This window comes from Morganella psychrotolerans (genome assembly GCF_965118875.1).
Classification (GTDB): Bacteria; Pseudomonadota; Gammaproteobacteria; order Enterobacterales; family Enterobacteriaceae; genus Morganella; species Morganella psychrotolerans_C.
The window spans coordinates 1-115,343 of sequence record NZ_CBCPJD010000001.1 but is presented as its reverse complement, the minus strand read 5'-3'; the positions used below and the strand labels follow the sequence as shown (position 1 = coordinate 115,343).

The following is a 115,343-nucleotide window of genomic DNA, read 5'->3' as shown; positions in this document are numbered from 1 at the left end:
CGGTCACCGGCAAGCCCGGAGTATTCCTTAATCCTTAAATTTTAGTCCGCACCGGTATTTTTTGCCGGAGCGTCCGGCGGCCGGTAAAAAATAACGGCAGAAAGCAGGCAGAGAGTATACCCGAGCAGTTCACAGCCTTCTTCTGCCAGGTTCTTTGCCAGCCGGTTAAAATCATCACCCATCATACTGCGCCATAATATCCCCATGCCAAACAACCGGGAAAAGACCAGAACAATAAGTAAACCGGTCACCATCATGCCGTAGCTGCGGTGAGAAACAAATTGGTACAACCCGCCGGTTGCTGTGCGGGGATGCAGCAATGCATACAATACTGCTGCTGCAGCCAGCGGTGCCGCAAACCAGAACCATGCACCATGAGCAATATAATCAAATAACTGATCCAACTCTCTGATTAACATGCAGGCAAATAATCCTGCCACCAGGAAAAAACCGGCGCGGTACTCCGGCTCACGGATACCTTTGCGGGCAAATAAGACAACAACCACCAATAACATTATCTCAGCAACTATCTCTGTCACTGAGTCTTCCCCTAAATCGTTCTTCAGAACAAGGATATCGATAAAAAGTAAACTGGTACTGGCTGCCATGATCAGTGCCAATAAAAAAAAGCGCCCCATCGCGCTAAAAAGGAAACGAAATTGTTGTGACATAACTATCCTGAATTTTATTTGTAATTGGCAGATTCTATCGATTTAAGAATTTATTTTGGTAACATTTGGTGCTATCTGCTAGGAATTCAGCGATTGGTTTTGCCTATTGTTCTGATAATGAGAATCAGTCATGAAAGGCACGATTTGCCTACACATTTCTTGGAAAATTCATAAAATAGGATTAAATAAGATATATCGATAACCAAAATTTATTTTGTAAGCCCGCTTTGGGAGGCAAACATGTCAGAGAGCGTAGTGAACGACATCATCAAATGGCTGGAAACCCAGTTACAGCGTAATGAAGGGATTAAAATCGATACTATTGCGGATAAAAGTGGTTATTCAAAATGGCATCTTCAGCGTATTTTTAAAGATATTAAAGGATGCACGTTAGGCGAGTACGTCCGAAAACGCCGCTTGCTGGAAGCAGCGAAGTCCCTGCGTGACAACAATATGTCAATTCTGGATATCGCATTACAGTATGGTTTCAGCTCACAGGCAACATTTACCCGGATCTTTAAAAAGCATTTCAATACTACGCCGGCAAAATTCCGGGATAATGGTCAGTTGCCGGAAACGAAACGTTTTATGGATTGCAGCGCATTCTGAAAGACTGAAAATATCCCCGTCCACTACTGAGCGACAAACGGGGATATTTTTATTGCAGTTCTGTTTTCAGCCAATCATTTAACTGCTGTAATTCATCCGTCATATGCGGATAACGAGCCGATAATCCCGGCAGAATGTCACTGACAGCATCTGAGCTGTACCGCACAGCGGTCAGTAATGCCGCGAATTCCTCTAACGGTGCGGGGTCAAGACTGTCCGTAAAAAGCTGAGCACGGGTAATGATGCCGCGTTCCACATCAAAATGCAGCTCAATTCCGCCCCACTTAAAGCGGGTATCCAGTAAGTGACTGAACGCCGGGGCATTACCGAAATTCCATTCCCAACTGCTTTGTTTCGCAAATGTTTCCGCGAAACCGGGTAAGTCCGGCAGTGACTGCGGGGAAATTAGTTCGGCCTCCGCTTTTTCACCGTAATAACCAAAAAATGCCGCTTTAATGGCATCGCATACCTGGTCATGGTCGATACCGGGTAATATTTCAGCCAGATTGGTCACACGCGAACGAACTGATGTAATACCTTTTGCCTGTAATTTTTTCGGATCCGGATTCAGATAATCAGCCAGTCTGCTCAGATCGGCATTAATTAATACCGTGCCATGATGAAAACCACGATCTTTTGTCTCGCGATACGCTGAACCGGAAATTTTCCGTTCCCCGTCAGCAGTTTCAACCACTAAATCGTTACGCCCGGATGCAGAGACTGAAATACCCAGCCGGGATAATCCGTCCAGAATAATATTGGTGGAAACCGTTTTATCATATTCCGGTTTTCCCGCCATAAAGGTAAAATTGGTATTACCTAGATCATGAAATACAGCACCACCGCCACTGCTGCGCCGGGCTAATTTAATGTTATCAGCATCCATTTTACGGGTATTGCACTCTTTCCACGGATTTTGCGCCCGTCCGATAACCACGGTGTCATTATTGCGCCATAGAAAAAGAACACGCTGATCCGCAGGCATTTGCCGGAAAATACACTCTTCAACAGCAAGGTTAAACCACGGATCATAAGAATCAGAAATAAAAAGACGAAGTGACGTCATGTTGTCTCCCGGAAAAATAAGCTGTCATTACGATAGCATATTTACCCCGGTGATTTTGGCATTACGTGGAGTATGAAGTGAGATAAATTACAACCTGCGCGCCTGCCAGAATACTTTTTGCCAGTAAACATTATCAAGGCTCGAACGCATAACACCTTTACTGGTGGATGCATGAATAAATGCGCGGTCTGAATCGTAAATACCCACATGCAGTCCATTTTCACCACTACCGGTTTTAAAGAAAACCAGGTCGCCGGGCTGAAGATCATCAACATCAATACGGGTACCGTATGTTGTCTGTGCTTTCGTTGTCCGGGGCAATGAAATAGCGAAGCGATCAAAGAAGGTCCGGTAAACAAAACCCGAGCAATCGACACCGTTTAAATCCATTCCGCCATAATGATAAGGTGTGCCATGCCATTGTGATAATTGCTCACGTAATTGGGCAATAACCATTATCGGGTCAGATAATTCAGTTTTAACAGGCGGTGCGTGATATTTACGCGGGGATGATGAGCAGCCGACGACCACTAATACACAGATAAAAAGCAGACCACGGCACAACATTTTCATATTCTCATTCCCATATGTAAACTGACTTTCAACCCGCATTACTTTATTGATATCAGCGGGTGAAAGTCAATCTTTCATATATTTTATACCCAACGTCATTCAGGATGCAGGTTCGTTGTCTGCAGTTTGAATGAATAAGGGTATACAGGTAATTAAGGTATTTTCCGGTAATACAGTAACATCAGGTTATCGTCCGTAATGACTTTATCTGCGGGCACAACATCATTTTCATCGATTCCGTGACGATCGCGTAATATCAGCGACACATCACCTGTTTTACGGGCGTCGGCCAGCCAGGACTCAAAATCATTATGAGAAATAAATTTTGTTTTTGCATCCGGATAGCGGTCACTTAACCCGTATTTCAGTTCGCCGGTCCGGTCAAACTGATAAATATCGCTACGTTGTAATTCCCAGGCCACGGCGGTTCCGACACCAACGCTGTTAACCAGGATATAACGGGACGATTTCAGTATATCTATATTATTCTGAATAAATATTTGTGGCAGATTCGCCCGCTCTGTCCGGTTTGGTAATATTGAACCCGCACATAAACTGATGGCAAGGGTACAAAATGCCGCCAACATCCAGTAACGGCATCCGTTGATCAGTGTCAGAACAGAAACAGCTATCCAGAAAATAAAAACACTAATCGCGATAATAAATTTTCCGCGTTCGTCCGCAGAATAGACCAGGGTATTTTCCAGGTTATTGATCACCAGTAAACTGGTAATGGCGCAGCAGCCGAAAATAATATTCACCCACGCATTAATTTTAAATACGGCTACCGACTGTTTTTTTATCAGTGTATGAATATAGGCCGCCATCAGTAATGTCAGGGGGGCTATCACCGGCAAAATATAGGTCAGTAACTTTCCTTTCGCGATACTGAAAAATAAAAACGGCAATACTGTCCAGCAAAGCAGGAAAAACAGGGGTTTATTTTCATGGCGTTGCTGCCAGCCCTGCTTTAATGCCCCGAATAAAAATCCACCCCAGGGTAAAACCCCGGCAAATAAAATCGGCACAAAAAACCAGAACGGTGACAGATTTTGTGCATTCTCACTCATAAAACGCTGAATATGCTCAACAACGACAAAGTAGCGCCAAAAATCCGGCTCAGCCCGGTACACTGCCAGCGCCCACGGCAATACAATAAGTCCGGCAGCTACAATACCCATCCAGCAATAACAGAGCATTGTTTTGAAGCGCCGGTAAAAAATATGAATAGGGATCAGTGCAATTACCGGCAGAACAAGCGCAAGGAACCCTTTGGTCATCAGCGCCATACCACATGCCAGTCCGAATGTTATCCAGTATCCTGACAGCGACCTGCGTGATTGTGCAACAATCAGACCGTAACTCAGGTAGATAACCAGCGTTACCCACATCGTCAGGATAGGATCCAGCGTACTGTATGTTCCCAGCGAAAATACCAGCAGCATACTGACATAGAGCAGTGCACCGGTGCGGGCGATAGCTTTATCGCTCCACATTTTTACAGCCAGCCGGTAAACCAGCAGTGTGCTGACCATAGTTGAAAACAGGACACCGAAACGCACAGCAAACTGAGTATGGCCAAACAACATCTGACTGAGATTATTAACCCAATAACCGGCAACCGGTTTTTCAAAATAACGGACATCCAGCAAATGCGGTACAATCCAGTTACCGCTGCTCAGCATTTCCCGGCTGATTTCCGCATAACGGGTTTCATCAGGCTGCCATAAAAACCTGAATTCCAAAGGCAGGAAATAGGTAATAATAACAAATAATAAAAATAAGCCAGTCCACATTACGGCTGAAGGATAACCGACTGACGGCACTGATTTACGGTAATTCACATCCACAACAACCTCCGGCAGACAAACTGGTTAATGGCGTTACACATGCATAACGTTCCGGTAACGCACAAATAAGACCTGCACCGCGAATAATAATTCACAGTGTCGTAAAGTATTTTTGTTATAAAGGAAAAAAACCGGAGGAAAATTAATTCTGACTTAACGATAATGATATCTTAATAAAGCCGTGGTCGGCCGGTTAACATAAAGGATGCGGGAGAATTGTAATAACGTGTTTTTATTACAGAGGCTTATCTTTTGCTGTTTTATCTTTGCTATGGATGAGCCAGACGCCGGAAAGGATAAAAATAATCCCGGTACTTTTTATCAGGGAAATACCTTCATTGAACCAGGGAAGAAATGCCGCCAGAAGATAAACAAAAACATAACTCAGGCTGATGAGCGGATAGGCTTTATTCAGGGGCAGATCCCGCAGGGCAAACAGCCAGCAGGCCATTGAGAGTACGTACCCCGTAAGCCCGGCAAATACGATGGCAAACGGCTGCCATTGGGATAACAGCCAGCGGAACTCCAGCCACTGCGCACTCAGCGCAATATCAGGCAGTTGCATCACACCCAGTTTGAGCAGCAGTTGCGCCGCCGTGACAAACAGCACACTGCCGATAACCCAGAGATAGCCCCGCATCAGTGCCCCGCTCCCATCAGAATAACGCCGGTGACAATCGCTGCCACACCGCACCAGTGCTTACGGGTAACGCGCTCACCATACAAAAATTGTGCAACCAGTGTGACCACCACAAAGTTAATACTCAGCATCGGATAGGCAATATTCAGCGGCATCACCTGTAACAGTTTCAGCCACAGCAACATACCCAGCCCGAGCAGGAAAACAGCAAATATCAGCCAGTACAGACCTTTACGCTTTGCATTTTCCTGCGCAGACTGCCAGACATCCACAGCCTGCTTCTGGCAAATCTGACCGCCGCAGGTAAGGAAACTGACAATGATTAACAAGATGATTTGCCCGGTCACTGTCACACCTTATTTCTGTTTATCATAAATATAGAGTGTCAGACGACTGTTCTCCACCCGCTTGTCGGCAGGCGGCAGTTTGGCATCATAGGTATTATTTTTATCCGTCACCAGCAGTGCGACCTGCCCTTTTTTGCGTGTTTCTGCAAGCCATTGCGCAAAGGTATCCGCGTTCAGCAGGCGATACTGACTGTCCGGGTATTGCAGACCATAGGTCAGTTCACCTGAGTTATTCAGCAGGTAAATATCACCCCGTTTCAGTTCCCAGGCAAGACCAGCCCCAATCCCGACACTGTTACTCACAATAAACGGACTTTGTTCCAGTTCTGTCATGTGCTGCCGGATAAAGGATTGTGGCAATTTTGATTCTACTGAATGATTCGGAATTGCGCTGCCGAACGTCAGGCTGATAACCAGAGAGCAGGATGCCGCCCACAGCCAGTGTTTTGCTTTGAGCAGATAGCAGAGATAGCCGATAATGCCCCAGATAGTGAACGCCACAATGCCGAGAACCACTTTTGACCATTCATCCGGCTGATAAATTGGTTTTTTTACCAGATAACTAGCCACTATCAGCCCGATAACAGCGACCGCACCAAAGGCAATGTTCAGTAATCCGTTTGCCTGTAAGGCTTTCATCCGGTGTTTGCGTACGCAGTCCACCCCGTATTTTGCGATCATGACCGCCAGCGGAGCCATCAGTGGCAGCATGTACGTCGGCAATTTACCTTTTGCAATGCTGAATAACAGAAATGGCGCAACAAACCAGCAGAACAGGAAAAACATCGGCGGATTATTACGCCGCTCTTTCCAGCCCTTGGATAATGCACCGGGCAGCAGAGCCAGCCACGGCAGGCAACCGGCAAGGATCACCGGCAGATAGTACCAGACAGGCGATGCGTGCTGGGCATCTTCCCCGGAGAAGCGTTGGAAATGCTCAACAACAATAAAATAGCGCCAGTAATCCGGCTCCTGCTGATGAATCGCTAATGCCCAGGGAAGGCTTATCAGCACCGCCGCAATAATCGCCAGTGGTCCGAATTTCAGTAATTCAAGAAAGCGCCGCTGATATAACATCACCGGCAACATGGCAACCACAGGTATCGCCAGCGCAAGAAAGCCTTTGGTCATGAAACCCATGCCACAGGCCACACCCACCAGAAGCCAGGAGGTTATCTGCATCCTCAGATTTTCGGCTTTCAGCGCACGGAAACTGAACGCCATCGAGGCTATTACCCACATGGCAAACATCGGGTCCAGCACACTGTATGTGCCGACACTGAAAACAAGGAACATGGAGATAAAAACAAGCGAGGCAACAAATGCAGTATGGCGGTTACGCCACATCCGCAGGGTCATCAGATACACCAGCAGGGTGCTGATAAGAATACTGAATACGGAACCGGCACGGACAGCAAAATTAGTATGACCAAAAATCATCTGGCTGATGTTGTTCACCCAGTAACCCGCCACCGGTTTTTCAAAATAACGCAGATCGAGTAAATTAGGGACGACCCAGTCACCCTGAACCAGCATTTCACGGCTGATTTCTGCATAGCGGGTTTCATCCGGATGCCAGAGCAAGCGATCATTGATCGGCAGAAGGTAGGTCAACACAAAAAAAAGAGCCAGTAAAAAGGCTCCGATTTTACTCGCCCGGTTATTCAGCATGTCATGCTATCCCTCTTGTTGGCAGCCCAGCCAGCCTTCGCGGCCGGGGAAATTGCCCCGCACCACTTTACCTGTCGGTAATGTTGATAAATCAGACGGTAGTAGTTCGCTCAGCGGACAAAACCGGATATTTTCCGCTGTTATCCGTGTCAGCAGCGCTTCAAACTGCGCGGCTTTGGACATACCTTCCACTTCTGTGTGGATGGTATAAACCGGAACGCCCTGATCCTGTCTGATAGCATTAAGAATAAAGTCATTAAAATCAGCATCTGCAACCTGCGTGCCGACGACTTCATCATAGGTGGGCAGTGTAACAGGAATTTGCACTGTTCCGGTAGTCCCGTCTGCGAGAAGCGGACGAAACGGATGTGTTCCGCGGCAATCACTGTTATACGCAAATCCGAACGCTTGTTTGGCTTCAATAACCCGCTCATCTGCACGCCAGCCCGCCACTGCCGAGCACAGTACCGGTTGCCCGGTCGCCTGCGACAGTGCATCGGTTCCGAGGCGGATTTGCTCTGTTATCTGCTCCGGTGACCAACGACCGATTTTAGCCTGCCAGCCCTGATGATCCCAGGCGTGCAGCCCGACTTCATGTCCGGCGTCCAGCGTTTGTTTCATCAGATAGCCGAGATCACGGGCGATTTTTTTACCCGGCCACGCTGTGCCTGCCAGTAAAATATCAAGACCGTAAAGTGAAGCGGCATTGGAGCGCAGCATTTTCCACAGAAATTTGGGACGCAAAAGGCGCCACAAGTGGCGCCCCATGTTATCCGGCCCGACGCTGAAGAAAAAACTGGCTTTAATATCGTGTTGTGCAAATACTTTCAGTAACTGCGGCACGCCTTCCAGTGTGCCGCGGTAAGTATCAACATCAACCCGCAGGCCGGTGTTCTTCATTACTCGTCGTTCTCCAGTTCTTCAAATGCACCGCGCAGGAAGAAGTCAAGTGTCTCTTCCACGGTCTGACGGGTATCGATAGTCGGTGTCCAGTTCAGTAAACGTTCTGCATTTTTAATGCTTGGTTTACGGTGCTCAACATCCTGATAGCCTTTACCGTAGTAAGTGCTGCTCTCGATTTTTTTGAAGCCGGCAAACGGCGGGAAGTTGCCGCGCAGCGGATGTTTTTCAAAGCAATCCAGCAGCATTTCTGCTAATTCACGGATGCTCGCTTCATTAACCGGGTTACCGATATTGATAATCTGACCATCACACTTGCCGTCACGGTTTTCGATAATACGGAACAGTGCTTCGATACCGTCATGGATATCGGTAAAGCAACGTTTCTGCTCACCACCGTCAACCAGTTTGATCGGCGAACCCTCAACCAGGTTCAGGATAAGCTGGGTAATAGCACGCGAGCTGCCGATACGCGCAGAGTTCAGGCTGTCAAGACGCGGCCCCATCCAGTTAAACGGACGGAACAGAGTAAATTTCAGTCCTTCTTTTGCGCCGTATGCCCAGATAACACGGTCAAGTAACTGTTTGGAAACAGAATAAATCCAGCGCTGTTTGTTGATAGGGCCGACGATCAGACGGGAGTTATCTTCATCAAACTCTTTGTCGTCACACATGCCGTACACTTCAGACGTGGACGGGAAAATAATCCGTTTGTTGTATTTCGCACAGTAACGGACAACTTTCAGGTTTTCTTCGAAATCCAGTTCGAATACACGCAGCGGATTGCGGGTATATTCGATTGGTGTGGCAATCGCCACCAGCGGCAGGATCACGTCACATTTTTTGATGTGATACTCAATCCACTCGGTGTGGATACTGACATCACCTTCAATAAAGTGGAAACGCGGATCCCCGATAAAGCGGTCAATGGCGGAGGCGCTGATATCCATACCATAGATATCATAGTTACCGTCTTCCAGCAGACGCTCAGTCAGGTGGTTACCGATAAATCCGTTAACACCCAGGATCAGGACACGTTTACGGCGGGAAACCTGTGCAGTGGCTTTCGGACCGACGCGGACATCAGTCACAATACCCATTTCAAGCGCCAGACGGGAGCCCTGAACATACAGACCTGACTCGCCCTGTCCGCTGACAATCTCCAGTGCGCCTTCGCCACAGGCGATAGTCAGTGGTTCGGTCGCAATAACCGTCCCCGGACGTTTGCCTTTGTTGTCAGTCAGCACACGGCTGCGCCAGATGACCATTTTGCGCTCACCCAGGAAGGTGAAGGCACCCGGGTACGGCTCAGTAACGGCGCGGACCAGGTTGTGGATTTGTGCAGCTGGTTTTTCCCATTCAATCAGACCATCGTCCGCACAACGCCGTCCGAAATAGCTTGCCTGAGATTCATCCTGAGCCGTTGCTTTATAAGAACCGGCTTCAATCAGCGGTAATGTTTTATTCAGCAGAATTTCAGCGGCTTCACGGACTTTGCCGTGAACAATCAGAGACGTATCGTTTTCACCGATAGTCACTTTTTCCTGCGCCACGATATCACCGGCATCGGCTTTTGTGACCATTTTGTGCAGTGTCACGCCTGTTTCGGTTTCGCCGTTCAGTACCGCCCAGTTGATAGGCGCGCGACCACGATATTTCGGTAACAGTGAACCATGCAGGTTAAATGCGCCTTTTGGTGCCAGATCCAGAATATCTTCGCTCAGCATGTCACGGTAATAGAAAGAGAAAATCACATCCGGTTTCAGTTCGCGGATACGCTCAACCCACAGCGGGTGATTAACATTTTCAGGGGCATAAACCGGCAATTCCATGTCTGCGCTGACGCGGGCAACCGATGAAAAGAAATGGTTTTCACCCGGATCGTCGGTATGAGTGAAGACAGCCTGAATATCATAGCCTGCTTTTTTCAGGGCTTTCAATCCGGCACAACCAATATCATGGTAGGCAAATACGATTGCTTTCATTAGTTTTTTTCCTGAGTTTCAGTTTCACGGGTCTCTTTCGCCGCAGCGCCGACCACTTTTTGAATAAAATACCGGGGACGTGCACGCACATCGTTATAGATCCGCCCGATGTATTCACCGAGCATTCCCATCGCGACAAATTGCGCGCCGATAAACATAAATAAGATAGCAAACAGGGTAAAGACCCCTTCTGCCGCCCACAATGAGCCGAAAGCTACCCGCAGGATAATCAATAACAGCGCCAGCAGAAAGCCGGAGGCAGCAATAATACTGCCCGCAATACTTAATAAGCGCAGCGGTGCGGTGGTCAGACAGGTCAGCAGGTCGTACATCAGATTGATCAGTTTCAGAAAACTGTATTTTGAATCACCAAATTCGCGCTCGGCGTGGGTGACATCAATTTCAATCGTTTTGCGGGCAAAGGTGTTTGCAAGAATAGGGATAAAGGTGCTGCGTTCGTGGCATTGCAACATAGCATCAATAATATGGCGGCGGTATGCACGCAGCATACAGCCGTAGTCGCCCATAGAGCTGCCGGTCGCAGAAATAATCATTTTATTGATCATTTTGGATGCTGTTTTGCGAAACCAGGAGTCCTGACGGTTAGCACGACGCGTACCGACCACGTCATAACCCTCTTCCGCCTTTTCGACCAGGCGCGGGATCTCTTCCGGCGGGTTCTGTAAATCCGCATCCATAGTGATCACCAGATCACCATCTGCCTGATTAAACCCCGCCATAATCGCGGAGTGCTGCCCGTAATTTCGGTTCAGCAACACAGCAACCACATGGTTTTCAGGGATTTCAGCCGCCTGTGTCAGCATTTCAGCTGAACGGTCACGGCTGCCGTCATCCACCAGCACGATTTCATACTGCTGAGTCAGTGACTGACACGCTTTGATAGTGCGCTCCAGTAACTGAGGAAGGCTTTCTTCCTCGTTATAAACCGGAATGACCACTGACACTTTTTTAATTTCGTTAAAAGACACTTATTTCTGCTCCGCAAGAATATCTCTGATTGCGTCTGTCACACGGATAACATCACTGTCCTGCATATCCGGGAAGAACGGCAGCGAACATAATGTCGCTGTATTCCACTCCGAATGGGGCAACGATAATGACGGATACCGTTCCCGGTAATATTTCTGGGTATGAGCGGCACGAAAATGAAGCCCAGTCCCTATATTGACCGCCTTTAACTGCTCCATGAAAGTATCACGGTCGATGCCGCATACCGCTTTATCCACACGGATCATCAGAAGATGATTCGCATGCAGATGCGGGTAATCCGGTACAGCCAGCAATTCCACCGGCAGCCCTTTCAGGGCTTCATGGTACAGTTTCGCTAACTGTGCACGGCGCGCGTTCAGTTCATCCATCCGGCTCAGCTGCACCACCGCAATGGCTGCATGAATATCGGACAGATTATATTTGAACCCCGGCTCAACAACTTCCGCCTGCGGTTTACGCCCCTGCATCTGACGGTCAAAAGCATCCACACCTAAGCCGTGGAATTTAAGACAACGGATACGCTGTGCAAGTTCATCGTTATCTGTAGCAATTAATCCGCCCTCTGCACAAGTGACGTTTTTGATAGCGTGAAAGGAAAAAACAGCCGTGCCTTTCTCACCAATCCACTCGTCTTTATAACGGGTGCCGACAGCGTGTGCCGCATCTTCCAGCAGGAAGATATTGTGTTCTGAGGCTATTGCGCGCAGCGCGTCCAGGTCACACGGGGCACCGGCGTAATGGACAGGAATAATTACTTTGGTTTTCGGCGTGATTGCAGCACGGACGGCATCAGGCTGAATCATCAGTGTGTCACGGTCGACATCAATCATGACCGGCACCGCACCCAACAACTCAATCATGTTGAGAGTGGACACCCAGGTCTGTGAAGGCGTAATCACTTCATCACCCGAACCCACACCAAGCGCCATCAGTGCAACATGCATACCCGCCGTTGCCGACGCCAGTGCAATGGCGTGTTTACACCCAAAACGCTGACAAAAATCGGTTTCCAGCTGATGATTTTGCGGGCCGGTGGTTATCCAGCCGGAGCGCAGCACCTTTTCAACAGCAGCTATTTCTGACTCCCCGATAGCGGGCCGGGAAAACGGAAGAAATTCAAGCATAAGTGCGCCCTAATAAGAAACAGAATTGGTGATTATATCCTGAATTGATTCAATTGACGTCCAACATCAACTCTGTGTTTAAACAATCCTTAATCTTTATGGCAAATTAAGAATAGCAAATAAGGCGGACAGCATAACAAAAAATTGCGCTAATGTTGATGCCAATCCGTTATTTGCCAATGGGTTTCTTGTGTAGGTCTGATACTTTTTATGTCAGATTGAAAAAGGTCGCTCAAAATATCTTCAGTCATCACCTTTTTAGTTTCACCTGCCGCCAGTAACTGACCCGCTTTCAGTAATACAACCGCATCCGCATTGATATAACTGTGGTTTAAATCATGACCGCTGGTAATTATAGTACCCTGTTGCTGACAAAACCGGGCTACCCATTTATCCAGTATCGCCTGCTGGGTAATATCCAGGTGATTGCGGGGTTCATCCAATAACAGATATTTACCGCTCAGATTATCACCGCTCCATAATTGCAGAAATGAAGCGGCAATTTTAACCCGCTGCCATTCACCACCGGATAACCGGGTTAATACACGGGACAATAATGGCGCTAACTGAAAATCATCACAAAGCGGATAAATAATCGCGGTACTTTCCTGCTGCAGTGGCATATAAAGCTGTAAATACTGAAATACCGTCATTACCGGGATGCTGTCTGTGAGCTGAGTCAGATACCCGCGAAAGTCAGCCTGCCGCCGCCTTGGGATTGTCTGTAAATTTTTACCGTAATAACACACCTCACCCTGATAGCGCGCGATACCGGCAAGTGCCGCCAATAAGGTACTTTTTCCGGAGCCGTTCGGTCCCAGCAGATGCACCTGCTGCCCGGCAAAAAATTCCAGATGATCACAAGAAAGGCGCTGCCCCATCCGCAGCTGACTGACTGATAACAAAGGTGCATCCATCAGCGTCTCCCTCCGTGATGCCGCGTAAGCAGATAAATAAAGGCAGGTGCGCCGATAGTAGCGGTCACCACTCCGATAGGAATTTCCGCGTTAGCTAAAATCAGGCGCGAGCACAAATCAGCCAGCAGCATACTGAGCGCACCAAACAGCCCGCAGGCCGGAAGCAGTGTCCGGTGATCAGTAATGCCCGTCAGACGCAGCATATGCGGAATAATCAGCCCGATAAAGCTTATCGCGCCGGCTATCGCCACACTCAGCCCGATTAATAACCCGACCGCAATAATAAACACATTGCGCCAGCGATGGGCTGACACGCCGAGTTGAAGTGCGCTGACCTCGCCGAGTGCCAGATAGTTCAGAACCGGTGCCTGCCACAGCAACCAGAGCGCCACAACCGCAAGCGCTGCCAGCAACGGGCTGAGCCGCCAGTCAGCCCCGGAAAAGCTGCCCATCATCCAGTACATCAGTTGGCGTAAGTCCAGGCTGGTACTGAAATACACCATCCAGGTCATAAATGCTCCGCAGATAACGCCGAGCGCTACCCCCACCAGCAGCAACTGACTGTTACTCAGTCGCCGGAAATGGGCGAAATACAATAAAATCAGTGTCAATAATGTTGCACCGATTACCGCGCCGGTACCCAGTACCCACAACGGTGGCATTCCTTTGAAAAACAACACGATAAAAACAACAAAAACCCCGGCACCATTACTGACTCCCAGCAGACCCGGCTCCGCCAGCGGATTTTCAAAAATCGCCTGCATAACGGCACCCGCCATCGCCAGGCTTGCGCCCACCGCAATCACAGCCAGCACCCGGGGAAAACGCAGTTCCCAGACAAACAACTTAGCGGTTTCAGTCAGCCACTCGTCCGGCAGGATCCACATTTCACCTGCGCATAATGAAACGGCAGTTATGATGAGTAATGCAACAGAGAGGAAAATAATACGGTGCATATCCCGCTTTTGCCCGGATTGCACTAACTGTGTGATGGGGTTGTGAGTACTCATGAGATCCCTGTCATTATGTAAGACGGGAAACAGTATACCTGTACTGATGTAACGTTACTGTCTGACAAACCACAGAAAAGAAAACGACCTCATAAGAGGTCGTTTCAGGTCTTACTCTTTCGGTGTCGATTTCTCGACCTTGGCCTTCAATTTCTGCCCCGGACGGAAAGTGACAACTCTGCGCGCCGTGATAGGAATATCTTCACCCGTCTTAGGGTTGCGGCCCGGACGCTGATTTTTGTCCCGCAGATCAAAGTTTCCGAAACCGGATAATTTAACCTGCTCGCCATTCTCAAGAGAACGACGTACTTCTTCAAAAAACAGTTCTACCAGATCCTTCGCATCGCGTTTGCTGAGATCCAGCGTTTCCGACAAATTTTCTGACATTTCAGCTTTAGTAAGCGCCATAGGTTTAGTCCCTCAAGGATGCTTTAAATCGCTGTTGCAACGCGGCAACACATTTGTTTACGGTTGCTGCAATTTCATCTTCTTCAAGTGTACGTTCAGTATCCTGTAACGTCAGGCTTATCGCCAGGCTCTTGTAGCCTTCGGCAACGCCCTTACCGTAGTACACGTCAAATAAGTTTATGCCAACTAACTGATTTACGCCAACTTTTTTACATTCATTCAGAATGTCTTCTGCGGCGACACTTTCCGGCACAACGATGGCGATATCCCGGCGGTTTGCAGGGAAGCGTGAAATTGCTTCAGCCTCTGGAATAATACGGTCTGACAGTGCGTCCCAGCGGATTTCAAAGACAACCGTACGGCCGTTGAGATCCAGTTTTTTCTCCAGTTCAGGATGAACCACACCGATGTAGCCGATATGCTCACCTTCCAGATAAATCTCAGCACCTTGTCCCGGATGGAGGGCCGGATTCGTCGTTGCTTTAAACGATACACGATCTAATTTGCCAGTCAATTCTAAAATGGTTTCCAGATCACCTTTTAAATCATAAAAATCAACGACCTGTTTTTCCAATGACCAGTGTTCATCATTCCGGTTACCCGCAACAACCCCGCCCAGCATGGTTTCCTGACGGATCCCGAGGTCTGCCTGCGCATCAGGAACGAAGCGCAACCCTGATTCGAAAAGGCGTACACGATTTTGCTGACGGTTCTGGTTGTAGACGACGGTGCTCAGAAGACCCGGTAATAATGACAGGCGCATCGCTGACATATCCACAGAAATCGGATTAGGCAGAATAATGGCGTCCTGACCCGGGTGCAGCAGTGCCTGGATTTTAGGATCCACGAAACTATACGTAATCGCTTCCTGAAAACCCCGGTCAACTAACAATGTTTTTACCCGTTTCAGCGGAAGATGTGCTTCATGACGTGATGTCATGATGAGATCTGCACGTAACGGAACATCCGGAATATTGTTATAACCGTAAATACGGGCAATTTCTTCAACCAGATCTTCTTCGATTTCCATATCGAAACGCCAGCCCGGTGCAACCACCTGCCACTGATCCTGTCCGGCGTTCACATCACACCCTAAGCGCGTCAGAATGTCTGTGACCTGTGCATCATCCACATGATGACCAATAAGCTGATCCAGTTTATGACGGGTCAGTATAATAGTCGCCGCTTCCGGTAAATCCGCTTTTGATACCACTTCAATGATTTCACCGGGCTCACCACCGCAAATCTCAAGGATCAGACGCGTGGCACGCTCTGCCGCCATATGCTGCAATTGCGGGTCAACGCCGCGTTCAAAGCGGTGTGAAGCATCCGTGTGCAGACCATACTGACGGGCCCGGCCGGTTATCGCTAACGGATTAAAAAATGCCGTTTCCAGCAGAATATTTTTTGTTTGTGCGGACACACCTGAGTGCTCACCGCCGAAAATACCCGCCATGCCTAATGCACCGCGGTTGTCCGCAATGACCAGGACATTATCTGTCAGTGTAATTTCGTTGCTGTCCAGCAGGGTCAGTTTCTCACCCTGCTCTGCCATACGGACGATCATTTCGCCATCCAGCGTGTCCAGGTCGTACGCATGTTGCGGCTGACCGAGCTCCAGCAGAACATAGTTGGTGATATCCACGACCGGATCAATAGAGCGTACGCCGCCACGGCGTAATTTTTCCGCCATCCACAGCGGCGTTTTTGCCGTTACATCCACATTTTTGATGACACGACCCAGAAAACGCGGGCACGCCTCAGGCGCATCAACACGGATCGGGAAAGAATCTTTATGGACAGCCGCAACCGGAGTCATTTCCGGTGCCTTATAATCCATTTTATTAATGACCGCGACATCGCGTGCCACACCACGGATACTCAGGCAATCTGCGCGGTTTGGCGTGATGCTGATGTCAATCGCCGTATCATCAAGTTTCATGTACGCGCGCAGATCTGTTCCCACAGGAGCATCTGCCGGTAATTCAATAATGCCGTCGTGATCAGTACTAATCCCCAGCTCAGAAAACGAGCAGAGCATGCCTTCTGACGGCTCACCGCGCAATTTGGCGGCTTTAATTTTAAAGTCACCCGGTAACACCGCACCGACGGTTGCTACCGCCACACGCAGTCCTTTGCGGCAATTTGGCGCACCACAAACGATATCCAGCAGGCGGTCGCCCCCGGTATTCACTTTGGTGACACGCAGTTTGTCTGCATTCGGATGCTGACCACATTCAACCACTTCACCGACGACAACGCCGTGAAACTGACCGGCAACGGTTTCAACACCGTCAACTTCCAGGCCTGCCATGGTAATCTGATCGGATAATGCATCACTGCTGATCGCCGGATTTACCCATTCGCGTAACCAGAGTTCACTGAATTTCATGAGAAAGTCCCGCCTTATTTGAATTGCTTGAGGAAACGAAGGTCATTTTCGAAGAACGCACGTAAATCACTCACGCCGTAGCGCAGCATGGTTAAGCGCTCCATTCCCATACCAAAGGCGAAACCGGAGTAAATATCAGGATCAATACCGACATTGCGTAAAACGTTAGGATGCACCATCCCGCAGCCCAGTACTTCCAGCCATTTGCCGTTTTTACCCATAACATCCACTTCCGCCGATGGCTCGGTGAACGGGAAGTAAGACGGACGGAAACGAACCTGCATTTCTTCTTCAAAGAAATGATTCAGAAAATCATGCAGTGTGCCTTTCAGATTAGTGAAGCTGATATTGGTATCAATAATCAGGCCTTCGGTCTGATGGAACATCGGGGTATGAGTCTGATCGTAGTCATTACGGTAAACACGGCCCGGCGCAATAATGCGGATTGGCGGTTGTTTATCTTTCATGGTACGGATTTGCACACCGGAGGTCTGGGTGCGTAACAGACGTTTGGCATCAAACCAGAAGGTATCGTGATCAGCACGCGCCGGATGGTGCGCCGGAATATTCAGGGCATCAAAGTTATGATAGTCGTCTTCAATTTCAGGACCGGACTCCACAGAAAAGCCCAGTTCGCCGAAAAATGCTTCAATACGTTCGATGGTACGGGTTACCGGATGTAATCCGCCGTTTTCCATACGACGTCCCGGCAAAGAGACATCAATCCGTTCAGCAGAAAGACGTGCATTCAGTGCAGCTGATTCCAGTGAATCTTTACGGGTGTTCAAGGCTGTCTGGACTTCCAGTTTAGCCTCGTTAATCACCGCGCCCGCAGCAGGACGATCTTCCGGCGGCAGATCCCGCAGCGATTGCATCTGTAGTGTTAAATGCCCTTTCTTACCCAGGTATTCAACACGCACCGATTCCAGCGCTGCAACATCTTTTGCCTCTTCGACGGCTGCTTTTGCCTGAGCAACCAGTTCAGCGAGATGTGGCATGTTTTCCTATTCCTCTGACCCTGTGGTCTTCAATTGTGACGATAGTCGCTGCCGGTATTTTTTATAACATTTCACATTGGCAGGACCATAAAACAAAAAAGCCTCCAATTTGGAGGCTTACGGCGTTACTTTTCGTTTCTTTTTTACGCGTAAAACCCCCTGAATTCAGGCGCTAAAGTAAAAAAAGAAGCGGAAAGAAACGAGTGTGTTCATTTTTTCAACCATTTTTGGTTAATGAGTTATATCCTGTAATACTACGCGAAAATTCAGCAGAGATACAACGACAAATTATTCATTTTGAAGATTTTTTGCCAGACAGCAAAAGAGGGAGCAAGCTCCCTCTTTTGTCTGAACAATTACGCCAGAGCGCCTTTTGCTTTTTCGACCAGTGCAGCGAATGCCACTTTATCGAATACAGCGATATCGGCTAAAATCTTACGATCGATTTCGATGGATGCCTTTTTCAGACCGTTAATGAAACGGCTGTAAGACAGACCATTCTGACGAGCTGCTGCGTTAATACGTGCGATCCACAGCTGACGGAACTGACGCTTACGCTGACGACGGTCACGGTAAGCATACTGTCCGGCTTTGATTACAGCCTGGAATGCAACACGATAAACGCGCGAACGGGCACCGTAGTAACCTTTCGCTTGTTTCAGAATTTTTTTGTGCCGTGCGCGGGCAACAACACCACGTTTTACGCGAGCCATACTAATCTCCTAAGTCTTAAACTATTCTAAAAACTTGCTTATGCGTATGGCAGGCAAGCAATAACTAAACCCAGATCCCCTTTGGAGACCATACCTTTTGCACGCAAATGGCGTTTACGCTTAGTTGATTTCTTAGTCAGAATATGACGGAGGTTAGCATGCTTACGCTTAAAACCACCTTTGGCGGTTTTTTTGAAGCGCTTCGCTGCACCACGTACAGTTTTAATCTTTGGCATTTTAATATCCACTTCGCATTGTTAAAAAACGAATTAGCCTGGCGAATAAGTACCGGGGTTGCCCCCGGCGCTTATTACTTGTTATTGCCCGACTATTTCTTCTTAGGCGCAAGCACCATGATCATCTGACGACCTTCGATTCGTGATGGAAACGATTCGACGGACGCGATTTCACTCAGATCGTCTTTAACACGGTTAAGTACTTCAAGACCGATCTGCTGGTGCGCCATTTCACGACCACGGAACCGCAGTGTGATTTTGGCTTTGTCACCATCTTCAAGAAAACGAATCAGGTTGCGTAGTTTGACCTGATAGTCGCCTTCATCTGTACCAGGACGGAATTTAATTTCCTTGACCTGAATAACCTTTTGTTTCTTTTTCTGTTCTTTTGTCGATTTGCTCTTTTCGTAGAGGAATTTGCCGTAATCCATAATCCGACAAACCGGCGGCTCGGCATTAGGACTGATTTCAACTAAATCAACCCCTGCTTCCTCGGCTTTCTCAAGAGCTTCTTTAAGGCTGACAATACCAAGTTGTTCGCCTTCCAAGCCAGTCAAACGTAATTCAGTGACACGAATCTCCGAATTGATACGGTTCGGACGTGCCGTTTGGATTCTTTTTCCGCCTTTAATACTTTATTCCTCCAGTTGATCAAGACTGCGACTGCGAATTTCTTCAAGCAGTTTTTCTTTAAATTCTTTTACATCGAAGCTGCCAAGGTCGTTACCGCGGCGCGTACGAACAGACACTTTGCCTGATTCAACTTCTTTATCACCGCAGACCAGCATGTAAGGAACACGACGTAATGTGTGTTCACGAATTTTAAAGCCAATCTTCTCATTTCTCAAGTCTGCTTTTGCACGGATACCGGCATCTTGCAACTCTTTGACTAATTTTTGAACATAATCCGCTTGTGAATCAGTGATATTCATCACTACAACCTGATTCGGCGCTAACCATGTCGGGAAGAAACCCGCTGTTTCTTCAGTCAGGATACCAATGAAACGTTCCATTGAACCTAAAATTGCGCGGTGAATCATTACCGGGGTAAGGCGTTCATTGTTTTCAGCAACATACGTTGCACCTAAACGAGCCGGTAGTGAAAAATCGAGCTGCACTGTACCACATTGCCATGCACGATCCAAACAATCATACAAAGTAAATTCAATTTTCGGACCGTAAAACGCACCTTCGCCCGGCAGGTATTCAAATTCAATACCATTTTTCTCCAGCGCGCTGGCCAGATCAGCTTCAGCTTTATCCCACTGAACATCTGTACCGATACGTTTTTCAGGACGGGTGGACAATTTCACCACAATCTTTTTGAAACCGAAAGTGGAGTATATGTCATACACCATACGGATACAGGAGCGGACTTCATCCATTACCTGCTCTTCGGTACAGAAGATATGTGCATCATCCTGCGTAAAGCCGCGGACACGCATCAGACCATGTAACGCACCGGATGATTCATTACGGTGACAGCTGCCGAACTCAGCCATACGCAGCGGCAGATCACGGTATGAACGCAGACCCTGATTAAAGATCTGGATATGACCCGGGCAGTTCATCGGCTTGATGCAATATTCACGGTTTTCAGAAGAAGTAGTGAACATGTGCTCTTTATAGTTTTCCCAGTGTCCTGTTTTTTCCCACAGAACGCGATCCATCATAAACGGACCTTTAACTTCCTGGTAATCATATTCTTTGAGTTTCACACGGACAAACACTTCCAGCTCACGGAAAATTGTCCAGCCATCGTTATGCCAGAACGCCATACCCGGCGCTTCTTCCTGCATATGATACAGGTCAAGCTGTTTACCGATTTTGCGGTGATCGCGTTTTGCTGCTTCTTCCAGGCGTTGCAAATAGGCCGCTAACTGTTTTTTATCGCCCCATGCTGTCCCGTAAATACGTTGCAGCATTTTATTGTCACTGTTGCCGCGCCAGTAAGCACCCGCCACTTTCTGTAATTTGAAGTGATGGCAAAAGCGCATATTCGGTACGTGCGGACCACGGCACATATCGATATATTCTTCATGATGATATAATGCAGGTTGCTGATCCTGAGGAATATTTTCATCCAGGATTTCAACTTTGTAATCTTCGCCGCGGGAAACAAATATATCGCGGGCTTCACGCCAGCTGACGCGTTTTTTGACCACGTCATACTCTTTTTTGGCGAGCTCCGCCATCCGTTGTTCGAGTTTCTCTAAATCTTCCTGAGTCAGGGAGTGTTCGAGATCAACGTCATAATAGAAACCGTTGTCGATTACCGGACCAATTGCCATCCGGGTATCCGGCCACAATTGTTTGATGGCGTGACCTAACAGGTGCGCGCAGGAATGTCGGATAATGTCCAGACCGTCATCGTCTTTGGCGGTAATAATGGCTAAACTGGCATCGTGTTCAATCAGGTCACAGGCATCAACCAGTGTGCCGTTAACACGACCCGCGATACAGGCTTTCGCCAGACCGGCACCGATATCGTTAGCAACATCAAGGACAGAAACAGAGTGATTAAATTGGCGCTGACTGCCGTCAGGAAGAGTAATTACAGGCATTTTAAATCCTTATCTACAGTGGTGACCCATACGTAAGATCACATATAGAAATCTCATTTATTTGATTTAACTTTCAGTACGTTACCGGAAATTTCTTGCGTACATTGCAAGCTGGGTCACATCGGTAAATATCCATTTACCGGGCGCCCTTGCCGGAACTCAATATTGATACTATCACAGCAATTACGGATTAATAGATTTATCTGGCTATGTCACTGAAAAGGTGGATGGCGTCACAAACTGAGCTGCATTTGTGAACATTTCATGGCGAAACAACCGGCAGACCATGAAACAATCAATAGTCTGCTGATTACCTCATAAGAAAATAGTGATTTTTATCATGACAATCCGGTCCCTGCGACAGCGGCTCTTTATATTTTAGTGATGTTATATAACGACAAAACCCGCCGGAGCGGGTTTTCATTTATACAGGCACACAGGAAACCGGTTATTTTGTGGCAGGAAGAACCAGGTCGTCATCCGGCAATTCACTGAAATTTTTCAGTTCATTTTTAAAATTGACGACTTTATCCTGCCCCGCACATTGCGTATCTTTCAGCCAGTCACAGGTTTTATCCAGCTTTTTATCGTCAATACCCAGCCACTGACTCAGTAACGGCAGCATAGATAATCCGCTGCGGAAATGGCTTATACGGGTCTGTGACTGAGCATCATACGCTGTGATAAAAAACGGTACCTGAAAATTAGGTTTTACACTGTCACCATGTGTCACATTGGTGTTTTCTGTTCCTTTATCCACAAACATCAGTCCGTGGTCAGAAAAGTACGCCATCGTCCAGCGGCGGTTGTCCTTGCCCGCCATTTGTGCAATATCTGAGAGTAATTTATCTGTATTTTCAATGCTTTTCACATAACACGAAATATTGCGTGAGCCGATAAATTTATCAAAATTCTCCGTCAGACGGCCACACGGCTGCGGGTGCGATCCATTCAGATGCACAACTATCAGCTGTTTTCCGGTATTTTCTGCCAGTGCATCACGGACAAACGGCAGCAGCATCTCATCAGGGCCGCCTTTATCAGAACGATTCGGTGCAACAAAGTGCACAAATCCCGCTTTTTTACCCATGATCCCCACAGGAGAATCATAGATACCTTTCAGATGCTGATTCGAAATCCAGTAAGTATGAAAGCCGGCTTTATTTGCCAGCGCCACTAAATTATCATTCAGGTTAATCACTTTCCCCTCACGGACTGCCAGCGCATTTGTCAGTGACAGCGTTGTAGAGCCGGAAGCCGAAATATAATTATCAAAAAATACCCCGTTCCGGCTGCTCATCCACGGGGTATTAGGGTGATGAGTAAAACCAAATGCCTGCATGAAATCTTTACGGACACTTTCACCAATCACCAGAATATAGGTGTCATAGCCGGTATCATGCACAACCGGATCCCAGTGGTCACTGGTTTCAATCACCTTGGCGTAGCGCAGATTATCTTTACGGATTTGAGCATAGCTATTATAGCTGTCACGAAAAAAACGAATTTCCGGCAGACCTGATTTAAAAACAGAGGTAATACCTTCTGATTTTCCCTGAATATAATCTTTTGATGAAGACCAGAATGCACTGATAAAAAAGACAATGAACAGTGCCAGACGCCAACTGCGTTTTTTCGGGGTACTCAGCAAGCACGCCACAACCGCAGAAACTGTCATTACCGCCAGATATAAATAGGTTTTTACCGGAAGCCCGGCAATATATTCAAGGGATTCATTATTATCCGTATACATCAGTGAACCGATGGCATTCACATCCGGATAGCCGTAGTTAAGACCTACCGCCCCGTAGATAAGCCCGGCCAGCCAATAAATGACAATCAGCACTATGTATAATGTTTTACTTAAGGATAAACAAAAGACAAATAATGCAGCCGCACTCAAAATATAAATAAATTTATATTCATAGCCGAAGCACAGATGAAGAAGAGACAAAAAGAGAAATAACCCGGCCGTTGCAATCAAGCTTTTTAGCGTGCTTTTTATTGTCATTTGAAATAATTCATGTTCGTAACTAAAAATGAGGTCAGTATTATAGCGGGACTGATAACAGGATACGACAGCTTTCGCAGCCGGTAATGAAATGTTCCTCATCACATCCCTGCATCCCATTGGAGTATAACTGAATTATTACGTTAAGAATTGATACAATTTATCATTATTCATTCACCACCTGTAAAACGCTTTCCGCTATTATTCAGCCCGTAGTAGAGATAAGTGAACTTTTGGTATTTTTCTTGCCCTGATCCTGAATCAGGGCTTTTTTTTATATTTTCCGCTACGCTCTATATGTCATTACTGACTGTCAGTCTGACATTGCCAGAGCACTGTATGCATTTTTGACTTTCCACAGATAGCGCGGAGCCTGCGGTGCCGGATGTTTGCTCCGGACATGCTCATAAAACTCATCCGGAGACAATGCATTGATTTTTGTAATCGCCAGTGCGCGGTTATTATCAAACGTGCGCAATAATGCACCTGCTCCGTTCACATAGGAGACAATTGTGGCGTAATTGAGTGTTTGCGGGTTGGTAATACCGGCAAGGTGCTGATCACGGATAATACGGATATACGTTGTGCCGATATCAATGTTGGTTTGCGGATCCAGCAGGTCACGGGTAGATGGCTCGCCGTTACGCCCTTTCATGCGGTAAGCATCACGCCCGGCAGTGGAGGCTTTAATTTGCATCAGCCCGACAGCATTCGATTTACTGATAACATCAGGCCGGTAAGAGGATTCCACTTCAATAATAGCGCGAATCAGTGTTTCATCGATTTCATAACTATTGGATGCCTGGCGGATAAACTGATCAAAAGGCGTCGCCGGATAAACACCACTTCCGTCTCCCTGAGCAGGAAACAACGAAGCATCATAACCGGCAGATGGTGTCTTATTTATCCAGCCGCCGGTACGGGTCTGTTTATTACTTCCTGAGCAACCCGCTATCAATAATGCTATTGCAATCACACTAACGGTTTTTTTCACTGTGCTACCCTTTATCCGGCGTTCTTCTGGGCTAAGAATACTGAAAATGCACAGAAACAAAAAGAAGTTTACTTAACTTTTACTTTCCCTGTGATTCATAGCATAGTGTGAACCAATTCCCTTGAATGTTATAAAGATATTACAAAAGTGCCTGACAGCATCAAATGATATTGATAATCATTATCAATAAGGATATCCTTAGTTTTTGTCACACTTTAACCAGGCAGGCTGATACCATGTACAAAAAACAAAAGACCCTCTTTCCCGCTTCCCTGTCGCGCATCTTGCGCCATTCCGTCCTGCTGCTCACGCTAAGTGCCGTCAGTTGGTATGCCACCGCGGCTGATAAAAAGTTTAAAGTCGTCACCACCTTTACGATTATTCAGGATATGGCGCAGAATGTTGCCGGTGATGCTGCCATCGTGGAGTCCATCACAAAGGTGGGTGCGGAGATCCATGACTATCAGCCAACCCCGAAAGATATTATGCGCGCACAGGATGCGGATTTAATTCTGTGGAACGGGTTAAACCTGGAGCGCTGGTTCGAGCGTTTTTTTGAGAATTTACAGGATGTTCCGGCTGTGGTGGTCACTGACGGTATCAAACCTAATTCGATTCGCGGCGGCACCTATAACGGTAACCCGAACCCGCATGCCTGGATGTCCCCTGCTAACGCCCTTATTTATGTTGATAATATCCGGGCAGCCCTGGTGAAACACGATCCTGCAAATGCAGATACCTATAATAAAAATGCTGCTGCATATTCAGAAAAAATCAAAGCAATGGATACGCCTCTGCGCGCCCGGCTGGTAAACATCCCTGAAAATCAGCGTTGGCTGGCAACCAGCGAAGGTGCCTTCAGTTACCTCGTCAATGATTACGGATTTCAGGAAGTATATTTGTGGCCGATTAATGCCGAAGAACAAGGTACGCCACAACAAGTTCGCCATATGATTGATACTATAAGAAAATATTCAATTCCGGTTGTTTTTAGCGAAAGTACTATTTCTGACAAACCGGCAAAACAGGTTGCCAAAGAGACGGGTGCAAAATACGGCGGCGTACTCTATGTGGATTCATTGTCAACCGCAGAGGGCCCCGTCCCGACTTATATCGATTTACTTAATGTGACCGTAGATACCATCGCCAAAGGATTTAACCAATGAGTGAACTTGCCGGTAAACCACGATTGGTTGTCGATAATGCAACCGTCACTTACAACAATGGTCACACCGCTATTTATGATGCCAGTTTTACTATCGACGGTGGCTCTATCTGCGCCCTTGTCGGCATCAACGGCAGTGGTAAATCAACTCTGTTCAAAACTATCATGGGCCTGGTTACGCCGACACAAGGACGGGTAACACTCAATGATGAGCCGGTACGCGCCGCTCTGAAAAAAAATATTATCGCCTACGTTCCGCAGACAGAAGAAGTGGACTGGAATTTTCCGGTGCTGGTCTCTGATGTGGTCATGATGGGGCGTTACGGCAAAATGGGTTTTCTGCGGATTCCCGGCAAAGCTGATAAAAAAGCGGTTACCGATGCACTTGAACGCGTTGGTTTAACCGGTTTAAGTCATCGCCAGATTGGTGAGCTTTCCGGCGGACAGAAAAAACGGGTATTCCTCGCCCGCGCACTTGCGCAGGAGGGAAAAGTTCTCCTGCTGGATGAACCCTTTACCGGGGTGGATGTAAAAACTGAAAATGCCATTGTTGACCTGCTGCGCGCACTGCGTGAAGAGGGGCATCTGGTGCTGGTATCCACCCATAACCTCGGGAGTGTGCCGGAATTTTGCGATCATGTGATCCTGATTAACCGCACAGTGCTGGACAGTGGTCCTACCGCCACCACCTTTACACAAAAGAACCTGGAAAAAACCTTTGGCGGCGTTCTGCGCCATATCAATCTTTCAGGATCAGACCTTCATGACGATGATGACCCGCGTTCACTCACTGTTATCACTGATGATGAACGGGCCGCCGTCTTCTACGGCCATCAGGATAATCTGACTGTGCAGACCGGCACTAAGGAAGAGCTGCCATGATTGAGCTGTTACTTCAGCCGTTTGAATACAACTATATGGTGAAAGCTATCTGGGTTAGCGGAATTGTGGGAGCCGTCTGTGCTTTTCTCTCTGCTTATCTGATGCTGAAAGGCTGGTCACTGATGGGGGATGCTCTCTCTCACTCCGTAGTTCCCGGTGTTGCGGGGGCTTATGCACTCGGCTTTCCTTATTCCGTCGGTGCGTTTTTTACCGGTATGCTGGCGGCTCTTTCCATGACATTTGTCCGCCACCTGACCCGGCTGCGGGAAGATGCGGTGATCGGGTTTATTTTTTCCACCTTCTTTGCCGCCGGTCTTCTGATTGTCTCGCTGAACCCGACCTCCGTAAATGTGCAGACGATTATTATGGGGAATATCCTCGGGATCGCCGATACAGATATGCTGCAGGTGGAAATTATTATTGCAGTTTCATTCCTGGTACTGATATTTATCTGGAAAGATTTACTGGTGGTGTTTTTTGATGAAACCCACGCCCGCTCTATCGGACTGAATCCGCAGGCACTAAAAATCATCTTTTTTACCCTGCTCAGTGCCTGTACCGTTGCCGCACTGCAAACTGTCGGTGCAATTCTGGTTATTGCCATGGTTATTACGCCGGGTGCAACCGCATATCTGTTAACCGATCAGTTTAAAAAATTACTGATAACCGCGGTCACTTTAGGTGCGGTCACCAGCAGCGTTGGTGCTTACCTCAGTTATTTTCTCAACGGTGCCACCGGTGGCATGATAGTTACCTTACAAACTGTTGTATTCCTGTTTGCCTTTTTCTTCGCACCAAAACACGGCATGTTATCAACCCGCCGCCGCGCCCGCCGTGAATCAGCACAGTTACGGCAGGAGGCAAAATTATGAGTGACTTTCTGACCTCACTGTTTATTGACCCTTTTGCATTTCCGTTTATGCAGCGGGCCATGTTTGCGGCGATCCTGACCGGTGCTGTCTGTGCCGTACTCTCCTGCTTTCTGGTGCTTAAAGGCTGGTCGCTGATGGGGGATGCCATCTCTCATGCCGTGTTACCGGGTATTATTCTCGCCTTTGTAATGGGCATCCCGATTATTATCGGCGCCTTTATTTCCGGGTTATTCTGTGCCTTTGCCACCGGATACCTGAAAGAACACAGCCGGATCAAAGAAGATACGGTTATGGGGATCGTGTTCTCCGGCATGTTTGCTCTCGGCCTGGTACTGTTTACCCGGATAGATACCGATCAGCATCTGACGCACATTCTGTTCGGTAATATTCTCGGGATCACACAGGCAGAGCTGTACCAGACAATGATAATTGCCGGGCTGACCATGGTTGTGCTGATGATAAAATACAAAGATTTCATGCTCTACTGTTTCGATCCGAACCAGGCGCGTGTTATCGGCTTACCTGTCCGCATGCTGCACTACGGGCTGCTGTCATTGCTGGCACTAACCATTGTTGCATCACTTCAGGCAGTCGGGATAATCCTTGTGATCGCTATGCTTATCTCGCCCGGTATCATTGCTTTCCTGTTGTGCCGCAGTTTCGGCAAAATGATCATGGTCGCCATTGCCGTATCAGTCAGCTCAAGCTATATCGGGACAGTTGTCAGCTTTCATATCGATGGTGCAACCGGTGCCTGTATCGTTCTGGTTCAGGCGCTCTATTTTGTTATTGCCCTGATTTACAACCAGCTCCGGTTATCCGCACTCAAACGCCACAGACAGATAGCCTGATAACCCTGTACAGTGGCTGTTCCACGGATGGAATAACCACTGCGTTTCAGGTGAAGGTATACTGAAATACTCTGCATATACCCAACGTCATTCAGGATGCAGGCTGGCTTCACGCAGCCAACGACCCTGCAGTTTGAATGAATAAGGGTATAAAACCTCTTTTTCGCTACTTCCCTGCCATTAGTGTGCAATTTGTGTGAGACATCCGCTTTTTTCTTTTATATTCCGGCTGTAGAATAAACGAACTGATTAACGGCTTAGTGAGGTGGCTCATGTGGCAAGCAGTGGGACGTATACTCAGTGAACACTTCGGTGAACATTCGTTCTCTGATAAAAAGCAACTTGATGGTGGCGAAATCCATCGTTCGTGGTATGCCTGTTATGGTGATCACCCGGTTTTTATCAAATACAACCGGCGCGACATGCTAGAGGTCTTTAAAACAGAAGCGGAGCAACTGGATGCGCTGAGTCGCAGCAGCACGCTGACCACACCTGCCGTTTATGGTGTCGGTTCGACAAAAGAGCACAGTTTCCTGATTATGGAATACCTGCCGCTGAAACCTTTTGATTCACACACCGCTTATGTCTTCGGACAACAACTGGCGCGTCTGCATCAGTGGCATGAACAACCCCGATACGGTTTTGATGAAGACAATCTGCTCGGGACTAACCCGCAGCCGAATGCCTGGGATAAAAAATGGGCCTCTTTCTTTGCTGAAAAGCGTATCGGCTGGCAATTACAGCTCGCCAAAGAAAAAGGCATTGTGTATGGCGATATTGATACGATTGTCGACCGGATACAAGAGCGCCTGAATAACCACCAGCCGCAACCCTCCCTGCTTCACGGCGATTTATGGCCGGCAAACTGTGCCGCCGTCACTGACGGAAGAACCGTTGCGTTTGACCCTGCCTGTTACTGGGGTGATCGTGAATGTGATTTGGCAATGCTCACTTTTTTCCCTGAACTGCCCATGCAAATCCTCGACGGGTATCAGCAGGTGTGGCCTCTCGACAGTGGTTTTTTAGACCGGCAGCCTCTTTATCAGCTCTATTATCAGCTTCACCGCAGCCATTTATTCGGCGACCGTTATTATCAGAGCGCACAGAATATTATTGATGATATTCTGGCCCGCTGAAAATATTGTCCACCCGTTACATTACGGATATTACAAAACGCCCCGGACATGTTAATGCCGGGGCGTTTTTTGATTTTATGATGATAACCCGCCGGAATTACCAGTTAAGAAACTTAATTAAAAACCACGCAATCACGCCTATAAACACAGGGAGCACATACAACACAAAAATCTGACGGAAAATAGTGTGGTTCGGAATACGAATTTTAGCTTTTAAGTCCTCAAGTGTTTTTCCGCTCTCTCTGGCATTTTCAATAATGCTCTGATCTTCAATATTTTCCCGGATAAACTTCACCTGTCTTGACATGCGTATCCCGGATGCACTCAGCGCCAGACCAACAAACATCAGAATATAGATCAGTAAAAAGCTTAAATTATAACTCTCAGTTCCCAGTAATTTGTCCGGCGTAGGTGAGTTGCGCCAGAATACATTCAGGAACGGCGTATTCACCCGGATCATTTCCGTGACAACGTTAATAAAGTCCCCGATAACGGCATTAATCTTGTCACTGGCCGTGCTTTGCTGATGCGCCAGTTTCAGTAAAGAGACGATGGTTGAAATCAGCGCAGGAATAAACACCACCCACCCTGCCACACGTTTAAACACAGCGAGCCAGCGAGCCTGTTGCAACGTCATTCGTTTTCCTCATTTTATCTTTTAACGCTAATGATAACGCAGAAAACGGGTGAAAATCATTAGCAATATTCCGACCTTTTATAATATACCCTTATTCATTCAAACTGCAGGTTCGTTGGCGCAGGGAAGCCTGCATCCTGAATGACGTTGGGTATAGAGTAAATTATTAACTCATTTAATGAATTCTGCTGATCCCCTTGTTACAATCATGTGATGTCTCAATTCATTGATAATTATCAGGAGCATACGCTATGTCCTACACATTACCTATTCAGGCCGCTATTTTTGATATGGATGGCTTACTGATTGATTCTGAACCCTTTTGGTTACAAGGAGAGGAACAGGTTTTCAGCAGTCTGGGTCTGGATATGTCCCTGCGGGATAAACTGCCTGACTTACTGGGGCTGCGTATCGATCAGGTCGTTGAATTATGGTATCACGCGTCCCCGTGGCAGGGTCCGGACAAACAGGAAGTCACACAGCGAATTATTGATACCACGATTGCGATGGTGGAAAAAGAGCGCCCGTTGCTGCCGGGTGTGGAGCACGCACTGACACTGTGCCGGTCTGCCGGTCTGAAAATCGCGCTGGCGTCTGCCTCCCCGCTCTATATGCTGGAATCTGTCCTGAATATGTTTAACATCCGTGACTATTTTGATGCAGTCGTCTCTGCCGGTGATTTACCTTACAGCAAGCCACACCCGCAGGTTTATCTGAATGCCGCGCAGGCACTCGGTGTGAAACCGGTACAATGTGTTTCTCTGGAAGATTCCGTCAATGGCATGATTTCCTGCAAAGCCGCGCGTATGCGCTCTGTAGTCATACCGGCAAAAGAAAATGCAGCCGATCCGCGCTGGTCACTGGCAGATTATAAGCTGGCCTCCCTGAATGAGCTGACAGCGGACATGATCCGTTAAAACTCCCGGCGGCAGGGATCCCCCTGCCGCACTCATTGATACCCAGCCAACGAACCTGCAGTTTGAATGAATAAGGGTATAGTCGAATATTCCATAGTTATCCATTAATAAATAAGCATTTTCTTTTTTACCCTCTGGTCGAACGCATCAAAAAACTTTATACTGCGCCACTGTATAAATAAACACCTGAGTATTTACCCGGTATTGATTGCGTCATGACGGCTGAAGGTCACCTGTTTTTTTCTGTCGCCTCTATAGTGATGGTTCATCAGCTCCAGATTTCGCCTGAAATTACTCAGGGGGATTGGCTGCATCTGATTCCCGGCGCGCTTGCCGGCGCACTACTGCCGGATATTGACCACCCGAAATCAATGCTCGGTCAATGGGTGCGGTTTATTTCAGTTCCGGTGTCCCGCTTATGCGGTCACCGTGGTTTTACACACAGTCTGCTGGCTATCCTGACCGGCATTTTTTTATTCCACACCCGGCTACCTGCCGGCTGGGCGATTCCTGCCGATTTTTACCAGGCTGTGATTGTCGGTTATCTCAGCCACCTGGTGGCGGACATGCTGACAACCGCAGGTATTCCGCTGTTATGGCCCATCCGCTGGCGTTTTTGTATTCCGGTTCTGGGCAGTAAAGGCAACAAGCGGGCTGAACGCAGTGTCGCCTTTTTTGTATTGCTGGCAGCGTTTTATCTTCCGGCTCACTGGGAGAGCTGGTGGGGACAGTTGCGGGACCTTATCCTTACTCAATTGCCGGTGTAGTTATAAGACAATCAATTAATATAAAATTTTAATATAAAAATAATCCGTTAAGTGACTGTTTCAACTAAATCAATCCCTTTGATCTACAATATAGATATAAATAATTCAGATTAGTTATAAGTACAACTGAAAAACTCCTGTTAATCTATAACGCGTCATTTACAGTTTTAGCATTTGTATAACTGTATTCGATTCAGCTAACAAACTATAACAACAATACCCTCAGGTATCGGAGTCCGGGATGAATTTTCCACTAATCAGCAATCTTGTCATATTCGTTGTCCTTCTGCTGGTGCTTATGAAGCTGTGCAGCAATAAGGACTGGAGTCTCTCCAAAAAAGTACTTACCGGTCTGGTTATCGGTGTGCTGTTCGGCCTCGGGCTGAATGCATTCTATGGTGCGGGTACCGCACCGATACAGCAGGCATTGCCGTGGTTTGATATTGTCGGTAACGGCTATGTGAAACTGCTACAGATGGTCATTATGCCTCTGGTCTTCGCCTCTATCCTCAGTGCGGTTGCCCGCCTGCATCAGGCGTCTTCTTTAGGAAAAATCAGTGTGCTGACAATCGGCACACTGTTGATTACCACCGCAATCGCTGCCTTAATTGCTATCCTGGTCACACTCGCCTTCGGTTTAACCGCCGACGGGCTGGTTCAGGGTGTCAAAGAAACAGCACGCATCGCGCAGCTGGAGTCACAGTACGCGGGCAAAGTGTCTGACCTGACGCTGCCGCAGCTGATCCTCTCCTTCATCCCTAAAAATCCGTTTGCTGACCTGACCGGCGCGAACCCGACCTCTATTATCAGTGTGGTGATTTTTGCAGCTTTTATGGGTGTCGCTGCCCTCCAGCTGATTAAAGATAATGAAGAGCGCGGCGCGAAAGTGCTGAGCGCTATTGATATTCTTCAGGCATGGGTGATGAAACTGGTTCGTCTGGTGATGCGTTTTACACCTTATGGTGTATTTGCATTGATGACCAAAGTGGTTGCCGGTTCAAATATTCAGGACATCATTAAATTAGGCACGTTTGTTGTTGCCTCTTATATTGCCATTCTGCTGATGTTTGTCGTTCACGGGTTGATTGTCGGGGTTGCCGGAATTAATCCGCTGCGCTTCTTCCGTAAAATTGCCCCGGTACTGACGTTTGCGTTTACCAGCCGTTCAAGTGCGGCCAGTATTCCGCTGAGTGTGGAAGCTCAAACCCGCCGCCTTGGTATTCCGGACTCTATCGCCGGGTTCGCCGCCTCCTTTGGTACCACTATCGGTCAGAACGGTTGTGCGGGTATTTACCCTGCTATGCTCGCCGTCATGGTTGCGCCGACAGTCGGGATTAACCCGCTGGATCCGCTGTGGATTGCCACACTGATAGGTATCGTGACCATCAGTTCTGCCGGTGTTGCCGGTGTGGGCGGCGGTGCGACCTTTGCCGCACTGATTGTGCTGCCGGCAATGGGCTTACCGGTAACCTTAGTTGCGCTGCTTATCTCTGTTGAGCCATTAATTGACATGGGACGTACCGCACTGAATGTCAGCGGTTCAATGACCGCCGGAACCGTCACCAGCCAGGTGCTGGGGCTGACTGACAAGACCGTGTTCAACAATGATAAAGATGATGATTTGCAGCAGGGATAATTCTTTGCGCACTCAGCAGATGTAAATCAGCAGATGTAAAAAAACCGGCTCACAAATGAGCCGGTTTTCTTTTATATATCAGTCGGTCAGAATAATTACTTCAGATACTCACCGCTGCGCAATGCGGCAATCCGCTTATCCAGCGGCGGATGTGATAAAAACAGCTCACTGAATGCTTTATTACGCCCGTTGATGCAAAGCGCCATCATACTGCCCGCTTCCTGTGGCTCGTAACTGGTTTTCAGACGTTGCAGTGCGGCAATCATCTTCTCACGTCCCACCAGTTTTGCTGATCCCGCATCCGCATGAAACTCACGGTGACGGGAGAACCACATGGTAATGATGCTGGCAAGAATACCGAATACAATCTCCAGAACCATAGATACCGCAAAGTAAATCATCGGGTTACCCTGACTTCCGGAATTACTGTCATTGCTGTTATTAGACATAAAGCCCGCGGCTAACTGCGCCAGGATACGGGAAATAAAGATAACAAACGTATTCACCACGCCCTGAAGCAACGTCATCGTTACCATATCACCGTTCGCGATATGACTGATTTCATGAGCGATAACCGCTTCTGCTTCATCACGGCTCATACTTTCCAGCAAACCGGTACTGACCGCCACCAGCGACGCATCACGACGTGCGCCGGTTGCAAAAGCATTAATGTCCGGTGCATGATAAACAGCCACCTGCGGCATACCAATGCCCGCTTGTTGTGCCTGGCGGCTCACGGTATCAAGCAGCCAGCGCTCTGTCTGGTTTGACGGATTGGTGATCACCTGTCCGCCCACAGAACGCAGCGCCATCCATTTTGACATCAGCAATGAAATAAATGCACCACCGAAACCAAACAGCCCCGCCATGATCATAAGCCCGGTCACACTCTGCCCCTGAACACCGGTCAGACTCAGAATAATGCCGAACACAGCCATTACGGCCAGGTTTGTGAGTAAAAACAATGCAATTCGCATCATATCAGTAGGATCCTTTAAATATATTGTCCGTCAGTTGTCTTAAAAATGGCGTCATTCTGCTAAATTTCAAGGCTTTTTTATCTGATAGTGTTAATTATTAAACAACTTTACACTTATACCCTTATTCATTCAAACCGCAGGTTCGTTGGCTTCACTCTGCCCGCCTGCCTGCATCCTGAATGACGTTGGGTATAGTGTTAATAAGGACTCTTTTTTTACTGCTTTGTGCGCAATATCCGGTTGCAGAAATAATCACCGCTTTTTAGTAAAAAACGCTTTACTTTTTAAATGGGAAAAATTATCATTCTCGTTGTCGGTACCTGAGTAAATTACTAAGGTATTGGCAAACGACATTGCTCACATTGCTTCCAGTAATTTAGAAGTTTCTCAGCCAGCCTTCGCGCTGGCTTTTTTTTATCCCACATTTACTGTCAGCGCTCATACAACTCCACCGGAAGATTATCCGGGTCAAAACAGAATAAAAACTGTTTTCCGGTGAATTCATCCGTCCTTATACCGTCACAGTGAATTGCCTGTGCATCCAGAAAGGCTTTCCACGCCGCCAGGTCATTTACAGCAAAAGCCAGATGGCGCAAACCGCAGGCTTCCGGCTGACTGAGGCGCGCCGGACTTGCCGGGAAAGTAAACAGCTCAAGTAAATACTCCCCGTTCAGCGCCAGATCGATTTTCCACGAATTCCGCGCATCACGATAATGCTCACTGATCACCGTAAAACCAAGTACATCACAATAAAATGCCTGGCTCGCCGCTTTGTCTGATGCAATCACTGCAATATGATCAATTTTCTCAATCTTCAGCATACTATTCCTTTATAACGCCCCGTTTCCGGGGCGTCCGATTACAGTGGCTGAGTCTGTGCTTCCACCGCAGCCAGCGCGACCATGTTCACAATACGCCGTACCGAGGAAATCGATGTCAGAATGTGTACCGGTTTATTAATCCCCATCAGTACCGGACCTACTGTCACCCCTTCTGAGCTGGTGACGCGCAGCAGGTTATAACTGATACGGGCAGCTTCGCCGTTCGGCATGATCAGCAGGTTCGCCGCGCCTTTCAGCGGGCTGTCCGGCATCAGATCACGACGGATGGCTTCCACCAGCGCTGCATCACCGTGCATTTCGCCGTCAATTTCCAGAGACGGATCCTGTGCACGGACCAGCGCCAGGGTGTCGCGCATTTTATCGGCGGACGGCGACTGACAGGAACCGAAACTGGAACGGGATAACAGCGCTACTTTTGGCTCAATCCCGAAACGGCGTACGGCATTTGCCGCCATCAGCGTGATCTCCGCCAGTTGCTCCGCTGTCGGGTCATCATGCACATAGGTGTCGGTAATAAAGGTATTTCCTGTCGGCAGGATCAGCGCATTCATCGCCCCGGCAGTGTGGACGCCCTCATGGAAACCAAACACATTTTCCACAATATTGTAATGCTCATGATAATCCCCGACGATTCCGCAGATCATACCGTCAGCCTCACCACGATGAACCATTATTGCGCCAATGCTGGTCGGATTAGTAATAATGGCGCGGCGTGCCTGCTCCTGTGTCACGCCTTTGCGTTTCATCAGCTGATAATATTCCTGCCAGTATTCGGCAAAACGCGGATCACTTTCATTATTGACGATTTCAAAATCAGTCCCCGGGACAATCTGTAGTCCCAGTTTTTTGATCCGCATCTCAATCACATCCGGGCGACCAATCAGGACAGGGAATGCCAGCCCCATGCTGACCAGCTCCTGTGTCGCATGCAACATGCGCGGCTCTTCGCCCTCTGCCAGCACAATCCGTTTGCGATCCTTACGCGCCATAGAAAAAATCGGCTTCATAAACAGCGTGGTTTTATAAACAAATTCATTCAGATGCTCAAGATACGCACTGAAATCTGCAATCGGACGGGTGGCAACGCCCGTTTCCATCGCCGCTTTTGCCACTGCCGGTGCAATTTTCAGGATAAGGCGCGGATCAAATGGTTTCGGAATAATATATTCACGCCCGAAAGAGAGTTCCTGCCCGCCGTATGCTGACGCAACCTGCTCGCTCTGCTCTGCCAGCGCCAAATCAGCAATGGCTTTTACACACGCCAGTTTCATCTCTTCATTAATGGCGGTAGCGCCAACATCAAGCGCACCACGGAAAATAAACGGGAAGCAAAGCACATTGTTAACCTGATTCGGATAATCCGAGCGCCCGGTACAGATAATGGCATCCGGACGCACTTCCAGCGCCAGCGGCGGCAGAATTTCCGGCTCCGGATTTGCCAATGCGAGGATCAAAGGGTCCCGCGCCATATCTTTAACCATTGCCTGTGTCAGCACGCCGGGTCCTGAGCAGCCGAGGAAGATATCAGCACCGGGCATAGCATCTGCCAGTGACCGCATGCCGTTGTCATCAATCGCATAGGCGGCTTTGGTCTGCGCCATATTGGCTTCACGACCTTTATAAATTACACCTTTCGAGTCACAAACAGTGATATTTTCCCGTTTTAACCCCAGTTGCACCAGCAGGTTCATACAGGCGATAGACGCCGCACCCGCACCGGAGACCACCAGACGTACATCGCTGATGTTTTTATCCACAATACGCAGCCCGTTCAATACAGCTGCAGTACTGATAATCGCGGTACCGTGCTGATCATCATGGAATACCGGGATATTCATGCGCTCACGCAGTTTCTGCTCGATATAAAAACACTCCGGCGCTTTGATATCTTCCAGGTTAATGCCGCCGAATGTCGGCTCCAGCGACGCAATGATATCGACTAATTTATCCGGATCAGATTCATCGACTTCAATATCAAAAACATCCACGCCGGAGAATTTTTTAAACAGAACGCCTTTACCTTCCATCACCGGTTTTCCGGCTAATGCGCCGATGTTCCCCAAACCAAGAACCGCGCTGCCGTTAGAGATAACCGCCACGAGGTTCCCCTTCGCAGTATATTTATAGGCCGCCAGCGGATTTTTTGCGATTTCCAGGCACGGAGCAGCAACACCCGGTGAATACGCCAGTGCAAGATCACGCTGTGTGGCAAGCGGCTTTGTTGGCGTAACGGTAATTTTGCCGGGTGACGGAAACTGATGAAAATCAAGGGCGCTTTGTTTTAATTGTTCGTCCATAACACATCCTTTACAGGGCAAGATGACAGAGTCAGAACCGGTCAGCCACAGCATCAGTATGCCGCCGGCAGATTATTTAAAGATACAATAACAGTATACTAATAAATAACAGAATAGTGAAAAGACTGTAATATTCATGTGTTTAATGTTTACAGAGTGTTGAAAAAAACGACATTTCATTATGTGCCTGCCTGATATATCTGACCAAATACAGTTATTCCGCGTATTGTTTCCCCGTATCAGAAACCGGTTATTTTATCCGCACAATATACTTTAAGTTATTAGAGTCGTTATTATTTTTAAATGGTTTGTTATTTGCACATATAACCGTTTTGCGTAAAAATCAATTGTCAGCAGCGATAATGATATTTTTATGTTTTTAATAATAAACATATCAATTAAATCGCCATAATTAATATGGCTTCATACCGTACACCCGGCAAGGGAGAACTCTATGCCTCATCACACTATTATGGTTATTGATGACCACCCGTTGTTACGCTATGGTTTTCAAATGCTTTTACAGCCGGATTACGCGCTGACCATCATGCCTGAGCCAACGGATAACGCCGGGCTTTTTACCTATATCCATCAACATATTCCCCGCATGATTATATTAGACATTAATATTCACGCTTTTTCCGGAATTGATTTCATTAAGAAACTCCGTCATAAAAGAGTACCCAGTTATATTCTGGTATTTTCACAGTCACAGGAACGTAATGATATATACGCAGCTATTGATGCAGGAGCTGATGGTTATATATTGAAAAGTTGTGATATTGATTATTTGGCAGATCAGATAAAGAATGCATTTCAGGGGAAAAAAATATTTAGTGAATCTATCTGTAAAATATTACAGGAGCGGGAGCATTTTCATGACCCGATAACCTATCTGACCCGGCGGGAGTCAGATGTTCTGAAAGAACTGGCCTGCGGGATGAAAAATAAAGAGATAGCAAGAGCGCTGTATATTTCAGAAGAAACGGTAAAAGTACACATCCGTAATATCCTGAAAAAACTGAATGTCTCCACGCGGCTGGCAGCCAGCCTGTTGTATCTCAAACACCGGCTCCCCCGCTGAGCGGATATCCCCGGGCACGTCTTGGGGATTATTCGTTTTCACTGTCAATACTGGCAGGTGTCGGATAATTAAGCAGCTCCAGTGTACCGTCCGGATTTTCTCGGACATCCACCTGGATAACTTCTTTATTCATTCCGCGGATAACGGTATCCACCTCACTGTACGCGTAACGGATACTTTTATCCCGCGCCCAGTCCGGCATATCTGTCACACCATAGTAAAAATAAACGGTATTAATACCGTTTTCCTGAAATTCAATGGCAGTGACTTTGCTGATACGCAGGGCTCCGTAACAGAAATCTTCACGAGCCTGCCAGGCATCACGCCCTTTTTCTGTCAGTGTGTACTCCACACCTTCAGGTTTAATGGTTGCGGTGATTAACCCCACCGTTGCCAGGGCATTGAGGCGCGAAATCATCCAGGGTTCGGACTGGCTTGAACTCAGTTGCGGCCATTTGTGCTCATCAAGGCACAATTCACTGTTTTCCACAAACTTGTGCTGGAGCTCAGTCAGATAAAAATCTGTTTGTCCCGCAAAGGTAAACCCGGCAAACAACAGCGTGCTTATGGCTAAGAACTCTCTCATCTATCCCGTCTCAACATCTTCCGGATGTATTTATCCGGTTTTGGTGTAATGCTAACTCACTTTTTTCCATTTATCGAATATTCTCTGCGCGTAACGCTCTGGATAACTACGCCAAATTACCGCATTATGCTATTTTTCGTGTTCACGACAAAGGATTAAAGATGAAAAATACACCCTCAGTCTACCGGATTTTCGGTATCAAAAATTGCGACACGATGAAAAAAGCCCGCGCGTGGCTGGATACAAACGGGATCGCATATGAATTTCACGACTACCGGCAGGACGGCATTGATGCCACGCTGCTGACAGAATTTATCCGTCATATTGACCTGACACAACTGCTCAATAAACGCGGTACCACCTGGCGTCAACTGGATAAAACAGAACAGGATGCCGCTACGGATACCGTTGCTGCGATCCGCCTGATGACGGAAAAACCGGCCTTAATTAAACGCCCGGTGCTGGTTTCCCCGGACGGTCGCTACCACCTTGGTTTTAAAGCTGATGACTATCAGCAGTTCTGCCGCTGAATATCGCTATACCCTTATTCATTCAAACTGCAGGTTCGTTGGCGGTACTCAGCTAGCCGGGTCACATACTGATGTATGCTCCCCGTCTATCTTCCCATGCCGCCTGCCTGCATCTTGAATGACGTTGGGTATATAAATTAAGTAAGGAAGCACAATGCATTGTCCTGTAATTGAACTGGCAAAACAACTCATCAGCCGCGAATCTGTCAGCCCGGACGATAACGGCTGCCAGGTACTGATGACTGAACGCCTGGCGGCAATCGGCTTTACCGTTGAACAAATGCCTTCCGGCGACACACAAAATTTCTGGGCGCACCGGGGCGGCAACGGAAAAACCCTCGCCTTTGCCGGACATACGGACGTAGTACCGCCGGGAGATACCACCCGCTGGCGCACCCCGCCTTTTGAACCCTCCCTGATAGACGGCATGCTGTACGGGCGTGGTGCTGCGGATATGAAAGGCTCTCTCGCTGCCATGATTGTTGCCGCAGAGCGCTTTGTCTCGCGTTATCCGCAATATCCGGGTCGCCTGGCATTTCTGATTACCTCCGATGAAGAGGCTGCCGCGACCGACGGCACAGTGAAAGTTGTGGAAGCGCTGATAAAGCGCAATGAAAAGGTGGAATATTGCCTGGTCGGCGAGCCATCAAGCCAGACACAACTGGGGGATACCATCAAAAATGGCCGCCGCGGCTCAATTACAGCTAATCTGACCATTCACGGTATTCAGGGGCACGTTGCGTATCCGCATCTGGCGGATAATCCGGTTCACCGGGCTATACCTTTTATACAGGAGCTTATCAGCACACACTGGGACAGCGGCAACGAATTCTTCCCGCCGACCAGTATGCAGATAGCTAATATTCACGCCGGAACGGGCAGCAATAATATTATCCCGGGTGATTTGTTCGTGCAGTTTAATTTCCGCTTCAGCAGTGAATCAACCAGTACGCAGCTGGAAGCCCGTGTTGCTGCTCTGCTGGAGATGCATCAGTTACCGCACAGTATCAGCTGGTCACTCTCCGGGCATCCGTTCCTGACGCCTGAAGGGCCACTGACAGAGGTGGTTTGCCACGCTGTCGGGCAGTATTGCCACCTGACGCCGGAATTATCAACCAGCGGCGGAACATCAGACGGACGCTTTATCGCACAGATGGGCACACAGGTTGTTGAACTGGGTCCGCTAAATGCCACAATCCATAAAGTAGATGAATGTGTAAGTGCCGCTGATTTGCAGCAACTCAGCCGTATCTATCAGCGCATTATGGAGCAGATTTTACTATGATGACCTTTGAGATGCTGACCGGGCAGACGCGTGACCATGTGATTAATTTTGCCGGTAATCATCACCTGCAATTCAATGCCACCAAAGCGTTTCTGGCAATGCAGAAAGCTGCTGCCGGGGCAGGATTTAAACTGATGCCTGCCAGTTCGTTCCGTGATTTTGCGCGCCAGCAGAGTATCTGGAATGAGAAATTTGCCGGAACCCGCACTGTAAATGATGCGGATAACCGCCCGCTGGATGTATCTGTGCTGTCAGAAGCGCAACGTTGTCAGGCAATTCTGCGCTGGTCTGCCCTGCCGGGTGCCAGCCGTCATCACTGGGGAACGGAGGTGGATTATTACGATCCGTTCCGCCTGCCTGCTGACACATCGCTGCAACTTGAGCCTTGGGAATACGAAGAAGGCGGTTATTTTGCGGCGCTGTCTGCCTGGCTGACAGAAAATATGGCGCAGTTTGATTTTTATCTGCCGTTCACACAGAAAAAAACAGGTGGCGTGGCGTATGAGCCCTGGCATATCAGCTATTGGCCGCTCTCATATGAAGCGGAGCAGCTTTACACTGTGGATACACTGGAACAAGTGCTGAACACGCAGGAAATTGCCGGGAAAACCTGGCTTCTGGCAAACCTGGATAGTATTTATCAGCACTATGTCCGTCTGCCGGGTCCGTCTGCCGAAAAGTAACTAATCTTCCGGTTTTCCCGGCTTTTTCTCTGATGCCGCCGGGGGTTGCAGCGGCATCTCTTCAGTCTCCGGCAAACGCAGCATGAAAATCAGCAGGCAGGCTAAAATCACCAGTAACAGCAACCGGATATAAATCAGTTTCACCAGCCAGAGAGAAACAGCAAAGGTCATTAAAATGACGATCACCGCACGGCGCTTCGCTTTGCGCGGCAGACCTTTGTGTTCCTGCCAGTGACGGATATAGCCGCCGAACCAGGAACGGTACAGCAGCCAGTGATGAAAACGCGGGGATGAACGGGAGAAGCACCATGCCGCCAACAGCAGAAACGGCGTTGTCGGCAACAGAGGCAAAACAACCCCCAGTGTTGCCAGTACAACGGCAATCCAGCCGGATAACAACAGCAGCAAGCGTGTAAATGACATCCTTTTTATCTCTCTCCGGCGATGATATGTCTGCACGATGTTATCGTTATGTAATAGCATATTCAACCGGCTTCTGAGATCAAACAACAAAGCCGCGCCCCGTTTTAACCGGGACACGACTCAGACTATTGAAATCAGGAAATAAACTTTAAAATCAAATGATTGATAACTTAATCTTAATCACTGTCTTTATATCAGCGGCGGTATTGACGGCTGAATCGGCACAACCAGTACAGTCGGTCCTTTACGCGCCAGCGCCGCTTTACAGGCATCCTTTACTTCATCTTCCGTCTCTGCCCTGACCGCTGTACAGCCGTAACCCGTTGCCAGTGCGACAATATCCAGTCCCGGAATGTCCAGCCCCGGCACACCCGGCGTCTCTTCCAGTATGGCAAACGATTTCAGAATGCCGTACTGGCGGTTTTCCGGAATAATAAACAGCACCGGTAACTGATGCTGTGCCGCCGTCCATAATCCCTGAACCGAATACTGCATAGAGCCGTCACCGATTATCGCCACTACAGGGCGGTTTCGCCCGCTGTCCCGTTCACCGAGCGCTATCCCGGCACTTGCCGGCAGGTTCCAGCCCAGCGATCCGCTGGCAAAGGTATAGAAGGAATCCGGTTTATCAATAGGCCAGGCGGTATGCAGTTCACCGAGGTTGGACGGCGATTCTTCCACCAGAATGGCATTTTCAGGCACCACCCGTCTTACCGCGCGGAATAGTTGCGCTGCACTTAATACACTGCCTGCAGCAGGCTCCGGTGCCGCAGGGTGCGCAGCCATGCCATGCGGCTGCTTACTGATGGCAGCAGCCCGTGCCGGACGCGCGGCAACCAGTTCGGTTAACTGCTCGACCGCCAATACCGCATCACACAGCAGACTGTCACCCACCGGCGCGCGACCCGCTTCAGACGGATCGTCTGTTACATGCAGCAGACGCAATCCCTGCGGGATATATTCACCGGCAACATACGGATAATAACGGAATACCGGCGCACCGATCACTATAGCCACATCATGCCCGGCGAGCTTGTCTGACAGCGGTTTTATCGCAAACGGCAGACCACCGGCATACAGCGGGTGCGATTCCGGAAATGGCGGGCGTTCTGAGGCAGGTGCTGCATGTACCGGGATATTCAGTTTTTCTGCCAGCCGGATCCCTGCATCCCAGCCCTCTCCCCGCGCAATCGCAGAGCCATAAATAAGCACCGGGTTTTTCGCCGCAGACAGTGCCTGCGCAAATTCCCTGATCCGCACCGGGTCCGGCCCTATACGCTGAGTCACCGAGCGGACAACCGCGGGTGCCGCACCCGCCGGTTGATCCCAGTCATCCAGCGGAATGGATAAAAAGACCGGGCCTGCCGGCGGTTGCAGCGCCATCGCATACGCGCGCATAAATGCCGCCGGAACATCTTCTGCCCTGACCGGCTGATAACTCCATTTCACCCAGGGTTTCGGCAGTGTTTCCGGTTCAATGTTAGTCAGCCACGGCTCCATCAGCAGCATGTCGCGGGTCTGGTTACCTGCAGTAATAATCAGCGGCGTGCGGTTCATAAATGCGGTCAGAATATTACTCATCGCATTGCTCAGCCCGGCAGATGTATGCACATTTACCAGAGCCACATTGCGTGTGGATTGCGCATAGCCATCTGCCGCTGCCACAGCGGAGGATTCATGTAATGTCTGGATATAACGGAAATCTGCCGGAAAATTTTTCAGAAACGTTTCTTCCGTCGACCCCGGGTTACCAAATACCGTGGTTATATTCAGTTGTCGCAGCAATTCAAATGTCACTTGCCGGATTGTTTTGTCCATCCTGATGCTCCCGTATAATCATCATTATTACGCTATAAAAGTCAGTAGGTTATTTGCCGGATAATTAAAACAAACAAATGTTAATTTATATTCCTGAGGATTTTTCATTGAAAAACAAGAACAAACTGATAAAAAATAAAATAACTGATATGAGAAAAACCGGATATTCCTGAATGTATTACAGGATAAAATAAAGATCAAATAACCGGAACGCCGGAAATAGCCTGAACATTTAAGAATGAAAAAACGAATAACATTTATTTATGATATAAAGCAAAATGATAGAGGTAAGACCACATATCTTACTCAAAAAAGGTCAGCAAAATACACCTGCAGAGTCTTATTCAGAGTGAAAAAAGCGATAAAACACTGTCTGTCGGTTAATTCGTTACATCACTGTTTAACTCAGTGCTGTTATTGTTTTCCGCGTGGTACCAATTGGTTATTTTCTTTTTTTTAAGCTCTCCGCGGATGCAGAGAGCTTTTTTTTTAATTTCGGTATACTCTTTTCTGTATCTGTACAACCCGGTCTCTTCAATTGCAAGGGGTTATACCCCAACGTCATTCAGGAAGGCGGCAAGGAAAGACAGCCAACGAACCTGCAGTTTGAATGAATAGGGGTATATATGCTGAAGATAATCACTTTTATTGCCGTTATTATGTTGTCCGGCTGTGCAGGGGTGGGTGTCGGCGCGTCCGGCGGCTCCGATGGTGCATCTGTCGGGATCGGTACAGGTATCGGTTTTTAGTGCCACCGGTAAACAGATGCTCAGCAACATCTCAAATGTGGTAATCTGTCTTTGCGACACGATCAAATTGTATCGGACAGATATAGATAAAGAAAAGGTAATCACATGCAACAATGGTTAGCAGACTACTGGTGGATCATCCTGGTGCTGTTTTTTGGTATTATTCTGAATGCAATTAAGGATTTAAAGCGGGTGGATCACAAAAAATACCTGCTGAACCGCCGTGAGTTGCCACCACATCGTGATAATAATGCCCAATGGGATGATGAAGATGACGACCGCCCGGATAATTCATCTAAAAAGCCGTAATTATTGATGCCGTCTGCTGTGCCCATTCCGGGCGCAGCGAGTGCAGTACCTCCGCTGTTTCCTGCCGTAATGCACTAAGTAATGCTTTCTTCCCGTTTATCTGCTGCTGTTTCAGTGTGCTGTCATTTGTTGTATTTCCTGATAACAGAGCGGATAGCCGCGCCGTCTGTTCCGGATAGCATATCAGTAATAATGTCAGTGCAGGATCTGCTGCTGCCTGCGGTTTGGCGGCAAACGCAAAACCGGCGAGCATCATCCACTCAGTATCATTCAGTGCCGTTGCCCTGACCGGGGTTGCCGGTGAAAATCCCCATGTGCGGGAAAGCACACTGCAATCACGGGCAAACTGCTGTCGTGCGGCTTCAGCCAGTGTTTCACCTGCTGGTGAAAGCGGCAACAGCAGCATGGCTGTATAGCAACCACTGCCTGCTTCAAGATGTGTGCCCATCCTGGCAAAATGAAATCCGCAAGCTGTCCAGAATGCTGCCAGTTCAGGTGTATAACCAAAGCTGACAGATAAATAATCCAGTCCGCAGGCTTTTGCATCTTCCGCCGCCCGCCGTAACAGTTCCCGCCCCAGTGCGTTGCGCCGGTATGCACCGTGAACGGCTATCCGGCTGATGCGTCGAGAAACAAGCTGTGCCGCCTGCGGGAAATAACTGTGTGCCGCCAGTGACTGTGCCAGCAGATTACCGGGAGGCCGCCGGAACCCTGCCCAGACAGCCTGTGACAGCGCTGCGGACAATCCGCCCTCATCAACCATCCAGAGAGCCGCAGCGACATGTCCGCGCTGACGAAACAGCGAAAAATGCTGTCCGCCGGCATCAGTCAGCCGCCGTAAATCAAGCGGGGATGTCCGGTAATGCGCGGCAGTGAGCAAGCCGTAAAACCCGGCAAGCAATTCCGGGTCATCACACAGTGCCTGTTGCGATAACGACTGATACTCACCCGTCCCCGGTGACACAGGTATTTCTGCCGGTTCTTCCAGTAACAGTGCGTTATTCAGCCAGTTTTCCAGCGGATCATTGTCCGCCCAACGAACCGGACGGGTCAGCGAAAGCAGCCTGAAATCCGGCAAGGTATAACAGAATTTGAGTAAAAAACCGCGCCCGGTGCCTTCATAGCCCTGAACAGTGGATAGCAGCAGAACGCGGGGGAATGCTGCCACAATCCGCGAAAGCTGTGGTAACGGGATCATTGCGGCTTCATCGATAACCAGCCAGCAGTATCCGCTGAGATCGGCGGTTTCACTTAAAACAAGCAGATTGTCCGGCGGAATAAATTCCACATTATCAGACTGACTGAGATAACGCTGAATAACAGAAACCGATACTTTTGCCGGCGCGCATAACAGATGATGACCCGGTGTCTGTGCCAGAAACAGACCGGCGAGAGCCGATTTCCCCCGTCCGCGGGCAGCAGGAAGACCAAAAATACCCTTTTCCGCCTGACGCAGTTGTGACAATACCGATTGCTGATCAGGTGTGGGAGAGCCATCCGGCGGCAGCCAGCGTGCCCGCTGTGGCAAAAGAGATAATTGGCAGGGTTGTCCTTCATTCCAGCGGACAACCGCCTCATGATCCAGAGTCTGTGCCAGATGGCGCATAAAACGGGGGGTGGGGATTAATTGCCCGCGATCATTCCAGCGCAGGCTGTCTTCGTCGGGACGTGTCTGCCACTCCGGTTCAGAGGGCAATAACAAAATCAGCCAGCTGCCTGCCTGTAAAGTGCCGGTCAGCATTGCCATCGCTTCAGTGTGAAGCCCCCGGCGGGCGTCAAATACGCCGTGAAAAAATTCCCGTCCCAGCAATAACCGCGCCTGCGGGGGGGCAACCGCTCCCTGCAACTGTGAAGAAATCACCGGCCAGTCGCCGGGCACTGCCGCCATAATATCGCGCAGTGTTTCCTCACACCAGCTATCACTTCCGCTTAATACCCACAACCGGCGTACGCCTTGTACGCTGAGTTGTTCTGTGCAAAGAGGGAGTGTCGCAGGCAGCATCGGTATCCGCTACGCTTTGCCGATCAGCATTGAGAGTATCCCCGCTGCAATCAGCGGTCCGACCGGCACACCTTTAAACATAGCCACGCCGATAATGGTCCCGACCAGCAAGCCGGCAACCGTCGATGGCTGGTTACTCATCAGTGTGACCCCGCGACTGCCGAGCCATGAAACCATTATTCCGATAGCTATCGCCAGCAGGGATTTCCAGTTCAGAAAGGAACTCAGCACATCACCGGCACTGATTTTCCCGCTGGCAATAGGCGCCATCACCCCGATAGTCAGGATAAGTATCCCGAATTTCAGTCCGTATTTTTCAACAAACGGAAAATAGCCGTTCAGTGGCGTAATACGCACTGCCAGCAAAAAAAGAAGGGCAAGAGTTACCGTCATATTGTTACTGATAAGCCCGAGTCCGGCTAAAACCAACAGAATAATCAGGGTCGGGTCAATATTGCTCATGTGAGATCCTGCATCAGGGGGAATGAAAACCACAGATAGTATGCGCTTGCAGACGGATAATCAAACCTGCCCGGCCGGTACAGGAATAAACCGGGCAGATATTGTTATTTTAATGCGGAAAATGTATCACATTGCGCAATATCGCCGGTGTCAAAACCGCGTTTAAACCATTCATGGCGCTGTGCGGATGTACCGTGTGTAAAGCTGTCCGGGATAACCCGTCCCTGACTCTGTTTTTGCAGGCGGTCATCACCGATAGCCTGCGCCGCATCCAGTGCGTTCTGTAAATCCCCCTGTTCGAGTATCCCGGCATTCTTCATTTCATGCCCCCAGATACCGGCAAAGCAGTCCGCCTGTAATTCCATTTTAACAGATAACCGGTTTGCTTCTTTCTGACTGCTGCGCTGCTGACGCTCACGTACCTGGCTGTCAATGCCCAGCAGGTGCTGAACATGGTGCCCCACTTCATGAGCAACCACATAGCCCTGAGCAAAATCCCCGCCCGCCGCCAGTTTGGTGCGCATATCATCATAAAAAGAGAGATCGATATACACTTTCTGGTCAGCCGGACAATAAAACGGACCCATTACTGCCTGCCCCGCGCCACATCCCGTAGGCGTGGCACCACGGTACAGCACCAGCTTCGGCTCGCGGTACTGACGGTTCATCTGTGAAAACTTCTGTGCCCAGACCGCTTCTGTTTCCGCCAGCATCACACCGGTAAATTCAGCCTGTTTCTGTTCCTGTGCACTGTTTTGCACCGGACGCTGTTGCGCGGAAGTTTGCCCGGCACCCATCGGGTCGCCGGAAATAAAACCCGTCAGGTCAATACCGTAAAACCCGGCAACAACAACGATCACGATCACCACCAGACCGGCTTTACCGCGCGGCAGGGGAATACGTGGTCCGCCGGATGATCCACCCGGCATTCTGCTGCCGGAACCCCGGCGATCTTCTATATTGTCGCTCTGACGACGCCCTTGCCAACGCATGATAGCTCTCTGTTCCGATGATATACCCTTATTCATTCAAACCGCAGGTTCGTTAGCGCAGGGAAGCCTGCCCGCATCCTGAATGCCGTTGGGTATAGGAGAAGTATTAAGTATATAGTACAGAGAAAACCAGGTGAGGAAAAACGCTTCTTTCTTTCAGTGTGCTGTTAAAAAGCAGCCGGAGCTGCTTTATACCCTTATTCATTCAAACTACAGGTTCGTCGGGCATATACATAATCATTAATCCAACTCAACACCCAGACGGCGAGCCACTTCTTCGTAGGCTTCAATAAGGCCGCCCAGACTCTGACGGAAACGGTCTTTATCCATTTTATTGAGGGTTTCTTTATCCCATAAACGGCTGCCGTCCGGCGAAAACTCATCCCCCAGCACAACCTGTCCTTTATACAGACCGAATTCCAGTTTGAAATCCACCAGGATAAGACCGGCATCATCAAACAGGCGGGATAACACATCATTGGCGAGATAGCTCAGACGCTTCATTTCAGCGAGGTTTTCCTGACTGACCCAGCCAAACGTTTCACAGTAAGACTCGTTGATCATCGGGTCGTGTTTCTCGTCATTTTTCAGGAAAAGGTCAAAAATTGGCGGATTCAGCACCAGCCCCTCTTCTGTACCGAGGCGTTTAACCAGGGAGCCGGCAGCGCGGTTGCGGATCACACACTCGACCGGCACCATATCCAGTTTTTTCACCAGAACATCGGTATCAGACAGCAGTTGCTCCATCTGGGTCGGGATCCCCGCCGCTTCCAGCTTACTCATGATAAAATGATTAAATTTGTTATTAACCATACCTTTACGGTCAAATTGCTCGATGCGCTCACCATCCAGTGCTGATGTATCGTTGCGAAATTCCAGAATCAGCAAATCAGGATTATCCGTGGTATAGACGGTTTTGGCTTTACCACGATACAGTTCAGCTTTCTTTTGCATCTTGCACTCTCCAGACAGGATTAATAATAGGCATATCGCCTGATGCGTTTATTCTCCCTCAGAATGCACCGGGAAGCAATCGTTTGCGTGAGAAAAAACAACAGCGGAGAAAAGTGAGTGCGGCAGATACGGAGCACCGCCAACCCGGCTCAGTTTATACCATAACAAGGGACAATCCCTGCTGTATAAGCAGGTCACGGGCTGATTGCGGAATACTCTTGCCGAGCACGATATGGCTCAAATCCTGACACTCCGCCACACGGTGACGGGAGATCCGTCCCAGCTTACCGGCAGTTATCCCGGTGACAACCTGGTTACTCTGCTGCACCAGCGCACGTTTAAATGCTGCCTCCTCGAACCCGGCAACGGTGACCCCGCCATCCGAATCCATCGCGCAGCCGCCGAGAAAACAAAGATCAATATACAGGTTTGACAACTGTTGCAGTGCCTCAATACCCAGACAGGCACCTGACGGCTGATGCAGTTTTCCGCCCAGTACAATCAGTTCAAACTGCGGATATTTAGTGAGTTCTGCGGCGATAAGCGGTGTATGCGTCACAACCGTCAGTGAGAAATCAGCGGGCATATGCTGTGCCAGTAGTAAATTCAGGCTGCCGGAATCCAGAAAAACCGTTGTATTATTTTTAATTAATCCTGCACAACCGAGCGCGATATTTTCTTTTTCTGCACTATTATGCCCGATCCGTTGCCGAAAATCTGCCACTTCACCAAGTACGCTGACCGCGCCACCATAGACCCGTTTACAGAGTCCCTCTTCCGCCAAAACCTGCAAATCACGCCGTATTGTGTGCTCTGACACACCCAGTTGCGTGACCAGCGCACTACACTGAACCCGTCCCTCTGTCTGTAATAATTGTCTGATCAGGGATTGCCGTTGTTCCGGAAAAGCTGCATAATCGAGCAAGTTAATCTCCTTTAGGTTGCACAAAGAATCATAACCGAGCACCTTAAAATGTCAACTAACCCTTTATACCCGACGTTATTCAAGAGGTAACTGATGAACACACTCCATCCTGATATTGCATTTTTTCACCAACTGGCTAACCGTGCGGCACAGGAAACATTGCCCCGTTTTTTGCCTTCACACCATCTTAGTGTTGATACCAAGGTCAAAGAGGGGGTCAGCTTTGACCCGGTGACAGACGCCGATCGTCAGGCTGAAATCGCTATGCGGCAGCTGATAAACGCGGTGTATCCCTCTCACAGTGTGCTGGGCGAGGAGTTTGGTCTTAGTGATGAAAGTGGTAAAAAGGATGAAAGTGATTATCAGTGGATCCTCGATCCGGTCGACGGAACCCGCCCTTTCCTGCTCGGTTTACCGGTCTGGGGTACGCTTATGGGGTTAACTTACCGTGAACGGGCTATTATGGGCATGATGAGCCAGCCTTATACCGGTGAACGGTTCTGGGCTGATGGTGAGCACAGCTGGCACAGCAGCCCTCACGGCACATTCCTGATGGAAACCCGCAAAAACATCACGTTGGAAAATACTATCCTGCATACCAATTCACCGGAGCCGATACCCCGCTTCCCTTCGATAAAACTGACTGCACTGATGGACAGGGTTCTGATGACCCGTTTCGGCGGAGAGTGCTACGCAATGGCGATGGTTGCCGCCGGACGTATTGATTTATGCTTTGATTATGCATTGCAGCCTTATGATATAGCCGCATTTATCCCGATAATAGAACAGGCGGGCGGCTGTGTGACTACCCTTGACGGCGGACGTCCTGAAAAAGGTGGCGCTATTCTTGCCAGTGGTTGTCCCCGTCTTCATCAGCAGGCTCTTGCTATTCTGAATGGTAATGATTAGCCTTAATATGATGATCTGATTTATACCCTTATTCATTTAAACTACAGACTCGTTGACTGCATCCTGAATGGCGTTGGGTATATATAATTTGTACTGATAAGGTTTTGAGTTATGAGTGATATTCTTTCTGTTATCCCTGCCCCGGCTCCGGCACGGCGGGAACAAATGGCAACCCGCGCACTCTTTTTTGTGGCCGGCTTTGCCTCTGCCGCCTGGGCTGCACTGGTGCCGTTTGCCAAACTGAATACCGGGGTCAATGATGGTGTGCTCGGGCTGTTATTATTATGTCTGGGTGGCGGTGCACTGGTCGCAATGCCGCTCACCGGCATTCTGACAACCCGCTTCGGCTGCCGCCGGGTGATGACAGCCTCCGTTATCCTGCTCAGTCTGACCCTGCCGTTACTCGCGATGATTAACCATACCGGGTTACTGGCGCTGGCGCTGGTTATTTTTGGTATGGGGATCGGAATTACTGATTGCGCCATGAATATTCAGGCGATTATTGTCGAGAAAGCCGCACCAAAACCAATGATGTCGGGCTTTCACGGGTTTTACAGTGTCGGCGGAATAGCCGGTGCCGGGGCAATGAGTGGTTTTATGCTGGCAGGTATGGGTGCGGTTCCGGCGGCATCTGTCGTGATGATAATCTGCCTGCTGCTGCTGACTGCCGGTTATAAAGGGATTCTGGATTACGCGTACCCCGCTGAAGGACCGGCCTTTGCTGTGCCGCGTGGTGCTGTGCTGCTTATCGGGATTGTCTGCTTTGCCACTTTTCTGGCAGAAGGGAGTGTACTGGACTGGAGTGCGGTATTTCTGACGGAGTATCACAATGTGCCGGACAGCCTTGGCGGGCTGGGCTTTGCCTGTTTTGCCGTGCTGATGTCTCTCGGGCGTCTGACCGGTGATAAAATTGTTGCAGCTCTCGGGCGTCCCCGGGTTGTGCTGTGGGGTGCACTGCTTGCGGCAGGCGGTCTGCTGCTGAGTGTTCTGACTGATAACTGGCTGATTGCGCTCACCGGTTACGGGCTTATCGGGCTGGGCTGTGCCAATGTGGTGCCGGTGATGTTTTCGGCGATCGGGCGGCAGACCAGTATGCCACAGGCGGTTGCAGTTCCTGCGGTCACGACTCTCGGTTACCTGGGTATTCTGGCTGGCCCCGCGTCTGTCGGGCTTATCGCATACCGTTTTACACTGCCTGCCGCACTGATGGTGGTCGTCGGTTTATTACTGGTGGTGGCACTGCTGTCGCGCAAAGTCAGTATGCGGTGAGAGAATTTCATACACCGGTTATATCAGACCGGTGTCGTGGTATCTTCTTCAATGGCGGCTTTCAGTATCGCTTTCAGGCGCGGATAGCGCCGGGCAAGCCGCCAGCGCAGGCGTAAGTCATTAGCATTATCCCAAATCAGTGCCCAGATCCCGCGGTCGAACAGTTCCTGTATCATTGCCTGTTGTATCGCCGGTGATTCAATGTCACTGATGGTATGCAGTATCCCCAGACCTTCTTTGGATATCTGCCAGTGACACGCCGGCACCTGTTTTACAATATCGGCATGACGCTGATTAATCACATCCAGCATTTCAAGGATTTTCATATAATTATGAATGGTCCGCACCCGGATCCTGTCATCCTGCGGTGTATGAGAGACAGATTCAGAATGGATCAAATAATCGTAATAACATTCATCAATATATTCAACCCGCTCAGCCGTCAGCAGAAGCTCCGTAGTCCACGGAATGTCCTGATGATGTAATCCGGGTTCAAAACGGTAGTTATGCCCGCGTAAAAATGCACTGCGATACAGGTTAAGCCAGGTGACATGCAAAAATTTACGGGAATCCAGCGCCCGCTTCAGCCATTGCGGACCGGATATTACCCCTGTTGAACGCAGACGATCCGACGGAAAAATAGCATTCGGCTCCCGTCCGTCTTCATACACATAAGTACCGTTACAGGTCGCCACATCAAGCTGACCCTGCAATGAAATATCCAGTAACCGCCCGTACATCGACGGATGGATCACATCATCAATATCCGGAAACGTAACATAAACCCCTTTCGCGGCAGCAAATCCGGTATTGCGGGCAACAGAAACACCCTGATTTTCCTGACGGATAACCGTGACAGCCGGAAATTTTTCCTTCCATTCGTCCAGCACGGCGGTAGTGTTATCTTTGGAGCCGTCATCAACCAGAATCAACTCCCAGGCAGGCAAGCGCTGTTTTTGCAGGCAATCAAAAAACTGTGGGAGAAATTTTTCCCCGTTATAAACGGCGGCAACAATGCTCAGTAAGGGTTGTGATAGATCCACAGATAAATGCATATCAGTCCCGTCAATTCCGGATTCAGGCTGAAACTGACTCAGCTTAAATAGCCATAAAATAATCATAAATAATTTGTGATTTATTACTATAACGGCTGCGCTATTTATAAACGTAGCTAATAATGCCATAAAATTATGATAAACCGGAATATCACACGACAAAGGCGTCAATTGCTGTTGCTGTTTGTTACAATATAATTTGTGCACAAAAAAATACCGGTCATTAATTATAATGACCGGTATTGTTAATTATATTCACGCGATATATTCACGCGATATAAACCAGCGATAATATTATTTCATTGCCGCTTTACTGAATGCCGCTTCCAGTGCTCTGACCATTTCATCATTTTCTTTCTGTGTCAGAGGTTTCCCTTTGGCACTGATGAATTGCAGACTACTGCGGTTATTCAGGTCACCAACCTGCAGGGTGTAATCCCCTTCTGCAACAGAAGGATCGTCCATTCCCATGCTGCTCCATTCCGCAGAGCTGAGTCCTTTATAAGTGACTTCAACTTTACCGGTGGAGCGGGTACGGTCACCCACTTTCATCCCGACACTTTCCAGTGCGCCCGGAAGGCGTGACCAGACCACATCAAACGGTGCGCGCACAACAATCTGTGGCAGACCTGTTTTATCGCTGCCGCTCTGAACTTCCAGAACAGCAAACTGACCGGCATTGCTGTCCTGACGGGCAGCATTACGCAGGCGATCCAGACCATCGACCACTTCATTGAGTGTCAGATTGTTATAACGGGCAATTTCTACTTTATCCGTTACCGCATTTTCACCCTGTTTCAGGCCTTCACTGGTCACAACAACCGTAACCTGTGAGCCTGCCGGTTCGATTTTGATGCGCTGGCGGGACTGCAACGGCAGATCTTCATCTGCGCGCTGCCAGACAATCCAGTCGGTCACAATTTCACCGGTGGCTTCATTGCGCTGGCTGACCGGAACGGAGCGATCTGCCAGAACGCGGTTAATCTGCGTCCACAATGTTTTGTTTTCCGCAGAATTTTCCAGTAAAAGACGGCTGGAATCTGCTGCGGTTTCAGTACGGGAACCTGCTAACAGGCTGACGGTCTGTACCGGCGGACGAATATCCAGCGCCAGACCGGTCGCACCTTCATGCTTAACCTGAGGAATATCATACTGCCCGCTTTGTAACGGCAGGATCATCCCCTGAGGGACATTCAGCGTCTGCAACTGCGGCGCATCCAGATAAGAGGTATCACCGCTGACCTGGCGCTTATAGCGCTGATCGCCGGAGCAGGCTGCCAGTAAAAAAACCACGGAGAGGCCAGCGACCTTCATAACCTTTGATTTTTGCAGTAGTGTTGCCATTCAGATTCCCTAAAGTATTATCGTATGCCAGCCGTCTTCATGGCTTGTCCGATCGTCTTCTGCCCCGCTTCCGTGAGAGGTAACAGCGGCAGACGCAATGTCTGCTCCGCGATCAGACCCAGCTGATGACAGGCCCATTTCACCGGTGACGGGCTTGGTTCACAGAATAAATTGTGATGCAGGTCCATCAGTTGATTGTTAATCACACGCGCCTGGCTGAATTCACCGCGCAGAGCGAGATCAAACATTTTTGCCATTTCTGCTGCCGCCACATTGGCTGTCACAGAAATCACACCTCTTCCGCCCAGTAACGTGAAATCCAGCGCAGAGGCATCATCACCACTAAGCAGAATGAAATTATCATCATTCACCAGGGTTTTGATTTCACTGACACGGCTTAAGTTCCCGGTTGCTTCTTTAATTGCAACAATATTGTCCAGTTTTGCCAGGCGGGCAACAGTTGCAGGTAACATATCACAGCCGGTACGCGTTGGCACATTATACAGAATTTGCGGTAATGCGGTATTCTCCGCAATCATTTTAAAGTGCTGGTACAGCCCTTCCTGAGAGGGTCTATTATAATAAGGTGTGACCGTCAGACAAGCAGCAATTCCCGTATTTTCAAATTGTTCCGTAAACCAGACGGCTTCATTTGTGGCATTTGCCCCTGTTCCGGCAATCACCGGAATGCGCCCTGCCGCAAACTCAAGCGTCGCCAACACCACATCAACGTGCTCCTGATGGGACAGCGTGGCGGACTCGCCGGTGGTTCCGACTGCCACAATCGCAGAGGTTCCTGCTGCAACATGATAATCCACTAACTTTCTGAGACCCGCCTTGTCAACACGACCCTGTGTATCCAGTGGTGTAACCATCGCAACAATACTGCCTTTTAAAACTTCATTTACGTGTGACATGTACGAAACCCTCATCAATCGGATAAATAGTTGACATCAATTTAATGGTACTTCTTAGTTGCACAGAAAAAAACTCCCTAACTGTACGTTTTTAATGAATTTTGTTAATACCCGGCGCCAGACCTTAAAAAGAAGTAATAATGTCCGCTTTTTTAGCCGGTAAATCAGCGGAACACATGATAGCGTGTCTGTATCCGGTATGCTTGATATGACGCAATCATTTGATTATTACCACAGAGCACCAAACAGGTTATTGCCATCAGCCTTATCTTTCTTTATGTTTAACACATTCATGATGTCAGAAGAGGAATGTGGGTTTGCCGCAACACGATCAGCAATATCTGGTTATCACAGCTCTGGGACGGGATCGCGCGGGGATTGTTAATGCAATTACCCGCCATGCCGGACAGTGTGACTGTAATATCGAAGACAGCCGCCTGGCGATTTTTGGTGAGGAATTTACCTTTATCATGATGCTGTCAGGCAGCTGGAACGCCGTAGCCATGCTGGAGTCCACCCTTCCGGTGCTGGCAGCAGAGTTAGATCTGCTGACAGTAATGAAGCGGACTCAGCGCGGACACCAGCCGGCAGCAACCACCGGCGTCAGCGCCCGGATAACAGTGGCGGATGCGGCAGGGCTGGTCGAACGGTTTACCAATTTATTTATGAAACTGGATTACACCCTGGCCGAACTGGTGTCAAAAACCCGGCCGGATGATAACAGCACGTCCGCCCTGCTGGAAATCCAGATTACTGCCCATCACCCTACGGGTGAAAACACAGATATATTGCAACACCAATTTACCTGTCTTTGTGCTGAGTTACAGGCCGAAGGCAATGTTACCCTGATAAGTCATTAATTCTTATATTTATGATTACGTTTACGGAGAGTGTGTAATGAACCCATTGAACGCCGGTGATAAGGCGCCACAATTCAGCCTTCCTGACCAAGATGGTGAGTCAATCAGTCTTGCTGATTATCACGGTCAGCGTGTACTGGTTTATTTTTATCCGAAAGCCATGACACCGGGCTGTACCGTCCAGGCGTGTGGTCTGCGCGATAACATGGATAACCTGAAACAGTTCAACGTTGAAGTATTGGGGATCAGTACAGACAAACCTGAGAAATTGTCCCGGTTTGCTGAAAAAGAGCTGCTGAATTTCACTTTGCTGTCAGATGAGGATCACGAAGTCGCACAAGCGTTCGGCGTCTGGGGCGAGAAGCAATTTATGGGTAAAACCTATGACGGTATCCATCGTATCAGCTTCTTAATTGGTACTGACGGGAAAATAGAACATGTATTTGATAAATTTAAAACCAGTGATCACGAACAGGTTGTGCTCGATTACCTGAAATCACACAGTTAATTTATTCATCAAAATTATAAAAACACTATCCCCGGGTAGTGTTTTTTATATTTAAGCTCTTTATTTGTAATAAATGAACTTACGTATAACATGAATGTTTTGTGAAAAAAATAATATGGTATTGTCTCCCTGCTGACAATGATGTCATTATGTTAAAAGGGATATTTAATGAAGTTAACCAAAATTGCCACTGCATTATTATTTTTAGCACCCGCTTATTTATCTGCTGCAACACAGGATTTTACCTACCGCAATGGTTATAAAATCACAGTTGATCAAGCCTCGCCTGAGGTCAGTATTCAAATAAAAGATAACAAACCGACACAATCAATCAGCACACCAAATTCAAATGGTATTTCGCATAACTATTTTTCTGAGTTTAATGTAGGAAAGCGCGGGCTGAACATTGATAACGCGCCATCTGCCAGGGTGATTATCAACGAAGTAACCGGATCAAATATCAGTCAACTTGACGGCAAAATGGCCGTTATGGGTAAACAAGCCAGCCTGATCATCGCTAACCCTAATGGTATTAACTGCAACAATTGTGGTGTATCCAATGTCAGTCACCTGACACTTTTAGCCGGAAATACGGCGCCTGATGTGGCTACCGGAAAACTAACCGGTTTTAAAAATATATCAGGTAATGTTTTAGTTAATAATGTAAAAAATAACGCAATTCAAAGTAATTTAACCATTACAGCCGTCAGTGCTGACATTAGAAACTCCGAGATTAATGCACCAATGACGACACTTAATGTCGGTGCCGAAAAAATTGATTTTTCCAAAAATATAACATCGCAAATTGCCAAACAAAAACTCGACCGGGGATATCTGATTAATGAAGCAAAAACCCATTCCGTATCCGGAATTGGTGAAGATACAAAAATAAAAGGTAGTCTTACTGTTAATGCAACAAATTCGTCTTTTTCTAATGATGGGGCGATTACCGGCAATACAGTAAACTTAAATTTATTACACTCTGAATTTATGAATGATGGATATATAAAAGCAAGCACAATTAATGTAAATGCTAAAGATGGTAGTATTTCCAATGGAAAGACATTGTTTGCGAAACAATTGTCCGGAAAATACAATGGTGATTTTTCCTTGTACAACAACGCTGCTACGGACGGTAAAAGTACATTCAGTGTCGGTACTCTGACACTGACAAGTAATAACATTAACAATCCGATTGATCTTAATAATAGTGAGTACCAAGGTGTTTATCGTGATAACACGCTCAAAATTGATAATAAATCTTCTTTCTATGTTAGTTCATTAAATATCAATGGGAGTCACGATACCATTAATATTAAAAACGAACATATAATGGGAGCCGGCCTTGTTAACATAAATGGCGGTTCCGTTACACTCCATAATGATAAGCTATTAGCGGTTAAAGCCGGTTCAGCTGTTCATGGTATTCTTGGCACTTTTGGTAACGGTATGAATCATGAACACATTACCGCTACCACTCATGATTTCGATATGTAAACCTGATTAAATTTAAGGTGATGTTTTAACCAAAACATCACCTTTTGAATATAATCGAATTATTTCCCGATATCATTTTTTATATTATCGGGGATCACTTCTTCCGGCCAGGCATGAATAACCGCTTTAATCAGTGTTGCCAGCGGGATAGCAAAGAATATTCCCCAGAATCCCCACAGACCGCCAAAAATAATAATCGAGAGAATGATCACCAGCGGGTGCAGATTAACCGCTTCTGAGAATAAAATAGGCACCAGAATGTTACTGTCCAGCCCCTGAACCACAAGGTAGGCAATAAACATCGTCCAGAAATCAGGCGTTAATCCCCACTGAAATAACCCGACCAGAACCACCGGAACCGTGACAATGACCGCGCCCACATACGGGATAAGCACAGACACTCCGACCAATACCGCCAGCAGTAAAGCATAATCCAGCCCGACCACCGCAAACACGATGTAAGTACAGACACCAACAATTATCATCTCTGTCACTTTACCGCGGATATAATTAGAAATCTGCTGGTTCATCTCCTGCCAGACCTGACCGGCAAGGGAGCGGTTACGCGGCAGAATACGCTGGAACCCGCGCAGCATCTGCTCTTTGTCTTTCAGTAAAAAGAAGATCATCAGCGGCACTAAAATCAGATAAATTGTCAGTGCAAGTAATCCCACCAGCGACGCCAGCGACATTTTTACCACTGAATCCCCGACCGAGAGCAGTTTACTGCGTGCATTGTCGAGGATCATATCCATCAGACCCACATCCATTAATGCCGGGAAGCGATCCGGTAATCCGCGGGCAAATTCGTTGAACCGGCTGAACATATTCGGCATATCCAGCAGCAGGTTACGTCCCTGGCTCCAGACGGTTGGCGCAAGAATAAAGATCACCAGCACACTGATCCCGATAAACAGGCTCAGGATCAGGCCAATCCCCACTTTGCGCGGGCATCCCCGTTTTTCCAGCTGATGAATCGGCCACTCCAGCAGATAAGCAAGCACAATGGCTATCAGCAATGGTGCTAAGATACCGCTGAAAAAATAAATAATTCCGAAACCTGCCAACAAAATGACGGTCAAAGCTACTGCCTGGGGATCGGCAAACCGCCGTCGGTACCATTGTATGATTAAATCCAGCACTTTACTGCTCCTTGGCTTAGTGGCGTAAATCTGACAATTCCTGCCACCCGGGCAGTCTGTGTGAGGATTTTACTTGAGTGTTTGCTATGATACACGAATTATTACCAGTGATAATTAACGGGGAAGACGTCATCCTATGAATTCGTTTCTGAAAAAACCGTTAGCAGCCTTATTGGCTGTCATCCTGACGTTACCGGCGCTGCCTGTTGCGCATGCCGCCATTGAGGATGCATTACCGGAAATCGGCACAACTGCCGGAGGCACGCTCAGCATCGGGCAGGAAAACCTGATGGGTGATTTCTATCTGCGGATGATACGCAGTAGCTCGCCAATGGTCTATGATCCTGTTTTACTGCAATATGTTAACACTCTCGGGCAAAAATTAGTCTCCAACGCCGATGCGGTAAAAACCCCGTTTAATTTCTTTCTGATAGCCAATCCGAATATCAACGCCTTCGCCTTCTTCGGCGGAAATGTGGTGCTGCACACCTCACTGTTCCGCTACAGTCTGACGGAAAGCGAACTGGCCTCAGTAATGGCGCACGAAATTGCTCACGTAACCCAGCGCCACCTGGCCCGCATGATGGAAGATCAGAAAAACAAAGCACCGCTGGCCTGGGCGGCAACACTTGGCTCAATTTTGCTGCTGATGACCGGAACGCCCGTCGGGGCGGCAGCGATGACATCAACGATGGCAGGAATTCAGCAAAATATGATCAGTTTTACTCAGTCAAATGAGCAGGAAGCTGACCGTATAGGTATGGGAACACTGAGCCGATCCGGGTTTGACCCGCAGGGCATGCCGGATTTCATGACTATTATGGTGGACATGTCCCGCTACAGCTCCAAACCACCGGAAATGCTGTTAACGCACCCCCTGCCGGACAGCCGGCTTGCTGATGCGCGCAACCGTGCCAACCAGATGACCCGTAAAAATCCGCCGCAGTCGCTTGATTTTCTGCTCGCCCGCGCCCGTGCAATGAGCATGTACGGCGGACAGCCGCTGCGTAATGCCACCGATCAGATGATAGAAAATTACAGCAAGGGCAACAGTAAAGAGCAGATGGCCGCAGATTACGCACGGGCAATTTTGCTGTACCGCGACAATAAATATGATGCGGCCTCGCAAATTCTGACAAAACTTCTGGCGGCAGAGCCAAATAATGTCTGGTTTATTGACGTAATGACGGATGTCGATATCGGACTGAATAAAACACAATCCGCCGTGACCCGGCTGGAAAATGTCATAAAGCGGGACCCTGGAAATCCGGTTTACCGGATTAACCTCGGCAATGCCTATATTCAGAATAAACAGTATGATAAGGCAACAAAAATCCTGCGTAATTATACCTTTGATTACCCGTCTGACCCGAGCGGCTGGGATTTACTGGCAGAAGCCGGCGGTAAATCCGGACATCGCGCTGATGAACTCGCTGCCCGCGCGGAATACCAGAACTTAATGGGTGATTTCGACGGCTCGGTTCGCAGCCTCACCGAAGCCAGCCGCCAGACGAAACTCGGCAGTTATGATCAGGCCCGTTATGATGCGCGGATTGACCAGATTCGCCAGCTACAGATGCAATTCAAACAATTTAAATAATGAGGAAAACCATGACAGACACAATCACCATCTGGCATAACCCGCGCTGCTCCAAGAGCCGTGAAACCCTGGCTCTGCTGGAAGAAAACGGCGTGTCTGCGGCGGTGATGCTCTATCTGGATACCCCGCCGTCGGTGGCAGAAATCAAAACACTGCTCAAAAAACTGGCATTTGATGATGCCCGCAAACTGATGCGCACCAAAGAAGCGGTTTACAGTGAATTGGGTCTGGCAGACGTCACAGATCAGGATGCATTAATTCAGGCAATGCATGACAACCCAAAACTCATTGAGCGCCCTATTGTCGTTAACGGGAAACAGGCCCGCCTGGGTCGCCCACCGGAGCAGGTGCTGGAAATTCTCTGATTCTGTTCTCTGCTATCCCCGGTATCCGACGGGGATAGCATTTAAAACTGTCGTCCCCGGCAGCGTGAAAACCCTTCAATAATTGCATGACCCAATTCTTCATCTGAAGCAGATGCAGGAATAGTTACACAATCAGTTTCTGATATACACTCCCCGCTCCAGGCTTCAAGTTTAACGTGATTAGACGGTCTGATAGTAATCAGGTCATTCACTTGCCTGACACCACAATGTTTCATATTTTTGAAAAAGGCTTTTTTATTTTTATATCCACCTAAAGCCATTATTTTTTTTGTGTTTTTCTCATAATTAATCTTATTCTCCTGATGATCAAAAATATAAGAACTTTTTGTATCAGTAGTTTCACTACGGAAAAAAGCCTTCTTTAAACTTGCACCGAGATCTATAGCCTCGGCGTCTTTAGTTAGAATTATTGGATCTAACGTATAGTCCGGAAGCCATAGTCCATAGTCAAAAAGTGTAACGAAATAATAATAATCACCATTAAAGTCAACGGCTACTTTAAATTCCTTATTGTCTGCACTATTCAAATTAATCACCTTTTATGATAGTTACTTTAATATCTATATTTTTTTCATTGGCGTTTTTTATTGCACTGTTAATTGATTCCCATTGTTCTTTTGAAGTTTTCTCCGGAAGACCAATGTACAGCTCTCTTTTATTTATTATATCTGATGTTATTGGTACATTATCCTTCCTATACTCTTTAAACTTAATTATTTCATTAACATGTCCATTGATGGTATATTTTATGGCATTCGGTTTTCTGAGTCTACTATCCGTTTGTGTGTTTATTGTTTTAACACTGATCGCTGTTTTATTTTTACGATCATAAAAGTCAAATGTCTTAAAATTGTCAGGTAATTTAGAACCGGCAGGTAGCTGCGTTCCGATATAGTGCTCGAATGGCATTCCCTGCTGGTTGATACCCGAACCTGACGGAAACCACTTCATGGGAACTTTATTTCCGCTTTTATCAATTGAGTAAACCTGATTAAGATCAGCATAGCGGATATGATTGCTGCGCTGCTGTACCTTAAACGCTTTTCCCCTGCCGTTCGTCATAGAGGAAGACATTGAGATACTATCAACAACGATATCCGCAGTGGATTTTGATAATCCTGTAAATTCAGTTATATATTCAGAAAATTGATTTTTTATAAAATCATCACTATCTGCTAACTTATCGTTTTCTGTATAAGAAAATAGTTTTATTTTATTTTTTTCATCAAAGCGCGGGTAATGACCAACAATATCGTTCCCTTTGGTCACCCAATAGTTTGTCAGTAAATTATCTTCCAGATATGTCTGCGGATATTTATCCATCAATGCGTTAAAGCGCAGTGATTCAGGTGAGTTTCGGGATTCCTGAGCCGTACAATTAATTAACCGGCACCCCGAGGCAAGTAACCGCTCTTTTTTAAAACGATCACCGTCAGAAAGTTCATCGATTGCATTTAGTTCCTGCAAATGGAATTGTCGGTTATAACGCTCAACTATTTCTGCAGTATCGGCCGCTGTTGTTAATCCATTAATGTGACCGGTTGAAATTAATCCTGAAACGGCCCCCATAACCCTGGCTATTTGTGCCTGTTGTTCCTGTTCATGTGCGGTTTTATTCAAATTATCATTGAGTACAATACCGGCAAGTGAAGCCGCCAGAGCACCTGTTACCGCACCTCTGACGCTTCTGTTGGTGAGTTCTGAACGAATGGCAGAAACAGCTGAATGCGCGATGGCTTTTCCGGGCTCAGTTAATAATTCCCCGTGATCCCCAATTAATTTTGCACCCTCAGCATTTATCTGACTTCCAATATTATTCAGGAGTGCATTTTTAAAATTTTCATTAAAACCGGTATCTGAAACTACCGAGTCAGTAACTGAACTGATGACAGATTGTGCCACAACACGCTGTGCGACTTTATACCAATCCCCATTGCTCAACAAAGGCAGCTGAGATTGTGCCGGGGTACCATTTTGCCAGCCAGCCGATACATCAAGACCATTAAGTAATCCGGCAACAGTCATTTGACCAATCATTGATTTAACACTGTCGCTTCGCCCTAATGATTTAAATGTCGCTGATAAATTCCCCTGATTTTCAGCTAACGTAACAGCAGCCCGGGTTGTCAGTGCTATCATTGTGGAATGCGCTGCACCGGAAAGTACAGCCCCTGCAGCGCCACTGACACCTGAAGATACGGTGTTACCGGCCCATGCAGCTAACCCCGAACCGGATGTCGCAGCCGCCACCACAACAGCCAGAACAGCTGATGCCACGGGGTTCAGACGCCGGATCCTGATATCCCGGCGGTTATAGGCATCAGCAACACGGTTCCATTGCACATCATCACGATTTGTCAGTTCTTTAAGCCAGCTCAGTCCCTGTTGCTGACTGAGCAATGCCACTGAGTTTTTAAGATCAGATCCACTGAGAAGTTTGCTGTCCGTTGTAATTCCGTCTGCCGCGTCGACAGATAACTTTCCTCCATAATGAATTGATGGTAAGCGCCAGTGACTATCGTCATAATATTGATTGCGGTGAGTGATATAAAAACCTTTTGAATAACTCACTATTTGTTCTGATAGCAAATCATTAACGGCTTTAAATTTAATCTGTCCTGACAGACTGGTAAGCCGGGCATTCTTGTTTGTTGAAATTTTTGTGGCTTCTAATGTAATATTATCCCTTGCCATTAAATTAACATCATCACCCGCCGTAAACTCTGTCACTTTATTTTTTACTTCATGCTTTATTTTAGTAATTTCTTTTTTTGTTAAACACAATGTCCAGCGATTGCATTTCTTTTTCTTATCTTCATAATGACTTGTTTCCTCCATTGCCTGCGCATATAGATACCCTCCTGCTGCTGATATATTCATTACTCCGTCAGATAGTAGCTCTGCGGCCTGAAATAAAATACTGCCCCCTGATAATAATGTCAGTGACTTCTTACTATTAATTCCTGAACTGACATACTGGTATACATCTTCCAGATTTTCATTATTTCGCTTGCGATAATGAACTTTCTCTGCGGTTAACTTTACATTGCCACCATTATTAATATAGGCATCTCCTTCTGACATAATTAGAGAGCTCTGTAACGTGATATCCTTATCAGCTATTATTGTTATATCGTTTTTAGACGAGATATATGAGATAACATATCTATTATCTATATGGAGATCTGAAGGGTATTTTATAGCTGAATACGGAGTTCCCGTTAGTTTTATATTTTCACCAGAAAACAACCAAGAGGAACCAGAAGAGTCCAATCCGACATTTATCAGTTGAATATTTCCGCCTGAATTAATAATGATATTTTTAGCGGAATTTATTCTTACCTTTGGTCTTAAATACCTTGCATAGATATTAGGTTCACCTTTCCACATTGAGTCGAATGTAATAGTAATATCATCGCCAGAATACAAACCAATATCTTCATTGCTATTAAAACTGATACCGTTTATAATTATTTTTTTGCTTGCATTAAGGGTAAGATAATCATTCAGGTTCCATTGTTGAAACTTTCCTGAAAATTCACTCATTTCATGATCAGAGCCGCGCATAGAAATACCATGAAGGCTTTTTTCATCAAGTCAAATTGTTATGTTACCCTGTGCTGACAAATCAACTCTGCCAGTATTTGTTAATGCTATATTATTAAATGTAATATCCCCGGAAGAGTTTCCGTAAACACCCTTTGGTGCATATAAAAGAGGCAATGAAGAAATACCCATGGTAAATACCGGTCGTGCGCCTGATGAATATAATATATTTTCTTTTTTCGATACCAGAGACAACTCTCCGGTGTTTATATTTGTACTCTTCAGATTAATATCATCTGCCAGCAGTGACATAGATTCACCTGCAATAAGTGTACTTTCATTTGTATCCAGTTGGTTATATGCTAATATATTTAAATCTTTTTCTGATTTTATGTTTGAATTAATAGTTACTCTATCTGAATTAATAATTATATTTTCTGCTGATAAATGATGATCGAAACTATCAATACGAATCTCATTAATTGGCCTTTCCACTACTGGCATCGTGCTTTGGATATTTATACTATCTTTAAAATTAACAATTATATTTTTGGCTGAAATAAGTGAGTTATTAGCACCACCGACATCAGTCCATGTATAAAATTGGTCTCTTAGTAAATATCCCTTCTCAACATTACTAACTATTACTCCCTGAGGAATAGTGTCAGGCTCAACATCGAAATATGACCTCGCATTATTTTTATCTTCAGGTTCATACCGCTCCCATAAATTGAGAATACCCTTCCTATGATTTCTAAATTTCGCGTTTCTCCCTGTGATAATCATATTATCATTCGTTAACAAAAATGAATCACTATTATCAAATTCATTTGCAACAATATAGGAATTCCCTCCGGAACTGATATATGCAGGTTTGAAATCATCTTTATATCTGATAGCTTGCCTTTCAACATTAACACTGTCGTTGAACAAAAAATCCAGCGAACCAAACCATTGATCGTACTTGAAATCCTTTAATTTCGGGTATGAGACAAGTAAGCCGTGTCGTCGCCATTCAGGTAAATAATGCAGACTATTCCCCACACTATTCATATCTGTGGAATTAGCCTTAATGTTTATTGATGTGGTTGGATCTGAATTGCTAATATTAGCCAATTTCTTTGTTTTTATAATTAGATCACCACGTTCAGATTTTAATACCGCTGACTCATTAGTTACATTCTGGCTTAAATCCCCTGTTGCATTTTTTTGAATCCATAGGTTATCACCACTCTGTATATATGCTTTATCACCCTGATTTATTACCGTCCCGGAAAAAATACGCAGATCTTTTTCTGATACTATATTACCCTTATTTAAAAGAGAGGAGGTTGTTATTGTCACATTATCTTTTGCATATATTTTCGCCGGGCTATCTATGGCGATGTTCTTCGCAATTACATTTATACTCCCTCCTGATCTTACTTTATCAGTCAATATTACATCACCGTTGACAGCTATGAATATGTTATTATTCACAGACTCAATATTTTTTAGTTTTACATTACCATTCGCTGATGTACTAACAATACGGATATTCTCTGCAATTATTCCGCCAGCGCCACTTGTATTAACCGCAGGCGATTCTTCTTTTGCTTCTGAAGATACAGAACTAATCCTCCCTGTATAATAATCAACACTGTTAGTACCCTGAGTCAGTGAGAGATTCGTTGCTTTTATCACACCACTAAGTTCGGTATTTACACTCAAAAGATCTGTGTAATTCAAGCTGCCGGCATCCATTCCTTTTGGACCTATTCTGATCGTTCCTTGATTTATCCGTAATGATGACAATGCCCCATTTACATCAAAATAAGGTACCCCTGTCGTGAGACTGACGGACTTTCCCTGCCGAAAACTACACCCATTACAGATAATACCGTTGGGGTTAGCAATAATGATTGCCGCCGGTTTACCTGCAACTTCAAGTGTTCCTGCTAATTCAGAAATAGGTTCACCAACAACTTCATTGATAATTATACTTACATGGTTTTTATCTAAATTTTGATTGGACTTTAATCTGCCTGATAGCAAAGAATAACCATCTGTTGTTAAATTATTTAACACTACTCCATTATTACTGACGTTGAATTTGTTATATTTATTATGAGAAACACCCTCTTTGTTTGGTGTCGCAATATCAATAACAGTAATTCCATTTTTATCATAGATATGAGTCTTATTATTTGAAGCGGTAATACTTTCAGCCAATGATACATTTATCACCTGCACAGACATAAAAAATATCACTATATATATTTTTATATTATCAATTAGATTGACCATATTCACCCCGGAATTAATAACCAGAAACCTATTTTATTTGTCGCTCGACTATATACAGAAGGCTATCTGTCTATCCGGGTTAAATCAATTCATGATATGTTAATATAAAATAACAACATAAATAATAAATACATATATAAAGGTAGTTCATCACTACTTAACCAGCATATTTTTTATTTTAATTATTAAAAAATACACTATGTTCTTTTTATGAAATCGTTATTTATTTCTGATGATACATTTTGCTCAGTTAACACTGCTCAACAAAATGATTAAAGGAATCAATCATGAAAAAGACATTAGTTACATTATCATTCATCTCAGTTGCTGCATTTTCTGCTCACTCTGTAGCAGGTCCCGGAGAAATGGAATATACCTACCGGAATGGCGAAAAAATCCGCGTGGTAAGCCCGGAAGCACAGACTTCACTGTTTGAAGATACGTCCGGAAAACCCGTCTTAGAAATTAATTCCCCAAATAACCGTGGTATATCTCATAATATATTTGAAGAATATAACGTTGGGCGTAAAGGGTTAACCATCATTAATAATGATAATGCCACCACCATTATCAATGAAGTAATTGGTGATAAAACTACCAATTTATGGGGAAACACTCACATTGCAGGGGGGAAAGCCAATCTGCTGATTGTCAATCCGAATGGCGTAAACTGCCGTAGCTGCAGCTCAACCGGTACATCATTATACACACACCGCAAAACACTTCCGTCTCTGGTAAATTCACTGAATAAAACTAAAATATTCACCAGTATGACGCCGGCAAAAGCATCAGACAAATTCACGGATATCCGCCATAACATTTCATTCTCTGTACAGAAATAAAGGCGGCACCGCTGCGGTATCAATCGCAGCGGTTTATCACTCTCCTGATTATTCCACTTCTGCATCTGTTTTCTGCCGGAAACTTTCCCTTCATAATACTGTCATACTCTTTATCATCACAATGAACAGATGATTACGCCACACCGCAATAAACTTAAGAAAACTCTTATTGTGACGATGCCGGAATCACGTATTGATATACAAATAATTAATTCAAAATTATATATCCAACGTCATTCAGGATGCAGCCAACGAACCAGCAGTTTGAATGAATAAGGGTATACGCGTCATCAGGGATAAAGAATGACAATCTATGACTTAAAGCCGAAGTTTCAGAGTCTGTTACGCCCCCTTGTTGTCCGGCTTTATGATGCCGGGGTAACGGCAAATCAGATTACGCTCTCGGCATTATTCCTTTCCGTGCTGACCGGCATTGTCCTGTTTCTCTTTCCCGCCCCGCTGCTTTTTCTGCTGCTGCCGGTTGTTTTGTTTATCCGTATGGCGCTCAATGCCATCGACGGCATGCTGGCGCGTGAACATAATCAAAAAAGCCGTTTCGGGGCGATACTGAATGAGCTTGGTGATGTGATTTCAGATACCGCGCTGTATTTCCCGTTTGTTTTGCTGTTTCCGGCCTGTACAGGCTGGATATTGCTTATCCTCTTTTTATCCCTGCTGACAGAATTTATTGGTGTGCTGGCACAGACTATCGGCGCATCCCGCCGCTACGACGGTCCTGCCGGTAAAAGTGACCGCGCATTTGCGTTTGGTGCGCTCGGGCTGTGGGCGGCTGTTTTTCCGTTATCTCTCTCATCGGCAGTATTTCCGGTGCTGTTTGCCATATTGTCCGCCCTGTTGTTTTATACCTGCTATAACCGAATCCGGCGTGCGTTGCAGGAATGTACGCAACAAAACGCATCTCAAAAGGACTGATTATGAGTTTATCATCTGATTATCCGACTCAGCGCGAAAGCATTGAATCTCAATTCAGCACCAGTGATCAACAACGCTTATTTTTCCGTTACTGGCCGTCTGCCACCGGTGAAAACAAAGCGATTGTGCTGTTTCACCGCGGACATGAGCATTCCGGGCGTGTCGCGCATCTGGCTGATGAACTGGATTTACCGGATTTTGCCGTATTCGCCTGGGACGCCCGTGGGCACGGACGTAACGACGGTCCGAGAGGCTACAGCCCGTCAATGGGCACATCCATAAATGATATCAATGAGTTTATTAAATTTATTTCAGCGGAATATGGCATTCCCGTTGAAAATATGATAGTGCTCGGACAAAGCGTCGGAGCCGTTACCCTGACCGGCTGGGTGCATGATTTTGCACCGAAAATCCGCGGACTGGTACTGGCGTCTCCGGCGTTTAAAGTGAAACTGTATGTGCCGTTTGCCCGCAGCGGGCTGGCATTGATGCAGAAAATTCGCGGGCTGTTTTATGTCAATTCTTATGTAAAAGCCAAATTTCTGACTCATGACCCGCAGCGCATCGCCTCTTTTGAGCGTGACCCGCTAATCACACGCCCTATTGCCGTCAATATTCTGCTGGAGCTGTATAAAACCGCTGACCGCCTGGTCGCTGATGCCGCCACGATTACCGTACCAACCCAGCTGTTTATCTCCGGCAGTGACCATGTGGTGCATCACAAACCGCAATATCAATTTTATGAGCGCCTCAATACGCCAATCAAAGAGAAACACATTTTACCGGGGTTTTATCACGATACCCTGGGTGAAAAAGATCGCCATATTCCGATTGCGGAAATCCGCCGTTTTATCACCACCCTGTTTGAAGAGCCGCGTTATCAGCATGATTATTCTCATGAAGATGTCTGCAGTGCCGGTGCGGATGCGTATCGTGAATTACAGGCACCGCTGCCGGATTATTGTCCGAAAAATCTGGGGTATAAATTACTGAGCAAAGCAATGTCCACGCTCGGCAAAGCCTCGGAAGGTGTGAGTATCGGTTATGACAAAGGATTTGATTCCGGCTCAACACTCGATTATGTCTATCGCAACCAGGCGCAGGGAAAAGGTATTTTCGGGCGCATTGTTGACCGGCAATATCTGAACAGTATCGGCTGGCAGGGGATCCGTCAGCGCAAAGTGAATATTGAAAAAATTCTGCGCCGCACTATCCGCACTCTGCAGGAAAGCGGAACACCGGTGCGGATAATGGATATCGCCGCAGGTCAGGGACGCTACATTTTTGATGCTATCAATGATTACAGTAATATAGAGTCTGTTCTGCTGCGTGATTACAGCACCGTGAATGTCGAACAGGGACGGCTTCAGATTAAAGAGCGATTCCTGGAAGATAAAATCCGTTTTGAGGAAGGCAATGCCTTTGATAGCGCCGATCTTGCTGCTGTCACACCAAAACCGACGCTCGGTGTAGTGAGTGGACTGTATGAATTATTCTCTGATAACAACCTGTTACGTGATTCCCTTTCCGGGCTGGCACAAGCAATTGAGAGTGGCGGCTATCTGGTTTACACCTGCCAGCCGTGGCATCCGCAGGTTGAAATGATTGCCCGCGTACTGCCGAGCCATCAGGGCGGCAAAGCATGGGTAATGCGCTGCCGCAGCCAGGGTGAAATGGATGAACTGGTCGATAAAGCCGGATTTGAGAAACTGGATCAGCATATTGATAACTGGGGAATATTCAGTGTCTCTGTGGCAAAACGCCGCTGACAATAACAATAATATTAAGGGGTGCAACGGCACCCCCTTATTTTTCGCGGACTGACATACTATGGCTGATGTAGCGGATATACCTGCTCCGGTGCTGACTCCCCGCCGGAAACGGTGGGGATTTGCCTTTCTCTGGCTGTTATTTCTGGCGCCGTTTTTTTTTCTGACATACGGACAGGTTAACAGTTACACGGCAACACTACCGGATGTACCCTCTCTTGCCTTCGGCTGGGAGCACCATATCCCTTTTCTGCCGTGGACCATTATTCCGTACTGGAGTATTGATCTCTTTTACGGGCTGTCGCTGTTTATCTGTACCACGTTGCGCGAGCAATTTATTCACGGGCTGAGGTTGGTAGCAGCGTCGCTGGCGGCCTGCGCCGGTTTTCTGTTATTTCCGCTGAAATTCAGTTTTCCCCGCCCGCAAACAGACGGCTCTGCCGGCTGGATGTTTGATCAGCTGGAGATGTTTGACCTGCCGTTTAATCAGGCACCGTCTTTGCACATTATTCTGCTGTGGCTGCTCTGGCTGCGTTTTCGTGCGCATGTACCGCAAAAATGGCAGTGGTTTCTGCATTTGTGGTCCGCACTTATCCTGATCTCTGTCCTGACCACCTGGCAACATCATTTTATTGATGTCATTACCGGCGGTGCAGTCGGTGTACTGATCAGTTATCTGCTGCCGGTTGGTACCCGGTGGCAATGGCGCACCCACCATATTCGCCGGGGTTATCAGTTAGCAGTGCGATACGGGATAAGCGGACTGCTGCTTACCACTGCCGCCGCGGTGATTGGCGGTCAGGGCTGGTGGCTGTTATGGCCCGCACTGGCCTTTTTATGTGTGGCAGCGGGCTATTCCGGAGCCGGAACCTCTGTCTTTCAGAAAGATAAAAACGGACAGATTTCCCCCTCTGCTGCCGTGCTGTTACTGCCTTATCGCCTTCTGGCGCTAATCAGCTATTATTGGTATGCAAAGCAGTGCCGCCATGCCAGTGTGGTAAATGAGCATATCGCGCTGGGGGGATATCCTGTCGCACCGTTGTCCGCTGCTGCCGTTCTGGATATGACCGGTGAATTTCCCCGCAGCCGTTATACCAAAGAGCTGACTTATCATTGTCAGCCACAGTTGGATCTTTTCCCGCTGACAGAAGAAGAGATTGAATCCGCAGTGTGTCATCTGACGCGGCTTGCGCAGTCCGGTCAGGTGTATGTTCACTGTAAACTGGGTTATACCCGCAGCAGTACAGTGGTGGTTGCGTGGCTGATGAGACAGGGGATGGCGGAGAGCCTGCAACAGGCGCTGGCGTCAGTCAGACAGGCACGCCCGCAGATTGTACTGCGGGAACCAACCCTTGCCGCACTAACCCGCTGGGCGGCCCGTTACGGAAATCAAAATGAATAATATAACGTATGATAATCAGGTAATTGTCATTTTTACGGCGGGCTGGCGCTATCTGGCGGGGCTGTCGTGTCTGGCGTTTCTCTTCCAGTTTATGCTGTATATCTCCGGGTTTTCCGGTGAATATCAGATGGTGACCGGAATTGTATTTTTTCTGTGTGCCAACTATTTTATCTTCAGGCTGTGGCTGGATCACAATTTATTCCGCCACCTTGCAAAAACAGATGAAAATAGTGCCTTTGACGACACACTGACAACCCTGTTTCCGGGCAGAGTGCAGCATACATCCTACGCACAGCGCCTGATCGGCACAAAGCGCCTGTTTCAGCAGGGTGCTTTGTGTATGGTGATTCAGTGGGGTGTCTCTGTTGTTACGCTGATGAACTGAGATCCTGCGGCATGGCTCCTGCAGTATATACCCAACGTCATTCAGGATGCAGGAAGGCGGCAAGAGAAGATAGCCGGGGCGCATACATTAGTATGTGACCCGGCTATCCTCGTTCCGCCAACAAACCTGCAGTTTGAATGAATAAGGCTATAGATAACTACAGGCGCAGGGTATCTTTCACAAAAGGGATAGTCAGCTTGCGCTGCGCCACAATCGAGGCATGATCGAGCCGGTCGAGCATATCAAACAAGGTGCGCATCTGGCGATCAAGGCGTTTTAAAATAAAACGGCCGACATCTTCCGGCAACTCAAACCCGCGCAGTTTTGCCCGCAATTGTAATGCCTGAATTTTTTCATCATCACTGAGCGGATGGAGCTTATAAATTTGTCCCCAGTCAAGACGGGAGGCAAGATCAGGCAGTTGTAACGGGATTTGGCGCGGCGGGCGGTCACCGGTGATAAGCAGACAGGTTTTTCCGGTTTCAAGAATGCGGTTATAGAGATTAAATACCGCCATTTCCCACTCTTCATCACCCGCAATGCACTGAATATTATCAATGCAGACCAGGGACAGATGCTCCATGCCGTCCAGTACTTCAGGTACAAACCAGGCGCGTTTATCTAAAGGGACATAACCGACTGCACTGTCTTTGGAAGAGACTTCCGCACAGGCCGCGTGCAGTAAATGGCTTTTACCCCCGCCATCCCGTGACCAGAAATAGAGATAACTGCCGTGCGGCTGAGTGATCGCCGTCTGGATCGCCGATAACAGCGATGCATTTTCGCCTGCATAGAAACTGGTGAACGTTTCATCATCAGGGAGAGAGAGTGGTAGTGAAAGCTGAGACGGCGTGTTCAGAATGACCTCTGCCAACGGGTGAACAAACGCAGGTAGTTTACCATAAATTCACCGCATAAATGAACCTTAACGACTCAATTCACCTACACGGTGGTGTAAAAACCGCACCAATGTATCTGTAACTTATCATTTTAGCGTGCAGCCAGCCAAGTCATATACTAATGCATGCTCCCCGCCTATCTTTCCTTGCCGCCTTCCTGCATCTTGAATGACGTTGGATATAAATAATTCCAGCTGTAAATAAAGGCTAAAAATTATAATTCATAAAAATGATATCTGACCAAAAAAAACAAACTTCACTGAAGAAACAAACCTCAGCTTAATTATTCGTTGTAAATAATAACCGTATTATTCATGTTCGTCTTATTTATTTATAAAAACAGTACGCGTTATGATAAAACAAACCCTTCAATAAAAATAAGGATACACTATGAATAAGTTCGGGTTATTAATGTCATTGTTAGCACTGTCACCATTATCATCTTCTATTGCTGCTGAAACAAATATCAATATTGCGAATGATATGGCAGAATTAAATAATGGCAAGAATAAACAAATTATCACCCTGTTGAAAAAAGATAATTCAAATCTTTCGCACATTACCTATAACGAATTTAATATCGGTAATGAAGGCGTTATTTTTAATAATAAAATTGGTGCAGATACCATCATCAATGAGGTTGTTTCCCACTCACCCTCAGAACTGAATGGTGAAATCCGGCTGACCGGTAAGAAGGCGAAGTTTATACTGATTAATCCGAACGGTATCATCTGTTCTTCATCATGCAGCTTCAGAAATATAACACATGTAAATCTTGTTGTAGGTCAGACAATGCTGCCTTCAGGCGCAGTTGTTGGTCGTTATGCTGACAGTACATCCGCATTAGTAATCAAAAATACCACAAAGAAAATAGCTGAACGATTAATACTAAATAGTAAAAACATTGAAATCAGTAATAGTAATATCAAGACTGACCATCTGATGCTGACCAATGTTTATAATTATCTGAATGGCAGCCCGTCAAGAAACAAAATGTCCATTGATAAAAATTCCACGATAACCTCAGCCAATATCAATTTCAATGTTATTGAAACTGATATTAACAATGAGGGAGTTATTAAAGGCAATATTCGCGGAATGGCTATTTCGTCAGAATTTAAAAATGAAGGCGAGATATCCGGTGAGACGCTTTCTTTACAGTCCCCCGATAACAGCGGAATTACCGGGAATGGAAAAGTAACATTTAAGAACGGTAGCCTGTAATAAGATTCTATTGTTATCACCGGAGGAAACAATGTTACCTCCGGTGATACTGCTATCAATCTTTCTTCACTTCATCCAGATTCACATCCACTACCCGCTCTTCCGGACGCAGAATGTTCACAATACGGAATATCAATGCCAGCCCGATACCCACAACAGTCGCCAGCGCCATGCCTTTCAGCTCAGCTGCGCCAATGTGGATAGTCGCCCCGCTCACCCCGATGATCAGGATAACCGCGGTCAGGATCAGGTTTTGCGGCTTATTGTAATCCACTTTGGAATCAATCAGCACACGGATACCGGACGCACCAATCACCCCGTAAAGCAGCAGAGAAACGCCGCCCATCACCGGTACAGGAACGGCTGCAATCGCCGCCGCCAGTTTACCCACACAGGATAAAAGTACCGCCAGTATTGCTGCACCACCGATAACCCAGGAGCTGTACACCTTGGTAATCGCCATCACGCCGATATTTTCGCCGTAAGTCGTATTCGGTGTTGAGCCGAAAAAGCCGGATAATACCGTGGATAATCCATTGGCAAACATTGAGCGGTGCAGACCGGGGTCTTTCATCAGGTCACGTTTGACAATATTTGCCGTCACCACCAGGTGCCCGACGTGCTCGGCGATCACCACCAGTGCTGCCGGTAAAATAGTTAAAATGGCAAACCATTCAAACCGCGGCGTATAAAATGTCGGTAATGCAAACCATGGCGCGTTACTGATCGGGGTTAAATCCACCACACCCATAAAGAAGGAGAGTATGTAGCCGGTCAGAACACCGATGAGGATAGGAATAATCGCCAGGAAACCACGGAAGACCACTGAGCCCATAATAGTGACGCCCAGGGTGGTCAGGGAGATAATCAGCGTGGTGCTGTCCGGTGACGCGCCATCCGCGACTTTCAGCCCGGCCATGCCGGCAGCCGTTCCGGCAAGCTCAAGGCCGATAACCGCAACAATCGCACCCATTGCCGCAGGCGGAAACAGGACGTTTATCCAGCCTCGTCCGGCAATTTTGATAATCCCCGCCACCAGCATAAACAGCAGGCCACAAACAATAAAGCCGCCGAGCGCCAGTTCATAGCCAAGAGGCAGTAAAATCAATACCGGCGAGATAAAGGCAAAGCTCGACCCCAGATACGCCGGGATTTTTCCTTTACAGATGAACAGATACAGCAACGTGCCAATACCGTTAAACAATAAAATAGTGGACGGATTTACCTGGAAGAGAATTGGTACCAGAACAGTGGCACCAAACATGGCAAACAGGTGTTGCAGGCTTAACGGGATTGTGACCAGCAGTGGCGGACGTTCATCGACTTCAATAACGCGGCGCGTCATCTTAAACCTCTTATTGATTACTCAGGGATATATCAAAAAAAAGCCGACTATCAAGTCGGCTCATTATATTATTTCGTACCAAATATCTTATCGCCTGCATCACCCAGACCCGGAACAATGTATCCGTGTTCATTAAGGTGATCGTCAACAGAGGCAGTGTACAGCTCAACATCCGGGTGTGCTTTTTCCAGCGCTTTCAGCCCTTCCGGTGCGGCAACCAACACCAGAATTTTAATTGCGGTACAGCCGGCTTTTTTCAGCAGGTCAATCGTGGCAATCATAGAACCGCCGGTTGCCAGCATAGGATCAACCACCAGCGCCATACGCTCTTCAATATTAGAGGCTAATTTCTGGAAGTACGGCACAGCTTCTAACGTGACTTCATCACGATAAACACCGACAACACTGATGCGTGCGCTCGGAATACTTTCCAGCACACCATTCATCATACCAATACCTGCGCGCAGGATTGGCACCACGGTAATTTTTTTACCCTTAATTTGTTCGATTTCGACCGGACCACACCAACCCTCAATGGTCACTGTCTCAGTTTCTAAGTCTGAAGTTGCTTCATAGGTCAGCAGGCTACCGACTTCTGAGGCCAGTTCACGAAAGCGTTTTGTGCTTATATCATGATCTCGCATCAGGCCAAGTTTGTGTTTAACGAGCGGGTGTTTAACCTCGGTGACTTTCATGGGATCTCCTACTGTGTAAGCCCTGGCGGATAAAAAAATCGCGAGATTATACCGCTTTTCTTCCGCAGCGCCACCCTGCATTTGTTGATTTTAGTCAACTATCACGCGTTTCATGTTCGTTACATAAATAAATGTGACATGACGCAATATCATAAATTCCGGCGCAAATAGTCTCGCAATCGTTTGCGTGGGCTGTTAGAATGATCACGTTTTCGATTCACCCACTTACTTGCAATCGCCGTTGGGGGCCGCAGTGACTGACAAAACTTCTCTGAGTTACAAAGATGCCGGTGTTGATATTGATGCCGGTAATGCCTTAGTTTCCCGTATTAAGCATGTTGTCAAAGAAACACGCCGTCCTGAAGTGATGGGCGGACTGGGTGGTTTCGGTGCGCTTTGCGCAGTGCCGCAGAAATACCGGGAGCCGGTGTTAGTCTCCGGTACTGACGGCGTGGGGACTAAACTGCGTCTGGCGATGGATCTGGCATGTCACGATACTATTGGTATTGATTTGGTTGCCATGTGTGTGAATGACCTGATCGTTTGCGGAGCAGAGCCCCTCTTCTTCTTAGACTACTACGCAACCGGAAAACTGGATGTGGATACGGCTGCCCGTGTGGTGACAGGTATCGCCGAGGGCTGTAAACAGTCCGGCTGCGCACTGGTCGGCGGTGAAACTGCTGAAATGCCGGGCATGTATCACGGTAATGATTATGATGTTGCCGGGTTCTGCGTCGGCGTTGTTGAGAAATCAGAGATTATTGACGGCAGTAAAGTCCGCGCCGGTGATGCGCTGATTGCCCTTGCATCCAGCGGGCCGCACTCTAACGGCTATTCACTTGTCCGTAAAATTCTGGAAGTGAGCAAAACAGACCCTGCCACAACGGAGCTTGACGGAAAATCACTGGCAGACCACCTGCTGACCCCGACAAAGATTTATGTGAAATCTATCCTGAAACTTATCGCAAATACTGATGTACATGCTATTGCACATCTGACCGGCGGCGGTTTCTGGGAAAATATCCCGCGTGTATTACCTGACTGCACACAAGCGCGCATTGATGGTGCATCCTGGCAATGGCCGGCCGTGTTTAACTGGCTGAAAACTGCCGGCAATGTGGATGAGTATGAAATGTACCGCACCTTTAACTGTGGTGTCGGTATGATAATCGCACTGCCGGTTGGTTCTGTACCTGCCGCACTTGCGCTGCTGACCGAAGCCGGTGAAACGGCATGGCAGATTGGTGATATCGCCGTCTGTCGTGAAGATGAGCCGCAGGTTGTTATCTGCTGATGAAAAAGCGTCTTGTCGTTCTGGTTTCCGGCAGCGGCAGTAATTTGCAGGCGTTAATTGACGCCTGCAACCCGCAGCGCCCTGACGCAATCAATGCTGTTATTGTAGCTGTTTTCAGTAATAAAGAAGAAGCATACGGATTAACCCGCGCGCGCCTTGCGGGGATACCTGCGCTGTCACTCAGTCCGGCACAGTTCGGCTCGCGGGATACATTTGATGCGGCGTTACAAACGCATATTGATGACTATCAGCCTGATCTGATTATTCTTGCCGGTTATATGCGGATTCTGAGTCCCGGGTTTGTCCGCCATTATTACGGGCGCATGCTCAATATCCACCCTTCTCTGCTGCCGAAATATCCGGGTTTGCATACACACCGCAAAGCGCTGGACAATAACGATGCCGAACACGGTACATCTGTTCACTTTGTGACAGAGGAATTAGACGGCGGCCCGGTTATTCTTCAGGCGCGTATCCCGTTGTTTGCGGACGATACCGAAGAAAAAATAACGGCGCGGGTACAGCAGGAAGAGTACCGGATTTATCCGCAGGTAATAAACTGGTTTGTGCAGGACAGACTCACACTGCGTGATGACGGCCCATACCTGGACGGAATGAGCCTGGACGGGATTCGTCTCGCTGACCACCAGGGGTAATCACCATGACTAGCGCAGCGACATCATTTTCTTCAGATGATCTTTGCGCCGCTCTGTGTAGTTCCACCAGGACTGTGCCGGTTGTCCACCCAGAAAATCAGTGACTGACCAGAACACATCCATCACACAAGGGTCCTGGCGGACGCCGGTGATAGCACACAGCATTTCATACATAATGACCGGGTCAGAGCCGGTTATCTCTTCCGGTTTTTCATATCCCAGCAGGCGCAGATCATCTGCCGCCGCCTTCCCGACATTAGGTAAATCAGTAAATGTCTTCAGATTTGTCCGGTCAGCTTTAGTCGGGTTCATGGGGATATCCGGTGTATATTAATAATAACGCGTATTATCACATAATTTATCTTCTGACGGCACACAGATTTATACTCTTATTGCGATTAATGTGTGATTAATGCGACTAATAATGAAAACCGGTCCGGATAACACACCACCCGCTTCCCGGGGGCTAAATTTCCATCCTCAGATAATTCCGTTTCTGTTATGTGTTACACTTGTCGTTAAGATTTACCCAACGTCATTCAAGATGCAACCAACGAACCTGCAGGTTGAATGAATAAGGGTATAAACATCATACCGGGGTGATATATGACTGGTGGCAAGGTTGTTCCGCCTGTAAAACTGCGTCCGCTTGAGCGTGAGGATTTAGCATTTGTTCATCAGATGGATAATAACGCCAGCATCATGCGTTATTGGTTTGAAGAACCTTACGAAGCATTCATCGAATTAAGCGATTTATACGATAAGCATATTCACGACCAATCCGAACGCCGCTTTATTATTGAGAGTGACGGTACCAAAGTGGGATTAGTCGAGCTGGTTGAAATTAATCATATACACCGCCGTGCCGAGTTTCAGATTATTATTGCGCCGGCACATCAGGGACACGGTTTTGCCTCACGGGCGGCCGGACTGGCAACAGATTACGCATTCTCAGTTCTGAATCTGTATAAACTTTATCTGATTGTTGATATCGAAAACGAAAAAGCGATTCATATTTATAAAAAGCTTGGTTTTCACACAGAAGGTAAGTTAATTGATGAATTTTTCGTCAACGGTGAATACCGGACAGCTATCCGCATGTGTATTTTTCAGCCGGAATACCTGGTCTATAAAAATAACGCCGTGAACCCGGAAAGATTTATCGAAAAAAATGCCCGCGTAAAGCAGAACCTGTAGCTTTTTTTTAGTAAACTGTACGCCGCGTTCTACATTATTATACGCTGAATAGTCCGGGATGCGTGTAGTCAATAACCAGGCATCCTGAAGTATGGCGGGTATAAACAGAGCAACTCATTGCGGAGTAATAATGTCCCAAGATAGACTCTATATGGAAAAAGAACTCAGTTGGCTGTCGTTCAACGAGCGGGTTCTTCAGGAGGCTGCCGACAACCGCAATCCGCTGATTGAACGCATGCGTTTTCTGGGCATTTACTCCAATAATCTGGATGAGTTTTATAAAGTCCGTTATGCGGATGTCAAACGCCGCATCCTGATTAATGAGGAGCAACGAGGCTCCGGCGCCAGTGCACGCCATCTGCTGCGCAAAATTGAAACCAAAGTCGCCAAGCAGGATCAGGAATTTGATTCCCTGTATAACGACCTGTTGCTGGAAATGGCCCGTAACCAGATTTTCCTGATCAACGAACGTCAGATTTCACCAAAGCAGCAAATCTGGCTGCGCCAGTATTTCCGCCAGCATCTGCGCCAATACATCACGCCTATCATGATCCAGACCAGCACTGATCTGGTGGAATTTCTGAAAGACGATTACACCTATCTTGCGGTGGAAATTGTCAAAGCCGGACGTCAGACCCGCTATTCGCTGCTGGAAATCCCGTCTGATAAAGTGCCGCGTTTTGTGTATCTGCCGACCGAAAATACCCGCCGTCGCCAGTCAATGATCCTGATTGATAATATTCTGCGTTACTGTCTGGATGAGGTATTCAAAGGCTTTTTCGATTTCGACGCGCTGAATGCGTACTCCATGAAAATGACCCGCGATGCGGAATATGACCTGGCGACTGAAATGGAGTCCGGGATGATGGAACTGATGTCATCCACACTCAAGCAGCGCCTGACCGCAGAGCCGGTACGCTTTGTTTATCAGCGGGATATGCCGGATGAAATGGTTACTCTCCTGCGGGAAAAACTCGGGCTGACCAATGATGACTCCGTGATCGCCGGCGGACGTTACCATAATTTCAAGGATTTCATCCGCTTCCCGAATGAAGGCAATAAGAATTTATTAAACAAGCCTCTGCCGCGCCTGCGTCATGCCTTATTTGATCATCACCGCAACGGCTTTGATGCGATCCTTGAGCAGGATGTGCTGCTTTATTATCCTTATCATACCTTTGAGCATGTGATGGAGCTGCTGCGCCAGGCGTCTTTTGACCCGGGTGTTATTTCCATCAAAATGAACATTTACCGCGTTGCCAAAGATTCACGCATTATTGAATCGATGATCCACGCGGCACACAACGGCAAAAAAGTGACTGTGGTGGTGGAATTACAGGCACGGTTTGATGAAGAAGCAAATATTCACTGGGCGAAGCATCTGACCGCCGCCGGTGTGCATGTCATTTTCTCCGCGCCCGGGCTTAAAATTCATGCCAAGCTGTTTATCATCTCCCGGCTGGAAGAGGGGGATATTATCCGCCGCTATGCCCACATCGGCACCGGTAACTTTAATGAGAAAACGGCACGTCTTTATACCGACTACTCTTTGCTGACCGCCAATGAAGAGATAACCAATGAAGTGCGCCGGGTGTTTAACTTTATTGAAAACCCGTACCGTCCGGTCAGTTTTGATAACCTGATGGTTTCTCCGCAGAATTCACGGGCAATGCTTAATCAGCTGATTGATGACGAAATTGCCAATGCCCTTGCCGGTTTTGAGTCCGGGATCACCCTCAAAATTAATAATCTGGTTGATAAACAACTGACTGACCGCCTGTATGATGCCTCTGAAGCCGGGGTGAAAATACGGCTGCTGGTACGGGGAATGTGTTCACTGGTGCCGGGACAGGTGCCATACAGTGAAAATATTCAGGTCACCAGTATCGTTGACCGTTTTCTTGAGCATGACAGAGTCTATGTCTTCACAAACAAAGGGGATGAGAAAGTCTACCTCTCCTCTGCCGACTGGATGACCCGCAATATCGATTACCGGATAGAAGTGGCGGTTCGTCTGCTTGATCCGGCGCTGCGTCGCCGGGTTATTGACATACTTGATATCCAGTTCAGTGATAATGAAAAAGCCCGCTTTATCGATAAAGAAATGACCAACCACTATGTGCCGCGCGGTAATAAACGAAAAATCCGCTCACAGATGGCGGTTTATGACTACATTCGTTCCCTGGAACAACCGGATAATTAAAGGGCTATGTTCATGCCATTATCATTGATCACGGAAAAAGATCGCCCGCTGGAAATTGCAGCTATCGACCTGGGCTCTAACAGCTTTCATATGGTCATTGCCCGTATTGTTAACGGCGCATTACAGGTTCTCGGTCGCCTGAAGCAGCGGGTTTATCTGGCTGAAGGACTGAATGAACACAATGAACTTAGTGAAGAAGCCATCGCACGCGGGCTGGCCTGTCTGGCGCTATTTGCCGAACGCCTCCAGGGCTTTCCGGCGGCACAGGTAACTATCGTCGGCACACACAGCCTGCGTGAAGCGGTTAATGCACATGAATTTGTGGAGCGTGCCGCCGCCGTTATCCCCTACCCGATAGAAATAATCTCCGGACATGAAGAGGCGCGCCTCATTTTTATGGGTGTGGAGCACACACAGCCGGAAAAAGGCCGCAAATTGGTGCTGGATATCGGCGGCGGCTCCACTGAACTTGTGATCGGTGAGCGTTTTGAACCCATCCTGATTGAAAGTCGCAGCATGGGTTGCGTCAGTTTCAGCCGCCAGTTTTTTCCGGATGGCAACATTACTGAAGCCAATTTCACCCGCGCCAGACTTATGGCGGCGTCCAAACTGGAAAATGTCGCTATCGCCTTCCGTGTTCAGGGCTGGGATGTGTGTCTCGGGGCATCCGGCACGATCAAAGCCGCCTGTGAAATTTTGCGGGAGCTGGGCGAACGGGACGGAATAATTACCCCTGTCCGCCTGGCATTGCTGGTCAAATTAGTTCTGCGTTACAAAAATTTCGCCTCACTGGATTTGCCTGGTCTCTCAGAGGATCGCAAAAAGGTGTTTGTGCCCGGGCTTGCTATCCTGTGCGGCTTATTTGACGCTCTTGAAATCAAAGAACTACGGTTATCTGACGGTGCGCTGCGCGAAGGCGTGCTGTATGAAATGGAAGGTCGTTTCCGCCATCAGGATATCCGCCAGCGCACCGCGCAAAGCCTGGTGGAACACTATAATGTGGATAAAGCGCAGGTGCTGCGCGTCCTGACCACCATGAAAAATCTTTACCGTCAGTGGTCAGAACAAAACCCGGATCTTGTTGATCCACAACAGGAAGCGATTCTTGTCTGGGCGGTCTGGCTCCATGAAGTCGGGTTAAGTATCAATTTGTCGGGTTTACACCGCCATTCGGCCTACATTCTGCAAAATACCAACTTACCCGGATTCACCCAGGAGCAGCAGCTGCTGCTCTCCACACTGGTGCGCTACCACCGCAAAGCTATCAAAAGTGATGACATCCCTAAATTTATCCTGTTTAAACGTAAGCAGGTCATCCCCCTGATACAGATCCTGCGTCTGTCCGCCCTGCTCAATAACCAGCGCCAGTCCACCACCAAACGGGCAACACTGCGCCTGGTGACGAATGACGGGCACTGGACACTCTTTTTTCCGCGTTATTACTTAACAGTAAACACGCTGATGCAACTTGATCTGGAAAAAGAGCAGGCATACTGGGATGATGTGCCCGGCTGGCACCTCGATATAAAAGAAGAAGACGTATAACAGAGAGAACGCCGCTCAGTCTTATTATTTAAAGTTTTTATGTGTATAGGAAAATTATGTCTGAACACAGTTTCACCATTGACAGCGCATCTCCGGTCAACCGGCATTCCCAGCGGCTGGCACATGTCCGTCAGCAAATACTGCCTTTGTTTCTTAATGACAGTGAGTTTGTTGAGACCATACTGGGTACGGCTGATGAACATGCCAGGCTCAGTGATGAAGCGCTGCATGCAAAGATAAAAACAGTCAAAGATCTGCTGACCGGTCTTCACGCCGCTGACCTTGCGGATATGCTGGAAGCCTTACCTTATGATGAACGTCTGGCACTCTGGCACCTGATTGATAACCATCAGCGCGGGGAAGTGCTGGTTGAAGCCTCAGTCTCTGTCTGGGACAGTCTTATCAAAGATATGTCGGACAAAGAACTGCTGCGCGCGGTTGCCTCCCTGCATGTGGATGAGCAGGCTTATATTGCCGAGCATCTGCCGCGCGATACCATGCGCCGCCTGCTGACCTATCTTGAGCCGAGTCTGCGTAACCGCATCCGTACCGTACTGCAATATCCGGGCGACAGTATCGGGCAGATGATGGATTTCGAATTTGTCACCGTGCGCAGCAATGTATCACTGAAAACAGTACAGCGCTTTCTGCGCTACCGCAGTAATATTCCGGAAGCGACGGATAAAATATTTGTTATCGACAGCAGCAATATTTTGCAGGGTGAATTACCTCTCACCACTATTTTGACGCAATCCCCGGACAAACTGGTGTCTGAGGTAATGAAAACTGAGCCGGTAACCTTTCTTCCCGATGAAAAAGGGGAAGATGCCGCCGGGGCGTTCGAACGCTATGACTTAATTTCGGCGGCTGTCGTCGATAACAACGGACGCCTGCTCGGGCGGCTGACCGTTGAGGATATCGTTGATAATCTCAACGAAGAAAGCGAAGAAAATATCCGCCGTATGGGGGGGTTAAGCCCGGAAGAGGATGTGTTCGCTCCGGTTGGCCAGGCGGTAAGAAACCGCTGGGCATGGCTGGCTATTAACCTCTGTACCGCATTTGTCGCCTCGCGTGTTATCGGTGTGTTTGAAGATACCATATCTCAATTGGTCGCACTGGCTGCCCTGATGCCGATTGTCGCGGGTATCGGCGGTAATACCGGCAACCAGACGATTACCATGATTGTCCGCGCGCTGGCACTTCATCAGATTCAGAAAGGCAGTTTTTCTTTCCTGCTGCTGCGTGAACTCGGGGTCGCCTTTATCAACGGCGTTGTCTGGGGCGGGATAATGGGCGTCGTGACCTATCTGCTCTACGGTGATATGGCAATGGGTGCGGTAATGACACTGGCGATGGTACTGAACCTGCTGATGGCCGCCATTATGGGCGTGCTTATTCCGCTGACCATGGTAAAACTCGGGCGGGACCCCGCGCTCGGCGCAAGTGTGATGATCACCGCCATTACGGATACCGGCGGCTTTTTCATCTTCTTAGGTCTTGCCACCCTGTTCCTGGTCTGACTATTCAGGCAACAATGGCTACAAAAAAATAATGGTCACGTAAAGAGAGGCTCTGCTTCTGCTTTACGTGACCATTTTTATTACCGCAATACCCAACGTCATTCAGGATACAGGCCGGCAGATACAAATATATACCAGTGGATTATCATGCCGGCTCAGTCATACAGAGTCAGAATGGTCATAGTCAGGGTTCTATTACCACATATTCCTCTCACCTTCCCGGTTTATTTATTATTACTGACTTTGTCATATATCACGGAATATTGATGGAATATCAGAAAAACAATATAAATATTATTTATGTTAACCACGCAATATGTGTTTATTAATGCCATAAATAATCTCTCCTCTTTATTTTGTTCCTGTTCAATTTTGTATTTCATAATATTCTGACTTTCTCTGCTCATTAACGTTATCATCCGTGATGCAAATCATATTTAGAATTTAAGTCCGTATTAATGGATATAAAAAGAATTTATGAATTGCTTTTGCCGGTACTGTTTACACTGCATAGGATTTTTTGCTATAACAAAGCGTACACTTCAGTAACATGTTATCCATGTGATTCCGTTTCCGGATCTCCCGGTGAGACCCGGAAAACAGTTATCGCCATTATCTCTTTTGGGACAATCCAATGAGAAAAATTATGACACGACCCCGTCATTGAATCAGTAAATGAATTAAAGGACATAATTATGACAGCAACTGCATCACCATTAAGTCAGCCTCAGGCAAGACCGTTAAATAAAAACGATTATAAAACACTGGGTTTATCGTCTCTCGGCGGCACGCTTGAATTCTATGATTTTGTCATATTTGTGTTTTTCACCGGCACACTAACCCACCTCTTTTTCCCGGGCGACAATGAAGTTATCGCCCAGATGAAAACCTTGGGTATTTTTGCCGCCGGTTACCTGGCGCGCCCGCTCGGCGGGATTATTATGGCGCACTTTGGGGATATTATCGGACGTAAACGGATGTTTACCCTCAGTATCTTTCTGATGGCGGTACCGACATTAGTCATCGGCCTGTTGCCGACATATGAAAGCATCGGAGTGGCTGCTCCTGTTTTACTGCTGTTGATGCGGATTTTACAAGGTGCTGCAATCGGTGGTGAAATGCCCGGTGCCTGGGTCTTTATCGCAGAACATACGCCGCAGCAGCGCTACGGGTTGGGCGTCGGAACATTAACATCCGGCATCACCGGCGGGATACTGCTCGGCTCGCTGGTCGCAATTGCGGTTCAGGCAACTTACAGCGCGGAAGAAGTATCCGCCTGGGCATGGCGTATTCCGTTTGTATTAGGCGGGGTGTTTGGTCTGATCTCCGTGTATCTGCGCCGTTTTTTGCAGGAAACACCGATTTTTAAAGAAATGGCCGCCAACCGGACATTATCCGCAGAAATGCCGGTCAAAACGGTTCTGAAAAACCACAAAATGGCGTGTTTTGTTACCGCAGCACTGACCTGGTCATTATCCACTGCGATTGTTGTCATTATCCTGATGACGCCATCGGTGGTGGTTGAAAAGATGTATGGTATTGATCGCACACTGTCATTGCAGGCTAACTGCGTGGCAACACTGACCTTAACCCTCGGCTGTATTTTTTGGGGCTGGCTGGACGATAAAACCGGCAGCCGTGTGACCTTAGCACTCTCCTGGGGCGGATTAGCCATCAGCGCATTCTACTTTTACAGTGCGCTGTCACCGGATATCACAGCGGCGTCCCTGGTTATCAACTATGCGGTTATGGGCTTTTTTGTCGGTGCGATTGCCACCACACCAATTATCAGCACCCGCGCATTTCCGCCGGCGATCCGTTTTTCCGGGTTATCTTTCGCCTACAACATGGCGTACGCGGTATTCGGTGGATTAACCCCGATGCTGACCGCAGCATGGTTACAGAAAAGCACGATGGCTCCGGCGTATTATGTTGCAGGGGTATCAATACTCGCCATTATTGTCGGCTTTATACCGCTGGCACATTTTGGCTGGACTGCCCGTAAAGAGCGAAATCTGAATACGGTTGCGGCACAACAGCCATAAGATCCGCAGAACATAAAAAGGGCCGGCAATAATTGCCGGCCCTTTTTTACAGATATATTTTGCACATTACTTTACCGCCAGCAGGCGTTTTTCATCACGGAATATTTTCCTGCGCCCATTAATGCAAGTGCCAGCGCACTGATAAAGAAATACACCAGACTTTCGATAGCCCACGCCCCTGTCGCATCAAGCACAAATGTTTTATTTATCCCGATCATCAGCCAGGCTACAACCATGGTAAACGCAACCAACAAGGCCGACGGACGCGTTAAAATACCCAGGATAATAAATACCGGCGCGACAATCTCACCCAAAAATGTGCCGTATGCAATAAATTCCGGTAAACCGAAAGAGGCCAGCAGCCCTTTAATACCGGCAGCACCGGTCAGTAATTTACCGATACCGTGAAATAACATCAATCCGCCGACGGAAAGCCGCAATAGTAATTTTCCGGCATCCTCGTGTGATAGTAACCTGTTGATTAACCCTGTCATAACATACCCCTGTTGAATGAGAATAGTACTCACCCGTATTATAGCGTAGTAAAGAGGATTTAATGCAGATGATAATCACAGAGCACTTCTCTCCGGTTTTTATGCAAAAAAATTGTTATAATATATACGTGCCTGATATTTTATATATTCAGTTATTTATCAATTAGCAATAGAATTTTTTGTCTTATTAAATACTGTTTTTTAACAAAAAAACCTTATTAATGTCAGTTTTTTTGATGTTAATAATCAATTATATTCACCATTTTATGGCAAGCTATCCTGAGCCATATAACAAATACGTAATACATCATTTTTTGAGTCAGTTAACAGAGAATGATGTTCTCATGTAATAAACTGAAAACAATACGCAATACACATCACACTATTTACCGTTATCATTTTAATTGTCGGGGATCATCCATGAAAAAAAATATTATCGCACTGTGCCTGTTTTCATTATTTTCAGCTCACGCTTTTGCCGCTGTTCCGGCGGGTAATGATGTCACCACCAAGCCAGACTTATATTATTTAAAAAATGAACAGGCGATAGACAGTCTGAAATTGTTACCACCTCCGCCGGAAGCGGGCAGTATTCTCTTTTTAAATGACCAGGCAATGTATGAAAAAGGTCGTCTGCTGCGCGGTACAGAGCGGGGAAAACAGGCGCAGGCTGATGCAGATTTAGCAGCCGGTGGTGTATCAACAGCATTTTCCGGAGCATTTGGTTCGCCGATAACGGAAAAAGAGTCGCCTGAGCTTTATAAATTGCTGACCAATATGATTGAAGATGCCGGTGATCTCGCCACCCGCTCAGCCAAAGAACATTATATGCGCATCCGTCCGTTTGCTTTTTATAATACGGAAACCTGTAATACTAAAGATCAGAAAAAACTGTCTTCTAACGGATCATACCCATCCGGCCATACCTCAATCGGCTGGGCAACCGCGTTGGTATTATCCGAAATTAATCCGCAAAATCAGGATGCTATCCTGGAAAGAGGCTATCAGCTCGGGCAAAGCCGCGTTATCTGTGGCTATCACTGGCAAAGTGATGTTGATGCCGCGCGGATTGTCGGCTCTGCCGCAGTCGCCACATTACACTCCAATCCGGCATTTCAGGCTCAGTTAGAGAAAGCCAAACAGGAATTTGCACAATCTGCACAAAAAACGCAGAAATAAACAGCAATTCCCCGTAATACGTAATAATAAGGACGGATAATAATCCGCCCTTATTATACGATTATTCCCACAGGTATTTATCTTGCCTGTCCCAGCCTTTTGATTTCATGCAGGTATAAAAATAACGGTTCCGGCTGTCTTCATTAACATCCATTACATAGCTTTCCGTCACCGGTGTTTGTTCTTTATAGGTTTTGTCTTTTCCGCAGTCATCATCTTTTTTGCATTTTTTCTCAACATCCCGCATGACACTGCGCTGCGCAACTTCATTTTTTTCAGGATATTGTTTGTGTGCATCCTGTAAGCAATAGGTTTCCGCTTCTGCCTGAGTATATAAATCAACTCCGGGAACAGGGGTCCAGACAGATGTACATCCTGAAATAAGTAAAACAGATAAAAAAACAGGTATGAATTTCATAATTATAGTATGTATTATCAGTCAGTTAAGGTAGACAGCATTCTACACAGCATCAGATTAAGAGTAAATCCGGAAGATAATCTAATCCTAAGCAATGACAACGCAATGAATATTCCGGGCTAATCCGCCTGCTGTAGCTATCTGCTACAGAGACATTTACTCAGAACAACCTTTTTTTCACATTTCTTCCATTTTTAATGTCAGATTTACCGGTACACTATCTCCATGAAGATTCAGGCTGTTTCGTGTCTTCCGGCGTATTGCCGGACTCAGCACCGGACAAAAAAAGGGAATGACGGGTAACTCAATAATGAATAATGTACAAAAAAGAAAGAAACGCATCGGCATCATGATTGCGATCATTCTCCTCGGAACCGTCGTTTACAGCACTTACCGCTATTTTCAGCCACAACCGCCCGCCGCTCCTGCGGCTGAAGGAAAGCGGGGAAACACGTCCGGTAATAGTAACCGCCCGGGACGCCCGCCGTTAGCCCCGGTACAGGTGGCAAAAGCCACGTCAGAAACCATTCCGCGTACACTTTCCGCGCTGGGAACCGTTCAGGCCGCCAATTCAGTGACAATCACCAGTCGCGTGGAAGGTCAGCTGATGAAAATTCATTTTGAGGAAGGTCAGAAAGTGAATGCGGGTGATTTACTCTTTACTATTGACCCGCGCCCGTTTGAGATTCAACTGGCACAAGCACAGGCACAACTCGCAAAAGATAAAGCCACCCTCGCCAATGCCCGCCGCGACCTGAGCCGCTATCAGAAACTGGCCGCCACTCATGTGATTTCACAACAGGAACTGGATACGCAGCAGGCGCTGGTTAAATCAGAGGAAGCCGGAATTCAGGTTGATCAGGCGGCTGTTGATAATGCAAAACTGCAACTGACTTACAGCCGGATAACCGCCCCCGTCAGCGGAAAAGCGGGTCTGCGTCAGGTTGATACCGGAAACTTTATCACCGCCGGTACAGCGATGCCGCTTGTAGTTATCAACCAGACCACACCCGCCGATGTCCTGTTTACCGTACCGGAAAATGATATCGCGCTGATCCGCATGGCTCAGCGCACCATACCGCAGTTGGCGGTTGTCGCCCGTAATAAAGATAACAGCATAAAATTGGCGCAGGGCACATTACTGACACTGGATAACCAGATAGACCCCGCCACCGGCACAATTAAAGCCAAAGCGCGCTTTGCTAACGAAGACGATCTGCTTTTCCCGAATCAGTTTGTTAATGTGTTATTGCAGGTCGGGCAATTGCAGGATGCGGTAGTTATCCCGGATGCCGCGTTGCAGATGGGCACAGAAGGTCATTATGTCTGGCTGCTCGGTGCAGATAATACCGTCCGTAAACAGATTGTGGAGGTCGCATTACAGACCCCGGAGCGCGTGGTCATCAGCCGTGGTGTGGCAGTCGGGGATACACTGGTCACTGACGGCACCGATCGTCTGACAGACGGCGCACAGGTTGAGGTTATATCGCCGGAAAAAACAGTAAAAACGGAAAAAACCGCTGCCGGAGATAATATCTGATGTCCGGTGATAACAACATCGTCAGCGGCGGCGGACCTTCCCGCATTTTCATTCTGCGCCCCGTTGCCACCACCCTGTTTATGCTGGCAATTTTGCTGGCAGGGATTATCGGCTACCGGATGCTGCCGGTGTCTTCGCTGCCGGAAGTGGATTATCCGACTATTCAGGTGGTCACGCTCTACCCGGGCGCAAGCCCGGATGTGATGACATCGGCTGTCACTGCACCACTGGAGCGCCAGTTCGGGCAGATGTCCGGACTGAAACAGATGTCATCGCAAAGCTCCGGCGGTGCATCCGTTATCACCTTAATGTTTCAGCTCTCTTTGTCGCCGGATGTTGCGGTGCAGGAAGTCCAGGCATCCATCAATGCCGCAACTAATCTGCTGCCGGATGACCTGCCCTACCCGCCGGTTTACAGCAAAGTAAACCCCGCTGATCCGCCGGTACTGACACTCGCGGTCACCTCCGATGCGATGCCGATGACCCGGTTACAGGATATGGTGGAAAACCGGATCGCACAGAAAATATCGCAGGTCACCGGTGTCGGTCTGGTCACACTGGCGGGCGGACAACGCCCGGCAGTGCGGATTCAGTTAAATGCCAATGCAGTCGCCGCTTACGGACTGGACAGCGAAATCATCCGCAGTGCGGTTAACAGCGCCAATGTGAACTCCGCCAAAGGGAGCCTGGATGGCCCGTCGCGCTCAGTGACACTGTCCGCAAACGATCAGATGAAATCACCTGAGGATTACCTGGATCTGATTGTCAGCTATAAAAATAACGCCCCTGTCCGGCTGCGCGATATTGCCACGGTTGAAGAAGGTCCGGAAAATACACAACTGGGTGCCTGGGCAGATGCTCAGCAGGCGATTGTGATTAATATTCAGCGCCAGCCCGGCGCAAACGTGATTTCAACCACGGACACTATCCGTGATCTTATCCCGGAATTAGTGGAAACCCTGCCGGAATCTGTCACCGTCACTATTTTGACTGACCGGACAGATGCTATCCGCGCCTCGGTCAAAGATGTGCAGTTTGAGCTGTTTCTGGCTATCGCCCTGGTTATCATGGTGATGTATCTGTTCCTGCGCAATCTCGCGGCAACACTTATCCCGGGCGTAGCAGTGCCGCTCTCACTTATCGGGACATTTGCTGTTATGCATTTCTGCGGTTTCTCTGTCAATAACCTGACATTGATGGCGCTGACCATTGCCACCGGATTTGTGGTGGATGATGCAATCGTGGTGGTGGAAAACATTTCCCGCTATCTGGAAAAAGGAGAAAAACCCATTGTTGCCGCCCTCAAAGGTGCCGGTGAGATTGGCTTTACCATTATTTCACTGACATTGTCCCTGATCGCGGTACTGATCCCGCTGCTGTTTATGGGGGATATTGTCGGGCGGTTGTTCCGGGAGTTCGCCATCACGCTGGCAGTGGCTATCCTTATCTCCGGGATTGTCTCCCTGACGCTGACGCCGATGATGTGCGCCCGCCTGCTGAAAGCCGAATCCACCCGCCGTTCAAACCGGTTTTCCCGAGCCAGTGAACGTTTTTTTGAGCGGATCATTGCCGGTTACGGTCGCTGGCTGACATGGGTGCTGCACCATCAGTGGCTGACACTCAGTGTGGCATTCAGCACCATGGTGCTGACGGTTATACTCTGGCTGTTTATTCCGAAAGGCTTTTTCCCTGTTCAGGATAACGGATTGATTCAGGGAACCCTGGAAGCGCCGCAGTCTGTCTCTTTTCAGGCAATGAGTGAGAAACAACAGGCCATCAGCCGTCTGCTGCTGGATGACCCGGCGGTTGAGAATGTCGCCGCATTTGCCGGTATCGACGGCAGCAATCCCACACTGAACACCGGACGCCTGCAAATCACCCTCAAACCGCTGTCTCAGCGCGACGACCGCGTGGAAGCGGTTATTGCGCGGCTACAGGAAAAGGCAGGCAATCTGCCGGGTATGACGCTCTGGCTGCAACCCTCGCAGGATCTGACGATTGATACCCGGACATCCAGAACACAATATCAGTTCACATTACAGGCTAATTCCCTTGAAGAGCTTGATCTCTGGGTGCCGCGCCTGATGGCGGAATTACAGGCTGATAAAGCACTGAAAGATACCGGCAATGACTGGCAGAACAAAGGGCTGGTCGCGTACATTGATATCAACCGGGACACCGCGTCACGTCTTGGTCTGACCATGATGGATATTGATAATGCCCTGTATAATGCCTTTGGTCAGCGCCTGATCTCCACCATTTATACCCAGGCGAGTCAGTATCGCGTTGTGCTGGAAAATAACACGGCACAAAACCCGGGTGCTGATGCACTCAATACTATCCGCATGATAAATAAAGACGGCAACTCTATTCCGTTATCGGCGTTTGCCACCGTTTCACAGCGCTTCGGACCGCTGGCAATTAACCATCTGTCACAGTTCCCGTCAGCGACCTTCTCCTTTAATGTCCCGCAGGACAGTTCGCTGGAATCCGCCATCAATGCAGTTAAATCCGCGGAACAACGCATCGGACTGCCGAAAGATATCACCACACAATTCCAGGGCGCGACCCTCGCCTTTGAAAATGCCCTCTCCGGCACACTGTGGCTGATCCTCGCGGCAGTAGTGGCAATGTACATTGTGCTCGGCATTCTGTATGAAAGCTTTATTCACCCGATAACCATTCTTTCCACGCTGCCGACCGCAGGTGTCGGCGCACTGGTTGCGCTGAACATGGCGGGTAATGAGCTGGATATGATTGCGATAATCGGGATTATCCTGCTTATCGGCATCGTGAAGAAAAATGCAATAATGATGATTGATTTCGCCCTCGCGGCAGAGCGGGATCAGGGAATGTCGCCGTATGACGCCATCTATCAGGCGTGTCTCCTGCGTTTCCGCCCTATCCTGATGACCACCATGGCAGCACTGTTTGGCGCACTCCCGCTGATGCTCAGTACCGGAGTGGGCGCTGAGCTGCGCCAGCCGCTGGGTGTCTGTATGGTCGGCGGGCTGATTATGAGCCAGATCCTGACGCTGTTTACCACACCGGTGATTTACCTGATGTTTGACCGCATTTCTCACCGGCGTGATAAAGCAGGCGTACCATCATGAAACTGTTCGCCCTGTTTATCTCCCGCCCGGTGGCAACCACACTGATAAGCCTTGCTATCACCCTGTGCGGGGCAATAAGCTTTTTGTTCCTGCCGGTCGCCCCGTTGCCACAGGTGGATTATCCGGTGATTTATGTCTCCGCATCCCTGCCGGGCGCATCGCCGGAAACCATGGCATCCTCTATTGCCACGCCGCTTGAACGCTCCCTCGGACAGATTGCCGGGGTCTCTGAAATGACATCGTCCAGCTCACTGGGCAGCACCAGCATCACACTGGAGTTTGATTTAAACCGCGATATTAATGGTGCCGCCAGAGATGTGCAGGCAGCACTGAATGCCGCACAAAATCTGCTGCCATCCGGTATGCCGAGCCGCCCGCGCTACTACAAATCAAATCCGTCGGATGCGCCGATCATGATCCTGACGCTGACATCTGACACCCTTGACGCAGGAAAATTGTATGACATCGCTTCCACCCGGCTGGCGCAGCGGTTGTCTCAGATTGAAGGTGTAAGTGAAGTGTCTGTCGGCGGTGGCTCCCTGCCCGCCGTGCGTGTGGAGCTGAATCCGTCGCAGCTCTTTAACCAGGGTGTGTCACTGGACAGTGCGCGCAAGGCCATTGCGGATGCCAACGTACTGCGACCGCAGGGATCATTATCGGATGACGGACGCCGCTGGCAGATTAACAGTAACAGCGAACTAAAAACAGCCGATGATTACCGTCCGCTGATTGTGCATTATAATAACGGCGCGGCGGTGCGCCTGTCTGATGTCGCCGCCGTTAAAGATTCCGTGCAGAATGTCCGTGCCGCCGGGATGACCAATGGGAAACCGGCTATTTTGCTGGTGATCCGCCGGGAAGCCGGTGCCAATATTATTGCCACTGTCGAACGGATCCGCGAACAACTGCCTGTTTTACAGGATGCTATTCCTGCCAGCGTCGATATGCAGGTGGCACAAGATCGCACCCCGACTATCCGCGCCTCCCTGACGGAAGTCGAACGCGCACTGACGATTGCTGTCGCGCTGGTTATTTTAGTGGTTTTTCTCTTTCTGCGCTCTGCCCGCGCAACCTTAATCCCGGCGCTCGCCGTGCCGGTGTCGCTGATCGGCACCTTCAGCGCCATGTATCTGTGCGGCTTCAGTCTCAATAATCTGTCACTGATGGCGCTGACCGTTGCCACCGGATTTGTGGTCGATGATGCGATTGTCGTACTGGAAAATATCGCCCGCCATATTGAAAACGGACTGAAACCAAAAGAGGCGGCACTAAAAGGCGTCAGTGAAGTCGGGTTTACCGTGCTTTCCATGAGCATTTCCCTTGTGGCGGTGTTTATCCCGCTGCTGCTGATGGACGGACTGGTCGGGCGGTTGTTCCGCGAATTTGCCATCACGCTGACGACGTCAATTGCCATCTCGCTACTGATTTCGCTGACCCTGACGCCGATGCTGTGTGCTTATCTTCTCAAAGGTCGTGCTGCACCCGTCCGGGAGCGCAAACGGGGTGCGGGACGGATTTTATTCCGTATTCAGCAGGGGTACGGACGCAGTCTCACCGTAGTGCTGGCGCACAGCCGCTGGGTGATGCTGATTTTTGCCGGCACCATTGCGCTCTCTGTCTGGCTCTATATTTCGATCCCGAAAACCTTTTTCCCCGATCAGGATACCGGGCGGCTGCTCGGGTTTGTCCGCGCGGATCAGAGCATTTCGTTTCAGTCGATGGAGCAGAAAATGCGCACCTTTATGCAGCGCATTAACAGTGATAAAGATGTTGCCAATGTGACCGGGTTTACCGGTGGCGGGCGCGTGAACAGCGGATTTATGTTTATCTCCCTCAATTCTCTGGATGAACGGACAGACAGCGCGCAGGATGTTATCAACCGCCTGCGGGTGACACTCGCTGATGAGCCCGGTGCAAACCTGTTTCTGATCCCCGTACAGGATGTCCGCGCAGGCGGACGTGAATCCAATTCCAGCTATCAGTATTCGCTGTTGGCGGACGATTTATCCGCATTGCGTGAATGGGAGCCGAAAATCCGCAAAGCCCTGGCTGACCTGCCGCAACTGACGGATGTCAACTCAGATAAAGAAGATAAAGGTGCGGAAATGGCACTGACCTATGACCGCGATGTCATGGCGAAGCTCGGGATCAGTGTGAACGATGCCAATAATCTGCTGAATAACGCTTTCGGGCAGCGGCAGATTTCCACCATTTATGAGCCGCTGAATCAGTACAAAGTGGTGATGGAAGTGGCGCCGCAGTTCACACAGGATGTCAGTGCGCTGGATAAAATGTTTGTGATAAACAAAGACGGGCAGCCGGTTCCGCTGAGTTATTTCGCACAATGGCAACCCGCCAATGCGCCGCTGAGTGTCAATCATCAGGGACTCTCAGCGTCATCCACCATCGGTTTTAATGTGGCAGAGGGTTCATCACTGTCTGATGCCGTTGCGGCTGTCGAGCGCACCATGGTAGAGCTAAGTGTGCCATCCTCCGTACGCGGCACCTTTGCCGGAACAGCGCAGCTGTTTCAGGAAACACTGAAATCACAGATATTACTGATTATCGCCGCCATCGTGACTGTCTATCTCGTGCTCGGCATGTTGTATGAGAGTTTTATTCACCCGTTGACGATTTTATCCACACTGCCGTCAGCCGGCGTCGGCGCGCTGCTGGCACTGCATTTCTTTAATATCCCGTTCAGCCTGATCGCCCTTATCGGGATCATGCTGCTGATTGGTATTGTGAAGAAAAATGCCATTATTATGGTGGATTTTGCCATTGCGGCACAGCGTGGCGGACAAAGCGCCCGGGATGCTATTTTTCAGGCGTGCCTCCTGCGTTTCCGCCCTATTCTGATGACCACACTTGCCGCCCTGTTCGGCGCCCTGCCCCTTGCGCTCGGCAGCGGTGACGGCGCAGAACTGCGTCAGCCGCTGGGAATAGCCGTGGTCGGCGGGCTGCTGGTCAGCCAGATCCTGACCCTTTACACCACCCCGGTGATTTACCTGTTCTTTGACCGGCTGAGCCGCAAAAAAGCAGAACAACGCCGCGGGCGATCCGCTCTGATTACGGAGAAAAATCCATGAAAATTGGTATTGGTCAGAAATTATTTCTCGCGATTTTTGCCACCTGCATGCTGGTGGTGCTGACAATGCATCTGGCAATCCGGTTCAGTTTTGAACAGGGGTTTATCGGCTACCTGCAACGCTCAGCGGAAGACCGTACAGAAACGATTGCCGATGTGGTTGCCGAACAATATGCCGATTACGGCAGCTGGTATTTTCTGCGCAACAACCAGCGCGGATTTATGCAGGCATTGCGCGCACTGGATACGGAAAGACACATGCAGCATATGGAGCGCGGCTGGCGTATGCGTTTCTGGCTGCTGGATACTGACAATAAGCGTCTGTTCGGACACGGTCCGGTGCCGCCCGGCGAACTTTACCGGAAACCGGTGAAATATGAAGGAAATATTGTCGGCTGGGTTGTGATGCCCGCTGATGATAAAATCAATCTGGCAGCCGATCAGAGCTTCGCCCACCAGCAGGCGCGCACCAGTTGGATAGTCTCCGCCCTGGTATTACTGGTCACCGTGATCGTCACCTGGCTGCTCGCCCGGGGCTTTCTGCGTCCGGTCAAACGACTGGCGGAAAGTACTCACCAGTTAGCCGCCGGTAATTTCAGCAGCCGTGTGCCGGTTCACGGAAACGATGAGATTGCCCGGCTGGCAGATGATTTTAACCAGCTCGCCTCCACGCTGGAAAAAAATGAACTGATGCGCCGTGATTATATGGCTGATGTCTCCCACGAGCTGCGCACCCCGCTGGCGGTATTGCAGGGAGAGCTGGAAGCCTTACAGGACGGGATACGCCAATCTACCCCGGAAACACTCGCCTCTCTGCTGGCGGAAGTGCAGACATTGACAAAACTGGTCAGTGACCTGCATCAGCTCTCATTGTCTGATCGCGGCTCACTCTCTTACCGCAAAGAGCCGTGTAATCTGTCCGATGTGATCAGCCGCTCGCTGGGCGTGTTCCGCCATCGTTTACAGGAAAAAAATCTCCGCGTATCCGTCTCTGTGCCGGAAACACTGATGGTATTCGGCGATGACGCGCGACTCGGGCAATTGTTCCATAATCTGCTGGAAAACAGCCTGCGCTATACCGACAGCGGCGGTGAAATCGCCGTGACGGCACTACAGGATGATAAACAGATCCGCGTCGATTGGTCAGACAGCGCGCCGGGTCTGAATGATGAGCAATTTACACAGATTTTCGAGCGCTTCTACCGCAGTGAATCCTCACGCAACCGCGCCAGTGGCGGTTCCGGGCTGGGTCTTGCGATTTGTGATAAAATAACCGAAGCACATCACGGGCAGATCAGTGCATCTGCATCCCCCCTCGGCGGCGTCACCATCACCCTGGTGCTGCCCCGTTCTGACACCCGGGAGTAACCTGCATGGAAGAAAATGCTGAACGTATCCTGATAGTGGAAGATGAGCCGAAACTGGCTCAGTTACTGATGGATTATCTGCACGCCGCCCACTACCGCACGCACTGGCTGGCGCGCGGCGGTGAAGTTACTGCCTGGGTACAGGAAAACAGTCCGGATCTTATCCTGTTGGATTTAATGCTGCCGGAGAAAGATGGTCTGACACTCTGCCGTGAAATCCGCCGGTTCAGTGATGTTCCCATTATGATGGTGACGGCAAAAACAGAAGAAATCGACCGCCTGCTGGGGCTGGAGATCGGCGCAGATGATTATGTCTGCAAGCCCTACAGCCCGCGTGAAGTGGTCGCCCGCATCAAAACGATTCTGCGCCGCTGTCAGCGTAATCAGGAGCCGTCAGAGGATAAATCTGATTTACTGATTATTGATGAAGTGAATTATCAGGTGCGCAGCGGAGAGCACAGTCTGGATCTGACACAGGTGGAATTTCGCCTGCTGCGCACTATGGTGTCACAACCGGGCACCGTGCTTACGCGCAATCAGCTACTGGATAATCTGTATGATGATTACCGCGTTGTCACTGACCGCACCATTGACAGCCATATCAAAAACCTGCGCCGGAAGCTGGAACAGTTAGATAACGGACGGGATTTTATTCATTCGGTGTATGGATTGGGGTATCGCTGGGAAGGTGGTAATACTGAGATTATTACTGCCACTGTTATATAGTTATACCCAACGTCATTCAAGGTGCAGGCAGGCGGCAAGGGAAGACAGACGGGGAGCATAGATAAACAGATAAACTATGTGACCTGGCTGGCTGAGCGTAGCCAACGAACCTGCGGTTTGAATGAATAAGGGTATAAACGGCGGGCAAAACCCGCCGTCTGACACTCAGTTAATCAGAGAAGGCGATTTGATACGCGATAAAATCTTCTCAAGCGTATTATCGGCATCCTGTAATAAATCCGCTTTCGCGATACGGAATGTGCGATCCAGCTCTGCGGTTTTGATGTGGAATTTAATCATCGAACGGCTTTCACTGACGAGTGTAAACGCACTCAGCGGCGCTTCATAGCAGACAGCATACTGACCCGGGGTAAACAGCAGGTTATCACCCACAATAGCCAGCATCGGGTAATACTGAATGCGCCGGCCGTTAATAAACAGCACAATTCCCACAGCAAGCATCAGCCCGCCGATATCCATGCCGACAAACAAAATACCCACACCGACAGCCGCCAATATCAGAGCCATATTCATCTGGCGCTGTTTATTAAATTTCAGCAGCACCTCAAACGGCAATTGAGCCAGTTTCGGTACCGGTTTCAGTGACTGATACACGGCACGATTATAGTCGTATAAGCTGCCGGCAATAAACACGAATCCCAGCGGGACAAAGATAATACCGCCGATCATTGCCAGGATCATGGACAGCTTCGGCTGGCTGCGTAAAAACGCAAGGCTGGCTAACTGTGCCACAAGCCCGCCGCCCATCAGCATTTTCACCGCCGGTATAACTTCCAGCAGTTGCTGCATCTGATAATCCAGCTCGTCGCGGTACGGCTCAAGAGCGGATGGTATCCAGGAAATAATTCCCCAGAAAATCAGGTTAAGAGCCAGTCCGACCCACACTGCAATATGACGTTTTTCCATGTATCCACGCTGTAACAGGCAAATGATGAATGATATATATGCGGCGAATGTTAATGCCATATCAATAATTTGGCGAAACTATAGCAAATCAGCATCGGATGTTCATACCATTTTCAGTAATTTATTTGATACCGGCTCCCGGTCGCGCTAGAATCCCGAGCCTTAATTACGCCCTCCCTTACCGGCAGGGTGCTGACTTGAACTCAGACGGAATACAACATGTTTACACCTGAATTACTCTCTCCGGCGGGATCGCTGAAGAATATGCGCTATGCGTTTGCTTATGGTGCCGATGCCGTTTATGCGGGACAACCCCGCTACAGCCTGCGTGTGCGTAACAACGAATTCAATCACGAAAACCTCGCAATAGGCATTAAAGAAGCCCACGAACAGGGCAAACGATTCTATGTCGTGGTGAATATCGCGCCGCATAATGCCAAACTGAAAACCTTTATCCGTGATCTGGAGCCGGTCATTGCGATGGAGCCGGATGCTCTGATTATGTCTGATCCCGGCCTTATCATGATGGTGCGCGAGCATTTCCCGCAGATGGATATCCATTTATCTGTCCAGGCGAATGCCGTTAACTGGGCAACAGTGAAATTCTGGCATCAGATGGGGCTGACCCGGGTTATCCTCTCCCGCGAACTGTCTCTTGAAGAGATCGCCGATATCCGCAAAAATGTGCCGGAAATAGAGCTGGAAGTCTTTGTCCACGGCGCACTCTGTATGGCTTACTCCGGCCGCTGCCTGCTCTCCGGATATATCAACAAACGCGACCCGAACCAGGGCACCTGCACCAATGCCTGCCGCTGGGAATATAAAGTGGAAGAAGGCAAAGAAGATGTGGTCGGTAATATTGTCCACAAGCAGGAACCTATCCGGGTGAAGAATATTGAACCGACCCTCGGTGCCGGCGCACCGACTGACAAAGTGTTCCTGATTGAAGAAGCACAGCGTCCCGGTGAATATATGACCGCGTTTGAAGATGAGCACGGCACCTATATTATGAACTCCAAAGATCTGCGGGCAATCGAACACGTAGAGAAGCTGACGCAGATGGGCGTGCATTCCCTGAAAATTGAAGGCCGCACCAAATCCTTCTATTACTGCGCCCGCACCGCACAGGTTTACCGTCGCGCCATTGATGACGCTGTTGCCGGAAAACCGTTTGATGCATCTCTGCTGACCACTCTCGAAGGTCTGGCACACCGTGGTTACACCGAAGGTTTCCTGCGCCGTCACACCCATGAGTCTTATCAGACCTATGAATACGGTTACTCTGTTTCTGATTCGCAGCAGTTTGTCGGTGAATTTACCGGTAAACGTGTGGATGGCCTTGCCGAAGTCGATGTGAAAAATAAATTTCTTGTCGGTGACAGCCTGGAACTGATGACGCCGGACGGTAATATCAGCTTTACCCTGGAGTCAATAACCACACGTAAAGGTGAATCTGCAGATGTGGCGCCGGGTAACGGACATATTGTATATCTGCCGGTTCCTGATGATGTTGACCTGGAATTTGCTTTGCTTATCCGTAACTTACCGGGTACAAGCACACGTAACCCGCATGTTCCTGACGCCATTGATGCTGCTGCGGCAACAAAATAGGTAAATGTTCTGAATTTTCGAAACCGATCACAACAATCACTCCGGTTATTTCGTAGTATCGGACGAGAAAATGAAGAACTAAAACGTTTATTATAATTCAGGAACCACCTCCTTAGTTGGCTCAATCTCCCTTGAGCCAACCTTTTCTTTTTGTGCGATCCCCCTCTTTTTCCGAAAAATCACTGGCATATCTGTGTTTCGTTAGTTATTTTTAAATAATTAAACTATACCCAACGTCATTCACGCCGCCAACGAACCTGTAGTTTGAATGAATAAGGGTATTACCCAACGTCATTCAGAATGCAGGAAGGCGGCAAGCTCTGACCGCCGGGGAGCATACATCAGTATGTGACCCGGCTGGCTGAGCGTAGCCAACGAACCTGCAGTTTGAATGAATAAGAGTATTACCCAACGTCATTCAGAATGCAGGAAGGCGGCAAGCTCTGACCGCCGGGGAGCATACATCAGTATGTGACCCGGCTGGCTGAGCGTAGCCAACGAACCTGCAGTTTGAATGAATAAGGGTATAAATACGGAGTCACTAAATGACCAATCTCCATCTATTGGTTCTTAACGGAAAACGCGCCTCAGATGAACGTATCCGTCAGGCAGTACAACACCTGCGGGACACCGGTGAAAACATTCAGGTGCGTGTAACGTGGGAGTCTGATGATATTCCCCGCTTTGTTCAGGAAGCCGTCTCCCTCAATGCCACAACTGTCATTGCCGCCGGCGGCGACGGAACAATCAATGCGGTATGCCATTCATTAATGCAGCTTCCCGCACAAACACGCCCGGTTCTCGGCATCCTGCCGCTTGGCACTGCCAACGACTTCGCTACTGCTGCCGGTATCCCGGCTGATCTGACCGATGCGCTGATACTGGCGGTAAAAGGTAATGTCACCGCCATTGATATTGGCTGCGTCAATGAATCGCGTTATTTCATCAATATGGCAACAGGCGGGTTTGGTCCGAAAATCACCACCGATACCCCGGAGCCACTGAAAAAAAGCCTCGGCGGTGCCGCCTATTTTCTTCATGGCTTAACCCGTCATGACCTGCTGAAAGCCGATCACTGCACAATCAGCTGTGACGATTTTCACTGGCAGGATGATGCACTGGTCATTGGTGTAGGGAATGGTTGTCAGGCCGGGGGCGGACACCGGATCTGCCCGGATGCCCGAATCAATGACGGTCTGCTTAATCTATCCATTCTGCCGGAACGCAACTGGCCGCGATCACTGTGGAATACCCTGTTTAACGAGGGTGAAGCCGACGGTGTCATTATGAAGCACAGCACACATATCACTATCACCTCAAAGCACGATATGGTGTTTAACCTGGACGGAGAGCCGCTGACAGGACAGCAATTTAACTTTCAACTGCTGCCTGAAGCGATCCAGTGCCGGTTACCGCCACACTGCGGGTTGTTATCTTAAACATAATCTATGACAATCCGTGACAATCTGATAACCAACCTCATTCAAAATGCAGGCTTCCCTGCACCAATGAACCTGCAGTTTGAATGAATAAGGGTATTACCCAACGTCATTCAGGATGCAGGCAGGCGGCAAGGGAAGACAGACGGGGAGCATACATCAGTATGTGACCCGGCGGGCTTTGCGTAGCCAACGAACCTGCAGTTTGAATGAATAAGGGTATAACACGCTACAGAAACCGGAGTTTACATACCATGACTGATATCGTTAAATTGTTAGGTAATGATGCATCTGCCCTTCTCGGACATACCTGCACCACCATTGCAAAAGAAAATCTTTATCTGCCGGGCGATGATTTCGTCACCCGCGTGATGATGGACAATAACCGCCCGAATACTGTCCTGCGCTCCATGCAGTCCCTGTTTAGTCACGGACGGCTGGCGGGCACCGGTTATCTGTCCATTCTGCCGGTCGATCAGGGTGTTGAGCACTCAGCCGGCGCGTCATTTGCAGCAAACCCGCTCTATTTTGATCCGAAAAATATTGTGGAACTCGCCATAGAAGCCGGCTGTAACTGTGTCGCGTCAACTTACGGCGTACTGGCATCTGTCGCCCGTCGCTACGCGCACCGCATTCCGTTCCTGGTTAAAATCAACCACAACGAAACCCTGAGCTTACCGGCACAATATGACCAGACACTGTATGCCAGTGTTGACCAGGCGTTTGAAATGGGTGCGGTTGCCGTGGGTGCGACAATTTACTTCGGCTCACCGGAATCCCGCCGTCAGATTGAAGAAATTTCCGCCGCCTTTGAACGCGCCCACGAGTTGGGTATGGTGACTGTGCTGTGGGCCTATCTGCGCAATCCTGAGTTCAAAAAAGACGGTGTTGATTACCATGCCAGTGCTGACTTAACCGGACAGGCTAACCACCTTGCAGCAACGATTGGTGCCGATATCGTTAAACAGAAAATGGCAGAAAACAACGGCGGCTTTAACGCCATCGGTTTCGGTCACACTGATGAGCGGGTCTACAGCAAACTGACCACAGATAACCCGATTGATCTCGTCCGTTATCAGTTAGCGAACTGCTATATGGGTCGTGCGGGACTTATCAACTCAGGTGGTGCATCCGGCACCAATGATATGGCTGATGCTGTACGTACTGCGGTGATTAACAAGCGTGCGGGCGGAATGGGGCTGATTCTGGGGCGCAAAGCCTTTAAGAAATCGATGAAAGACGGGGTTGCATTAATCAATGCTGTGCAGGATGTGTATCTCGATAAAAATGTGACGATTGCGTAATAAAACGCAGCCCGTTCTGCAGATCCTGAGGGATTCCTGGTAACGGGCAGGCGGACGAAAAGCATGCGCGTCATGGATGACGCGCCTGAGCGCACACGGATGTGTTTACAGCGACTTTTCGTTTTGCCCGTTGTCCACGGAGCCGGGCTACAGTATCAGCGTTTCTTCTTCTTTCTGCCTGCCTGATTAAATCGCTGCCGGTTATTCTCGGTGCTGCTCTCTTTTTTCTTCTGTTTATCAGATCCCGGATAAACAGGCGGTGCAACATTCACTTTGATATCCCGCTTCTGCGGTTTAGCCACCGGTTTTTTGACTTTTTTATCTTCTGATGATGATTTTTCAATAGCATCAAAGAGTTCCATCAGCTCATCATCCGTTAAATCACGCCATTCACCCACCGGTAACCCGGTCAGGCTGATATTCATGATGCGCACGCGCTCAAGTTTAGTGACTTCATAGCCAAAATGTTCACACATCCGGCGGATCTGGCGGTTAAGCCCCTGAACCAGCGTGATACGAAAAGCAAAAGGCGCTTCCTGCTTCACCTTACATTTTTTAGTCACTGTGCCCAGAATCGGCACACCGGCGCTCATGCCGCTGATAAACTCATCCGTCACCGGCTTGTTGACCGTCACCACATACTCTTTCTGATGGTCATTACCCGCACGCAGGATTTTATTCACCAGATCGCCGTGGTTTGTCAGAAAAATCAGCCCCTGAGAGTCTTTATCCAGACGACCTATCGGGAAAACACGCTCGCTGTGATTGACAAAATCGACAATATTATTTTTCTCGCCCGCCTCTGTCGTACTGACAATGCCGACCGGTTTATTCAGCGCGATTAAGACCAGGTTATCCTGCTCCCGCGCTTCAATAAGCTGTCCGTTAACCTTTACCACATCACCAGGCATCACCTGCGAGCCGATAGCCGCACGTTTGCCGTTGATAATCACCAGCCCCTGCTCAATATAGCGGTCTGCATCACGGCGGGAGCAGATGCCGCTTTCGCTGATATATTTGTTAAGACGTACAGACGAATCAGTTTCCATATCTTCCCCCTGAAAACCGCGCAATATACACGAATTACTGCGTTATATCACCACCACTGATAAAAATGGTGAACCGGCCCCTGTCCGCGCCCGACATCCAGGCTGTCTGCTGCTGCCAGCGCACCGTGTAAATATTGTTTTGCCGCCGCAACCGTGTCATACCAATCCGCACACTGCGGGTGCAATGCCGCCAGTGCCGCAGATAATGTGCATCCGGTGCCATGAGTATTTTTGGTCGCAATCCGCGGGGAGGTAAAGCGGCAACTGCCTTCTGGTAAAAAGAGCCAGTCAGGGCTTTCCGCGCTGTCAAGATGTCCGCCTTTCAGTAACACGGCTTTTGCCCCCGCCGCCAGTAAGGCTTCACCCTGCTCCTGCATCATTTTTTCATTGGTGGCAGGCTTTGTTTTCAGCAGTGCTGCGGCTTCCGGCAGATTCGGCGTGATAATAGATATATGAGGAAGTAATACTGACATCAATGAATCAACCGCATCGGCGTTTAACAGCGGATCGCCGCTTTTCGCCAGCATCACGGTGTCCAGCACCACACAGGGCAATGCATACTGCCGCAGTTTGTCCGCCACAACCTCAATCACCGCCACATTGGATAACATGCCTATCTTGCTGCTGTCGATGCGCACATCCGTTAACACCGCATCCATCTGAGCGGCAATAAAATCAGGATCAACCGGATAAACAGAATTCACACCACAGGTATTTTGTGCCACCAGCGCGGTCATTACTGTTGTGCCGTAAACACCTAATGCCGAGAACGTTTTTAAATCAGCCTGAATACCCGCGCCACCACTCGGGTCAGTTCCGGCAATCGTTAATGCATTAATTCTCACCTGTGCTCCTGTTTATTCCGCTGAGGAAATCGCATAGTGGATTATACGCAGATACCTGAGGGAAACCACCGCCCATGACGGTCATTCTTTAGCGGTTTACCTGAAAATGAGCATAAAAAAACCCCGCGCCGGTAAGGGCACGGGGTCTGAATTTGCGTCAGTGATATACACTCGTCATGATAACGGCTATAAGGCTGTCGCATTCATTACGTTAACAGAACATATCTCAGAGGCAGATAATCTGCCGGTGATGATTATGCGCCGGTGACGTTAGCCGCAGCAGGACCTTTAGGACCATCCTGCACTTCGAATTCAACTTGTTGGCCTTCAGCAAGTGTTTTAAATCCGTCGGTCATGATTGCAGAGAAATGTACGAATACATCTTTGCTGCCATCAGCTGGAGTGATGAAACCAAAACCTTTTGATTCGTTAAACCACTTAACCGTGCCTTTAAGTTTAGCCATTGATAAAATTCCTATCCTACAAATTGCCAATATTATGGCGAATACAAACTAGTCGTTACTGCTTAAAAAACAGAAGCGTACCTCGTTTACCCATTTGAGTTATCACATAGGATAGTCCGGAAATCAAGTTGTTTTTTCCGGGGGAAGATCTGGTGCACATATTTAGAAATATTAATAACCGATTCCGGTAATATTATGCACAAAATTCATAACCTCTTGTGTTTTAACATATAACGATTTTTCAGCTTTGTGCCTTTTTTAGAAGACAGGTAAGGTTCTCTGGTTCATCATTTCCACACTAAGGATCGGGCTGTTACATCCGCTTTCAGGTATTTTATTTAGCTTTAAATCAGTTTGACTGTGTGAAAATGATATGACGTTTATGTTATTATCATTGTAGTCTATAAATAACATTTCTTGTTATCAGCAAGATATACTCAATTCAGGATGCATGCGGGCGACGAACTCAGCCGGGCATCCGGAAGTATGATGAATATAGCCGTTTTGAAAGAATGGATTATTGTTACACCAGGAGTCATTCATGAAGCTTGCTTTATCTGCCATCAGCGCGCTGACACTCTCTTCGCTGCTGCTCCCTGTCCTCCCCGCGATGGCTCAGGAACAGGTTATATCAAAAAGTGACAACGTCACAAGCGAAGCACCTGCTTCTGAAGGGCTGTGGGATACCTTTAAACGCAACGTATCCGGGACCTGGAATTCAGATCAATATGATGTGTATGTGCCGTTCTGGACATGGCACAACAGACTGACCTACGACAAAGAAAAAACAGATACGTATAATGAAAAGCCCTGGGGTGCCGGATTCGGTAAATCCTATTATGATGATGATAATGACTGGCATGCGTTATACGCAATGGCGTTTAAAGATTCACACAATAAGTGGGAGCCGATTGTCGGTTACGGGTTTCAGAAGATGTGGACACCAAACGGTCTCGGGGGATTTAAAGCCGGTGCCGGTTTTACCCTGGCAGTGACTGCGCGGGATGATTATCACTACATCCCGATTCCGGTCCCTTTGCCGCTGGCATCTGTTGAATATAACCGCTTTGCCATTCAGGCTACGTACATTCCCGGCACATACAATAACGGTAACGTATTGTTTATGTGGGCGCGCTGGCAGTTCTGATAGTCCGCACATTCTGTCCGTTAACATAAAAAACCGGGGAATTCCCCGGTTTTTTATTGCTTATACCCAACGTCATTCAAGATGCAGGAAGGCGGCAAGGGAAGACTGACGGGGAGCATACATAAGTATGTGACCCGGCGGGCTTCATGCCGCCAACGAACCTGCAGTTTGAATGAATAAGGGTATATATTGATTATATTTTGCTTGCCCGGCGGCGCTCATAATAACGGTAAGCCAGCCAGAGAAAGGCAATCCAGAGCGGTAACAGAATAACCGAGATCCGCGCACCATCCATCAGCGCAATCAGCACCAGGATAAAGGCCAGGAACACCAGGCAGATATAATTACCCCACGGATACCACAGTGCTTTAAAGAACGGCTCCACACCCTCTTTTATCTTCGCCTGACGGAATTTCAGGTTGGAGATGCAGATCATAATCCAGTTAATCACCAGCGTCGTCACCACCAGCGACATCAGTAGAGAAAATGCCTCTTTCGGTAACAGGTAGTTGATAAGTATCCCGGCTGAGGTGACAAGCCCGGAGAGCATAATCGAGTTCACCGGCACGCCGCGCGGAGTGACATTTTTCAGAAATGAAGGTGCATTACCCTGACGCGCCAGGCTGTAAAGCATCCGGCTGTTGCTGTACACACCGCTGTTATACACAGAGAGTGCAGCCGTCAGTACCACGACATTCAGTGCGTGCGCTATCCAGAAATTAATATTTCCCTGCGACGAATCTGCTGCCCCGAATGCATGACCTATCTCACGGAAAATAAGCACAAACGGGCTGACATCCTCGACAATTTTAGTCCACGGATAAAGTGACAAAATTACGGCAATCGATCCGATATAGAAAATAAGGATACGGTAAACTACCTGGTTTATCGCTTTAGGGATGCTGTAGCGGGGATTTTCCGCTTCTGCCGCCGCCAGTCCGACCAGTTCCAGACCACCGAAGGAGAACATAATAATGGCCATGGCAAAAATCAGCCCTTTCCAGCCATTAGGCATAAATCCGCCCAGTTCCCAGAGATTGGTCACAGACGCCTGCGGCCCACCGGTGTCGCTGAGTAACAGCCAGGCACCAAACAGGATCATACCGAGGATCGCCACGACTTTTATCATGGCAAACCAGAATTCAGTTTCCCCGTAAACTTTAACGTTCACGAGATTTATCAGATTTATCAGCACAAAGAAGACCGCCGCAGACACCCAGGTCGGTACATCCCACCAGAAATTGATATATTTACCGACGGCTGTCAGTTCAGCCATGCCCACCAGCACAAACATCGCCCAGTAGTTCCAGCCGGATAAAAACCCGGCAAATCCGCACCAATATTTATGGGCAAAGTGACTGAATGAACCGGCAACCGGCTCTTCCGCCACCATTTCACCGAGCTGGCGCATGATCAGGAATGCAATAAACCCGGCTACTGCATAGCCGAGCAGGACAGAAGGCCCCGCCATCTGAATCGTTTCTGCGGTTCCCAGGAACAACCCTGTACCAACAGCACCACCCAATGCAATAAGCTGTATATGTCTGTTTTTTAAACCACGCTTGAGCGTCTGCTCTTGCTGTACCTCTGACATTTTATCCTCTGTAACGACCATATTATTGTGCTGAACGATGCGTCCGGTACGCCGTTGAACGGCGCAAAAGTTTAAGCCCGTTATTAAAACATCATTTCACTGACTTGAATACCGTTAACAACAAGATAATCAGAGGGAAAAGGCAGACATCACCCCTTCTCAGACGGAATAAATTTTGTAATTTCGCAGATCCCCAACATAAAATCCTCACGTTGGTCACAGTACTTGTCCAGCGCTGCGATATAAAAAAACACACCTACGATAATAAGCAGCAGGATAATCACGGCTTTCTTCATTTTTCACCTGTTTTCATCTGAATTATACCCGTTAAAAAGATTTAGTTATGTTCCCTGCCTGATGCAGGTACCGGCTGATTGAATGTGTCGTTTCACAAAAAATCATGTCAGTCCGCAGAAAGTGCATAAACAGATAACGCCCTGTTTTGTCATAATGAAATAAACTTGTATACTTGAAAAACCCTGAAACTGAGTCGAAATCGTAATGCTGCAAGATAATCATATAGCACTGGTGTGTGCCCTTAGTAAGTGGATAGAAAACCATCCGGGTCGCGTTATCCATCTTGAAGAAGTGGCTGCCTATTCCGGATACTCCCTCTGGCACATGCAGAAAATATTCAAAGAAGTTGCCGGTATTTCTCTCGGTAAATATATCCGTCAGCGCCGTCTTGCCGGTGCGGTCACTGCTTTGCGCCGCAGTGAACAAACTATCTTTGATATCGCTCTGGATTTCGGTTTCGGGTCGCAATCTCACTTCACCTATATGTTCCGCAAAGAATATAACATCACCCCCTACGACTACCGCCAGAATCCTGAGATTGAGTTAGATATCAAAGAGCCCTGGCATTTCACTCACGACTGTAACTAAAGCAACTTAAACAATTAATAACAGAATTATATTTAGTTATATGATTTTGGATTCCGTATTTAGTGTACGTATTTAAAGGATAAAAGACCGTCCATCTGCGCTATAACCATGTTCCTCTCTGTTTTTAAAGGTAAATGGCGATATCATCCGGCACGCCGGGGGCTTTATTGACATATCAGCTAAATGGCGGCATAACATTTCAATGATTTATACTCTAAATAATTCGGGATGCATGCCGGCGACAGGGGAAGACAGACGGGGAGCATAGATAAACTATGTGACGCGGCGGGCTGAGCGTAGTCAACGACCAGGTATCCTGAAGTATGACGAGTATATTGTAGTTACTGTTTTCAGGAGATTGCATGTCCGTAAAACTTATCGCCATTGATCTGGATGGCACTCTGCTTAATTCTTATCACCAGATAACCCCTGCCGTCAGTGCCGCTGTCAGTCGTGCAAAAGAGAAAGGACTGCATATCATTCTGACCTCCGGACGCCCGTTTAACGGAATACTGCCGTATCTCACTGAACTGGGACTGAATAAAGAGGACTGTTATTGCATCAGTAATAACGGCGCAGTTATCCATGAAGCTGAAAATGGCGAACCGGTGATGGAAACACTGATGGATTTTGAGGATTACCGCTATTTTGAATCACTGGCCCGGGAAATAAATGTCCATTTCCATGTACTGAGTGACAATGAAATGTACACCGCCAACCGGGATATCAGTTATTACACGCTGATGGATGCTTATCTGACACAAACTCAGCTGAATTACCGACCGCTGGCAGAAATGGACAGCGAAATGATGTTCAGTAAATTTATGATGATAGATAATCCTGTCCGCCTGAATGAAGCGGCCGGTTTTATTCCGCAGGTTTCTTTCGACAGCTACAATATCCTGCGGACCGCCCCGCATTTTGTAGAAATTTCCGCAATAAATGCCACCAAAGGGAAAGCCGTAGCGCTTATCACTGAGAAGCTGGGACTGACACCGGACAAAGTGATGTGTATCGGCGATCAGAATAATGATATTTCCATGCTGGAATATGCCGGTGTCGGCGTTGCGATGGGTAATGCCGCAGAGCATATTAAGCAAAAATCCGGGTTTGTGACCACGACAAATGATGAAGATGGTGTGGCTGTCGCAATACAAAAATTTGTGTAACCGGAATTGAATGTATTCAGATGCCCCATGGCACTTACAGGGTAATGACAAAAAACATTACCCTGTATTTATATTATTTTCTTATGCTCTGAATAATTCGGGATGCAGGCTTTGCCTAGCCAACGAACCTGTAGTTTGAATGAATAAGAATATATTTACTTAGAGCCATAACGGTAAACCAGTGCCTTTACCCGCGCCAGTGTGTCGGCATCTGCTGCGCCATTCACTTTATCGGATCGGAAATGCATCTGGAACGCCTTGATAACATTACGGGTTTTCCCGTCCATTTTACCGGTAACCGCAATATCATAACCATACTGTTTCAGCGCCTGCTGTAACTCACGGACATTTATTTTATCTGACGGATGACGTCCGGCGAGAAAGCGCTGTACATCACGTGTTTCAGGCCAGGCACCTATCCCGCGCTTTGCCAGATATTCCCACGGAAACATCGGTCCCGGATCCAGTTTGCGCTGCGGTGCAATATCACTGTGTCCCACAACATTTTCAGGGCGGATATTATGACGCTCAATAACATCCTGAGCCAGTTTCACAATCAGATCAATTTGCCCGCTCTGATAAGGCAGCCAGCGCTGACCGACAGATAATTTCTCCACACCGAGGTTTACAATCTCAACACCAATGGAGTTTCTATTCAGACTGGTGTCCCCCCGCCAGTAACTTTTCCCGGCATGCCACGCCTCGCTGCCTTCGGGGATCAGTTGTATCACCACCGGTTTACCGTCGCGCCGCGCCGGGATTGTCGGTACCAGATACTGCACACTCACCCCTCCGGCGGTCAGCACCCGTAATGATGCCTCATCATTCAGCGCGGTATAATGAAAAACGAGATAATCATTGGGTTTTGACAGCCACGGCTCTTTGATATTCCGTGGATCGACAATAAAATCACCGCGATCAATAAAATGACTCTGATTACTGCATCCTGTTAATACCAGCGCACACACTAAACACACGCAACGCCACATCTTTTTTATCCTGTGAAACAACATGTTATCTTATCCGGTATAGTTACCGGTACTGCGGACACACCCCGTTGGTATAACGCACACATTATAATAACAAGGTAAGCTCCATCGCGGTGTATTATGACGGCTTCACGGCCCGGGCGCTATGCCCTGAAGGCAGGATCAACTGATGTTTTTGCCGCTGTTTTTGTTCATACGGAGATTAAAATGGATATTTATACCTACCCGAAATCACGCTCCATCCGCGCAACATGGGTGGCTGAAGAGCTTGGCCTTGATTATCAGTGCCACTTTGTCAATGTGATGTCTGCGACAAAACACACGCCCGGGAAAAATAAAAAAGTCCCTGCTCTGGTTGACGGAGATACGGTTATCTTCGAATCGTCTGCTATTTGTATTTATCTGGCACAAGCCTATGGCAACGGACGCCTTTATCCGCAGGATCTGCGCAAACAGGCAATCGTCAATCAGTGGCTTGCATATAGTATTTCAGAGCTGGAAGCCCCGCTCTGGACTATTCTCAAACATGCGGTTGTCTGGCCTGAAGCCTTACGCAATCCGGCGCTGATTGAACCGGCTAAGGCCGATTTTCTGCGGGCAATTGTACTGATTGAGCAAGAGATTAGCGGAAAAACATGGTTATGCAATGAGACTTTTTCTGTAGCGGATATCTTTTTGTTTCATATATCACGCTGGGCAACAACCCTGGGCCTGCCGCTATCTGAAACACTGACACGTTATGTTGCCGCACTTGAGACGCGTCCGGCATTGCACCGCGCCCGCCTGCGGGAAGAGGCGGCGGCAAAAACCGCAGGCTAATCAAAAACACCCGCAACTGCGGGTGTTTTTACTTATATCTGCATTTATTGCCTGTCCGGATTTTCCGAAAGGTCATATTGCTGCGATGCAGCTTTTAAACCCATAATATCAGAGGCACAAATCAGTGCTTTGAGTGCGATAAATTTTTCTTCCGGCCAGTCATACAGTGCCAGCGCCCGCAGTTCAGCGATAGTTTCATCATTAAACCGGTAACGAATTAATGTTGCCGGATTGCCGCCGACAACCGCATACGGTGGCACATCACGGACAACCACACTGTTTGCCGCAATAATCGCGCCCTCACCAACAGTCACGCCGGGCATGATCATCGCCCGCATGCCAATCCAGGCCCCGTCACCGAGATGAGTATCACCTTTACCGATATACGCGGCATCAATAACATCTTCAAACGGATAAAGGCTGAACCAGTCATGGCGGTGTGTATGATTCCCCCCCATCAGGATCACTGCTTCCGCTCCGATGCAGACATAATCGCCGATATATAATTTATCAACATCCCAGCTGAGCTGCCAGTCACGACTGACGTCATCGCCCTGTAAATAACGGACGACCGAGCTCTCAAATCCCTTGTCCCAACAATCGCTGTAATAACTGTGGGTGCCTTTGATATGGATATTCGGGTTAGTCACGGTTTCATGTAACCGCTCACAGACAGACCAATGTTTCTGTTTCATGGTAAATCTCTTTGTTATTAAATTATTACCACAGAACGCTGTTCTATGGTGATGCATTCACGTTCAAAATACATATTAAATAAATATTTTCTTTTATATCAAATAAATATAATGATCACTACACTCGTTAACTTAAAATATGAACATTATTATGTACAAACCACCAATGCACCGTAGCGCACCACTATACCACTCCATACCATGACTACCGCGCGAGCTTCCACTAGCTCGGCTTCATTTTATTCACCCGCCTGCTTTGCACCAACAAACAGGCTTGACATCTGCCCCCTCTGTTATTTACATTATACTGTATATTTAAACAGTATAAATTAAGAGGTGATCTCATGCTCCGTATTGATATTATTTTCAGCAGTAACCAAAAAGAGATGATGCCGCCAGGTGTATTTGAGGCACTGGAAAAGGAAATTGACCGGAAGTTGCGGGCTCAGTATCAGGATATGAACGTTCGTATTGCGTGGGGAACCAATGCTTCGATGTCGGCAACTGGCGGGAAAAACGATAAGGACAATAAAAAAATAAAAGAAATGCTGCAGGAGATTATGGAAGATGACGGCTGGCTACCGGAGGTGGAAGGTGCTTCTGATGATGTAGAGTATTTTGATAAGTAACTGACAGCCGCGCCGGATCTCTCACCAGCGCGGCTTCGTTTTATTCCTCTGAATCTCCGGCCTGCTCCGCGGCTTCCAGTGCCTCACGCTCTGCCTGCTCACATC

General features: G+C 48.1%; 105 protein-coding genes and 1 other annotated feature (1 of these 106 running past the window's edge). Of the genes, 50 read left to right on the top strand and 55 right to left on the bottom strand.

Translation table 11 applies throughout. From position 1 onward, the window contains the following. Nucleotides 1-38: the end of a heme ABC transporter ATP-binding protein gene (locus tag ACMHKJ_RS00525; protein ID WP_413491543.1), read on the top strand. The gene continues 754 nt to the left of window position 1, outside the view; the window shows 38 of its 792 coding nt (coding positions 755-792); its start codon lies off the left edge, out of view; it ends in the stop codon at nt 36-38. 3 nt (nt 39-41) lie between these two features. Here the strand turns inward: ACMHKJ_RS00525 and ACMHKJ_RS00520 are convergent, their stop codons facing one another. Further along, nucleotides 42-671: a hypothetical protein gene (locus tag ACMHKJ_RS00520; protein WP_413491542.1), complete on the bottom strand. Its 630-nt coding sequence runs from the start codon at nt 669-671 to the stop codon at nt 42-44. Between the two features lie 240 nt (nt 672-911). Between ACMHKJ_RS00520 and ACMHKJ_RS00515 the strand changes: the two genes are divergently transcribed. Next, nucleotides 912-1,280, top strand: a complete 369-nt coding sequence (locus ACMHKJ_RS00515) for a helix-turn-helix domain-containing protein (RefSeq protein WP_413491541.1) — start codon at nt 912-914, stop codon at nt 1,278-1,280. A 49-nt stretch (nt 1,281-1,329) separates the two neighbouring features. On the opposite strand, the gene ACMHKJ_RS00510 is transcribed toward ACMHKJ_RS00515, so the two are convergent. The 21 genes from ACMHKJ_RS00510 to ACMHKJ_RS00410 form a co-directional block, all read right to left on the bottom strand. After that, complete coding sequence (locus ACMHKJ_RS00510; protein WP_413491540.1) at nt 1,330-2,346, bottom strand: lipoate--protein ligase A; 1,017 nt, start codon at nt 2,344-2,346, stop codon at nt 1,330-1,332. Between the two features lie 87 nt (nt 2,347-2,433). Further along, nucleotides 2,434-2,919 carry a C40 family peptidase gene (locus ACMHKJ_RS00505; RefSeq protein WP_413491539.1) on the bottom strand — a complete coding sequence of 162 codons (486 nt, stop codon included), beginning with the start codon at nt 2,917-2,919 and terminating at the stop codon, nt 2,434-2,436. Nucleotides 2,920-3,071: 152 nt separating this feature from the next. Then, nucleotides 3,072-4,769, bottom strand: a complete 1,698-nt coding sequence (arnT, locus tag ACMHKJ_RS00500) for a lipid IV(A) 4-amino-4-deoxy-L-arabinosyltransferase (protein WP_413491538.1) — start codon at nt 4,767-4,769, stop codon at nt 3,072-3,074. A 235-nt stretch (nt 4,770-5,004) separates the two neighbouring features. Beyond that, nucleotides 5,005-5,409 (bottom strand): 4-amino-4-deoxy-L-arabinose-phosphoundecaprenol flippase subunit ArnF, encoded by a 405-nt coding sequence (gene arnF / locus ACMHKJ_RS00495; RefSeq protein WP_413491537.1) that lies wholly within the window; start codon nt 5,407-5,409, stop codon nt 5,005-5,007. Beyond that, nucleotides 5,409-5,756 (bottom strand): 4-amino-4-deoxy-L-arabinose-phosphoundecaprenol flippase subunit ArnE, encoded by a 348-nt coding sequence (gene arnE, locus ACMHKJ_RS00490; protein WP_413491536.1) that lies wholly within the window; start codon nt 5,754-5,756, stop codon nt 5,409-5,411. The genes arnF and arnE overlap by 1 nt, the downstream gene beginning before the upstream one ends. Before the next feature lie 9 nt (nt 5,757-5,765). Next, nucleotides 5,766-7,427, bottom strand: coding sequence for a lipid IV(A) 4-amino-4-deoxy-L-arabinosyltransferase (gene arnT / locus ACMHKJ_RS00485; RefSeq protein WP_413491535.1), 1,662 nt, complete (start codon nt 7,425-7,427; stop codon nt 5,766-5,768). Between the two features lie 6 nt (nt 7,428-7,433). Beyond that, nucleotides 7,434-8,327 carry a 4-deoxy-4-formamido-L-arabinose-phosphoundecaprenol deformylase gene (arnD, locus tag ACMHKJ_RS00480; RefSeq protein ID WP_413491534.1) on the bottom strand — a complete coding sequence of 298 codons (894 nt, stop codon included), beginning with the start codon at nt 8,325-8,327 and terminating at the stop codon, nt 7,434-7,436. Further along, on the bottom strand, nt 8,327-10,312 hold the full coding sequence (arnA, locus tag ACMHKJ_RS00475; RefSeq protein WP_413491533.1) for a bifunctional UDP-4-amino-4-deoxy-L-arabinose formyltransferase/UDP-glucuronic acid oxidase ArnA: 1,986 nt from the start codon (nt 10,310-10,312) through the stop codon (nt 8,327-8,329). Before arnA ends, arnD begins: the two co-directional genes overlap by 1 nt. Continuing rightward, entirely contained in the window at nt 10,312-11,301 is a 990-nt protein-coding gene (gene arnC, locus ACMHKJ_RS00470; protein WP_413491532.1) for an undecaprenyl-phosphate 4-deoxy-4-formamido-L-arabinose transferase, read from the bottom strand. The genes arnA and arnC overlap by 1 nt, the downstream gene beginning before the upstream one ends. Beyond that, nucleotides 11,302-12,447 carry a UDP-4-amino-4-deoxy-L-arabinose aminotransferase gene (gene arnB, locus ACMHKJ_RS00465; protein ID WP_413491531.1) on the bottom strand — a complete coding sequence of 382 codons (1,146 nt, stop codon included), beginning with the start codon at nt 12,445-12,447 and terminating at the stop codon, nt 11,302-11,304. It abuts the gene before it with no gap. A 149-nt stretch (nt 12,448-12,596) separates the two neighbouring features. Then, nucleotides 12,597-13,364 carry a vitamin B12 ABC transporter ATP-binding protein BtuD gene (locus tag ACMHKJ_RS00460; RefSeq protein WP_413491530.1) on the bottom strand — a complete coding sequence of 256 codons (768 nt, stop codon included), beginning with the start codon at nt 13,362-13,364 and terminating at the stop codon, nt 12,597-12,599. After that, nucleotides 13,364-14,374, bottom strand: coding sequence for a vitamin B12 ABC transporter permease BtuC (btuC, locus tag ACMHKJ_RS00455; protein WP_413491529.1), 1,011 nt, complete (start codon nt 14,372-14,374; stop codon nt 13,364-13,366). Before btuC ends, ACMHKJ_RS00460 begins: the two co-directional genes overlap by 1 nt. Before the next feature lie 111 nt (nt 14,375-14,485). Continuing rightward, a complete protein-coding gene (gene ihfA, locus ACMHKJ_RS00450; protein WP_067363146.1) occupies nt 14,486-14,782 on the bottom strand; it encodes an integration host factor subunit alpha in 297 nt (98 codons plus the stop codon). A gap of 4 nt (nt 14,783-14,786) precedes the next feature. Next, nucleotides 14,787-17,174, bottom strand: coding sequence for a phenylalanine--tRNA ligase subunit beta (gene pheT, locus ACMHKJ_RS00445; protein WP_413491528.1), 2,388 nt, complete (start codon nt 17,172-17,174; stop codon nt 14,787-14,789). 14 nt (nt 17,175-17,188) lie between these two features. Further along, nucleotides 17,189-18,172: a phenylalanine--tRNA ligase subunit alpha gene (gene pheS, locus ACMHKJ_RS00440; RefSeq protein WP_067363152.1), complete on the bottom strand. Its 984-nt coding sequence runs from the start codon at nt 18,170-18,172 to the stop codon at nt 17,189-17,191. 91 nt (nt 18,173-18,263) lie between these two features. Then, nucleotides 18,264-18,389 (bottom strand) — a sequence feature (Phe leader region). Nucleotides 18,390-18,528: 139 nt separating this feature from the next. Further along, nucleotides 18,529-18,885: a 50S ribosomal protein L20 gene (rplT, locus tag ACMHKJ_RS00435; protein WP_067398290.1), complete on the bottom strand. Its 357-nt coding sequence runs from the start codon at nt 18,883-18,885 to the stop codon at nt 18,529-18,531. Nucleotides 18,886-18,923: 38 nt separating this feature from the next. Next, nucleotides 18,924-19,121: a 50S ribosomal protein L35 gene (gene rpmI, locus ACMHKJ_RS00430; RefSeq protein WP_067364771.1), complete on the bottom strand. Its 198-nt coding sequence runs from the start codon at nt 19,119-19,121 to the stop codon at nt 18,924-18,926. A gap of 92 nt (nt 19,122-19,213) precedes the next feature. Further along, nucleotides 19,214-19,753 carry a translation initiation factor IF-3 gene (gene infC, locus ACMHKJ_RS00425; RefSeq protein WP_067363155.1) on the bottom strand — a complete coding sequence of 180 codons (540 nt, stop codon included), beginning with the start codon at nt 19,751-19,753 and terminating at the stop codon, nt 19,214-19,216. A 3-nt stretch (nt 19,754-19,756) separates the two neighbouring features. Beyond that, on the bottom strand, nt 19,757-21,685 hold the full coding sequence (thrS, locus tag ACMHKJ_RS00420; RefSeq protein WP_067363158.1) for a threonine--tRNA ligase: 1,929 nt from the start codon (nt 21,683-21,685) through the stop codon (nt 19,757-19,759). 448 nt (nt 21,686-22,133) lie between these two features. Then, entirely contained in the window at nt 22,134-23,531 is a 1,398-nt protein-coding gene (locus tag ACMHKJ_RS00415) for a phosphoethanolamine transferase (RefSeq protein WP_413491527.1), read from the bottom strand. 478 nt (nt 23,532-24,009) lie between these two features. Beyond that, on the bottom strand, nt 24,010-24,690 hold the full coding sequence (locus ACMHKJ_RS00410; protein WP_413491526.1) for a transglycosylase SLT domain-containing protein: 681 nt from the start codon (nt 24,688-24,690) through the stop codon (nt 24,010-24,012). Between the two features lie 236 nt (nt 24,691-24,926). On the opposite strand from ACMHKJ_RS00410, the gene ACMHKJ_RS00405 reads away from it, so the two are divergent. From ACMHKJ_RS00405 to ACMHKJ_RS00385, 5 genes are all read left to right on the top strand, one after another. Beyond that, a complete protein-coding gene (locus ACMHKJ_RS00405; protein WP_413491525.1) occupies nt 24,927-25,856 on the top strand; it encodes a metal ABC transporter substrate-binding protein in 930 nt (309 codons plus the stop codon). Continuing rightward, the gene (locus ACMHKJ_RS00400) at nt 25,853-26,737 is read left to right on the top strand and encodes a manganese/iron ABC transporter ATP-binding protein (RefSeq protein ID WP_413491524.1); all 885 of its coding nucleotides are present in this window, start codon (nt 25,853-25,855) and stop codon (nt 26,735-26,737) included. The genes ACMHKJ_RS00405 and ACMHKJ_RS00400 overlap by 4 nt, the downstream gene beginning before the upstream one ends. Next, on the top strand, nt 26,734-27,609 hold the full coding sequence (locus ACMHKJ_RS00395) for a metal ABC transporter permease (RefSeq protein WP_413491523.1): 876 nt from the start codon (nt 26,734-26,736) through the stop codon (nt 27,607-27,609). The genes ACMHKJ_RS00400 and ACMHKJ_RS00395 overlap by 4 nt, the downstream gene beginning before the upstream one ends. Further along, complete coding sequence (locus tag ACMHKJ_RS00390; RefSeq protein WP_413491522.1) at nt 27,606-28,460, top strand: metal ABC transporter permease; 855 nt, start codon at nt 27,606-27,608, stop codon at nt 28,458-28,460. Before ACMHKJ_RS00395 ends, ACMHKJ_RS00390 begins: the two co-directional genes overlap by 4 nt. A 272-nt stretch (nt 28,461-28,732) precedes the next feature. Then, the gene (locus tag ACMHKJ_RS00385) at nt 28,733-29,596 is read left to right on the top strand and encodes a fructosamine kinase family protein (protein WP_413491521.1); all 864 of its coding nucleotides are present in this window, start codon (nt 28,733-28,735) and stop codon (nt 29,594-29,596) included. Nucleotides 29,597-29,693: 97 nt separating this feature from the next. On the opposite strand, the gene ACMHKJ_RS00380 is transcribed toward ACMHKJ_RS00385, so the two are convergent. Further along, entirely contained in the window at nt 29,694-30,233 is a 540-nt protein-coding gene (locus ACMHKJ_RS00380) for a YniB family protein (protein WP_067363178.1), read from the bottom strand. Between the two features lie 251 nt (nt 30,234-30,484). Here ACMHKJ_RS00380 and hxpB point away from each other — a divergent pair, with 251 nt between their 5' ends. The 3 genes from hxpB (at nt 30,485) to ACMHKJ_RS00365 (ending at nt 33,553) form a co-directional block, all read left to right on the top strand. Further along, entirely contained in the window at nt 30,485-31,150 is a 666-nt protein-coding gene (gene hxpB / locus ACMHKJ_RS00375; protein ID WP_413491520.1) for a hexitol phosphatase HxpB, read from the top strand. 215 nt (nt 31,151-31,365) lie between these two features. Then, nucleotides 31,366-31,917, top strand: coding sequence for a metal-dependent hydrolase (locus ACMHKJ_RS00370; RefSeq protein ID WP_413491519.1), 552 nt, complete (start codon nt 31,366-31,368; stop codon nt 31,915-31,917). A gap of 241 nt (nt 31,918-32,158) precedes the next feature. Then, a complete protein-coding gene (locus ACMHKJ_RS00365; protein WP_413491518.1) occupies nt 32,159-33,553 on the top strand; it encodes an L-cystine transporter in 1,395 nt (464 codons plus the stop codon). Between the two features lie 95 nt (nt 33,554-33,648). On the opposite strand, the gene htpX is transcribed toward ACMHKJ_RS00365, so the two are convergent. The 3 genes from htpX to maeB form a co-directional block, all read right to left on the bottom strand. After that, a complete protein-coding gene (gene htpX, locus ACMHKJ_RS00360) occupies nt 33,649-34,533 on the bottom strand; it encodes a protease HtpX (RefSeq protein ID WP_413491517.1) in 885 nt (294 codons plus the stop codon). 431 nt (nt 34,534-34,964) lie between these two features. Further along, nucleotides 34,965-35,354 carry a VOC family protein gene (locus ACMHKJ_RS00355; RefSeq protein ID WP_413491516.1) on the bottom strand — a complete coding sequence of 130 codons (390 nt, stop codon included), beginning with the start codon at nt 35,352-35,354 and terminating at the stop codon, nt 34,965-34,967. A 38-nt stretch (nt 35,355-35,392) separates the two neighbouring features. Further along, a complete protein-coding gene (gene maeB / locus ACMHKJ_RS00350; RefSeq protein ID WP_413491515.1) occupies nt 35,393-37,672 on the bottom strand; it encodes an NADP-dependent oxaloacetate-decarboxylating malate dehydrogenase in 2,280 nt (759 codons plus the stop codon). Between the two features lie 454 nt (nt 37,673-38,126). Here maeB and ACMHKJ_RS00345 point away from each other — a divergent pair, with 454 nt between their 5' ends. Continuing rightward, nucleotides 38,127-38,756 (top strand): LuxR C-terminal-related transcriptional regulator, encoded by a 630-nt coding sequence (locus ACMHKJ_RS00345; protein WP_413491514.1) that lies wholly within the window; start codon nt 38,127-38,129, stop codon nt 38,754-38,756. A 28-nt stretch (nt 38,757-38,784) separates the two neighbouring features. Here the strand turns inward: ACMHKJ_RS00345 and ACMHKJ_RS00340 are convergent, their stop codons facing one another. Continuing rightward, complete coding sequence (locus ACMHKJ_RS00340) at nt 38,785-39,342, bottom strand: hypothetical protein (RefSeq protein ID WP_067398312.1); 558 nt, start codon at nt 39,340-39,342, stop codon at nt 38,785-38,787. A 161-nt stretch (nt 39,343-39,503) separates the two neighbouring features. On the opposite strand from ACMHKJ_RS00340, the gene ACMHKJ_RS00335 reads away from it, so the two are divergent. The 3 genes from ACMHKJ_RS00335 (at nt 39,504) to ACMHKJ_RS00325 (ending at nt 41,840) form a co-directional block, all read left to right on the top strand. Continuing rightward, the gene (locus ACMHKJ_RS00335) at nt 39,504-39,872 is read left to right on the top strand and encodes an ArsC family reductase (protein ID WP_413491513.1); all 369 of its coding nucleotides are present in this window, start codon (nt 39,504-39,506) and stop codon (nt 39,870-39,872) included. 154 nt (nt 39,873-40,026) lie between these two features. Further along, the gene (dapE, locus tag ACMHKJ_RS00330) at nt 40,027-41,157 is read left to right on the top strand and encodes a succinyl-diaminopimelate desuccinylase (RefSeq protein ID WP_413491512.1); all 1,131 of its coding nucleotides are present in this window, start codon (nt 40,027-40,029) and stop codon (nt 41,155-41,157) included. Beyond that, nucleotides 41,154-41,840, top strand: coding sequence for a M15 family metallopeptidase (locus ACMHKJ_RS00325; protein ID WP_413491511.1), 687 nt, complete (start codon nt 41,154-41,156; stop codon nt 41,838-41,840). Before dapE ends, ACMHKJ_RS00325 begins: the two co-directional genes overlap by 4 nt. On the opposite strand, the gene ACMHKJ_RS00320 is transcribed toward ACMHKJ_RS00325, so the two are convergent. Both ACMHKJ_RS00320 and mdlC read right to left on the bottom strand, forming a co-directional pair. Continuing rightward, complete coding sequence (locus ACMHKJ_RS00320; protein WP_413491510.1) at nt 41,841-42,263, bottom strand: DUF454 family protein; 423 nt, start codon at nt 42,261-42,263, stop codon at nt 41,841-41,843. A 189-nt stretch (nt 42,264-42,452) separates the two neighbouring features. Then, on the bottom strand, nt 42,453-44,081 hold the full coding sequence (mdlC, locus tag ACMHKJ_RS00315; RefSeq protein WP_413491509.1) for a benzoylformate decarboxylase: 1,629 nt from the start codon (nt 44,079-44,081) through the stop codon (nt 42,453-42,455). Between the two features lie 626 nt (nt 44,082-44,707). On the opposite strand from mdlC, the gene ACMHKJ_RS00310 reads away from it, so the two are divergent. Further along, on the top strand, nt 44,708-44,830 hold the full coding sequence (locus ACMHKJ_RS00310) for a hypothetical protein (protein WP_413491508.1): 123 nt from the start codon (nt 44,708-44,710) through the stop codon (nt 44,828-44,830). 105 nt (nt 44,831-44,935) lie between these two features. Further along, nucleotides 44,936-45,139, top strand: coding sequence for a YpfN family protein (locus ACMHKJ_RS00305; protein ID WP_413491507.1), 204 nt, complete (start codon nt 44,936-44,938; stop codon nt 45,137-45,139). Here ACMHKJ_RS00305 and ACMHKJ_RS00300 read toward each other — a convergent pair. From ACMHKJ_RS00300 to ACMHKJ_RS00280, 5 genes are all read right to left on the bottom strand, one after another. After that, entirely contained in the window at nt 45,126-47,141 is a 2,016-nt protein-coding gene (locus tag ACMHKJ_RS00300) for a tRNA(Met) cytidine acetyltransferase TmcA (RefSeq protein ID WP_413491506.1), read from the bottom strand. The genes ACMHKJ_RS00305 and ACMHKJ_RS00300 overlap by 14 nt on opposite strands. A gap of 9 nt (nt 47,142-47,150) precedes the next feature. After that, complete coding sequence (locus ACMHKJ_RS00295) at nt 47,151-47,603, bottom strand: DUF441 domain-containing protein (RefSeq protein ID WP_413491505.1); 453 nt, start codon at nt 47,601-47,603, stop codon at nt 47,151-47,153. A 104-nt stretch (nt 47,604-47,707) separates the two neighbouring features. After that, entirely contained in the window at nt 47,708-48,595 is an 888-nt protein-coding gene (gene ypfJ, locus ACMHKJ_RS00290) for a KPN_02809 family neutral zinc metallopeptidase (RefSeq protein WP_413491504.1), read from the bottom strand. A gap of 240 nt (nt 48,596-48,835) precedes the next feature. Next, entirely contained in the window at nt 48,836-49,549 is a 714-nt protein-coding gene (gene purC, locus ACMHKJ_RS00285) for a phosphoribosylaminoimidazolesuccinocarboxamide synthase (protein WP_413491503.1), read from the bottom strand. Nucleotides 49,550-49,703: 154 nt separating this feature from the next. Beyond that, the gene (locus ACMHKJ_RS00280) at nt 49,704-50,474 is read right to left on the bottom strand and encodes a DeoR/GlpR family DNA-binding transcription regulator (RefSeq protein WP_413491502.1); all 771 of its coding nucleotides are present in this window, start codon (nt 50,472-50,474) and stop codon (nt 49,704-49,706) included. 93 nt (nt 50,475-50,567) lie between these two features. Here ACMHKJ_RS00280 and ACMHKJ_RS00275 point away from each other — a divergent pair, with 93 nt between their 5' ends. Continuing rightward, complete coding sequence (locus ACMHKJ_RS00275; RefSeq protein ID WP_413491501.1) at nt 50,568-51,383, top strand: inositol monophosphatase family protein; 816 nt, start codon at nt 50,568-50,570, stop codon at nt 51,381-51,383. A gap of 111 nt (nt 51,384-51,494) precedes the next feature. Further along, entirely contained in the window at nt 51,495-52,652 is a 1,158-nt protein-coding gene (locus ACMHKJ_RS00270; protein ID WP_413491500.1) for an MFS transporter, read from the top strand. A gap of 23 nt (nt 52,653-52,675) precedes the next feature. Here the strand turns inward: ACMHKJ_RS00270 and ACMHKJ_RS00265 are convergent, their stop codons facing one another. From ACMHKJ_RS00265 to dapA, 3 genes are all read right to left on the bottom strand, one after another. Continuing rightward, nucleotides 52,676-53,707: a glycosyltransferase gene (locus tag ACMHKJ_RS00265; protein WP_413491499.1), complete on the bottom strand. Its 1,032-nt coding sequence runs from the start codon at nt 53,705-53,707 to the stop codon at nt 52,676-52,678. A gap of 294 nt (nt 53,708-54,001) precedes the next feature. Continuing rightward, complete coding sequence (bamC, locus tag ACMHKJ_RS00260; RefSeq protein ID WP_413491498.1) at nt 54,002-55,051, bottom strand: outer membrane protein assembly factor BamC; 1,050 nt, start codon at nt 55,049-55,051, stop codon at nt 54,002-54,004. Between the two features lie 17 nt (nt 55,052-55,068). Next, nucleotides 55,069-55,968 carry a 4-hydroxy-tetrahydrodipicolinate synthase gene (gene dapA, locus ACMHKJ_RS00255; protein ID WP_413491497.1) on the bottom strand — a complete coding sequence of 300 codons (900 nt, stop codon included), beginning with the start codon at nt 55,966-55,968 and terminating at the stop codon, nt 55,069-55,071. Nucleotides 55,969-56,285: 317 nt separating this feature from the next. Between dapA and ACMHKJ_RS00250 the strand changes: the two genes are divergently transcribed. The 3 genes from ACMHKJ_RS00250 to ACMHKJ_RS00240 all read left to right on the top strand — a co-directional run bounded on the left by ACMHKJ_RS00250 (nt 56,286) and on the right by ACMHKJ_RS00240 (nt 58,833). Continuing rightward, entirely contained in the window at nt 56,286-56,828 is a 543-nt protein-coding gene (locus ACMHKJ_RS00250) for an ACT domain-containing protein (protein WP_413491496.1), read from the top strand. Between the two features lie 37 nt (nt 56,829-56,865). Then, nucleotides 56,866-57,336 carry a thioredoxin-dependent thiol peroxidase gene (gene bcp / locus ACMHKJ_RS00245; protein WP_413491495.1) on the top strand — a complete coding sequence of 157 codons (471 nt, stop codon included), beginning with the start codon at nt 56,866-56,868 and terminating at the stop codon, nt 57,334-57,336. Between the two features lie 168 nt (nt 57,337-57,504). Beyond that, nucleotides 57,505-58,833, top strand: coding sequence for a two-partner secretion domain-containing protein (locus tag ACMHKJ_RS00240; protein WP_413491494.1), 1,329 nt, complete (start codon nt 57,505-57,507; stop codon nt 58,831-58,833). A gap of 59 nt (nt 58,834-58,892) precedes the next feature. On the opposite strand, the gene ACMHKJ_RS00235 is transcribed toward ACMHKJ_RS00240, so the two are convergent. After that, nucleotides 58,893-59,975, bottom strand: a complete 1,083-nt coding sequence (locus ACMHKJ_RS00235) for an AI-2E family transporter (RefSeq protein WP_413491493.1) — start codon at nt 59,973-59,975, stop codon at nt 58,893-58,895. A 136-nt stretch (nt 59,976-60,111) separates the two neighbouring features. On the opposite strand from ACMHKJ_RS00235, the gene bepA reads away from it, so the two are divergent. Both bepA and arsC read left to right on the top strand, forming a co-directional pair. Next, on the top strand, nt 60,112-61,575 hold the full coding sequence (bepA, locus tag ACMHKJ_RS00230; protein WP_413491492.1) for a beta-barrel assembly-enhancing protease: 1,464 nt from the start codon (nt 60,112-60,114) through the stop codon (nt 61,573-61,575). Nucleotides 61,576-61,586: 11 nt separating this feature from the next. Further along, a complete protein-coding gene (gene arsC / locus ACMHKJ_RS00225; RefSeq protein WP_413491491.1) occupies nt 61,587-61,940 on the top strand; it encodes an arsenate reductase (glutaredoxin) in 354 nt (117 codons plus the stop codon). A 41-nt stretch (nt 61,941-61,981) separates the two neighbouring features. On the opposite strand, the gene ACMHKJ_RS00220 is transcribed toward arsC, so the two are convergent. The 3 genes from ACMHKJ_RS00220 to ACMHKJ_RS00210 are packed head-to-tail and all read right to left on the bottom strand — an operon-like array spanning nt 61,982 to nt 67,793. Next, nucleotides 61,982-62,497: a contact-dependent growth inhibition system immunity protein gene (locus ACMHKJ_RS00220; RefSeq protein ID WP_413491490.1), complete on the bottom strand. Its 516-nt coding sequence runs from the start codon at nt 62,495-62,497 to the stop codon at nt 61,982-61,984. Beyond that, nucleotides 62,490-65,528 (bottom strand): endonuclease toxin domain-containing protein, encoded by a 3,039-nt coding sequence (locus ACMHKJ_RS00215; protein ID WP_413491489.1) that lies wholly within the window; start codon nt 65,526-65,528, stop codon nt 62,490-62,492. Before ACMHKJ_RS00215 ends, ACMHKJ_RS00220 begins: the two co-directional genes overlap by 8 nt. 30 nt (nt 65,529-65,558) lie before the next feature. After that, nucleotides 65,559-67,793 (bottom strand): filamentous hemagglutinin N-terminal domain-containing protein, encoded by a 2,235-nt coding sequence (locus tag ACMHKJ_RS00210; RefSeq protein ID WP_413491488.1) that lies wholly within the window; start codon nt 67,791-67,793, stop codon nt 65,559-65,561. Nucleotides 67,794-68,080: 287 nt separating this feature from the next. On the opposite strand from ACMHKJ_RS00210, the gene ACMHKJ_RS00205 reads away from it, so the two are divergent. From ACMHKJ_RS00205 to ACMHKJ_RS00185, 5 genes are all read left to right on the top strand, one after another. After that, nucleotides 68,081-68,635 carry a two-partner secretion domain-containing protein gene (locus tag ACMHKJ_RS00205; RefSeq protein ID WP_413491487.1) on the top strand — a complete coding sequence of 185 codons (555 nt, stop codon included), beginning with the start codon at nt 68,081-68,083 and terminating at the stop codon, nt 68,633-68,635. A 303-nt stretch (nt 68,636-68,938) separates the two neighbouring features. Next, nucleotides 68,939-69,568 (top strand): CDP-alcohol phosphatidyltransferase family protein, encoded by a 630-nt coding sequence (locus ACMHKJ_RS00200; protein ID WP_413491486.1) that lies wholly within the window; start codon nt 68,939-68,941, stop codon nt 69,566-69,568. Nucleotides 69,569-69,570: 2 nt separating this feature from the next. Continuing rightward, a complete protein-coding gene (locus ACMHKJ_RS00195; protein ID WP_413491485.1) occupies nt 69,571-71,337 on the top strand; it encodes a bifunctional alpha/beta hydrolase/class I SAM-dependent methyltransferase in 1,767 nt (588 codons plus the stop codon). Between the two features lie 61 nt (nt 71,338-71,398). After that, the gene (locus tag ACMHKJ_RS00190) at nt 71,399-72,739 is read left to right on the top strand and encodes a phosphatase PAP2/dual specificity phosphatase family protein (protein WP_413491484.1); all 1,341 of its coding nucleotides are present in this window, start codon (nt 71,399-71,401) and stop codon (nt 72,737-72,739) included. Continuing rightward, nucleotides 72,732-73,124 carry a hypothetical protein gene (locus ACMHKJ_RS00185; protein WP_413491483.1) on the top strand — a complete coding sequence of 131 codons (393 nt, stop codon included), beginning with the start codon at nt 72,732-72,734 and terminating at the stop codon, nt 73,122-73,124. Before ACMHKJ_RS00190 ends, ACMHKJ_RS00185 begins: the two co-directional genes overlap by 8 nt. A 157-nt stretch (nt 73,125-73,281) precedes the next feature. Here the strand turns inward: ACMHKJ_RS00185 and hda are convergent, their stop codons facing one another. Beyond that, complete coding sequence (hda, locus tag ACMHKJ_RS00180; RefSeq protein WP_413491482.1) at nt 73,282-73,998, bottom strand: DnaA inactivator Hda; 717 nt, start codon at nt 73,996-73,998, stop codon at nt 73,282-73,284. A gap of 415 nt (nt 73,999-74,413) precedes the next feature. Between hda and ACMHKJ_RS00175 the strand changes: the two genes are divergently transcribed. Further along, on the top strand, nt 74,414-75,247 hold the full coding sequence (locus tag ACMHKJ_RS00175; protein ID WP_413491481.1) for a two-partner secretion domain-containing protein: 834 nt from the start codon (nt 74,414-74,416) through the stop codon (nt 75,245-75,247). Nucleotides 75,248-75,302: 55 nt separating this feature from the next. On the opposite strand, the gene uraA is transcribed toward ACMHKJ_RS00175, so the two are convergent. Further along, nucleotides 75,303-76,592 (bottom strand): uracil permease, encoded by a 1,290-nt coding sequence (uraA, locus tag ACMHKJ_RS00170; protein WP_413491480.1) that lies wholly within the window; start codon nt 76,590-76,592, stop codon nt 75,303-75,305. A 68-nt stretch (nt 76,593-76,660) separates the two neighbouring features. Further along, entirely contained in the window at nt 76,661-77,287 is a 627-nt protein-coding gene (upp, locus tag ACMHKJ_RS00165) for a uracil phosphoribosyltransferase (protein WP_067398359.1), read from the bottom strand. Nucleotides 77,288-77,540: 253 nt separating this feature from the next. On the opposite strand from upp, the gene purM reads away from it, so the two are divergent. Both purM and purN read left to right on the top strand, forming a co-directional pair. Next, on the top strand, nt 77,541-78,581 hold the full coding sequence (gene purM, locus ACMHKJ_RS00160; RefSeq protein ID WP_413491479.1) for a phosphoribosylformylglycinamidine cyclo-ligase: 1,041 nt from the start codon (nt 77,541-77,543) through the stop codon (nt 78,579-78,581). Then, the gene (gene purN / locus ACMHKJ_RS00155) at nt 78,581-79,237 is read left to right on the top strand and encodes a phosphoribosylglycinamide formyltransferase (RefSeq protein WP_413491478.1); all 657 of its coding nucleotides are present in this window, start codon (nt 78,581-78,583) and stop codon (nt 79,235-79,237) included. The genes purM and purN overlap by 1 nt, the downstream gene beginning before the upstream one ends. Nucleotides 79,238-79,246: 9 nt before the next feature. Here purN and ACMHKJ_RS00150 read toward each other — a convergent pair whose 3' ends face one another. After that, nucleotides 79,247-79,549 carry a helix-hairpin-helix domain-containing protein gene (locus ACMHKJ_RS00150; protein ID WP_413491477.1) on the bottom strand — a complete coding sequence of 101 codons (303 nt, stop codon included), beginning with the start codon at nt 79,547-79,549 and terminating at the stop codon, nt 79,247-79,249. 294 nt (nt 79,550-79,843) lie between these two features. Here ACMHKJ_RS00150 and speG point away from each other — a divergent pair, with 294 nt between their 5' ends. From speG to ACMHKJ_RS00125, 5 genes are all read left to right on the top strand, one after another. Then, nucleotides 79,844-80,434, top strand: coding sequence for a spermidine N1-acetyltransferase (gene speG / locus ACMHKJ_RS00145; protein ID WP_413491476.1), 591 nt, complete (start codon nt 79,844-79,846; stop codon nt 80,432-80,434). A gap of 130 nt (nt 80,435-80,564) precedes the next feature. Continuing rightward, a complete protein-coding gene (ppk1, locus tag ACMHKJ_RS00140) occupies nt 80,565-82,637 on the top strand; it encodes a polyphosphate kinase 1 (RefSeq protein WP_413491475.1) in 2,073 nt (690 codons plus the stop codon). Between the two features lie 12 nt (nt 82,638-82,649). Further along, nucleotides 82,650-84,182 (top strand): exopolyphosphatase, encoded by a 1,533-nt coding sequence (gene ppx, locus ACMHKJ_RS00135; protein WP_413491474.1) that lies wholly within the window; start codon nt 82,650-82,652, stop codon nt 84,180-84,182. Nucleotides 84,183-84,238: 56 nt separating this feature from the next. Continuing rightward, on the top strand, nt 84,239-85,702 hold the full coding sequence (gene mgtE, locus ACMHKJ_RS00130; RefSeq protein ID WP_067363342.1) for a magnesium transporter: 1,464 nt from the start codon (nt 84,239-84,241) through the stop codon (nt 85,700-85,702). 695 nt (nt 85,703-86,397) lie between these two features. Next, the gene (locus ACMHKJ_RS00125) at nt 86,398-87,747 is read left to right on the top strand and encodes an MFS transporter (protein WP_413491473.1); all 1,350 of its coding nucleotides are present in this window, start codon (nt 86,398-86,400) and stop codon (nt 87,745-87,747) included. Nucleotides 87,748-87,818: 71 nt separating this feature from the next. On the opposite strand, the gene ACMHKJ_RS00120 is transcribed toward ACMHKJ_RS00125, so the two are convergent. After that, complete coding sequence (locus ACMHKJ_RS00120; protein WP_067363348.1) at nt 87,819-88,241, bottom strand: DoxX family protein; 423 nt, start codon at nt 88,239-88,241, stop codon at nt 87,819-87,821. A 420-nt stretch (nt 88,242-88,661) separates the two neighbouring features. Between ACMHKJ_RS00120 and phoC the strand changes: the two genes are divergently transcribed. After that, on the top strand, nt 88,662-89,420 hold the full coding sequence (gene phoC, locus ACMHKJ_RS00115; RefSeq protein WP_413491472.1) for an acid phosphatase PhoC: 759 nt from the start codon (nt 88,662-88,664) through the stop codon (nt 89,418-89,420). A 61-nt stretch (nt 89,421-89,481) separates the two neighbouring features. Here the strand turns inward: phoC and ACMHKJ_RS00110 are convergent, their stop codons facing one another. Continuing rightward, nucleotides 89,482-89,838, bottom strand: a complete 357-nt coding sequence (locus tag ACMHKJ_RS00110) for a hypothetical protein (protein WP_413491471.1) — start codon at nt 89,836-89,838, stop codon at nt 89,482-89,484. Between the two features lie 310 nt (nt 89,839-90,148). Between ACMHKJ_RS00110 and ACMHKJ_RS00105 the strand changes: the two genes are divergently transcribed. From ACMHKJ_RS00105 to baeR, 5 genes are read left to right on the top strand one after another with little or no spacing between them, the layout of a single operon-like run. Then, nucleotides 90,149-91,378: an MdtA/MuxA family multidrug efflux RND transporter periplasmic adaptor subunit gene (locus tag ACMHKJ_RS00105; RefSeq protein WP_413491470.1), complete on the top strand. Its 1,230-nt coding sequence runs from the start codon at nt 90,149-90,151 to the stop codon at nt 91,376-91,378. After that, nucleotides 91,378-94,491: an MdtB/MuxB family multidrug efflux RND transporter permease subunit gene (locus tag ACMHKJ_RS00100; RefSeq protein WP_413491469.1), complete on the top strand. Its 3,114-nt coding sequence runs from the start codon at nt 91,378-91,380 to the stop codon at nt 94,489-94,491. Before ACMHKJ_RS00105 ends, ACMHKJ_RS00100 begins: the two co-directional genes overlap by 1 nt. Beyond that, nucleotides 94,488-97,580: a multidrug efflux RND transporter permease subunit MdtC gene (gene mdtC, locus ACMHKJ_RS00095; protein WP_413491468.1), complete on the top strand. Its 3,093-nt coding sequence runs from the start codon at nt 94,488-94,490 to the stop codon at nt 97,578-97,580. Before ACMHKJ_RS00100 ends, mdtC begins: the two co-directional genes overlap by 4 nt. Then, entirely contained in the window at nt 97,577-98,947 is a 1,371-nt protein-coding gene (baeS, locus tag ACMHKJ_RS00090; RefSeq protein ID WP_413491467.1) for an envelope stress sensor histidine kinase BaeS, read from the top strand. The genes mdtC and baeS overlap by 4 nt, the downstream gene beginning before the upstream one ends. 5 nt (nt 98,948-98,952) lie before the next feature. After that, nucleotides 98,953-99,672 carry an envelope stress response regulator BaeR gene (baeR, locus tag ACMHKJ_RS00085; protein ID WP_413491466.1) on the top strand — a complete coding sequence of 240 codons (720 nt, stop codon included), beginning with the start codon at nt 98,953-98,955 and terminating at the stop codon, nt 99,670-99,672. A gap of 165 nt (nt 99,673-99,837) precedes the next feature. Here the strand turns inward: baeR and ACMHKJ_RS00080 are convergent, their stop codons facing one another. Next, nucleotides 99,838-100,599 carry a hypothetical protein gene (locus tag ACMHKJ_RS00080; RefSeq protein ID WP_413491465.1) on the bottom strand — a complete coding sequence of 254 codons (762 nt, stop codon included), beginning with the start codon at nt 100,597-100,599 and terminating at the stop codon, nt 99,838-99,840. 219 nt (nt 100,600-100,818) lie between these two features. On the opposite strand from ACMHKJ_RS00080, the gene trhP reads away from it, so the two are divergent. From trhP to fbaB, 3 genes are all read left to right on the top strand, one after another. Beyond that, entirely contained in the window at nt 100,819-102,210 is a 1,392-nt protein-coding gene (gene trhP, locus ACMHKJ_RS00075; RefSeq protein ID WP_413491464.1) for a prephenate-dependent tRNA uridine(34) hydroxylase TrhP, read from the top strand. A gap of 545 nt (nt 102,211-102,755) precedes the next feature. After that, nucleotides 102,756-103,649, top strand: coding sequence for a lipid kinase YegS (yegS, locus tag ACMHKJ_RS00070; RefSeq protein ID WP_413491463.1), 894 nt, complete (start codon nt 102,756-102,758; stop codon nt 103,647-103,649). Nucleotides 103,650-103,903: 254 nt separating this feature from the next. Further along, nucleotides 103,904-104,953: a class I fructose-bisphosphate aldolase gene (fbaB, locus tag ACMHKJ_RS00065; RefSeq protein WP_413491462.1), complete on the top strand. Its 1,050-nt coding sequence runs from the start codon at nt 103,904-103,906 to the stop codon at nt 104,951-104,953. A 155-nt stretch (nt 104,954-105,108) separates the two neighbouring features. Here fbaB and rluF read toward each other — a convergent pair whose 3' ends face one another. The 3 genes from rluF to cspE all read right to left on the bottom strand — a co-directional run bounded on the left by rluF (nt 105,109) and on the right by cspE (nt 107,311). Continuing rightward, the gene (rluF, locus tag ACMHKJ_RS00060; RefSeq protein WP_413491461.1) at nt 105,109-106,002 is read right to left on the bottom strand and encodes a 23S rRNA pseudouridine(2604) synthase RluF; all 894 of its coding nucleotides are present in this window, start codon (nt 106,000-106,002) and stop codon (nt 105,109-105,111) included. A 47-nt stretch (nt 106,003-106,049) separates the two neighbouring features. Then, the gene (thiD, locus tag ACMHKJ_RS00055) at nt 106,050-106,847 is read right to left on the bottom strand and encodes a bifunctional hydroxymethylpyrimidine kinase/phosphomethylpyrimidine kinase (RefSeq protein WP_413491460.1); all 798 of its coding nucleotides are present in this window, start codon (nt 106,845-106,847) and stop codon (nt 106,050-106,052) included. Between the two features lie 254 nt (nt 106,848-107,101). Further along, entirely contained in the window at nt 107,102-107,311 is a 210-nt protein-coding gene (cspE, locus tag ACMHKJ_RS00050; RefSeq protein WP_067363376.1) for a transcription antiterminator/RNA stability regulator CspE, read from the bottom strand. Nucleotides 107,312-107,852: 541 nt separating this feature from the next. Between cspE and pagP the strand changes: the two genes are divergently transcribed. Then, nucleotides 107,853-108,458, top strand: a complete 606-nt coding sequence (gene pagP / locus ACMHKJ_RS00045; protein ID WP_413491459.1) for a lipid IV(A) palmitoyltransferase PagP — start codon at nt 107,853-107,855, stop codon at nt 108,456-108,458. Between the two features lie 193 nt (nt 108,459-108,651). Here the strand turns inward: pagP and ACMHKJ_RS00040 are convergent, their stop codons facing one another. Both ACMHKJ_RS00040 and mgrB read right to left on the bottom strand, forming a co-directional pair. Next, nucleotides 108,652-110,052, bottom strand: a complete 1,401-nt coding sequence (locus tag ACMHKJ_RS00040; RefSeq protein WP_413491458.1) for an amino acid permease — start codon at nt 110,050-110,052, stop codon at nt 108,652-108,654. A 149-nt stretch (nt 110,053-110,201) separates the two neighbouring features. Further along, nucleotides 110,202-110,348 (bottom strand): PhoP/PhoQ regulatory lipoprotein MgrB, encoded by a 147-nt coding sequence (mgrB, locus tag ACMHKJ_RS00035; RefSeq protein WP_413491457.1) that lies wholly within the window; start codon nt 110,346-110,348, stop codon nt 110,202-110,204. Nucleotides 110,349-110,553: 205 nt separating this feature from the next. Here mgrB and ACMHKJ_RS00030 point away from each other — a divergent pair, with 205 nt between their 5' ends. Both ACMHKJ_RS00030 and yidA read left to right on the top strand, forming a co-directional pair. Next, entirely contained in the window at nt 110,554-110,937 is a 384-nt protein-coding gene (locus ACMHKJ_RS00030) for a helix-turn-helix domain-containing protein (protein WP_067398397.1), read from the top strand. 362 nt (nt 110,938-111,299) lie between these two features. Then, a complete protein-coding gene (yidA, locus tag ACMHKJ_RS00025; protein WP_413491456.1) occupies nt 111,300-112,106 on the top strand; it encodes a sugar-phosphatase in 807 nt (268 codons plus the stop codon). Nucleotides 112,107-112,261: 155 nt separating this feature from the next. Here the strand turns inward: yidA and ACMHKJ_RS00020 are convergent, their stop codons facing one another. After that, nucleotides 112,262-113,095 carry an N-acetylmuramoyl-L-alanine amidase gene (locus ACMHKJ_RS00020; RefSeq protein ID WP_413491455.1) on the bottom strand — a complete coding sequence of 278 codons (834 nt, stop codon included), beginning with the start codon at nt 113,093-113,095 and terminating at the stop codon, nt 112,262-112,264. A gap of 120 nt (nt 113,096-113,215) precedes the next feature. Here ACMHKJ_RS00020 and ACMHKJ_RS00015 point away from each other — a divergent pair, with 120 nt between their 5' ends. Next, on the top strand, nt 113,216-113,914 hold the full coding sequence (locus ACMHKJ_RS00015) for a glutathione S-transferase family protein (protein ID WP_413491454.1): 699 nt from the start codon (nt 113,216-113,218) through the stop codon (nt 113,912-113,914). 44 nt (nt 113,915-113,958) lie between these two features. On the opposite strand, the gene ACMHKJ_RS00010 is transcribed toward ACMHKJ_RS00015, so the two are convergent. Then, entirely contained in the window at nt 113,959-114,609 is a 651-nt protein-coding gene (locus tag ACMHKJ_RS00010; RefSeq protein ID WP_413491453.1) for a CatB-related O-acetyltransferase, read from the bottom strand. Nucleotides 114,610-114,953: 344 nt separating this feature from the next. Here ACMHKJ_RS00010 and ACMHKJ_RS00005 point away from each other — a divergent pair, with 344 nt between their 5' ends. Beyond that, nucleotides 114,954-115,238 carry a DinI-like family protein gene (locus tag ACMHKJ_RS00005; protein ID WP_413491452.1) on the top strand — a complete coding sequence of 95 codons (285 nt, stop codon included), beginning with the start codon at nt 114,954-114,956 and terminating at the stop codon, nt 115,236-115,238. The last annotated feature ends 105 nt before the right edge of the window (nt 115,239-115,343 follow it).

What these genes read in the sequence shown, in the direction of transcription:
- ACMHKJ_RS00460 (WP_413491530.1), bottom strand. Translation starts at nt 13,364, where the DNA reads ATGGATGCACCTTTGTTATCAGTCAGTCAGCTGCGGATGGGGCAGCGC.
- ACMHKJ_RS00505 (WP_413491539.1), bottom strand. Translation starts at nt 2,919, where the DNA reads ATGAAAATGTTGTGCCGTGGTCTGCTTTTTATCTGTGTATTAGTGGTC.
- ACMHKJ_RS00110 (WP_413491471.1), bottom strand. Translation starts at nt 89,838, where the DNA reads ATGAAATTCATACCTGTTTTTTTATCTGTTTTACTTATTTCAGGATGT.
- pheT (WP_413491528.1), bottom strand. Translation starts at nt 17,174, where the DNA reads ATGAAATTCAGTGAACTCTGGTTACGCGAATGGGTAAATCCGGCGATC.
- ACMHKJ_RS00175 (WP_413491481.1), top strand. Translation starts at nt 74,414, where the DNA reads ATGAATAAGTTCGGGTTATTAATGTCATTGTTAGCACTGTCACCATTA.
- bcp (WP_413491495.1), top strand. Translation starts at nt 56,866, where the DNA reads ATGAACCCATTGAACGCCGGTGATAAGGCGCCACAATTCAGCCTTCCT.
- ACMHKJ_RS00040 (WP_413491458.1), bottom strand. Translation starts at nt 110,052, where the DNA reads ATGTCAGAGGTACAGCAAGAGCAGACGCTCAAGCGTGGTTTAAAAAAC.
- ACMHKJ_RS00305 (WP_413491507.1), top strand. Translation starts at nt 44,936, where the DNA reads ATGCAACAATGGTTAGCAGACTACTGGTGGATCATCCTGGTGCTGTTT.
- ACMHKJ_RS00355 (WP_413491516.1), bottom strand. Translation starts at nt 35,354, where the DNA reads ATGCTGAAGATTGAGAAAATTGATCATATTGCAGTGATTGCATCAGAC.
- ACMHKJ_RS00370 (WP_413491519.1), top strand. Translation starts at nt 31,366, where the DNA reads ATGACGGCTGAAGGTCACCTGTTTTTTTCTGTCGCCTCTATAGTGATG.
- ACMHKJ_RS00340 (WP_067398312.1), bottom strand. Translation starts at nt 39,342, where the DNA reads ATGAGAGAGTTCTTAGCCATAAGCACGCTGTTGTTTGCCGGGTTTACC.
- ACMHKJ_RS00215 (WP_413491489.1), bottom strand. Translation starts at nt 65,528, where the DNA reads ATGCGCGGCTCTGATCATGAAATGAGTGAATTTTCAGGAAAGTTTCAA.
- arnB (WP_413491531.1), bottom strand. Translation starts at nt 12,447, where the DNA reads ATGCTTGAATTTCTTCCGTTTTCCCGGCCCGCTATCGGGGAGTCAGAA.
- ACMHKJ_RS00395 (WP_413491523.1), top strand. Translation starts at nt 26,734, where the DNA reads ATGATTGAGCTGTTACTTCAGCCGTTTGAATACAACTATATGGTGAAA.
- htpX (WP_413491517.1), bottom strand. Translation starts at nt 34,533, where the DNA reads ATGATGCGAATTGCATTGTTTTTACTCACAAACCTGGCCGTAATGGCT.
- ACMHKJ_RS00010 (WP_413491453.1), bottom strand. Translation starts at nt 114,609, where the DNA reads ATGAAACAGAAACATTGGTCTGTCTGTGAGCGGTTACATGAAACCGTG.
- ppx (WP_413491474.1), top strand. Translation starts at nt 82,650, where the DNA reads ATGCCATTATCATTGATCACGGAAAAAGATCGCCCGCTGGAAATTGCA.
- ACMHKJ_RS00030 (WP_067398397.1), top strand. Translation starts at nt 110,554, where the DNA reads ATGCTGCAAGATAATCATATAGCACTGGTGTGTGCCCTTAGTAAGTGG.
- rpmI (WP_067364771.1), bottom strand. Translation starts at nt 19,121, where the DNA reads ATGCCAAAGATTAAAACTGTACGTGGTGCAGCGAAGCGCTTCAAAAAA.
- ACMHKJ_RS00380 (WP_067363178.1), bottom strand. Translation starts at nt 30,233, where the DNA reads ATGACGTTGCAACAGGCTCGCTGGCTCGCTGTGTTTAAACGTGTGGCA.
- fbaB (WP_413491462.1), top strand. Translation starts at nt 103,904, where the DNA reads ATGACTGATATCGTTAAATTGTTAGGTAATGATGCATCTGCCCTTCTC.
- dapA (WP_413491497.1), bottom strand. Translation starts at nt 55,968, where the DNA reads ATGTCACACGTAAATGAAGTTTTAAAAGGCAGTATTGTTGCGATGGTT.
- ACMHKJ_RS00210 (WP_413491488.1), bottom strand. Translation starts at nt 67,793, where the DNA reads ATGGTCAATCTAATTGATAATATAAAAATATATATAGTGATATTTTTT.
- purN (WP_413491478.1), top strand. Translation starts at nt 78,581, where the DNA reads ATGAAAAAGCGTCTTGTCGTTCTGGTTTCCGGCAGCGGCAGTAATTTG.
- rluF (WP_413491461.1), bottom strand. Translation starts at nt 106,002, where the DNA reads ATGGAAACTGATTCGTCTGTACGTCTTAACAAATATATCAGCGAAAGC.
- ACMHKJ_RS00385 (WP_413491521.1), top strand. Translation starts at nt 28,733, where the DNA reads ATGTGGCAAGCAGTGGGACGTATACTCAGTGAACACTTCGGTGAACAT.
- yidA (WP_413491456.1), top strand. Translation starts at nt 111,300, where the DNA reads ATGTCCGTAAAACTTATCGCCATTGATCTGGATGGCACTCTGCTTAAT.
- ACMHKJ_RS00240 (WP_413491494.1), top strand. Translation starts at nt 57,505, where the DNA reads ATGAAGTTAACCAAAATTGCCACTGCATTATTATTTTTAGCACCCGCT.
- ACMHKJ_RS00015 (WP_413491454.1), top strand. Translation starts at nt 113,216, where the DNA reads ATGACGGCTTCACGGCCCGGGCGCTATGCCCTGAAGGCAGGATCAACT.
- uraA (WP_413491480.1), bottom strand. Translation starts at nt 76,592, where the DNA reads ATGACGCGCCGCGTTATTGAAGTCGATGAACGTCCGCCACTGCTGGTC.
- ACMHKJ_RS00320 (WP_413491510.1), bottom strand. Translation starts at nt 42,263, where the DNA reads ATGTCATTTACACGCTTGCTGCTGTTGTTATCCGGCTGGATTGCCGTT.
- ACMHKJ_RS00335 (WP_413491513.1), top strand. Translation starts at nt 39,504, where the DNA reads ATGAAAAATACACCCTCAGTCTACCGGATTTTCGGTATCAAAAATTGC.
- ACMHKJ_RS00100 (WP_413491469.1), top strand. Translation starts at nt 91,378, where the DNA reads ATGTCCGGTGATAACAACATCGTCAGCGGCGGCGGACCTTCCCGCATT.
- baeS (WP_413491467.1), top strand. Translation starts at nt 97,577, where the DNA reads ATGAAAATTGGTATTGGTCAGAAATTATTTCTCGCGATTTTTGCCACC.
- arnF (WP_413491537.1), bottom strand. Translation starts at nt 5,409, where the DNA reads ATGCGGGGCTATCTCTGGGTTATCGGCAGTGTGCTGTTTGTCACGGCG.
- ACMHKJ_RS00310 (WP_413491508.1), top strand. Translation starts at nt 44,708, where the DNA reads ATGCTGAAGATAATCACTTTTATTGCCGTTATTATGTTGTCCGGCTGT.
- ACMHKJ_RS00390 (WP_413491522.1), top strand. Translation starts at nt 27,606, where the DNA reads ATGAGTGACTTTCTGACCTCACTGTTTATTGACCCTTTTGCATTTCCG.
- ACMHKJ_RS00205 (WP_413491487.1), top strand. Translation starts at nt 68,081, where the DNA reads ATGAAAAAGACATTAGTTACATTATCATTCATCTCAGTTGCTGCATTT.
- ACMHKJ_RS00265 (WP_413491499.1), bottom strand. Translation starts at nt 53,707, where the DNA reads ATGCATTTATCTGTGGATCTATCACAACCCTTACTGAGCATTGTTGCC.
- ACMHKJ_RS00295 (WP_413491505.1), bottom strand. Translation starts at nt 47,603, where the DNA reads ATGAGCAATATTGACCCGACCCTGATTATTCTGTTGGTTTTAGCCGGA.
- ACMHKJ_RS00190 (WP_413491484.1), top strand. Translation starts at nt 71,399, where the DNA reads ATGGCTGATGTAGCGGATATACCTGCTCCGGTGCTGACTCCCCGCCGG.
- ACMHKJ_RS00400 (WP_413491524.1), top strand. Translation starts at nt 25,853, where the DNA reads ATGAGTGAACTTGCCGGTAAACCACGATTGGTTGTCGATAATGCAACC.
- trhP (WP_413491464.1), top strand. Translation starts at nt 100,819, where the DNA reads ATGTTTACACCTGAATTACTCTCTCCGGCGGGATCGCTGAAGAATATG.
- phoC (WP_413491472.1), top strand. Translation starts at nt 88,662, where the DNA reads ATGAAAAAAAATATTATCGCACTGTGCCTGTTTTCATTATTTTCAGCT.
- arnD (WP_413491534.1), bottom strand. Translation starts at nt 8,327, where the DNA reads ATGAAGAACACCGGCCTGCGGGTTGATGTTGATACTTACCGCGGCACA.
- yegS (WP_413491463.1), top strand. Translation starts at nt 102,756, where the DNA reads ATGACCAATCTCCATCTATTGGTTCTTAACGGAAAACGCGCCTCAGAT.
- ACMHKJ_RS00365 (WP_413491518.1), top strand. Translation starts at nt 32,159, where the DNA reads ATGAATTTTCCACTAATCAGCAATCTTGTCATATTCGTTGTCCTTCTG.
- ppk1 (WP_413491475.1), top strand. Translation starts at nt 80,565, where the DNA reads ATGTCCCAAGATAGACTCTATATGGAAAAAGAACTCAGTTGGCTGTCG.
- rplT (WP_067398290.1), bottom strand. Translation starts at nt 18,885, where the DNA reads ATGGCTCGCGTAAAACGTGGTGTTGTTGCCCGCGCACGGCACAAAAAA.
- pagP (WP_413491459.1), top strand. Translation starts at nt 107,853, where the DNA reads ATGAAGCTTGCTTTATCTGCCATCAGCGCGCTGACACTCTCTTCGCTG.
- arnA (WP_413491533.1), bottom strand. Translation starts at nt 10,312, where the DNA reads ATGAAAGCAATCGTATTTGCCTACCATGATATTGGTTGTGCCGGATTG.
- mdtC (WP_413491468.1), top strand. Translation starts at nt 94,488, where the DNA reads ATGAAACTGTTCGCCCTGTTTATCTCCCGCCCGGTGGCAACCACACTG.
- ACMHKJ_RS00515 (WP_413491541.1), top strand. Translation starts at nt 912, where the DNA reads ATGTCAGAGAGCGTAGTGAACGACATCATCAAATGGCTGGAAACCCAG.
- arnT (WP_413491535.1), bottom strand. Translation starts at nt 7,427, where the DNA reads ATGCTGAATAACCGGGCGAGTAAAATCGGAGCCTTTTTACTGGCTCTT.
- hxpB (WP_413491520.1), top strand. Translation starts at nt 30,485, where the DNA reads ATGTCCTACACATTACCTATTCAGGCCGCTATTTTTGATATGGATGGC.
- maeB (WP_413491515.1), bottom strand. Translation starts at nt 37,672, where the DNA reads ATGGACGAACAATTAAAACAAAGCGCCCTTGATTTTCATCAGTTTCCG.
- btuC (WP_413491529.1), bottom strand. Translation starts at nt 14,374, where the DNA reads ATGAGTACTCACAACCCCATCACACAGTTAGTGCAATCCGGGCAAAAG.
- ypfJ (WP_413491504.1), bottom strand. Translation starts at nt 48,595, where the DNA reads ATGCGTTGGCAAGGGCGTCGTCAGAGCGACAATATAGAAGATCGCCGG.
- ACMHKJ_RS00200 (WP_413491486.1), top strand. Translation starts at nt 68,939, where the DNA reads ATGACAATCTATGACTTAAAGCCGAAGTTTCAGAGTCTGTTACGCCCC.
- ACMHKJ_RS00520 (WP_413491542.1), bottom strand. Translation starts at nt 671, where the DNA reads ATGTCACAACAATTTCGTTTCCTTTTTAGCGCGATGGGGCGCTTTTTT.
- bamC (WP_413491498.1), bottom strand. Translation starts at nt 55,051, where the DNA reads ATGGCAACACTACTGCAAAAATCAAAGGTTATGAAGGTCGCTGGCCTC.
- ACMHKJ_RS00005 (WP_413491452.1), top strand. Translation starts at nt 114,954, where the DNA reads ATGCTCCGTATTGATATTATTTTCAGCAGTAACCAAAAAGAGATGATG.
- pheS (WP_067363152.1), bottom strand. Translation starts at nt 18,172, where the DNA reads ATGCCACATCTCGCTGAACTGGTTGCTCAGGCAAAAGCAGCCGTCGAA.
- ACMHKJ_RS00020 (WP_413491455.1), bottom strand. Translation starts at nt 113,095, where the DNA reads ATGTGGCGTTGCGTGTGTTTAGTGTGTGCGCTGGTATTAACAGGATGC.
- ACMHKJ_RS00125 (WP_413491473.1), top strand. Translation starts at nt 86,398, where the DNA reads ATGACAGCAACTGCATCACCATTAAGTCAGCCTCAGGCAAGACCGTTA.
- ACMHKJ_RS00080 (WP_413491465.1), bottom strand. Translation starts at nt 100,599, where the DNA reads ATGGAAAAACGTCATATTGCAGTGTGGGTCGGACTGGCTCTTAACCTG.
- ACMHKJ_RS00120 (WP_067363348.1), bottom strand. Translation starts at nt 88,241, where the DNA reads ATGACAGGGTTAATCAACAGGTTACTATCACACGAGGATGCCGGAAAA.
- ACMHKJ_RS00185 (WP_413491483.1), top strand. Translation starts at nt 72,732, where the DNA reads ATGAATAATATAACGTATGATAATCAGGTAATTGTCATTTTTACGGCG.
- speG (WP_413491476.1), top strand. Translation starts at nt 79,844, where the DNA reads ATGACTGGTGGCAAGGTTGTTCCGCCTGTAAAACTGCGTCCGCTTGAG.
- ihfA (WP_067363146.1), bottom strand. Translation starts at nt 14,782, where the DNA reads ATGGCGCTTACTAAAGCTGAAATGTCAGAAAATTTGTCGGAAACGCTG.
- ACMHKJ_RS00325 (WP_413491511.1), top strand. Translation starts at nt 41,154, where the DNA reads ATGATGACCTTTGAGATGCTGACCGGGCAGACGCGTGACCATGTGATT.
- ACMHKJ_RS00345 (WP_413491514.1), top strand. Translation starts at nt 38,127, where the DNA reads ATGCCTCATCACACTATTATGGTTATTGATGACCACCCGTTGTTACGC.
- ACMHKJ_RS00150 (WP_413491477.1), bottom strand. Translation starts at nt 79,549, where the DNA reads ATGAACCCGACTAAAGCTGACCGGACAAATCTGAAGACATTTACTGAT.
- mdlC (WP_413491509.1), bottom strand. Translation starts at nt 44,081, where the DNA reads ATGGACAAAACAATCCGGCAAGTGACATTTGAATTGCTGCGACAACTG.
- ACMHKJ_RS00510 (WP_413491540.1), bottom strand. Translation starts at nt 2,346, where the DNA reads ATGACGTCACTTCGTCTTTTTATTTCTGATTCTTATGATCCGTGGTTT.
- ACMHKJ_RS00275 (WP_413491501.1), top strand. Translation starts at nt 50,568, where the DNA reads ATGAACACACTCCATCCTGATATTGCATTTTTTCACCAACTGGCTAAC.
- mgrB (WP_413491457.1), bottom strand. Translation starts at nt 110,348, where the DNA reads ATGAAGAAAGCCGTGATTATCCTGCTGCTTATTATCGTAGGTGTGTTT.
- upp (WP_067398359.1), bottom strand. Translation starts at nt 77,287, where the DNA reads ATGAAAGTCACCGAGGTTAAACACCCGCTCGTTAAACACAAACTTGGC.
- cspE (WP_067363376.1), bottom strand. Translation starts at nt 107,311, where the DNA reads ATGGCTAAACTTAAAGGCACGGTTAAGTGGTTTAACGAATCAAAAGGT.
- bepA (WP_413491492.1), top strand. Translation starts at nt 60,112, where the DNA reads ATGAATTCGTTTCTGAAAAAACCGTTAGCAGCCTTATTGGCTGTCATC.
- mgtE (WP_067363342.1), top strand. Translation starts at nt 84,239, where the DNA reads ATGTCTGAACACAGTTTCACCATTGACAGCGCATCTCCGGTCAACCGG.
- ACMHKJ_RS00105 (WP_413491470.1), top strand. Translation starts at nt 90,149, where the DNA reads ATGAATAATGTACAAAAAAGAAAGAAACGCATCGGCATCATGATTGCG.
- ACMHKJ_RS00300 (WP_413491506.1), bottom strand. Translation starts at nt 47,141, where the DNA reads ATGCTGCCTGCGACACTCCCTCTTTGCACAGAACAACTCAGCGTACAA.
- purC (WP_413491503.1), bottom strand. Translation starts at nt 49,549, where the DNA reads ATGCAAAAGAAAGCTGAACTGTATCGTGGTAAAGCCAAAACCGTCTAT.
- thrS (WP_067363158.1), bottom strand. Translation starts at nt 21,685, where the DNA reads ATGCCTGTAATTACTCTTCCTGACGGCAGTCAGCGCCAATTTAATCAC.
- ACMHKJ_RS00195 (WP_413491485.1), top strand. Translation starts at nt 69,571, where the DNA reads ATGAGTTTATCATCTGATTATCCGACTCAGCGCGAAAGCATTGAATCT.
- arsC (WP_413491491.1), top strand. Translation starts at nt 61,587, where the DNA reads ATGACAGACACAATCACCATCTGGCATAACCCGCGCTGCTCCAAGAGC.
- ACMHKJ_RS00270 (WP_413491500.1), top strand. Translation starts at nt 51,495, where the DNA reads ATGAGTGATATTCTTTCTGTTATCCCTGCCCCGGCTCCGGCACGGCGG.
- dapE (WP_413491512.1), top strand. Translation starts at nt 40,027, where the DNA reads ATGCATTGTCCTGTAATTGAACTGGCAAAACAACTCATCAGCCGCGAA.
- baeR (WP_413491466.1), top strand. Translation starts at nt 98,953, where the DNA reads ATGGAAGAAAATGCTGAACGTATCCTGATAGTGGAAGATGAGCCGAAA.
- ACMHKJ_RS00405 (WP_413491525.1), top strand. Translation starts at nt 24,927, where the DNA reads ATGTACAAAAAACAAAAGACCCTCTTTCCCGCTTCCCTGTCGCGCATC.